The following is a 115,343-nucleotide window of genomic DNA, read 5'->3' as shown; positions in this document are numbered from 1 at the left end:
TCACTGTTTCATTAAAGGTAATCCAATGTTTTACACGGTCCCCGAATGCCTGATAACACACTTCTGCATACTTCACAAAAGCTTCTGCTGTTCGTTTATTCGTCCATCCTCCATCTTCTTCGAGCGTCAATGGCAAATCCCAATGATACAGGGTAACAAAAGGAACGATTCCATACTTTAAACATTCATTAATGATATTATTATAAAATTCCAAGCCCTTTTCATTAACGTCGCCGTCCCCTGTTGGTAATATCCTCGCCCAAGAAATCGAAAACCGGTACGATTCAAGCCCCATCTCTGCCATTAATTTAATATCTTCTTTGTAACGATGATAATGATCAATCGCTACATCTCCGTTCGTCCCCTCATAAGTTTTCCCTGGAATCTTCGAAAAGACATCCCAATTGGTAACACCTTTCCCATCTTCATTCCATGCACCTTCTATTTGATACGAAGCAGAGGCAGCTCCGAATAAAAAATCATGTGGAAACTTCATTTTATACCCTCCTTTCCTCAAAAATATGACTACAGAAATCTGATAAAACACAAAGATAGTATCCACTGTAATGGAATACTTTAATGCAATTTCATTCTAATTAATTGCTGATTAAGCTATTGTAATTTACTTTGAATGGTAGAGCTCAATTAGGAAATATTAAATTTGTATAATTAACAGAAAAGTGGAGGTCATAGTATGGCAAGAAAAAAAGACAAGTTTGCCGTATATTTGGGAAATATTGCGACGAATTTAAAAGAAAGTGCAAACTATTTCGCTGATTATAAACTGAAAAATGTGAGTGACCTGAAGATTTTTTCCGAAAAAATGAAGGATTATGAAAACAAGGGGGATTCTTTAGTCCATGAGGTGATCAAAGATTTACATAATGCTTTTATCACCGTTATCGAACGTGAGGATATTTTAACACTGACAATGAGCATGGATGATGTTTTAGATGGCTTAGAACATACTGCTGCCTTGTTTGAAATGTATTCAATTATTAATGCTGATGATTATATGCTTCGGTTTGTTGAAGCCATCCAAAGCTGTACGGTTGAAATTGAAACAGCTGTTGAAATGTTGGCATCAAAGAAATTACAAAACATGAGGGAGCATGCCATTACCATAAAAGATTTGGAATCGAAATGCGATGCTATATTACGAGAATCCATTACACATTTGTTTGCAAATGAAAAAGATCCGATTCGTATTATTCAATATAAAGAAATCTATGAAGAACTTGAAAACATTGCAGACTTCTGTCAAGTCGTCGCCAATACATTGGAAAGTATTATCATGAAAAATGCATAATCACCTTCCTGATAAAACTTAGGTAAATTCAAGTCAGTCCATTTTGGAGGAATAAATGACGATTATCGTTATCATCCTTATACTTGCGTTAATCTTCGAATTCATTAATGGTTTCCATGATACCGCTAACGCCATTGCGATGTCAGTTTCTACAAAGGCCCTATCACCAAGATTTGCTGTTTTTTATGCAGGCGCCTTAAACTTTGTCGGTGCTTTAACTTCACAAGCGGTTGCGAAATCAATAGGCGGAAAGATTGCCGATCCTTTTCAAATTGATAATGGATTGTTAATCGTCATTGCTGCACTGATTGCCGCGATTTTTTGGAACCTTTTAACCTGGTACTATGGGATTCCTTCTTCATCTTCCCATACGTTAATCGGTTCAGTGGCTGGTGCAGTTATATTTGGATCCGGTTTTGATGCAATAAACTGGGAAGGATTCACCGATATTATTAAAGCCCTAATCATTTCACCCTTTTTAGCATTTGGTGTTGGATTTATCATCATGAAAATATTAGCGATTATCTTTAAGAATGCCAATCCATATCGGGCAACGAGAGGTTTTCGGGGATTCCAAATCATCGCCTCTGGGCTAGCGGCATTTTCTCACGGAGGAAACGATGGCCAAAAAACGATGGGGATCATTGTCTTCGCTTTGGTGGCAGGCGGATTCCAATCGACATTGGATGTCCCGTTTTGGGTACAAGTCCTCTGTGCTGGTACTATCGGTCTTGGTACCATGATTGGTGGAATGCGGATTATTAAAACCGTTGCTAAAAAAATCTTCAAAGTAAAACCAATCAATGGATTTGCCGCAGATTTAACCTCATTTGCCGTTTTACAAGGGGCAACCATGTTTGGACTCCCCGTATCAACGACACATGTGTCTTCATCTGCGATATTAGGCGTGGGATCGTCCAAGCGGTTTAAGGGTGTGAACTGGGGAGTCGCGATACGAATTGTTACAACGTGGGTGATTACATTGCCTATATCAGCATTGATAGCCGGGTTGGTAATGATGGTATTAAAACTTTTCATATAAGAATATATCAATTATTGTAAACATAAAAAGAGAGGCCAAAAACAATTGAAAATCAGTTGTTTTTGACTCTCTTTTTTAAAGTTTAAGGAGCCTGTCCCTATAAAGCTACAATGTTTCTGTTTCTAGTCGAAATCCTTCCACGATGACATCTTCATCGATTTCCAACAATAAGCATCGTTTTCCTTGATACATAATATATTTTATGTTTTTAAGGTCTTTTGGGTCGATAGATAAATTTGCCACATTTGTATCGATCTTTATCTTTTTAGGAATTAAATTGCTCGCTTTGAACTCATGGGTTTCGTCTGCCAGCACATCTTTAAAGGCATGTTCCACTTGGGCAGTATCTACGTTTTCGACCCCGCTTACTTCTAAGATGCGTCCAATGTCTTTATAATCCAACATAGGGGCTGCACTTTCTTCGTTTTCTTCATTCTCTTGGATCATTTTATCAATTTCCTCATAAACATTGGAAATGACTTTGGAATCCACTTGATCCCCAATTACTTTTTTTAAAATCAGTTCAAAACCATCTTTATCTTCGTCTGCCGTGATGATTTCCTCACAATTAAGGACCTGTTCAATAAACGTAAAATCCGGTTCATTGGCTTTCCCCGCACAATAAAGAATATGGTTTACGTCTGAAGAATTGTCATTAAAAGCAGGGAAAAGAAAGCCAGACATTGGAGATTGCAAATTAATGATTGGATCAAAGACCGTATTCGATTTAAATTCTTTCTCGACATAATCAAATAGCAAGGCCTTTTTCGGCTGATCCGTTCTATTAAGACTGCAAAGAATAAAATGGTTGGAATAGACTTCATCATCCCCGCCTTCTTCTGATTCTGAATCCCGCTTCCTCGTCGGTTTACGATATTCTCCGCGGATAAACGTCACGACCGTATCAAATTCATACACCGTATGAGCAAACATTTTTCCAACCATAGCGAACATGTATTCCAGCCAATCTTCGGTTGTGTCAGCCTGTAACCCATCATAGAGAATCGACTGAGTGCTGTCTTCAGCATCACGCTGGAATTTTAGCTCGAACAGTTTGGAATCAAGTTGACCGGTCAAAACCTTTTTAAAATTTCCTAAAAACAATTCTTGTGTTTCCAGTTCTAACATTTGAAACGGTTGACAAACGTGATGATAAATCTCACCTGATTCTTTCTGAACATAGACATTGTAGATTTCATGAATGGCCAAGAGATCATTATTTAATTTAAATTGCTTGCGAATAGCAGCGACGTCGTTTTTATTCATCTATCTCAACTCCCATCCCTGATTATACTGTGCAGACACAAAAATAGAAATACATACAACTTCATAGGTTAACGATTTTGGAAAATTAATGAATGAAATCACCAATAGACTTGAATATCTTTAATTTAAGAAACATTAGCGTTTAAAAATCAAGAAAAGAAAACGCACATTTTGGACCAGCCAAATGTGCGTTCTTAATTTAAAACCGTATTATTTTTTTTGCACTGTTGCAATATACTTTTTAACCACTTCGTAAACATAGTCTTGATTAGCCTCAGCTGTATTGGGGTTGTATGCTCCGCCATTTGTTTTATTATTAGAAAGAATGCGAATACCCAAGAATGCGACATCATACGCATCAGCAATTTGTGCTGCAGCCGCACCCTCCATTTCCTCTACAGATGTACCATAATTTGTATGGAACCATTTAATCCGATCGACTTCATTGTTCCAGACATCTGCTGAACCGATGGTCCCTTCAACCACTTTACCTTTGGTGTATTTATCTTTTACGGCATTTGCTGCTGCAAGAAGCTTCTCGTCGCCATAGTAGTAACGAACTTTTTCTGCATTCGGATCTGACCCGCTTCCTTCAGAAGCCATCAAGTCCATAGGCTTCCAAATCGATGGATCCATACCTTCATTTTCTGCCATATTTCCTGTTTTTAACGAACCAATATTTGTTGTTCTCTTTCCTAAAACGATATCAAATACGTTCAAACTTGGGTCATGCCCACCTGAAGTCCCTTGATTAATAATCGCGATCGGATTGTATTTTTCAATGGCTAATGCTGTTGCAGCCGCTGTATTTTCCATTCCTTTACCTGTTTTAGCAACGATGACTGGATAATTGTTCACCTTTCCTTTGTAAAAGACAAACGTTCCTGACTTTTCCACTTTCACTTTTTCTAATTTTTGTGCAAACTTTTCGGCTTCAATAGGCATCGGGCCTTGAATGAGGATTGGTCTTGCTGCCCCTTCTACTTTTTCTTCTACTAGTAAAGTAGAATTACGGAATGCAAAGAGCGATAAGAATAGTACAGCAATAACAGCTAATGGAACGAACTTCTTTAAGCTTTTGTTTTTCATAAAAACCTCTCCCATTTCTTTTGATGTTTGATCTACTCGGGTAGCCTTGTCCAAAGAAAAAGGTCTAGAAATGTAGATTGATATCTACCTTCTAGACCTACGAAAGTCAAAGTATTGATAATCTAGCAACAAAAATAAATCTTTGCTAAATTAATAAATGGCCAAGGCACAAAAAACGCCTAATCGAAGCCGAATACTTTAACTCGTAGTCTAGTTCTTTCATTGGGAACCAGGTAGAGACACTCAGACCATATTTCCGAGTCTATACGAGTAAGGATATGTCAGTTATTACTTTTTTAATATAACAAACTTATTATGGATCGACAACAAAAAGGTGAATATTTTCAACCAAAAATATGTTAATGTTCGTGTTTTCTGGATTATTAACAAAAAAAAGAGGCTAATCATATAAATGATCAGCGAAAAATCACAAGTCGTGTTCACGAAGACAAAATCCTATATACCAATTTTGCCCTCATGAATACTCTCTCTAATGACTTGAGGCTAATATTTCTTGCATCTTCCGTGAAACGAGCGGATAAAAGTTATGAATAGCACTGGCAGTGGAATTCCCGCCGAAAAATCCAGTTCCCGGGCACGTTTTTACATTATAATTTGGACCCCTGTCCAGCACTCGTTCCTTCGTTCGTAGATCCCACCAATGATGATAAGTAATACTGTCAATGGACGGCGTCAGCCCGAATTTAATCGACAGGGCCGCTGAAATATACACAATCGTTTCCTTCTGTGCCTCTGTCATCACATCATGACCTTTATCGAAGTTGCCAACATTTTCAATTGCGATTCCTATGGCATTCGCCCTTGGCCCTATGGTACCTTCGGGGGCTATATTAAAGGGTCTAGAAACGGCTATTTTTCCATCCGGAAAGGTGGTAATATTTTGAGCAATATTACTCCAGCCCATTTTTCGCTTGTGGAAATTTTCCATTCCCATCAACATCTGAAAATGATTGGACCCATTAAATTGCTTGTAAGACGGCTGCCAGGTGTGATGCTGTTGGATGAGCGTCACTTTCCTCTTAATCTGTGCATGAAATAACCAATCCCTAAATTCCTCCCGTGTCATCAAAATATGCTGTCCTTGCATCGTCATTTTTTTAGGAGGGATCTTTAATATTTGCCCAATAAACAGTCGTTCAGTAGAAAGTCGATTTTTGGCTTTAATAAGATGGACGGAAGAATGGAATGCTGACGCTATTCCTCTCAGTGTATCCCCAGCTACCACCTCATACGTGATTGGAACCCACAATTTTTGGCCAACCAATACTGAATTCGACTGCAATCCATTGGCCCCTTTTAAGTCATTGACGGAGGTTCCAAATTGATCAGCGATTCGCGGCAACGAATCGCCTTGCTTTACAACATATATATTTCTTAGCTTATACTCAGTGGCATGGGCAGGAAGACTAGTAAATAGGATGATAAACAACAAACTGTATACAATCACCAAATGTTTTCTCATGTTTGATATCCCTTCACGCTATTTTTGCATTCATAGTTTGCAGAATAGCGTGGAGATTATTCTTCGCTGATTAGAAAGTAGTTCTTTTTACTTCGGATTCACTTCTTTACCAGTCTTAATATCTAATACTTTTGTAGGATCTTGTGGGGATGGAATGACTTTACTTTTAGGTGCCTTTTTATGATGTTCCACCCAGTCCACGAGTAAGTCAAAAGCTTGGTGGGCATACGGAAGCAATGGCTGCAGCTCTTTATTCGGATCCGTTGGATTGTTCCAGACCAAGCTGTCGACATGGTTTCCTTTTTCAACGGTATAGAGTCTGTGTAATTTGCCCTTTCCGACTTTGTTTACTAGCTTGTCGTAAGCATCCGCATGGATGGACGGAAAAATTAATGAGTCCCATGAACCAGTTATACTAATCAACGGCACATCAATATCGCCCGTATTTTCAATTGCTTTTACATTTTGTTTGACTGCGCTTGGGCGTAACATATAATTGTAATCCTTAAAAATGTTATCGTAAGTTCGATCACGAGTACCATCCAGCTTATAATTCAAATAGTTTCTCCAGTCAATTTGGTTAGGTGCGGTTGGGTCAAGTTCATCCCGATAAATATTTAAGGTGAGGAACCAGTAGACTTGATCATGATAACTCCACAGTTTTTCAGAGCCTCTAGGTAAACCAGCTTTATACATTTCTTCCATTGCCGTTTGCTTTTCTTTACCCGTACCGTAAAGGGCTTTCTCCGCATGATTAACGACTGGGGTTAATGAACTAATTAAATTCGGATCCTTCGCACGCCATAACACGCCTTCCCAATCCACTCCGCCATCATATAGTGCAGGTTCCCCGGTCTTATCTGGACCGTCGTGTTCCAGTGCATAACGGACGACATAACCGCCATTTGAAATTCCCATCGCATAGGTAGGCACTTTGTGTTTTTTTGTTATCAATTTGCTGGCTGGATTCTTCCGATCTTTCTCTTTAATCAGTTGATCCCGATAATTTTCAATTAAGTATTTTTGCGCTGCAATGGTCAATTGGCGAAAGCGCTGATTCCATTCAGAAACGCTGTCATCCTCTGAAGCTAAGGCGTTCTTTGCTTTGGCGAATGGATCGTTAGTGTCCATTTCCCCTTGTGTCCCTTTATCTGTTGCCGCAAACGCATAACCTTTTGCTAAAACATAATCACTAAACAGTAAATCGGTCGCCGTTTCATTTCGAGTCGCGGGGATTCCCCCTACAACTAATTTCCCATTCCAGTTGTCTGGTACACGAATGACAAATTTGGCATCGTCAAACATACCGTTGACCTGAACGCCGCTTACTGACGCAGGGTTGTACATGCGATGCCAACCTGTTCCCTCTTCCTTATTCCCCCAATTATAAGGAACGAGTCCTATATTCCCAAAGACAGTGGCTGCAGCATATTGAGACGGATTTTTTGTTGTTAACCAGTTTCCGTTTGTTCCATCATATTTGCTCACCGTAACTTCTTGTGCCCCCGGTACCACTGGAGAATACGATGCGGAAACATTTTTTTGCAAATATGTCTGAGGAACAAGCGGAAACATTAAAGCAGAGGCAGCAGCTATCGCTAAGAATTTACGTTTCACCAAAAAATCCCCTCCGATTCTTAATTCTGATTTTGATTTTACACAGATACAGAGTTATCGAGCAATTTCGGACAAATTGTAAATGAAGCTTCTGTTTTTCCCTTAACTTCCTCAAGGCTAACTCCTTCTTGAGTTTCCACTAAGACCATTCCTTCAGGCGTAAAATCAAAGACAGCTAACTCAGTGATTAAGCGATGGACAACCCCTTTCCCTGTTAAAGGCAGGGTGCATTCTTCTTTAATTTTAGACTCGCCATATTTATTGACATGTTCCATAATCACAACAATGCGCTTTGCCCCATTGACAAGGTCCATCGCTCCGCCCATACCCTTTACCATTTTCCCCGGGATCATCCAGTTGGCAAGATCACCGTTTTCTGAAACCTCCATACCGCCAAGAATGGCTAAATCAATATGGCCGCCGCGGATCATAGCAAAGGACTCGGCACTATCAAAATAAGAGGCGCCATTCACTGCTGTAACTGTTTCTTTCCCAGCGTTGATTAAATCAGGATCCACTTGTTCCTCATCCGGATAGGGCCCGATCCCCAAAAGACCATTTTCCGATTGAAGCAAAACGCTGTATTCAGCAGGTATTTCATTTGCTAAAAGCGTCGGTATTCCAATACCCAAATTGACATTCATCCCATCTTTTATTTCCTGCACCGCCCGCTTGATAATCCTTAGACGTACATCCATTGAAAATTCTCCTCCTTATGCTTGAATAACCGTCCGTCTCTCAATTCTCTTTACATAACCTTCCCCTGCTAAAAGCCGCTGAACATACACGCTTGGAGTATGAATGTGGTCGGGATTTAACTCACCTGCACCGACAATTTCTTCTACTTCTGCAATCGTGATTTTTCCAGCCATTGCTGCCAACGGATTAAAATTTCTAGCTGTTTTGTGGTAAACTAAATTCCCTAGCGAATCCGCTCTCCACGCCTTTACTAAGGAAAAGTCGCCAACAATAGCTTTTTCAAGGATATAGGTTTTTCCGTCAAAATTTTTGTGTTCCTTTCCTTCGGCGATTGGAGTTCCAACCCCTGTCGCAGTATAAAATCCAGGAATACCAGCTCCGCCTGCACGGATTCGTTCTGCCAGGGTACCTTGTGGCACGAGTTCCACTTCTAATTCGCCGCTTAAAAATTGGCGTTCAAAAATCTTGTTCTCACCCACATAGGAAGAAATCATTTTTTTAATTTGTTTATTCGCAAGCAAAAGTCCGAGTCCCCAATCGTCGACACCACAATTATTACTGACAATCGTTAAGTCTTTAACTCCTTTATCTCTTAAAGCCAGAATCGCCTTTTCAGGGATCCCGCATAGACCGAATCCTCCGACAATAATCGTGGCTCCGTCATGGATATCCTCGATGGCTTGATCAAACGAATCCATTATTTTCCCATTCTTCATTCTCGTTTCTCCTTTTTTATAGAATCATGCCTGCTGAACATTCCAATAAGGCATTCCTTTATCGACATATATGATTGGAACAACCAATTCACAGAAAACGTTTACAATTTTCTATCCTCCTATTCTATAAAATCGATGATACTCATTTAAGAAGCAAGTTTTATGCCAAATCTTTTTATTATTCAGAATGAAGGAATACCGAAGAAATCCTTAAGTACTTTCACATTTTTGGTTAAATAAAATAAATATTTTCCGCTTTTTCGGAATTAAATCTATGTCCCTTTTCCGAAAAACAGGAATTTTCCGTTCTTCCGGAAAAGGTGTACCTCTTACCCATTTTCGAAGATACCAAAAAAGGGTTAGTCCCTCAAAGGAATGAGAGACTAACCCTTTTTTAGCGTAATTGTGATATCCTTACATGAAAAAACCTCCTCAAACGAGAAGGTCTTACTCTTTCTCCCTAATAAACCAACCCTCAGGTTTTTTTTCTATCGTAAACAGATCTTCATCGAATTTTTTGCGAAGTGCTTTATATTCCTCATTTTCAAATTTAATCTCTGAAACTCTGATTTGTTTGAGTGTAATTTCGGGCTTTTTGACCTCAAATATCAAATCTTTAAAAATAAAAAAGGTTTTTTGTCGTTTCATTCTCTCCAATTCCTCCCTTTATTATTTCTTACGTATAGAATTAGGCAAAAATGAATGAAACCCTTTAAAAATTCTATGTAAATTTATTGTAACAAATTTATAAATCTTTCCGTAATTTTCTTAGCATCTGAAAGATCTGACCTCGATGATGGGATTCATGTTCAATCAAATGATACACAACCCACTCAGGTGTGACATCATATGGTTCCAGTACTCTAGGTTTACGCCAATCTGGTAGGTCCATCGAACGAAAATGGGAAAGAAATACTTCACGAACTTTATTTAGGCGGTATAAATGTTCTTCTAAACTTTGTCCCTCCACGTGAGCTAAAGAGCCATCTGCGGACCTGTGTTCGAACGGAAACATCGAGAGTATTTCGGGATCCCATTCGGTAACAAGTACCTCTTCATATAACCAATCTGCCTCAATCAAGACAATGTGATACAGCAACGAGCCAATCGTTTGTCTTTCATCTATTTTGGTATCGAGGATTGTTTGGCTGATACCAGTTAATTCTGTTAAAAGAGTACGGCGAACATCCTCTAGACACCATAGCCACCGGCCAATTTCTTCATTAAATCCTGGTAATGGAGTTACCAGAAAAGTTTTTCTATTCAATGAAATCATCCTCATCCTAATTATAATTTATGAGCTTTTGAGCGAATTTGGTGCTTTCATGGGCGAATTTCGGACTCCAATGAGCGAATTCTAGGCCTCAATGAGCGAATTTAGTGCTTCAATGAGCGAATTTGAAAATCAACAATCTAATAAGTCCATAAAAAAAGATGCAATACAAAGCATCTTTCTTTAAAATTCCACTATGTTTTACTTGAATTTACGTTTCATATAGATAGTAATCTTGAGAATGGTAGCTTCTAAATCCACATGATTCATAGAGCCTAAGCGCATTGGCATTTTTAGCCTCTACCTCGAGAAAAATAGGTAATCCTTTTTGATGCTCCCTAATGACTACATTCGATAAGGCTTTTCTTCCAATCCCCTTTCCCTGGAGTTCAGGAAAAATGGCAAAACCATAGATCCAGGCTTCACCATTCGATTCGGAAACGCGTATTTTTCCGGCAGTTTTTCCTTCCGCTTCAATAATGAAACGTTCGTCACCGCTGGTTTCCCTAATCGTTTGATTAAACGCTCGTGCCGCCTCTTCGTTGATTCCGAACCCTAAAAAATCGAGTTGGATTTCGGCTTCCCAATCCTCTGGAGAAATTGACGGACGCAAGGTAACAGTCGGGTCCTCAGACAATTGCGTTTCCTGCCATTTCATTTGATACTCAGCAATTGAAAAAGCACATGGAACTCTTTTCAAAAACTGCTTGGCTGATTGAGATTTTGTTGGAGCATTTAACAAAATCGTAGGATATCGTTTTTCCGACTCTAGCAGGCCCCTTTCCATCAACTCAGAAAAAATTCCTCTTCTTCGGTAATCGGGGTGCACCATTCCACATATTTCTACTTTATCTCCAAAACCATAGATGCCAAGAAAGCCGACAAGCTTCCCGTCTTCATAATGAAATAAGTCTTTTTTTTGTTTTCCAATCCGATTTTCAAGCATATCAAAATTTAGCTTCAGGTTGAATCCACCCTCTTCTTCACACCCCCCCTGAAGCTCTTTAATTTCCAATAGATCTTCACGTGTAAGCATTCATTTCACCCCTGTTCATCTTCACCTATTTCTATTCTTGATTGTGGGTTGTCATTCCTTCTTTTAATATATTCTTACTTAAAAAAAGCCACCGAGATGGCAGCTTAATTCTTATGAATGGCTCTCATTTATTAAACTCTTTTTTTCATTGCTACAATCCAAAAATACAAGTATATTCAACCTAAAAGGTATGAGAAGAAAAGAGTGATTCGTATGACTAGTGACCACCATCAAAAATCTAATAAATCATCTTACATGAGGTTGGGTTATGTGTTCGCTGTTATTCTCACCATCATACTTGGCCTGGCCTCAAGAAAATTCTCTCAACTGCTTCCGATCCTTGTTGCGGAGAATGCCGGGGATTCACTGTGGGCGATGATGGTTTATTTCGGATTTCGTTTCTTGCTGGTGCGAAAGAGCCTCCTAACAGCCATCATCCTTAGTTTATTATTCAGTTATGGCATCGAATTCAGTCAACTCTATCAAGCAGAATGGATTAATCATCTGCGCGGTACATTGATTGGAGCGTTAATACTTGGTCAAGGTTTTCTTACAGTGGATTTGATTCGGTATGCAATTGGGATTATGGTGGCTGCTGTAATAGATAAAATGACCCTTAGTGCAAAAAAACGTTAATCTTAGAAATTCCCATAGCCTTAGTTTTCTAATGCTATCGGAATTTCTAACGTATTTATTTTTGAACCATCTTTTGCGGAATATACAAATAATTCTAATTTACCTGTAGTTGTAGATACTAACTCCTTGGCAAATGTGATTTCAAATTCACCCCAAGCTGGCGCGCCCTCTGTTTGGTAGTTTCCTTCTTTAACGACTTTTTCTCCATCATATAGAGCATATTGAAAGACCCCTTCAAAGACTTGGGCTTTCCCTGTTACAAGGATTGTATCAGCCTTTTCTGTAACGACGACATCTTTAAAGACTTCATTGTGATATACTTCTTCCTCCGGTTCCTCTGAAACAGGTCCATTGGGATTTGACGGATTTTCTCCATCTGGTACTGTTACGGGTGGTTTTTCACTTTCCACATCCTGTTGTGAAGTACAAGCAGCTAATCCCATTGAAACCAACAATACAGCGATCAAATAAGCCATCATTTTCATCATGTTATCCCGCCTATTTTTTCTTTTCATTTATTATATTTTATTATTTTTTGAATAATCCTGTGTGCTGGAAAAATAATTAAAAATAAACAAACCAATAAAAAATAGACGGAGCTGGTTCTTCCTTTTGGGAAGCCCAAGTCCGTCTTTTTTACAACAGAAGAAGTTAACTATTTTTGCTTTTTGGTTTGAAGGTTTTACAACAGGTTTCGGCTGAGGTACCTGCCGTATCCACATGATTCTTTTCACCTAATTCGGAAGAAAACTCTGTATCATAGCGGGCATGGTTATCAATTTCAACCATAATTTTATCCGCTGTACATACATTACCTTCACCATAAAACGAACAGTTGGCTATTGAACAAGATACTTCAACTTTAGGCATTGTCAAACCTCCTAGTTAATGAACTGTTGCTTTTTTATATTTTGTAAAAACAATTTTTTCATTCACTGGATTATTTTTTACTCTAATGAAATGGAGACATTTTTCCAAGATAACAAGAAAGGCAACGACCCCTTTGGGTTCGCTGCCTCCTTTTAATAACGTTCACTATTAACTTGCTCGTGTCTCTGGTGAAAGATTGTGAACCTTCCCATGATTGGTTTTTTTCTTCGTTTTTGGATTCCCAACATTCGGTGCCTTAATGGTCATGGCGATGAGTAAGGATACAACGCTCAGTACAGCTATAAGCTTAAATGTAGGAATAAAACCACCTAAGGCAGAAGCAATAAATGATCCAGAAATGGCTCCAATTCCGAAACCTTGATAAATGATGCCGTAATTTTTGCTTTGATTTTTCAAGCCAAAGAAATCAGCGACAATAGCCGGGAAGATCGTAATATTCCCGCCAAAACAGAAGGCAATCCCGGCAACACAGGCAAAGAACAAGGCATAATTAAGTTGGACAAAGCTTAATACGGTCACAGCTGCTGCAGTTACAAGAAGAGCAAATGAGACCACTCTTAATCGGCCGACTTTATCCGATAAGGCTCCGAGAATGATACGACCGCTTGTATTAAAGATAGCAACTAATGCCACAGCATTACTAGCCGCTTCCACATCAAGTCCAGCCATTCTCACGCCAATATCCTTCACGATTCCAATTAAGAATAATCCACTCATACACGCAGTGAAGAAAATGACAAATAATAGATAGGCTTGCTTGGTTTTAAGCATTTCTTTCACAGTGAAATCTTTTTGAACGCTGGCACTAAGGGTTTGCGCTGCTTGACCCATTTTTGCTTCTCGTACCAGGAATGAACCACCCACAACTAATATCATGACAATTAATCCCCAGTAAAAAAAGGCTTGAGACACACCAACGGATTGAATCAGTGAACCGTTTATAAATTTGAATAACAAACTTCCCGTACCGTACGCACCAACAGAAATTCCTGAAATAAGTCCTTTTCTCTCTGGAAACCACTTAATTAAATTTGATAATGACGTAATATAAGCTGTACCGTCTGCTGCCCCAACGACAACACCAACTAAAATATAAAGCATCCATAAAGATGATACTTGGGAACTAAGAATTAATCCTGCTCCTAGTACAAAGCCTGCAACACCAATTAAACGGCGAAGCCCCCATTTATCCTGCAGCTTTCCAGCAAACAACGTAGAGAATGCCAAGGCGAAGCTGGTAATAGAAAACGTAATAGCAACTGAATTTAACTTCCAATGAAAGAGTTCTACTAACGGCTGGTTAAAAAGACTCCAAGTATAAATGGTACCTAAACCCATCTGTACAATAATCGTTCCTAACACGATCAGCCATCGACGATCTGTTCTTGATTTCATTGCGATCTCCTCTTTTCTTCCATGTAAAAATGATAATGTTACAATTAATAATCTTTAATTGATTTTGTTTACATCATCATCATAGCATCGAAAAAGAGAAAGAAATCGGTTTCAGAATGAGATGCCTATTATTCGGAATGAATGGCGGTTATAGATGCATAATTTGTCGAAACGCTTTCACCTTACTTCTACTGACCGGAATTTCCTCAGAAAGATCTTTTAAACGAAGCATATAGGTTTGATTAAACCATGGAACGATTTCGCGGATTTTGGTCAAGTTAACCGTATAAGAACGATGACATCGAAAGAATAGGTTCTCTGGTAAAAGTGCGTCAAATTCCGTGATGCTCATCGGCATGATGTACTCCTCCTCTTTCGTATACACCAATGTCACTTTTTCACTAGCAATTGCGTAATAGATATCATTGGCGTCTGTTACGATAATTTTATCGTTCTTTTTCAAATTGATTCGATTAGACGCCTGTGAAGGGTTTTCCCTTTGCTTTCCCAGCGGATACGGATGAGATACGAGTGTTCCCTCCGGGAGCAATGTTTCAGCGTGATCTCGTTTAAAAGCAGATTCCAATCTGCTTAACATCGCGGCAATCCGCTTCTCATCATAGGGCTTTAAAATATAGTCAAAAGCTTCAAGTTCAAAAGCTTGGGCAGCATGCTCTTTATAAGCTGTAGTAAAGACAATATATGGCCTTTTTGAAAATTTACTGATAGTACTCGCTAACAACATCCCATTAAGGGAAGGAATATTAATATCTAGAAAAATGACATCTGTTTCATTCTCCTGCAAAAATTTTAATACATCTAAGCCATCATCAAAGGAATGGGTCACTTCAATTTCACTATAGGCTTCAACTAAATACTCCAGTTCTTCACGTGCAGGTATTTCATCCTCGACAATAATTGCTCTCATAGGTTCTCCTTTACTATATCAAAAAAGACTTCTGTTCCAGGTGACAGTCGGTGAATGACCAGTCCATGTCCATAAATGAGTTTCACTCGCTGGTGAACATTATACAAGCCAATTTTGTTGGCCGGTACATTATCATGGAGCAAATGATGAATGACATCCTCGCTAATTCCGGCCCCGGTATCTTTCACACTAATTCTTACTTTGTTTTCCAAATTCTTGACCGAAATAGTTACCTTTCCGGGTCCTTTTATCTTTAAGACTCCATGGATAATGGCATTTTCGACTAGAGGCTGAATAAGAAGACTTGGTATGTACACATTTACATCATCTACCTCATATTCCACTGTTAATCGGCTCCCAAAACGCGCCTTTTCTATTTCCACGTAATCTCGGACTTGTGCTAATTCTTTATGGATATCTATCAATTCATCACTAACTTCTAAATTGTAACGCATATAGCCAGATAGATTAATAATTAGCTCACGCGCCTTGTCCGGATTTTTGCGTGTGGTGGAGGCAATGGCATTGAGGGCATTAAACAAAAAATGCGGATTAATTTTTGTTTGCAATGCCTTTAATTCAGCCTTGTTCGCAGCTTCCCTAATTTGTTCAATCCGGGAAACCTCCATTAGTGTGGAGATGATTTGCGATAATCCGATCGCCATTGTCTGCAGTGAATAGGTCATTTTATAAGCTTTCCGGTAATAGATTTTAAGGGTGCCTGTCACCTCACCATGCTCCTCAAAAGGAACAATGAGCAGCGAGTGAATTTGCGGTGTATGGTGATCCTGAACTTGATTCCGAATGATAAATTTCCCACTGTGAATGGCCTCTTTGGTCAAATCACTAATGATTTCCTGCCCAATGACATATCGTTCTTCTCCAAAGCCCACATAGGTGAGCACGTTATGGGTATCGGTTATCGCTACCGCGTCGGCCTTGATATCATCTTTAATAATACGACAAATTTCTGTCAAGGAATCCGAATTAATCGACCGAAAGTAGGGAAGTGTCTTGTTCGCGATATCCAATGCTAACTTCGCCTGTCTCGCCGCAATCATTTCCTTTTCACCTTCAACGCTCATCACAAGCAAAACAATTAAACCAATGTTGACCTCTCCAATAATCATCGGGAAGGCGATTTTTGAAACAATGTCCAAACCTAGTTCGTACGGATTTGCCATCACTAGGATTAACACCATGGTCAAAATTTCCGATAACATTCCGGCTGCTATTCCATAAATCCAGCGCAAAGACCGTTTCACGCTTCGATTAATATACCCCGAAACAATCCCTGCAAAAATGCTCGTAATTAGGCACGGGATGGAAGTGATCCCACCAATATCAATGACATATCGATGGACTCCTGACACAATACCGGTAATAATTCCTACCCATGGTCCAAATAAAATTCCACCCGAAACCACCGCAATAATCCTGACATTCACCAGTGAACCTTCCACATTGATCCCGGAATACGTACCAAATATGGCAAATAAGCAAAACACAAGTGTAATGACAACACGCTCTGTGGGAGAATGCTGGTCTTTTTGAAGCGATTCCTTAAATCGTGGGATTCGTATCATAAAGAATAGGCAAATCAAGAGTAAAGCCGCCCGTTCAAATAAATCAATAAGCATTTCTAATGATGTGTTCATTTAACGTTCCCTTCTTCTGTATGTTTTCTAAAAACCTCATCCATAACTTCAATATTATACTACTAGCTGGTTTCGAAAAGGAAAAAATGGAATGTAATGAAATCACCCAGTTCTATCCATTCTTAACAGCTTGCCTATTTTTCTCTTGAGAAATATAAACAGGCTTTTTTATTAGGACAACGTCTTCCCGTGATACATATACATGCAGTATAAATTTAATTGTGGAATGTAAGGGGAGAATTTTTATGGATAGAGACATCATGAAAAATTTCATTGGCAAAGTAATCAAGATTGGTAGAGGAGGACCTGAATCCAAAATTGGGATGTTAATGGATACCGGCGACGATCATATCACCATTCTCACCGAAGATGATGGAATTGTTTACTACAATACGAATCATATTAAAAGTTTTACAGATAACATAAAAGAGAGTATGTCTTTCGACATAGATCTACCTGAAAATTTAACATTTATAAAAGGGGCTAATCTCCAAGAACTGCTTGGCTCAATGAAATACAAATGGATTAAAATTAATCGTGGCGGCCCTGAGACCATAGAGGGAGTACTCGCAAATGCAGATAATGATTCTATTTTTTTAATCAATGGTCAGGAACTCGTTCGTCTTTCCATGTACCATATTAAAAGTATTAGCTATGGTTTAAAAATTCAAAAGACCAATAGTGAAAACACTTATACACAACAATCACAACAAAGAGAAGGAAAATCAAGTAATAGCAGTCAAAATAAAAAAAATAACAGTCAAAAAAACAAAAATAAAAATAAAAATAAGAAAAACCGCAATAAGAGATCTTCGCAAAAAACAACGGATAATGATGCGGAAACGAATATAGCAAATCCATTATCCATAACGGGAATTTCGTTTGAAACAGATATTGAAGAGGCTGAAAGGAATCAATCATTGCCTAAATTCACAAATGAAACTTCGCAAGTAACGCCTGTTGGAGAGGATGACGGTAGTCTTTCCATTCCATTGGCCACAATGGAAACTTCAGAAGGAGAACCTATTGATGAGGATGACGATAGTCTTTCCATTCCATTATCCACAATGGAAACTTCGCAAGGAGAACCTATTGATGAGGATGACGATAGTCTTTCCATTCCATTATCCACAATGGAAACTTCGCAAGGAGAACCTATTGATGAGGATGACGGTAGTCTTTCCATTCCATTGGCCACAATAGAAACTTCTAAAGTAATATCTATTGTAGAGGATGAAAGTAATCTAGCCATTCCACTCTCGGCACTGGAAGCTTCGCAAGTAATACCTGTATTTGAGGATGAAAGTGATTTATCCATTCCACTATCCACATGGGAAACTTCGCAAGAAACACCTGTTGAAGAGGATGAAAGTGATCTAGAAACTCCTCTATACACAATGGAAACTACAAAAGTAACAACTGGTGAAGATATTCTAATTGATCTAGCAGCTCTAATTACCGTAATGAAAAAGTTTATAAGAAAATATTCAAACATTAACCAAAATTAAACCTTTATTCCTTATGTTTTGAAATTTTTGGAATTTATCACTATTACACATAACAAAAAAGAAAGACCATCATTTGGTCTTTCTTCTCTATGTTACTATCAATCGATTTTCAATCAAATGAACCCATTGTTTGGAATAATTCTTCATTTGATTTTGGAGTTACATAAATGGTTCGACTTGGAAACGCTATGTCTACTCCCTGTTCCTCTAATATCGCCATAATGGCTAAATTGATTTCATGTTTAATTTTAACGTGCTCTGCCCAGACAGTAGAATTCGTAAAGAAATAGATAAGAATATCGAGACTACTCTCATTATAATGATCAAATGCAACCATGATTGTATCAGGATGGATTTCTTCATGTGTGGTTAATAAATGTTCAATCCGTTTAACCACTCGTTGAATTTGTTCTTTAGTTGTTTGATAGTTAAGTCCTAAGTGAAAAGAAATTTTTCTCTTCCCCATTCGACTCCAGTTGGTAATGGCTTCATTGGCAAGTGTGGCATTGGGAACGGTAACTAGCGCCTGACTAAATGTACGAATTTTCGTGCTTCTGAAATTAATATCTTCGACAATCCCTTCGACACTAGGTGTTAAGATCCAATCTCCAATCGAAAAAGGTTTTTCAGTGACAATGACGATTCCGCCAATTAGATTTCCTACCGCTTCTTTAGCAGCTAAAGCAAAGGCTAGACCCCCTAGCCCTAGACCAGCCACCAATCCGTTGACGTCATAATCAAACTCTTGGCCAATAATACTAATGCTGATGGCAATAATGATGACGCGGATCGTCCTTGAAATGAACGGTAATAGAATTAAATCAATCTTATTGTTGATCTTTTGATTAACACTTATTAAAATCCCCTCAGTTGGAGATGACAAGTTAAACAAGCCCCAAGTAATTAATACTATAACCATAGAACGGAGGAATTTTAAAAATAACGTATTATGCTGTTCGATAAACGGGAAATAATCCATGGCTAAATACAAACCTACAATGATAAAGAACCATCCCAAAGGACGTTCAAATCCTAAACAAATTTTAGTAAAAACATCAGTTGGTGTTTTCCGAGATAATTTTAAAATCAACTGAAATACATACTTTGTAAATAGGTTTCTAAAAAGGATAAATAATACCAAAATACCAATAGAAATTCCTAAATTTTTTAACATGTCATAGTCTAATCCCGCCATTGAAAAAGCCATGACAAATGAACCAAAAGACATTCTAAAATACCTTCTCTCTTTTTACGATATATTTTTTGCAGAATTACATTTTCATATAATAACTGCTTCCACAAAATTTTTAAATACAACTATAGTCTTAGATTGAAAAAAAATAAAAAAGATGAAGAACGATGCCTCCATCTTTATTGCCTTTTGATTAATTTTGTTTTACCGAAGCGCTTTTTTTATTTTCAATCCTTTGTAAAATACCAATTGGAAGATACGTAATGAAAAATACAATCAGGGCGGCGATCTCTAGATTTATATAATACATAATTCCACTGCCGAAAAAAGTGAGGATCGTTTTGGCTTCTGTCGGACTCGCTAAGTAGAAAAAGTTGGTGCCAAGCAGCACATTTAAGAAAAAGATGGGGACAGCGATCAGGTTCACGGTTAAGAAACTAGATATCATCGCTTTCATCGGTACCCTAAAATCTTCATAAAGTATAAAGTAAAAGGCGGCTAACGGAATAACGGAATGATGGAGGAAGTATTCAATATAGCGAAAATGTGGGAAATTGTAGGTCATTTCAGGTGTAACCATTGCTAAAATGGGGGTTAATGTACCAAAAAAATACAACAAGTAAAACACTTTTTTGTTCCTTTTGAAGAATAAAAACATCGCCAAAAATGAACTAATTGAACACAGTTGTAATGGAAGATCACTCACAGCCCATTGATGGGTAAGTATTAACCATAATTGCAAAGAAATCTCACAGGTTGGCAAAAGTATAAACAAGGTCCATTTGATGCTCTGTTGGTATCGCTTCTGTTGATTTCTGAAATACACCAATGCACCACATACAGCGAAGAATAATACTAACGTAACAATGTGGACTGTTGAAAACATCTTGAATCCCTGCATTCCTGTAGCAGAAAACATGATGCCATCACACCTCTCCCTGTACATTGAAATGCCGCTATTCTAAATTGTATTCATTTACCGAAAAATCTGACACGATATTCTTTAGTTCGAACCGATTAGATCAAGTAACTCGATACAGAAAAAAGTTGGTACCTTTAGAACCAGGCACCAACCCTTTTTCTCTTATTTTTTCTTACAATTTCTGTAGTGATCCTGCCTCATACCTTTTCGCAAGCTCCTAATAATTTCTCAGTCTGTTCAAGTACTAAGAACAGCTCATCCCAAGAATTTTGTGTAGTCAAGTTCTGGGCATGTGCTAAGTTGTTTCGTAAACCTTCTAATTGTTTAAAGTATGTTTTCCCTTTGCTCTTTGATTCAATCCCTAAAAGTTCCCGTAACGGATTCTCATTCAGGACGATGTCTCGTTTATCACAAATTTGTAGGCAATCACATAATTGAATGGCTTCGTTCCGTGACTTTCTAAGTGAAAATAATTCTTCAGCTAATTGAATTCGATGGCCACTTAAATGTTTTTTCCAGGTATTATCAGGGAAAAAATCATTAATAATTCGATATAAGTGCATCTCCAACAAGGTAATCAGCCCAAATAATAACATTCGAATCGGAGGTTTTTGGAGATCTGCCAGCGTTACTACTTTTGTTACCTTATTCCCTTCCAGGATAAATACTCGCTCTTTCTCTTTTAAAAAAAATAAAGTATCGATTAATGGTGTGGATTCCGAGACAAGCTCGGTCGGACTAAAACTCCGGTAATACTCTTCACAGATTCCTACATTTAATTCATTTCTAATAACATAACCGATAACCACTCCATGATCTTCCACACCCATCACATCATAGTCTTTCATATCCATCATGTTTTTTATCATTTGGGCATCATCCGTAAGATGACAAGTATCCATGGTTTCAGAAATACTGTTCACTGTTATGTTTTGCTCATACAACGACCGAAGATTTTTATAAGAACTTACTTTATCACGTTGCTTTGTTGGCATAAATGTCAAATAAATCTCCTCCCATAAGCTCTTCTTGATGACCTTTCACTTTGGATTTGGCTGTGTTAAACTTGTCTGTTGATTTCCGTTCCAGGCACTTCGCTTTCCGCGGGCGTGCCGGGGAGCCTCCTCGTCGCTTTGCTCCTGTGGGGTCTCCCCTGCCCCGTACTCCCGCAGGAGTCTTCGTGCCTTCTACTCCAATCAACAGAGTGCAAAATTCAACATTAACCATTAACACAGCCTTGGATTTTAGAAAAAATACACCATTGTTGGTGTATTTTCCATTTAATTTAATCCATATTCTTTTATTTTGTTATACAATGTCCCTCGTGAAATACCTAAAAGGTTAGCCGCCGCGCTTTTATTTCCATAGGTTTTTCTTAATGCTTCCTCAATCTCGATCACTTCAGGATTTATTCGAACATCTTCCAGATGAACAATTTCTTCTTTTGGACTGGTAGTTTGTTTCACGGTTAACTTACTCTTCATATTATCGGGCAAATGTTCATCGGTAATGACAGATTTGTCAGTAAGGAGAACCAAACGTTCGATTGTGTTCCTAAGCTCACGGATATTACCTGGCCAGTCATAGTGCACCAACTGGTTCATGGTTTCAGAAGACATCTCCGGCACTGGCTTTTTATACTTAGAGCTAAATTCCAGAATATAGTTCTGGATATGGGCAACGATATCCTTTTTTCTAGTTCTTAAGGGCGGGATATCAATGGTAATAACGGATAAATGAAAATAAAGCTGCTCATTGAAATGTCCTTCTTTCACGAGTATTTCAATCGATTCTGAAGTTGATGTGATAATTCGGGTTGGTGAGGTAATTTTCTCTACCCCTCCGACCCGGTAAAAACGATGATCGACCATATAATTTAGTAGTTTTCCTTGAATCTGAAGCGGCATCTTGTCAATATTTTCTATAAATAATGTACCGCCTAGAGCTTGCTCGATCCGGCCGATTTGTAAGGTTTGCTGTTCCGCTGTAAAGGTTTCCTTTTGAAAACCGAAAAGTTCCATTTCCAACAAGGCAGGAGGAATGACAGAACAGTTTAGGGTAATAAATGGCCCTTCGGCTTTTGTGCCTCCATAATGAATCGCTTGTGCTAACATTTCCTTTCCAGATCCAGGTTCCCCTGTTAAGTGAATCGGAATATCCGCATGGGCAACCTTTTGCGCAATCTTCAACGCTTCCTGAAATTTAGGACTCTCACTTACCATGGTTGAAAAGGGACTGTTTTTTTGAACAAGCACGGATGAATTGGAATCCAATTCTTCGTTTAGTCGGATAATATTCGTGATATTCTGTTCGGTCGCGACTCCGCCAATAATCTTATTTTCGATGATGATGGGTGAAGCGTTAATGAGCACATGTGTATCCTTATCAGGTCGATGATATTGCCCTCTTACCGGCCGTCCCTCATTTAAAATTCGGTGCAGGACAATCGATTCATCACGAAAGTGCTCCCCTATTTTTTTCCCAAGGATGTACTCTTTTTTAATCTTATAGGTTTCCTCCGCTGTTGTATTCCAATAGACCACGCGTCCCACCTGATCGACCGCTGTAACTGATTCATTAATCGTTTCTGCTAAGGTCTGAAAATAAGCAGAAATCTGGCGGTTTTCATCTTCTAGCATTTCCATCCGCTTTTCAGCTGAAAGAACCCCTAGAATCCCCTTTTCATCTTTAACAAGAACCGGTCTCCGCCAATCAACCGTCCCATCGTCACCATGGACATCCGAAATAACAGATGACGGCAGCCAGTGAAGCTGTTCAAGCCAATTATTTATGGGTATAGAGTCGTCACCTAAATTCATCAGGCTTTTTTCATAATTAGCAATGATCAAGTATGTTCCACCTGACACAATAACAAAATGGTACTCGTTCAGTTTCTTTTTAATTTCTAGTAATGGTATATGTTGATTAACAATTGTAAAGGAATCATCCAGTATCAATTGAACACTTTTGAACATACTAAAATCCTTTCATGCTTTATTATCACATTAACATTATCATAAATTGAACGCCTATTCTAGCAAACCAGACCTTTTAAGTGCCATAGATTAGGACTCTCCCGATAGGAATGAACATGAATGAAAAAAGCTGAACCCGAAACTGAATTCGGGTATCAGCTTTTTTTCACCAACATACACTTTAATCCTATGATCAAATTTTGGCTTTTTGGTCAACGTGTTAAAAGGTTATGCTGAGTGTTTATATTGATCAAATTCTCTTTGTAATTGCTCACTTGGTTCGGGAGTCATTAAGCTGACTATCCAGATGGCTGCCAAACCGACAATAAATCCTGGGATAATTTCGTATAAATTGTTTTTTAATACGGGTACACTGGCCCATATGATGACCGTTATGGCACCGCCAACCATTCCGGCAAGAGCACCCCATCTGTTCATCCGTTTCCAGTATAGGCTCATCAGAATAACTGGCCCAAACGAAGCTCCAAAGCCAGCCCAAGCGTATCCGACCAGCGATAAAATGGTTCCATTTTTATCAAAGGCTATGACTACAGCAATGACCGAAACAACTAGCACAGAGAGTCTGCTGATCATCATGAGTTCTTTATCTGTTGCTGAGCGGCGGAAGAACGTCTTATACACATCCTCGGTCAGCGAACTTGCGGTCACAAGAAGCTGGGATGAGATCGTACTCATTACAGCTGCTAATAATGCAGCCAGTAAAAACCCAGTAATTAATGGATGAAATAAAATGCGGCTTAGTTCAATAAAGACGGTCTCAGGATCTGCTAATGTGAGTCCCTGTTTAGTATAAAAGGCCAAACCAATAAAACCGGTAAACATCGCACCACCAACCGAAAAAATCATCCAACCCATACCAATTTGTCTAGCTTTTTTAATTTCTTTCACGGACGAAATCGCCATAAAGCGGACAATAATATGAGGCTGGCCAAAGTAACCCAACCCCCACGCCATCAAGGAAACAATGCCTAACACGGTAGTACCTTTAAAAATATCAAATAACTTCGGATCGATTCCCTTTATTTCCTGAAATGCGGGACCAATGCCGCCGACTTCCATGATCGTTACAATTGGGACCAAAATAAGTGCAGTAACCATAATTAAACCTTGTACAAAATCGGTCCAGCTTACGGCCAAAAAGCCGCCAAATAAAGTATATGCAATTACGACAGCAGCGATAATCCATAGCCCAGCCTGGTAATGCAGATTAAAGGTTGATTCAAACAGAACCCCGCCTGAAACCATTCCCGAAGATACATAGAAAGTAAAAAAGACAATAATGATGAGTCCAGAGGTCAAACGAAGCAGATTTGAACCATCTGCAAAACGATTCTCCAGGAACGCAGGAATGGTCATCGAATTGTTGGCGTTCTCTGTATAGGTTCTTAACTGCGGTGCTACATAAAGCCAGTTTATATAGGCCCCTATGGTTAAACCAATGGCGATCCATGAGGCACTCAACCCTTGAGAAAACATGGCCCCAGGAAGACCCATAAGCAGCCAGCCGCTCATATCAGATGCCCCTGCACTTAGCGCTGTGACAGCTGGGCCCAGCCCTCTTCCACCTAACATATAATCTTCAAGATTAGACGTACGTTTGTATGCAAAATAACCAATAATCAGCATACCTGCCATATAAATACCGATAGAAATTAGAATCTGTATATTCAAAGCCCATCCCCCATTCTGTTTTTGAATCCTATGAAGCGCTTACAATAAAATTTTAAACACGATTGGTTTTGGGAGAGTTCCCCCCTCTTGATGAGGAGGGTTCCCCGTATCTACTATTATTAAAGTTTTCTAGATTTCAGTTTAGCTTGAGTAAATAATAACAAGTAATCGTATCCACCAGCTTTTGAATCAGTCCCTGACATGTTGAATCCGCCAAATGGATGGGCACCAACTAATGCACCCGTACACTTTTTATTAATGTAAAGATTTCCACAATGCATGTTTTCAAGGGCATACTGAATTCGTCCCTCATTTTGCGAGTGATAAGCACCTGTTAATCCATAATCGGTATCATTATAGATCTCAATCGCTTCCTGCCAGTCTGCTGCTTTCGCAAGGGCAAGGACAGGACCAAAGATTTCCTCCTGCATGATCCGGGCTTTTGGCTGAACATCCGCAATAACGGTTGGTTCAATGTAGAAGCCGTTCCCCTCTGCTCTAGAGCCGCCTGTAAGCAATCGGCCTTCTGTTTTACCAATTTCGATATAGCCCATGATTTTATCCACTGATTTTTGGTCGATTACTGGTCCAACCGCATAGTTCTCTTCAGGAAGTCCAATGGTTAGATTTTTCGTTAATTCGGTTACTTTCTCAACGACTTCATCATAAACCGATTCCACAATAATCGCTCGAGAACCAGCAGAACATTTTTGTCCTTGGAAGCCAAAAGCGGAAGCGACAATCGCCGCTGCGGCTGCATCTAAGTCGGCTGTTTCATCTACAACCACTCCGTCTTTACCGCCCATCTCAGCAATGACACGCTTTAACCACAATTGCCCTGGCTGAACCTTTGACGCTCTTTCATTAATACGGCAGCCTACAGCCCGTGAGCCTGTAAAAGAGATAAAACGCGTGCTTGGATGCTCAACCAAATACTCACCTACATCAATTCCATCACCTGGCAAATAGTTGAGCACGCCTGAAGGAAGACCCACCTCTTCCATTAATTCCACAAATTTGGCTGCAATCACAGGAGTAGCATCCGCTGGTTTCAAAATAACCGTATTTCCTGAGACAATGGCTGCGACAGTGGTTCCCGCCATAATCGCCAATGGGAAGTTAAACGGAGAAATAACAATCCCAACACCAAGTGGAATATACGAAATTTGATTGTCTTCTCCTTCGATGTTCACAAGCGGTTGATGCATGCTTGTCTCGCCTAGGCGGATCATTTCTCTTGCATAGAATTCCATAAAATCGATGGCTTCGGCTGTATCAGCATCTGCTTCAACCCAGTTCTTCCCTGATTCAAGGACAAGGTACGAAGAAAACTCATGCTTGCGTTGTCTCATTAAAGCTGCGGCATTGAATAGATATTCCGCACGCTCTGCGGGAGCTACCTTTTTCCAAGATTCAAAGGTTTTCAACGCTTCCTGCATCGCTTTTTCAGCTAATTCTTTATTCCCTTTGCTTACCGACCCGATGACTTCATCCACATTTCCTGGATTAGTAGAAATGGTTTGTTCCTCAGTAACTAGCTTTTCATTGCCGATTACCAGCGGGTACTTCCTGCCTAGTTCTGTTTTCACTTTCGCAAGGGCAGCATACATTAATTGCTTATTTTCCTCGAGAGAAAAATTCGTAAAAGGCTCATTTTTAAATGGTGCATGTTGTGTTACAGTTGTCATAATTTTTCGACTCCTTTTTATGTAAAATTGTTATTTTAATAGATTTTTGAGAACAAACCATACATTAGCAGGTCTTTCTGCTAACCTTCTCATAAAATAACCAAACCAGTCCACCCCGTAAGGGACATAAACTCGGACATTAAACCCTTCTTTTACAAGCTTAGCTTGAATATCCTCACAAATCCCATAAAGCATTTGGAACTCAAATTGCTCTTTAGCTATTCGGTATTCATTTACTAACGTTTTTGTATATTCAATCATCGCTGCATCATGGGTTGCTACCGCTGTATAGTTCCCATTTAATAAATGCTGCTTAATAATCTTTTTAAAATTCTCATCGACATCTTTCTTCTCTGGAAAAGCAACCGTTGGCGACTCTTTATATGCTCCTTTTACGAGACGCAGGTTTGCGTTCAATTGATTTAAGTCGGCAATATCCTGTTCTGTTCTAAAAAGGTAGGCTTGAATAACAAGTCCGACATTGTCATATTCCTTCCGAAGCTCTTTATAAATATCCAAGGAAATTTGACAATGATCAAAATCTTCCATATCGATTCTTACAAAATTTTGATGCAGCTTTGCCCTATTAAGAATTTTACGCATATTCTTCATACATAACTCTCTGCTAATATCAAGGCCAAGCGATGTCATTTTAAGTGAAAGATTGGACTTGACCCCTGCTTCTGCAATCGCATCGAGGGTTTGAATGCACATGGCCGTTGATTCCTGCGCCTCTTCTTCTGTATAAACAAATTCCCCAAGATGGTCTAAAGTGACCATTTTCCCATCACGATTCAACTTTTTCACGGAATCGATGGCGGTTTGGATCGTTTCCCCTGCCACAAATCGTCCAGCGCCAAAGCGCAAACCGTATTTTTTTGCTAGTTTGTTAGCTGAGGTATTCTTCCCAAGTGATTGAAACATATTTCTCATTAATAATTCCATTGCTTCAAACCTCCTTCATAGAATGAACAAAAATGTCTATCATGAAATTTCTTAACACAATCTTATAACACTTTGTACAAAAGTGTCTATATTTTTTTGTAATTTAAACAAAGTTGTTAACTTGTTAATCCGAATATACGCGTTGTTTAATATTTTTTGAACAACATTGTAAGAAAATCAGACATAGTTTTTCTCTATTAATAACAATCTATAAAACTTACTACTAATTTACTGGAGGTTTTCTTTGAAAAATGCGATAGGAAAAAAGTCTAAAGGAAAATTGATGGATTTACTTTCCACTTGCATTTCTTAAAAATAAAAAGTAAAGAGTTGGAAAGGACGTGTTCAGATACGATGCTTTATATACGAGATATTGAGAAAATCATTGAACATACATTGCTAGAGCATAAATTAACGATTGAGTATGAAATTAGCAATACCCTGCCCGCCCCGATGAGTTTTAACGTTTCTACTAATATGATTAAATTTAACTATTTAAAAATTAATGGATATATAGCAAATATTAACTTTAAAATTAAAGAAACAGACGAAGATTGTGTTAAAATTATCCTATATCATCAGCTCGGTTATTATTTGGATTTTAAGAAAAACAAACATGATTTAAGGATCATTAAATATGGCGAGGATGATGAAAAAGCACAGCTTCTAACATTAATAGAAACGAATGCTTGGGAATATGGCAGGACTTTGGTTCCTGAGAGACTATTAAATTCCTATGATAAAGTCCGTCAATTAGACAAAATGCTGATAAAAAGCTACTAATAAAATATATGATCTGATAAATAAGGAGAAAATCAATGATTTGGTTAATTATTTCCACGTTACTAGCTGCCTCTGTCGCATGGTTAACTTATATCGTAAAAAAGGAAAAGGCTAAACAAAAAGAAATGAGAAACGACCATTTCCAAGAGCTAGAGGCTCTCAAAGAAATTCAAAGAGCCTCGATGGAAACGGCAGCAACGAAGTACGATGAGAAGATTATGAGTATGAGCGAAGCTTACCAACGTGAAATTGAGAAACTTGTGATCGAAAATGAAGAAATCCGGAAAAATTATAATAACCAAGGAGAAATCGTCACCCATCAGATACTAGAAAATTTCAAATCCGATTTAATTCGAAAAAAAATCCTTCCACCAGATGAAATGATTATCATGCCGAACATTTATATACCCGATGGAAACGGTAATACTCGGCAGATTGATCACCTTGTCCTATTATCAACTGGTATCTATGTTATAGAAACCAAATACTGGAAAGGTCACATTGTTCTGGGATTAACAAGAAATAACAGCCAGAGATTTTCTTTTTTATCAGATATAATAGATAGCGAGAAAGAGGAAACACTGATATTCGGAAAATCGGTGTCAGGAGAATTAACAGTAAAAACGTGTGAAAATCCAATCAGCCAGGTTCAACAGACGGCCTTCATCTTATCCAATTATTTAGAAAGTCAAGATATAACCTCATGGATTAACACCCTTGTATTCTTTAATTACGATGTAAAAGAGCTTCACGATTGGTCGGATAACAGCATAGTACATCGGGTGGCCAACAAAGAGCAGTTACATCAGTTTTTTATCAATGAGCTTACGTCCAAAAATAGAATTTATGGTGCTTTTCAGCTTAATACGATCAAGCATCTGATCGAAAACGCGAATTACCATTGAGATGCCCGTAAAAAAGGAGAACACCTTCGCTTCTTACCGAAGAGTGTTCTCCTTTACAATCAAATATCGATGAAATAGCGTTTTAATATTTTCAGGCTTCCTGTTCATGATCAATGTATTTCATTCCTCCAAAGCCCGTTCAAATGCTTTCGGGGGTGATTCCAACCACTCTTTTTGAATCAAGATATTCATACCATCATCAACAAATGCCCCAATGTTGATAAGAGTCCTAATATACAACATATCGATATCTCTTCTTGCCGTCACAGCCAATGAGTTTCCAAATGCCCTTACCTTCATAGCGAACATATCCACTTTATGAAACAACATGATTTTATCGGAAAAAGGTGGATAAGTAGATGTGGTAACCAAATGGTCTAGGTAGTCAGGTGAATGGATACTTTCAACATGAAGTTTTTCCTTATACTGTTTTACAGCTTTATCCGTCATTTCTAGACCTCTTTTAAACAACGCCCTTATCTTGTCATCTTGAACGGTTTGATGAAAGCCCAATAATAAGGCCATACTTGTAGCATTATTCTCGATATTATCCCAAAGATGAATGATTTCTAGAGCTTGTAATGGCCGGACATCTCCAAAAAAACCATTTAAGAAACTTTGTTTATCAATTTTTTCAATTCCATCTGGTGTCGGGATGGTGGGAGGTTTGGCAATAAATTTATTTTCCATTAAAACATTATTAATTTGCCCTAATAGGACAGTCGTGCATTCATTACAATAAATAAAGAACTCTCGTACGTCCTCCCTCATGATTAATGGAAGGGCCACGGCGTAAAGACTCATCCCTGCCTTAGAAGCATATTTTAAATAGTGAACATAAAATTCATCTTGGTATAAACGAGGGGCACCTAGATTGACATCATCTTTTGTAAATCCAATAGGGATGGGGAAATTCTCCTTTTTAAAAAACGCTTCGATCCTCTGCATGAAATCTTTGGATAATGCTAAGCCATTTTCTAATAGCACCCGAATATCTTCTTCTTCACAATGATGCAGAAAATAACTTAAAATTTGAATGGACATACTGTTTCCCATATATGTAGCCCAAAGTTTTCCTAATTCAAATGCCGTAAAAGGCTGGGTCTCATCTGAAATTTTTGGATTTATATTTAATGCTTTCATTACATTCATTGGATTTAATTCCTTATCCGTGGTCATCACTAATCCCCTTTTCCCGCATTTTGCTTATCTTTTCCATAGGGATAGAATTTAATTCCAACAAATCATTGCGCTCTGTACATCAAAAATATTTGATCCGCGATATAATCTGAACTAAAGTGGAGCCCCTTTTTGATCCACCACATGATGATGCCTACCAATGAGGCTGTTTTAATATCAATCGCTACATAATCCTCTGGTATGTCCCTTTCGGTGTTCTCTCTTCTTGTCCCTACTACTTGTTTTAATAATAAAAACAATTCCTCCTCGAACTGATTCATATTAAATAAAATAAGTAAATAATTTCGATGGTTATATAAATAATCAAGCAATTGGGTTAGCTGTTGTTTCTCTGATAATTCTTTTGCATGTATTAATGGAACAAATTTATCAGATAACTCATTTAACATCTTATCAGTGATTTGCGATAGTAAATCCTGAATATCCTGAAAATGTAAATAAAACGTGGTTCGGTTTAATCCTGCTTTCGCCGCGACTTTCTGAACCGTTAAATTTGAAATAGTGGAGTCCTCGCTTAAAAGTGAAAAGACAGCCTTTTTAAACATTTCCTTTGAACGAATGGTGCGCGGATCTTCTTTTTTTGATATAGACATTTTTAAACTCCTTTATAGATTTTCCTTAGACTTTCACAACAGTGTATAGACTCTTTGTCGATTAGTATACATTTCGAATAAAACTGTTCATGGTCATGGACTTAATTTCTTGTTACTATGAATTTTATCGACACATTGTTGCGAATTCAAGTTTAGAATAAAGGGGTAAAAAAATGAATAATGAAATAACAGAAAGTAATAAAAAAATCTTACTCATTGTAATGATTGCCGGCTGTTTTTTATCGACGTTAAATCAAACGTTATTAAACGTGGCATTGAGCAGTTTCATGAACGTTTTTCATGTAACACCAGCCACTGTTCAATGGTTGTCTACAGGATTTATGCTAGTAAACGGTGTTTTAGTGCCAATTACCGCGTTTTTAATGAAACGTTTTACAACAAGGCAGCTATTTATTAGTTCAATGTTCTTTTTGTTGATTGGCACGATCATCTGTGCCTGCGCAATGAATTTTGGCATTCTGTTAACAGGAAGAATGATTCAAGCTGTAGGTGCAGGAATTATTATGCCGCTCATGATGACGGTCATTTTATATTTATATCCTGCTGAAAAGCGTGGAAGTATTATGGGGACCATTGGTTTTGCCATCATTTTTGCTCCCGCTATTGCGCCAACATTATCTGGGTTTATCATTGAATATGTTTCATGGAGATGGCTATTTATTGGGTTAACTCCATTTGTATTCATTGCCATTCTTCTTTCATTTAAATATTTAATGAATGTTGCCGAAACAACAAAAGCAAAATTAGATGTGGCAAGTGTCATTTTATCAACGATTGGCTTTGGCTGTATTTTGTATGGATTTAGCAGCGCAGGCAGCAAGGGATGGAGTCATCCCCTTGTCATTTCAACCATCGTCGTCGGAATCATAGTTACGGCTTTATTCTGTATACGCCAAATGAAATCTAAAGATCCCTTATTAAATTTATCCGTATTTAAGTATAAAATTTTCACGCTGACATCGTTCATCAATATCCTAAATACGATGATTATGTATGCAGATTTAATTCTTTTACCCATTTATTTGCAGAATGGACGTGGATTTACAGCTTTTGAGGCTGGGTTGCTTTTATTGCCTGGGGCAATCATTAATGCCTTCCTATCCCCTGTCACGGGTAGAATGTATGATAAATACGGTGCTAAACCACTCTTTATTATAGGCTTAGTATTTATGATTATTTCCATGTGGGGAGTCATTGATTTAACCGAATCCACTACTTATATGTATTTATTGTTTCGCACAGTCATTTTAAGAATTGGATTAAGTTTCATTTCCATGCCATTAAATACAGCAGGATTGAATGCTTTACCAAGAGAATTGGGTTCACACGGTTCAGCCGTTAACAATACGATTCGCCAATTGGCTGGTGCGATTGGCACAGCCGTTGTCGTTACAGTGTATACGATTCAAGCAAAATCACACGCCACCGAGCTCGTAATGGAAAATGGAGGCATGACAAAGATGCAGCTCTCAAAATTAGCATCTATATATGGTGCAGGTGATGCCTATACATTTATGCTAGTCTTAGGATTTGTGGCGCTCATCGTGGCATGTTTTATGCCTAAGAAAGCCGCGATTCAAGTTAGTGGACTCCAAAAAACAGTCATGCAAAAAAGCCAATAGGAGAATTCAAATACAATCACCTGAGAAATTTTATAGACATACAATATCTATAAATCAACAGAAAGTAGTGATTGAATGCCTGTTGTTATAACCGGAATGGATAGTACCATCTATCAAGGCTTTCCTCCTCCCCTTTTTGGGGAATGGGGTCTGCCTATTATGGGGAGCCCTCCTCATAATTACTATCTAATTGGACATACCAAATATTATATAAGCCCCGGAGCAGTACCTGTTTTTCCCTATTGGGCTCCGTTTCGCTATTACACCGTGTAACAGCGAAATTACGAAGCCTTTTTAAGAGCCCTAAAAAACGATGCCTATTCTTATTTTTTTAAATGGAAAGGAACCGTAGTGATAATCACGTTTCTCCGAAACAGCAAGTAGGCACGAATGAGTAAGCTTGATTGATTATGAAGAATATTGTGCCAGCCTTTCTTCGGGATAAATTGCGGAATGATTACGGTCACTCGGTAGTTCGCTTCACTCGCCTTATGTTCGATCGTATCCACAAATTTGGTAAGAGGATTAATGATACTTCTATAATGCGAGTGGAGCGTCACGAGTCTTACATCCGGCTGCCACTTCTTCCACTTTTCTTCAAAGTTCTTTTCATCGTCTCTTTCAAAGGAAACATATACAGCAATGATATGTTCTTGAGAAAGTGATTTAGCATAGTTTATCGAATTCGCCACCACATTGGTCATACCGGCCACAGGAACGATTAGTACATTTCCTTCAATTGGCATCAAAGGTTCACAAGTAGTCAGGCTAAGTTGTTCCCCAACTGCTTCATAATGTTTTCTAATGCGGTAGAAAACAAATAGAATCATAGGTAAAAAGACTAGTACTGGCCATACTTGAGTAAATTTAGTTAAAAAGAACATCATGGTGACAATGAAGCTAATCATTGCCCCTATTGTGTTAATGAATAGTTTGGGAAGCCAGCCCTGTGGCCTCTCGCGAATCCATTTAACGATCATGCCCGTTTGGGATAAGGTAAATGGAATAAACACTCCGACAGCATAAAGCGGGATCAGATGCTCTGTTTCAGCTTGAAAAGCAATAATTAATAGGATGGACGAGATGGCAAGCATGATAATGCCATTTGAGTACCCCAATCGGTCTCCTCTAATTAGGAACATCCTTGGTATAAACTTATCTTTGGCAAGATTAACTGCCAGCAATGGGAATGCAGAATAACCAGTGTTTGCCGCCAGGATTAAGATTAATGCTGTCGTACCTTGAATAAAATAGTACATGACATTCCGACCGAAAGTTTCCTCTGCAATCTGTGATACCACCGTTACCTCTGCCCTCGGAGTAATCCCATAATAGTAAGCTAAATAAATAATCCCTGAAAATAATAAGCCAAGCAACACACCCATCATCATTAACGTTTTAGAAGCATTATTTGGTGCCGGATTTTTGAAATTAGGTATGGCGTTGGATATCGCCTCAACCCCAGTTAAGGCGGAACTTCCCGAAGCAAACGCCCTCAAGAGAATAAACAAACTGATTCCTGCTACTGGTGTACCAATTGGGTGATGTAATTCAGGCGAAACTCCTCCTGATAAAATATGATAAAAACCTACACCGATTAAAATGAATAACGCTAAAACGAACAAGTACACGGGATAGGCTAATATGGATGCAGACTCCGTAACACCGCGTAAATTTAAAATGGTAATCAAAATCACGAAAACAATGGCAATCTCAACATTAAATGGATGCAAGGCAGGAAACGCAGAAGTGATAGCGTCCGTACCTGCAGACACACTTACCGCAACCGTTAAGATGTAATCTACCAAAAGGGAGCCCCCGGCGATTAAACCGGGATTTACACCTAAGTTGTTTTTTGAAACCACATAGGCCCCCCCGCCGTGTGGATACGCAAAGATGATTTGCCGATATGACAGAATAAGGGCTGTTAAAAGGATTAATACACCCACGGCGATTGGAATAGAATACCAAAATGCGGTTGCCCCTAGAGTAACTAAAACAATCAGTATTTGTTCAGGACCATAGGCCACGGACGAGAGTGCATCGGATGAAAGGATCGCCAAGGCTTTGGTTTTGTTAAGTTTCTGTTCTCCTAATTCGTTGGACTTTAACGGACGTCCAATTAAAAACCTTTTTAATACAGAAATCATTTATTTTTCGCCCCTAATAGTTTAAAAGATTAATATTGCCCTTTTACAATGTGAATACCTCAAAATGAGTTCTAACTTTACATAAATAAAAAAAGTGCCTACAAGTCATAGTAAATAGACCTGTAGACACATCATTTTTCTCGTGTCACAAGTTCCACCTTCCTTCTCATATAACGCTTACGAGGTTAGCTGTCGGATTCGGACCTTTGAGTAGCCCTACCTTGAAAGGATTCACCCCTTGGGATAAGTAATATCCCACAAAAATGGTTCCCCCGTACCTATTGGTTTCAGCGATTTAGAAATTTGAAACTGTGTTTATATTACTCCTATGTTCAGCGAATGTAAATGAATTTTTTTCCAAGATCTTTACACTCCATAAAACGGAAATGTTAGGACCGTATTTAACCTATATAGAAAAACATTAAAAAAAATAAGTGAAAACGCTCACAAATAATTGTGGTAATCGCTTACATAATCGTATATAATTATATTAAAATTACAACTTGTGAGGTGACACAGCATGAAAGAATATATTTTTCTTCTAGAAGAACCTGTTGGTACGAGAGAAATAAAAATTTTAGCATCAGGAATGATGGATGCCTTCAAAAAGGCAAAAGAATTTCAAAAAAATATTGTCCATGAGACGAAATCAAAGGTCAATATGATGCTAAAGGGTGTTAGATATACCGATTAACCTTGTAAAAATATATTGAGAGGAAAAATCCTAACCTATATGTTCTTATTAAGATTAATAGTAGACAAATAAAGGAGAACACATTCGCTCGTTAACGAAATGTGTTCTCCTTTTATTTCTTTAGATACTTGGTTTCTTAACTGAGCGTTGGTCGCCCGATAGCGGGATCGGGAGGGATGCTTTTTGTACCAACACAAAGTAGGAAAGGAAAGCAAGAATGCTAGAGCATAAGATGATGACACCCATCGGAACGCCTGTATACGCCCCTGCTATTCCTACAAGCGGAGCACTTAATGAGCCAAGTACAAATGGCAAAACACCTAATAAGGCCGAGGCGCTTCCCGCAATATGGCCCTGCGTTTCAATCGCTAAAGTAAATGAGGTGGTGCCAATCATACTGATGGAAGCGATAAAAAAGAAAATCGGAATGGCAACGGCGAAAAGTGGTGCGTTTAATAGTAATGCGATGAGTAAAACGGCACCAGCTATATTAGCGATGGCTAAACCTATTTTTAAGAAGGTCCGCTCCGGAATGATGTCTGCCAAGCGGCCAACCAACTGACTTCCAATGATTAATGCTAATCCATTGGTTCCAAATAAGAAACTAAATTGCTGCGGTGTGACATGATAAATATTTTGATAGACAAACGGAATCCCAGATACATAGGCAAAGATTCCTGCCGTAGTAAAGGCTTGCGTGAGTGCGTATCCCATGAATGTTCGATTTCTGAATAAAGAACCAAAGTTGCTCATGATTTGTGGCAGATTGCTTGGAACACGGTTTTCATCTGGCAAGGTTTCTTCTAATTTGAGTGTAACCGTGAAGAGCAGCACCGCACCAATACAAGCTAAAGCAATAAAAACCCCATGCCAATTGGTAAACGTAAGAATCCCGCCTCCAACAATTGGTGCAGCGATCGGCCCGAGGTTCCCTACTAACACCATCAGCGTAAAGAACTTGGTCAGCTCCTTTCCACTAAAAAGATCCCTGACAATCGCCTTTGAAATCACAAGTCCGCCGGCAGCAGCAAAACCCTGAACTAGACGAGCAAGAATCAGGAAATAGATATTAGGCGCCAACGCGCATGTAATAGAAGCAAGTAAGTACAAGGTGATAAAGATGAGCAAGGGCTGCCTGCGTCCTTTCACATCACTCATCGGACCAATAACCAATTGCCCTAATCCGAGACCTAATAAACAGGAGGTTAAACTAATCTGAACAAGTGAAGCCGTCGTATCAAAATCTTTTACAATCGTTGGAAAAGACGGTAAATACGTGTCGATTGTAAATGGTCCTAACAGTCCAAGTGATCCCAGAAGTATGGCAAGCTGTATTCTTTTTTTTCCACTTAATTTATTCAATGTCCATCGCCTTTCTATATAAATAAATTGTATTTTGGGCATTTATTTCGGAATCCTAAATTTAATAAACCTTATTATAACCTGAACCTTGCTAAAGGGTAAACAAATAAAATCAGTGGAAGCGATTCCAATTTTCGAGACTCGCGTGAACGTGGGGAAAGCTCTCATACTTAGAGCGCCATTTTTTGGGGGAGAATTATTTATAAAATTTAGAGACCATTGGTCGTTTATAGCAATGGGCGAGTTTCTTACGGAGACCTTATAAACCGTAATCCAAAATAAGAACTCCCTACTTTGAAATAAGATCGCTTGACCTTAATCGAATAACCAGCGAAAGTAAAATAAGGGGATATTTTCCGGTTATTTTTAAAATGGAGCACGTTTCGGGGAAAATAAGCGGAGGTTTTCCGCTTATGCAAATCAAAATCCCCTATTTTTGAATATTTCGAGTTAATAGGCGGAATTTCTCCGTCTATTTTCGCCTTTTTTACTAATAATTTCGAAATAAGCGGCATTTCTCCGTCTATTTATCATCTCTCGCCTGCTTCACTTCACCTGACCCCCAAACCGATACGAGCGGGCCCTTAAATATAAAGGATTTTTCACCTTTACTGGACAGTTTTTTCTCCCAACGACTCTTTCAAGAAAGTGGTTAAATAATCGACATTGGTAATTTTCTTGTTACATTCTTCGCTATCAAAGCACATATAGTTGCCGATCGCTTTATAGTAATCAGGATTTTTAGCTTTTTTTGCCTTTGTAACAGTGGAGATATAGGCTACCTGGCCAAATCGATTACAGAAGGAACAGATATTGTCCTTAGGAAGGATGGTGTATTTGCATTCAATTCCAACCATCTTCTCCTCTAACTCGAACACAATAAATTTCTTATTTGTGCTGATATCTACCCAACTTAAATATGACATCTGATCTAGATTCATTTTGTCTAAATCAGGAAGCTTTAATTTTTTATTTTTGGGAAACATTTTTTTCAATTGGGCCTCAGAGATCTTAGGTAATGGTAACCGAGAGTCCTGAAGCCGCCTCATGTATTTGTCATATTCTTGGTCGGTTTTATACGCAGAAAGATCTAACATTTTCTGTTGCTCGTTCGTTGCATTTGGATATAGTTCGATGATTTTCGCGTTCGCTAAATCCTTTACGGCCTGAATTACATTTGGGGCCACATTCTTTTTGTAGCTATCTTTTATCAGGACTACCTGATTTTGTATAAAATTAAAATCCGCATTTTTAATAAACTTTTCGGTCATTTCTTCACCCTCCTTCCGTTTATTTTAAAGAATATCACTGTATGGGAAAATGTAAAATTCCACTGAGAAATGTTTTATACATAAAAAAGCACGGAGAAATCACCCGTGCTTTTTGTAGACTATTTTTTTGATGGTTTCGATGGAAAGGAAATATTCATCCGCTAAATCCTGAATATTTGTTCCGCTCATAAAGGCGCTTTTTATATTAGAATTGCGCTGATCAAGGAGCTTTCTTCCACCGCTTATAGTACCCCATTTACGAAAAGTCGTTTCAGGTTTTGGGATATAAATCGTTTCCCCTTGTACATATTTTTGAATTTCTTTAATAAGATTCTCAGGTAAAATGTTGCTTGCATTTACATATTTCAAGACTGCCAGCTCCTTATTTATGAATGAATTAAATAAGGTGCAAAGCCAGGTGATGAAATAGGCGATATGAATTTTAAGTTAGTTTTGCCCCACGCAAAGTATCGCCGTTTCCATAATAGGCTTTGCATGAGTGGCAGAAGTACCAGACAATCTTGAAGGATTCTCCAACGTGTAGCACCCCCTTTTTGATATCATTATAACAATACCATGGGCGTGAAGGCGATTAATTTTGTTAAAAGTTTTTATAAAAAACTATTGTGCCTTATGGTACACAATTGAAAATCTTTTTTCACCCAGCCATTTTTCACCTTTGTAGTCGATCGTAATGGCAGCCGTATAGTCCCCTTCCATTTCGAAATCAGCTTGTCCAACATACACACCCATTCCTGTTTCCTCCATTTTCATGGAAATATCTCCATGACTCATCCCTTGCATATCCAAATCAACGCTGACCTTCGCACCTTCAACCGGTTTCCCTTCCCGATCTAATATCTTCAGTTGAATGGGAGTAGCTTGATCAGGTGTAAAGGATTTGGGCGTTGATAGCTTGATTTCAAAATCATTTGCACTGCAGCCTGTTAACAATATGAAAATGAGACTAATAAGTAAACTCGTAAACTTTTTCAAAACGTTCTATCCCTTCTATATTTCATCATTCAAGATATACATACCATCTTTACTGACAAAAACATACCATTATTTAAAACAAAAGTTTACTATTTTTTTTTAATTTTTACCTCTAGTACTTCTTCAAGTGGGTATGACTACAACCTGAAATAAAAAAATTATTGCAGCATGCAGATACATTGGCGGCTGCGATCCCCTTTTCTTAAACAATCTAGGTCATACACCCAACCCAAGTTTTGACATTGAGCATAATCTGGTTATACGTCTAGATCACTATCGAATATATATTCCATTTTCCGTAGAAAAACCAGCAGCCATTAACTCTTGATTCCCGACAAGTTTTAGAAAAACAAAACTATGAGGAGAGAAAATTGTGAATCCATATAATATTGAACATTATATTGCTTATCCAACAGATGAAAGGATTTATCCAGGCTATGGACTGGGTGGACCAGGCTCAGGTTATGGTTTTTATCCTGGTTTGGGATTTGGTGAACCTGGACTAGGTTTATGGTTTTATCCAGGCTATGGGTTAGGTGGACCAGGTTCAGGATTTGGTTATTTTTCTGGTCTCGGTTTTGGAGCACCTGGCATTCCACATCCATACCCACCATACCCAGTACATCTTCCTGCTCATCCGCACCCACCTCAGGGAGTGCAACTTCCTGCTTATCCGCACCCACCACAAGGAGTGCAACTTCCTGCTTATCCGCACCCACCACAAGGAGTGCAACTTCCTGCTCAGCCGCACCCACCACAAGGAGTGCAGCTTCCTGCTCAGCCGCATCCACCTCAGCCGCACCCACCACAAGGAGTGCAGCTTCCTGCTCAGCCGCATCCACCTCAGGGAGTGCAGCTTCCTGCTCAGCCACACCCACCTCAGGGAGTGCAGCTTCCTGCTCAGCCACACCCACCTCAGGGAGTGCAGCTTCCTGCTCAGCCACACCCTCCTCAGGCAACACTGTATTAACCCCCTTAATACTAGAAGACGAATTCCAACTATTTATAGGATTCGCCTTCTTTTTTATTGTCTAGATCTTGTTTTTTTGTTTGTCAACAGCCCCTTAAGTGAATCTCCCTAGTGTGTTATGGACAAAAGTAAGCGAACACACAAATTAAAACAAGGCTTTTCCCATTGGAACAAGCATCCCAGTTATCCAATAAAATGATACTAGCTTGCAGTTCGTTTTTTGTGGATCGTCTCAAAAAAGGGAGCGGATAAAAAATGGGAACTATTAGTGGAAAAGATTTTATTGATCGATTAAACAAGTTAGAAAATGAAATTTGGTTTGATGGTGAAAGAATTAAGGGGAAAATTTCTGAGCATCTTGCTTTTAAAGGAATTCTTAAAGCAAAAGCCTCCCTTTATGATTTACAGAATGACCCCGTTCTAAAAGAGGAGATGACTTTCTGTTTACCTGGTAAAGAAGAGCCTATTGGGCTTTCCTATCTGCAGCCAAAAACAAAAGAAGATTTAAAGAGAAGAAGAAAGATGATGGAATACTGGGCAAGAAACACACATGGAATGATGGGAAGAAGTCCTGATTATATGAATACGGTGCTGATGAGCTTTGCCTCCTCAGCAGTCCTTTTAAGAGGTAGAGAAAATTGTTATCCTGAAAATATTCAATGCCTTTATGAACGAGCAATGGAACACGACCTTTCGTTTACCCATACCTTTATCACGCCACAGGTTAATCGATCTCAAGTCTATTTGGGATTCACCGATGAGCCCATTTCTGCGAAGGTAATCGATCGAACGGAAAAAGGACTGGTGATCAAAGGTGCCCGTTTGCTTGCCACTCAAGGTGGTTTGACAGATGAAGTGTTAGTTTTTACTGCCCCAAGAGTGTTTTTTGATCCTAGCGAAGCATTCGCTTTTTCCATTCCATCTAATACAGAAGGATTAAAATTTTTCTGCAGGGAATCTTTTGTCGGGGGAGAATCTTCCTTTAATTATCCCTTAAGTTCAAGATATGAGGAAATGGATTCTATTGTTGTTTTTGACAATGTATTAGTTCCATGGAATCGGGTATTTTATTACGACAACGTAGAGGCAGCAACCGATTTTTTGGCAGACAGCTCATTTTACCAATTCGCCTATCATCAAGTGGTAACCAGACAAATTGTAAAAACGGAATTTATTCTTGGCGTGGCTAAACTACTTGTCGACACAATTAATGTTGGGGAATATCAACATATTCATGAAAAACTGTCCGAAATCATCATTGGTCTTGAAACCATGAAAGCACTCTTAGAAAAGGCAGAAAATGATGCCGAAGTAGATCAATGGGGAACTATGGCTCCAAGTTTGATACCACTTCAAGTCGCCAGTAACATTTTCCCTAAGATTTATCCCCGTTTTAGCGAAATGATTCAAATCATTGGTGCAAGCGGAATGATTTTATTGCCAACAGAAAAGGCCTTTGATTCTGAAATTAGAACAGAGCTCGACCAATATCTTCAAGCAGATGGTATGAATGCTTTGGACCGTGTGAAACTATTTCGTTTGGCATGGGATCTTACAATGAGTTCCTTCGGTACAAGGCAAACTCAGTATGAAAGATACTTTTTTGGTGATCCTGTTCGATTATCCAGTAACCTATACAGAAACTATCTAAAGGAACAACATGTTGAAGATATTATCAAATTTTTAAATCAAAAAAATTAAGGGATGCCAGTATCCTATTTTTATTTCAATAAAGTGGCGTAAGTATAAAAAGCTGCCATTATGACAGCTTGATCTTCAAATCTGTGGTTCTTGTAGTGACCCGTTTGTTAAACAAAAATCTTACCGCTCTAAAGACAACTAGAACGGTGCAAACATTAATAGTTGGATGTTATCAGTAATTACAATATTTCGATATACCCCTCTGTCCCATTCACGCGAATTCGTTGCCCGTCTTGTATCAGTTTGGTAGCATTCTCTACTCCAACAACGGCTGGTAACCCATATTCTCGTGCGATCACGGCTCCATGAGTCATCAGCCCACCCACTTCGGTGACTAGGCCTTTTATCGATACAAACAATGGGGTCCAGCTAGGGTCCGTAAAGGAAGTGACCAATATATCTCCCTCTTCTAGATCCGCATCTTCCATATTTAAGAGGACACGCGCCCGTCCCTCGATCACGCCCGCAGAAACAGGCAGACCCGCAATCGCTCCGGCTGGGAGATTTTCTCGTTTGTACGCACCTGATAGTGTTTCACCATCCGATGTGATTACCCGCGGGGTAGTCAGTTTTTCATATAATTTGTACTCATCTTTCTGTTTGTTAATCAACTGGTAATCCAGTTTTTTAGTGCGGACGGTCTCGCGGAATTCTTCAAATGTGAGATAATAGATATCTTCTTTTTCATGAATCACGCCCGCTTTCACGAGTTGTTCGGCTTCCTTCAGTAAAGCCTGCTTATAAACGAAGTAGCGATTAATCATACCGTATTTTGGATATTCACGGTACCCGATGAAATTCCGGATTAGATCGATCATTCGTTTTGTTTCTTTGGCCTTTTGTTCACCATCCGGTAATTGTTTCAATCGGTCTAATAATTCATTTTCCTTTTCCAAAGCAACACGCAGACCTTGTTCAAATTTCCGCTTGCCAGCATGGGGCTCAAAGTTTTTGATGTTCCCAAGTATCAAAGGGACAAGAATCATAGGATTTTCGCTCCAACGTGTTCTCGTTATATCAATTTCACCGGCACATCGCATTCCATATTTGGTGAGAAAAGCATAGAAAGCGTTTCGGGTTTCCCTTCCTCCATCAAACTGATCCAATTCATCCAAAAAGTTGTCATCTTTTACATTCTGTAAAAAATGAATTACCTCTGGATATGGTCGAATCACATCGGCAACATCCAATAGCTCCAAACCCATTTCCGAAGTAATATTATTTGGTACAGATTGAGAAAGCGTGTCTGCTACGTTTTTTTCATCTAACCACTCGTTCATTTTTTCATTCATCCATGTGGAAGCATTCATCGCGGCCATAAATGTCGCTGTACTTTGTGGGTCAAATAAAATCTTCTTTAATTCCTGTATATCTTCTAGAATAAAATCAAATAAATCTGATCCAGATTTCGTTTGGATGTTTTGTTTTAACTCTTCTATCGATGTTTGATTTTTCTTAATCAATTCGGAAACGATGGAGGGATTGTTTTCGAATTGTTCCGGCATAGCCGTATTGCCTCTGACGGGCCTCGGTGCTTCCTTTTCATTTGGTAATAATTTTATAAAATCTCCACGCTCAATAATGTTCATAATGGCGTCTTTCATGAGTGGATCGTGTTGTCCCATCATATTTAATAACATGTTTCTACTAGAAGGTGAAGCCAATTGTTGTGCGATATCAACAAACAACCTTCCACCAGCCTTACGCATCGGTGCATTCGTTGTTAATAGGAAAAAAGACAATCCCAATGGTCTAATGGGGTCGGTCATCATTTGTTGGTGGCCGAAAGAGATATAGACGTGATTTTCCTGATCATTCGCTTCAGGGATCGGGAAAAGCGTGGTGATTGGCCGGCTCTGGACGATATAGAATGTATCATCTGCCAAACACCATTCGATATCTTGCGGCTTGCCAAAATGTGTTTCAATCTGTCTTCCGATCCGTGCTAATTGTAAAATTTGTTGGTCAGTCAGTGTTTGAGTCTTTTGCTGATCAGCATCGATTGGCACGATCTCTGTTCCGCCTTCTTCTCGTGCATAGATAGCCAATTTTTTGGCTGCGATCATCCTATCTGTGATTTGATCTTCCTGGACTTTGTAACAATCGGCAGAGACCAAACCAGAAACCAGTGCTTCTCCAAGCCCAAAACTGGCATCGATGGATAACAGCTTGCGGTTTCCAGTAATCGGATCGGCGGTAAATAAAATCCCTGAAGCCTGTGGGAAAACCATCCTTTGAACGATCACGGATAAATAAACTTGTCTGTGATCAAATCTATGTTGAATTCGGTAAATTACCGCACGATCGGTAAACAGTGAAGCCCAACATTTTCTGATATGCTGTAAGATGGCTTCTTTTCCGATGATATTTAAATAGGAGTCTTGTTGCCCAGCAAATGAAGCATGCGGTAAATCTTCCGCAGTTGCACTCGAACGCACAGCATACGCATGTCCTTCTCCAAAACGGGAGAGATAGTCAGCAACTGCGGACACAACATCGGGAGGAATTTCTACTTCCATAATGATCTGACGAATCTTCTGACTGATTTCACCAATTCGTTCCCGATCCTCCGTTTTTAGCATTGTTAGTTGATCCAACAATCCTTGAAATGAATCATTATCTTCGATGGCTTTTTGATAACCCACAGTTGTAACGCAAAATCCTTCCGGCACTTGTATTCCTTGAATTTTGGATAATCCCCCTAAATTCAACCCTTTTCCACCAACAAGCATTAATTGCGTTTTTTCCATTTCCTGAAAACCGAGAACCAATGAACTCATTCAATCCCTCCAACAAATATCATTAAAGTTTCTATTGCATTTTAGCAGTTGTAAATGGGAATAAACAGTCTATATTGACCTTTTTTAATATGGTATAATTAATGTAGGAGGAGTATAAAAAAATTAAAAGACCTTACCAATCAATTATCATCTAATACTAAAATACTTGAAAGTGTGTCATCAGCATCATCATCATTGAATGGTTCAATGACAGTAAGTGAACCATCATCAACTTTATTCTCGTACTTTATAGTTGTTTCTTCATCTGAAAAATTATCCATAGTTTTGAAACTTACTATTTCTCCTTCATTAATACAAATACCATCATTATTATAAAAATCTCTTAAATATATCCCACCGGTAAAAATAGCCTCACCAATTACTTCTTCAAGAACCATTCCATGGATAAAAAATTTGTAACTAACAATATTACTTGAATGTTTAATGCATAAATCTTTACCTTCAAGACTTTTTAGTGTGGTTAAGACATTCATCAATATTTCGTTATCCTTTTCAAAGTAACGTCTTAAAAGCAATTCCTTTAAATATTCATCTCGGTTAAATGGTTCTGGTAATTCTTCATCATCTGTGTCGTCGTCTGACATATCATATTTGTAAACATCAATACCGATTGTTATTCCACTTTCATATTCAATATCGAAACTATCAAGCCAGCCTAGATCCTCAGTGATATAAGGATGATCTTTATCTTTTACTGATTTTATTCCTTCATCCTTTAAAATAAAAGAAAGCATTGTATCTCTATTAACAATGTTAATTACATCATCAAGAAAATTCTTATACGATAAAAACCAGGATTTTTATCATTCCTCACCAAAATTTACATCAAACAGATAATCTGATGATTCGGTACCTTCGAAGCTTTCTTGTGTGATATTCCCTTGATCATCCCTTTTTTCTCCCGTTTTCTTCATTGCGAATGTTGAAATATAATAGCCTTCAACTGGTAACTGTTTATCATCTATTAATTGTATTTCTCCATTTGATAGGAAAAAATGAGTTCCATTTTCTACTGCATAATTGTTTCGTTCACCTGTACTTCGGATCACATACGAAGAAAAGTCACCCTTTGTATGAGTAATATCTTTAATTTCTAGTACATTAAGATTTTCAAAGAAATGGTCAGCTTCAATTAAACGATTGTATTGGAGCCATGTATCCATCCGACTATTCGTAACTCGATACCTACTCTTACCAATATCATATCGAACTTGATAAAGATTATAACTATTGCCATTTTGTTCGAGTAGCTGCCAGCTTAAGTCTGTAATTCTACCATCTTTAACATAGTTCACTTCAAAATCCTCAAGCCTTAAATGATGGTTCCCTAGCTTCAAGTCTTGCTTAACCAGTTCATATTCATCTTGAAAATTAATCGTATATACTGAATCAAGTTCATGTTTGATAAATATTGGACGACTTTCCCATTCATGAATGGCAAATGGTAAAAACCATTGGACCAGTATAAATGCAAGAACACCGAAGACAGATGCCCTTCTTTTTAGATTTACATTTAACGTAGGTCGAAAAAATAACAGGTACACTATAAACCCAAGTGGAAGTGGAACTTGATTGAAATTAAAAGCAAATGAACCTAATATAAAGTATCCAATAATTTTTAACGGAAAATTAGATTCTGCTTCGCCCTTTTTCCACACCAAAAATAAGAAACTAGCAATTAATATAACTATGTAGACAATAGATGCCAATTTTAGCCCCCTAGCTGGTAGAAAAACTTCCCTATTTGTTGGAGATCCAAGCTAAACCAAGCAAGCCTATGTATATTATTCCTCTTTGTTTATTTACTTCTTCAACTATCCTGCCAGTTAACATAATAAGAAGAAGCACTAATCCTTCGCTGGAACAATGCTTCTCGATAATTGGGACCATTAAATTCGTTGCTCTTTTTTTAACTGCTGAATACTTATTATAAGTCCCGTAAGTCCAGCAAAAAGAGACGGAATAATACTGTATATTAAATAATTCCACTCACCAGTTAGCAGAGAAGTCATTAGAAAAATAACTGGCAATCCGATTAACACAAATAATGATACTGATAGTCCAAGATGAGGGATATTTTTCATTACACATCACCCCAGTTCTTTTTTTTATATCCATATTATACCATATTCTACAAATATTTTGTTAAAATTAACCTTTGCCGTCGGCTGATTAAAAATGAGTCGCTTTCCGCAATTTCATCTTCAATTCAAACTTCCCTTTCCCTTTTAGTACAATTCTTCACAATTTGTGTTTACTTAAGTTCATTATTTTGTTTCACTCTAAAAATCTAATACCAGATACTACACATATTACTTTTATTGTTATTGTTTTTTGTTCTTGCTTCCTGCTAAGAAAACAGCTCCAGCACCAGATCCAATCCCTATTATATGCATAATAAGATTGCCTGTTTTGTCCAAGTTATCAACTGTTATTCCAATTAAAGAACTCCCCAAAAGAATAAGTAAAATAGCAAAAACCAACTTCAATTAAAAAAGGATTTAGATGATAGCCCATCTCAACCATCCTGTTTCATTAGCTCCACAAGCAAAAAGATCGTCGCATAACCCCATTCATTCACCTACTAAGCCATCACCATCTCGATCATCCATATATGGATATAACCAGTGATCATTCGTTATTGGCATACTATAACCTGCTGCTTTTGCTTCTTTAATCGTTACCTGTCCATTACCGTTCGTATCAACACTAGAAATATCTTCAGTGCCATTCGACTTATTAGAACTAGTTGACTTATTTGAGTTAGTTGATTTACTTTCAGTTAAGCCAAGAGATTTATTTATCTCATCAGGGTTGGCGTTATCAAACTCATCTACAATCTTATTCCCTTTTAAAGTGTAAGTGTACTTATAATGAGAAGGAATCTGCGTTTCTGTATTAGGATAGGTGATAATTGCTTCAAAATTAATAGCCCCATCAGCTTTACGAATGGCATCTTCCATATATGCTTGATTACCATGTCGGTTAAGCGTACTTTCTTGTGGAGTAATATTATAAGCATTGGAAACCCCTCCGAGAGAATCTGCAATGATATGTCCTTCATCTAAATCTGCTTTTTCTACACCAGGAACTTTTGCTTCATCCTCGTAGTATCTGCCAGACGATGTTACAGGTTCGGTACGATCATCTTGTAGAACGATTTCGTCAGCAATGACACGGACTAATTGCCCGTGTTCATTCGTAAAGGACCAATACTCTCGGCCCCCAAAACCAATGTCTACGACGACGTTAGGTTCGCGAAGTCCAGATAAATCACCACCATCAATTTCAATTAGTGTATAACCTTTAAACAGTTGATCTTTTGATTCAGTTGATGTTTCCTCTACTACTTGTTTTTCAGTCGTAGTTTTTTCTTTTTCACTTTTATTTGTAGTTACTTCGTGTGAATCAGCCTTCCCATCAGTATTCGATACATCTTCTACGTTAGTACAACCAACAATTAAGATGGCAGTTAAAAGTAAGATTAAATAGTTTATTTTCTTTTTCATTTTAGGACTCCTTATAGTATTTTTTACAGAGATCTTTGAATAAAACATAAATTAACATTATAAAGCTATTTATAATAGTATATAACAATATTAATTTTATAACAGTAGATACCTAGTTCAGTGTATGTAGTGTTAATTTCCCATAAAGATTAGAAAAGTCCATTGAAAAACAAAATGGACTTTCCCGTTATACCGGAAAAGCCCATTTAAACAAAAACACCTAGAAATTGTCATCTTATTCCTTCTTTTTACCTTTAGGAGGAATATCTTCATACATTTAACAAAAGATTCCTTCTACAAAATAAATTAGAAAGCCCAATTACCTTTACGGAAGATTGGCTCACGTGTACCATCAGGTAATTCCCCATCAATATCCATATCCGCACAACCAATCATGAAATCAACATGAGTTATACTCGAATTAAGTTCTACTTCCTCACGTTGCTCCTTCGTCATTTTCTCTCCAGCTTCGATACAGGTAGGGAAACCGAATCCTATTGCTAAATGGTTTGCAGCATTTTCATCAAACAATGTATTTAGGAAAAGTATGTTTGTGTTAGAAATAGGTGAGTCATGTGGGACCAGGGCTATTTCACCAAGATAATGGGAGCCTTCATCTGTTTCTACCAGATTCTTAAATACTTCTTCTCCCTTGTTAGCTGTAATTTCAACAATTCTACCATTCTCAAAAGTTAATTTGAACTCATCAATTAAATTACCCGCATAGCTAAGTGGTTTTTTACTAGAAACGAAACCATTAACACCTGATCGTAATGGCGAAGTGAAGACTTCCTCGGTTGGCATATTCGCAACAAATGGAACACCATGCCGATTTTTGGTTCCACCACTTCTCCATATATGTAGGGGATGAAGCTCAATCGTTATATCTGTGCCTTCAGCTTTATAATGTAACTTCTTATATTTCTTTTCATTCAAATAAGTTGCCTTTTGGAGCAGGTTTCCAATATGATCTTTCCATGCATTTACAGGTTCAACTTCCCCTATACGTACTGAACTGAAGATGGCATCCCAAAGTTTGTCCAGGCTATTCGTTTCGCCTGTAAAAACCTTATCTGCCCAGGCTTGACTTGGAGCAGCGCAGATGACCCAACTTACATCATCTTGCTGCTCTCGCCATTTTATCATGGCTTTTCCACTTACTTTTTGGTAATTCGCAATACGATTTGGATCAACTTTGGACAATAAATCCGGATCGTCGGAAACGATAAATAAAAATGCCGCATCCTTATCAATCAACACTTCTCGTTGAGTTCGCTCCCATTCAGGAAACTCTGTGAACACATCATCTGATGCTCTCATATAGCGTGAGAGAGTAATTTCAGGATCAATATAGTCCACATACACATTTTTTGCGCCTGCATTGTAAGCTTCGTGAGCAACAGCTCTAGCAAATGGAATCGTATCCACACTAGCTCTTACATAAAGGATTTGGTTCGGTTGAATGTTTAATCCCACCCTTACAACCAATTCTGCATAGCTTTTTAATTTTTCGGCAAACGTTTTCAAAAATATCCCTCCATTTTTTCTATTTTATCATGAGTTCTTTGGAAAATTGTTTTTACAATCTTTAAATTAACATGCTTCGTTAGCTCAATAAAAAAACAGCGGTGCCAGGCAACGCCTTGTTATAGGGCCCTGTGAATTAACTGGTCCTTCTCTGTCCAGCAATAAAAGTACCAACCAAACCTCCAACTAATATAGGAAATATATTATCCCACTCAAAATTCCCTTTAAAAAAACCAATAATAATAAAAGTACCTATCGCACCTATACAAAACTTAATAAAAAATTTAATATTCATAAAGTATCACCTAGTGAGGAATATTTACGATTATACTAATTCCACATTTTTGGCTTAATTTCCTTCTTTAACTTTTCTTATTCAAGACAAAACGGTCATTCTAATAGAATGACGTCTTTTATGTGACGAGTTACAAATATCGTCGGGCTTCCTATTATACTAGAAACGATCAAGAGAAACTGCCGATATTGATCCCTGCAATGACCATACTGATAACATGAAAACCAAACTTTCTCAACCAAAAAGGCAATGTCCAATAAACATTGCCAAAATACTTCTAGAATATATTAATCTTCTGTTCCTAATACATCTGTATTTGGGGGTTCATAACCCATCTGACGGAGCATGGCTACTATTTGTCCCTTGTGATGAAATTCGTGAGTGATGGTGTGCGTTAGCAATTTACAAGGAGTAATAGATAATCGTTCAGATGCTTCTCTCCAAGGGATTTCTCTCTCAATTAGCACATTTAAATTTTGTCCATGTAGTTCTAATAATTCATTTACTATTAAATCCACTTGTTCAAATTGTGTTATTATTTGCTCTAAACTGATATTTTGTAATTCTTCCCTGGGAGTAAGTGGCTTTTTCGTCTTCAATAAAACAAATGAGCCAAGCCATGCAACATAGCAATCAACTATATGAACCAATGTGTCTCTTACACTTTCCCAACCAAATCCATTTGTTTGTGTAAAATGATTAGGATCTAATTTCCCACAAAAATCTAACAGAGTTCCTCTTGTCTGTCGAACCCATCCATATTCTTGCTGAAGCATCCAAACACCCACCTTTACCAGATATAACTACTTATTCTATACATGTATAAAATATACCTTTCTTTACTGATTACAATCTGAGGTCAGACAAAGTATCGCCTTTTCCATAGTAGGCTTTGCATGAGTGGCAGAAGTACCAGACAATCTCGAAGGATTCTCCAACGTTAAGCCCCCCCTTCTTCACCCTATTAAAACAAATGCCCTCAAAATGATGGCGATAACTTTTGTTCATTTATTTTAGAACCTGCCCTATTTGTTGATACCACTGTTTTATTTTTCCCAATGGCTGTGTTATAATTGAATGTTGATTTCACTGTGTTTGGAAAATAAACGGAAAATTTCCGTCTAATCTGAAAAATACCCATTTTTTCTTAAAAATAAAGGAAGTTTTTCCGCTTATATGATCTAAATCTTTGGATTTTGTCTTATTTAGAGCAATTAAGCGGAATATCTCCGGTTATATCTGCCTGTTTAGAGTCCACTATAAACATTAGCCGGAAATTCTCCGCCTATGGATCCTCATACCAGTCAAGCCCATTATTATGTGTAAATTCATTCCTGATGAAAAACAATGTTAAGCAGCTGATTTATTTTTGGTGTACTGGAAGGGGGGTACCCCCCTTCCAGTACACCAAAAATTCGCGCTTCGCGGTTGCTATTTCTTTTCTTCTTGGTCCCGAATTATTCTTCTTCTTACTTCCTCAGCATAGTCCATTAAAACCGCACCAATTAATCGGAATGCGGATTGTGTATTAGGAAATATTCTAATTACCTTCTCTCTTCTCCGGACTTCCTCATTGATTCTTTCTAACGAGTTCGTACTTCGAATATGCGTATGGTATTTTGGTTTTTCATTTAAATATTGAATGGCATCTTCGAAGCCTTCTTCTAATATCTCTATCGCTTTTTCTAGTTTTGGATTATCTCCCATTTGCTCAATGAACTCATTTTTATATTTTCTTGCCTCTTCAACGGTCGTTACCTCAAATATTCTTTTTAAACCCATTTTCACTTCGTCCATGCCTTTTTTGGGCATATGCGTAATGATATTCTTTTTGAAATGCACTGTGCATCTTTGCCAAGAGGATCCAACAAACTCTGTACCAATGGCAGACTTTAACCCCTGATGTGCGTCAGATATAACTAGCTTAGGTGATTGTAGTCCTCTTGACTTTAGGTATTGGAAAAATCGTTGCCAGGCTTCAGTGCTCTCCCCATGATCTACTCTTAAACCTAGAATTTCACGTCTATTGTTCTGGTCAACGGCCGTTGCGATATATACAGCTTTAGATACAACACGATTATGTTCTCTTACTTTGATATACATGGCATCGGCAAAGATATAGGGATAGTACATCGTATTCAGAGGTCGACTTGCCCATTGATTCACTAAAGGATCCAGTTTTTCTGTGAGTGTAGATACAAATGATTTAGACACCTTTTGCCCACAGAGTTGTTCCACGATCTTTGAAACTTTTCTTGTAGAGACTCCATTCACAACCATTTCAAGCATGGCTAATACGAGAGCTTGGTCACAACGAGCATATTGTTCAAACACGGTAGTCGAAAATTCTCCACTGCGAGTACGTGGTACTCGAAGAGTAATTTTTCCAATGCCAATAATTAGATCACGTTCATAATATCCGTTGCGGTAGTCACGTCGTAAGTTAGAACGTTCATAGGATTCTGCTTGCAAGAACTCATCACGTTCTTTTTCCATAAAAGAATTTAATACCAAAACGATGGACGCTTTGATGACAGCGTCTATATTAGAGTTCATAACAGAATCTTTTAAATCATCGATATTTAGGTTAAACTGTATTTGAGTCATAATTACTTCCTCCACATTGTTTAATTAGCCGTTAACATTGTAACCATGAGGAATTAATTTGACTCATTTTCTTTTTACACAATTATATGGGCTTAATCCTCATACCTAAACGAAAATCAACAATGAACAATAAACAGAGCCTTCCCGATAAAAAATCCCGGTTCAATACCGGGATCCTAAAATGAAATATCCATATTCCAAATGTATTTTATGAGTAATCCTTCCCCTTATCCCTGAGCAGCCAGGATATAGTCTTCCAGTTGCCTAGGCTGGCCTGTTTCCGCTGAATGATTAGCCGCCAATGTGACAGCTAATGTTTTCACCGCATCGGAGTAAGTAGAAAGGATTCGTTCCTTCTTATTGGATCGTATTGCTTCTATAAATGCATTGTCCTGTTCCTCGTAGAAATCCATTTCACTTTCGAACGTGACTTTGTGATCTTTCTCAATGATATGCGAGGATGTTCCATCAATAATCACTCTGAAATCACGACCCATAATTTCAATTCCCGTTTGATGGTCAGCTTGGATAAAAGTGCTTGAAAGATTGCCAACAGCCCCAGATTCCATCATAAAGTTAACAGACGTCACATCTGGTATATCGATATCAGGGATGTCAGTCATGACATTTAATGCCGAATTGGTATACACGGATCGGAAATCCCCAGCCAAATAGCGAATTAAGTCAACGGTATGTGTGGATTGTTCAACCAATTGACCACCAGACAAAGCCATTTTCCTGTACCATGGTGTCGGGACAAACTTCGTTACATAATGGGCACGTATCATGGCAATTTGTTTTCCTGCCAGGTATTCTTTGGCTTTGGCTACCGTATCCAGGTACCGTAAGCAATATCCCGTTGCACATATAATGCCTGAGTCGGCAATCACTTTTTCCTTTACCTTAACATTCGGCAGATTGAGTCCCACTGGTTTTTCAACCATGAGGTGGATGCCACGGCTGGCCGCTTTTTCCTCGATTACGCCGTGGGCAAATGGAGGAACACAAACGAACAATGCTTGCAGCGACTCATTTTGCAACATATCATCAACATTGACATAGGTATTTACACCGTACTGTTCACCTGCCTGACGGACTCTGTCAGGATCGATATCACATACAGCAACAATCGAGGCATGTACATTATTATGGATGTTCTCCAGATGCTTGGCAGCAATACCTCCCACTCCAATGAAACCAACATTTATTTTTTCCATCAATACGTTCACGCCCTTTCTGTTGTTATAAGAGAGTTAAAAATCGCATCCAGATGACGTGAAGTATCATGTGCTAAATGATAGGGAGAAATCGAATAAGCCGGAATTTCAGCAGTGACGGTATCATGATATCCAATCTCATGAAGAGCGGTTAGGACCGCTTTCCAATTCACGTCCCCAGCCAGCAATGGAACAAAACCTGTGATGTTTCCAACACTTCGTTTAAAATCCTTCACATGAACTTTCCTGATATGCTTCCCTAAAATCTGAATCCATTGCTCAGGATAGCCAAACTGAAGCACATTTCCTGCATCGAAATAGACCCCGGCATAATCAGAATGAAGCTCTTCGACATAGCGCTTCATTTCAAGTGGTGATAACAAAAATTTGTTCCAGACATTTTCTACTCCCATATGGACGCCTAGTTGTTCGGCAACTTCCAAGAGCAGCCTAAGCTCTGATTGGCTATTTTGATAGCAATCCAGATAGGAAGTCTTCTCATCCACGATTCCCGGAACAACCAGTACTGTATCCATGCCCATCACATTTGCTAATTCCAGCTGCTTTTTGACAATCGCTCTTCCCCGCTCCCTGGTGCTTTCATCATTCGAAGAAAGGGGGGCTTCCCACAAAAGTCCGGTTGACAGGCTTCGCAACTGGATGCCATAACGGTCGGCTAACTTTACAATCGTTTCTGCCTCCTTGGCGGAGGTATCTAATGTTAGCCCAATTCCACCCGACTTATATAAATTTAATTCAACGGCATCAAACCCAGCTTCCTTACTATATCTAAAAACGTCCTCCAGAGATGTATCCTCTGGATAACACCATTGGTTGATTCCTTTTAACATGTGGTCCCCACCTTTTTTAGATTTCCCACGATCATTACTTCAGTTTGACAGGCTGCCTTTTCTCGGCAGATTCATAGGCCGCTAAGGCAACCTCAAGTGCCCTTAAACCATCTGTCCCTGTAATGGATGGTTCTTTCCCAGTTGCCGCACTATTCAAGAAGTCACTTACCAATCCAAAATCCATGTTGTCTCCCCAATAATTCCAATTCGCACCACTCTTGTCATAGACATCTAACTTTTGGGCGAACGCATCAACCTTAAGGGTTCCTTCGCTGCCGATAATTTCTAACGTCACATCCCCCCAGGTTGGATAGGTTTCGTTCCGTGACCAGCTGCAATCCAGAGTTGAAAATACATCATTGTCGAACTCAATGGTGAGGATCCCACAATCGTCGATTTCATAAGGTGAGATGGAATGGTCAATTTCTGCATATACTTCCCTTGGCTCAGAACCCATAAACCATCTCATGATGTCGACAACATGGACGGTATGGTCAATGACCGCTCCTCCCCCTGAAAGGTTTGGATCGACAAACCATCCGCCTGGATTAGTGCCGCGGTTGGTTCCTTTAATGGCGAGGATTTGCCCAAGATCCCCATTTTCGATCATCTTTTTGGCGCGAAGAATGGCTGAGTTAAAGCGGACCGGGAAGGCCGTTTGCAAAATGACTTGATTTTCCTTACAAACTTCGATCATCTCTTGTGCATCTTCCACCTTAGAAGCAATGGGTTTCTCACACAAAATATGTTTACCAGCCTTTGCTGCAGCCACCACATGTTCGCGGTGTTTGCTATTCTCAGATGTAATGATCACCGCATCGATATCCTGCTCTAGTAACTCTTGATAACGGCTAAAATATTGAGTATGATAGGTTTCAGCTGCTTTTGTCCCACGATAGACATCGTCATCTGTGATTCCTACCAATTGAACTCCATCGATCTTGGTTAATGCATCAGCGTAACTATTGGCATGACCATGAGCAAAACTGATAATCCCTACCTTCATCGGATTTGTGCCTCCTCTTTTTGGTTTTCATTAATGACTACCTCTCTGCCGGTTTCAATGGATTGAAGTGCAGAAAGGGCAATTTCCATGGCTTTATAGGCATCTTCTGCCGTAACAACCGGGTCGTTGCCAGTTTCAATACAGTGAATAAAATGGTCTAATTCTACGAAATAAGGATTGTGCTTTAACGGACTTTCCGGAACGGCTACGCCGCCGCCAGATGTGCTTTTCTTTCTTCCTTCAAATACAACAGGAACAGACTTAGAGCTGTCATGTTCAATAATTCCGCTTTGACCCGCAAATTCAAATCGAGTCGTGAAGGTTTGATGGGCCCAGGATCCTTCGACATGGGCGATCACACCGTTTCTAAAGCGAAGCGTCACCAACGAATAATCAATCCGCTTCAGATTCCCATCCTTGATGCTTTTTGCATAAACCCGTTCCACTTCCCCAAAACACCATCTTAGGAAGTCAAAGTCGTGGATAATCATATCTAACACCAATCCACCGCTCTTTTCATAGTCCGCATACCAGTCATCTGAACCGAACGGGAAGCCTCCCCCTCTAAACGTACGGACAACAGCTGTATTACCGATTGTCCCTTCTTCGATAATTTTTTTGGCACGGACATACTCAGGAAAGAAGCGCACGACATGACCAACAAATAGCTTGACGTCTTTTTTCTTGCAATACTCAATCATTTCTCTGGCATCATCCAGGTTCCTGGCGAGCGGCTTTTCACAAATGACATCCAGCCCTTGATCGGCAGCCTTCTTCAAAAATGGTTTATGGAATGGAGTCGGTAAACAAATCGAAACGACATCGACTTTATTCAAAGTTTCGATGGCTTCTTCAAATGTTTGGAACGCCTTTGTTTGTAATTTGCCGGCCAGATTCTTGGCCTTATCCAAATTTTTATCGACGATTCCCGCAAGTACGGCATTTTCCATCGTTGCGAAGGCCTCACCATGCACATTTCCCATCGTGCCAGCCCCAATTAATAGAACATGTAACACTGTCATCTCTCCCTTTGTTTTATAAAATGGAAACATCCCCAAATCTAATGAGGCAGGGCCGCTAGTTCATCGGCCTTGCAAAAGAACAAACCGGTTGCCCCCACGACACATGCGTAGCTGCCAAGGGTTGATTTCTCGATTTTCACACGTTCCACCATACTTTGAATGCCATGCTTTTGAACCGTGCTTCGAATCGATGGAAGAATCAATTCTGATTCGCTCATCACACCACCGCCCAAAATCACCGCTTCTGTATTAAAGAGATGGATTAGATTAATTATTCCGAGCCCAAGGGATTCTCCAACTTCCTCAAGCAATCCGATTGAAAAAGAATCGCCCATTTTGGCTGCCGCACAAATATCAACGGCGGTTAGCTGATCCAATTCATCGGAAAAGTAAAGACTAACTTCTCCATTGGCAAGCCGTTGCCGGGCGATTTCGGCAATCGCAGTTCCTGAAGCGTAGTTCTCTAAACAACCTTTATTTCCACAAGGACATACAGGACCATGAAGATTAATCGAGATGTGCCCAAATTCTCCGGCGCTATCATGACTTCCTGTTAAAAGACTGTCATTGCTGATAATTCCTGCCCCAATCCCAGTACTAACTGTTATGTAGATGAGATTGTGTTTTCCTTTTCCACTGCCCCATAGCCATTCACCTACGGCTGCAGCATTGGCATCGTTATAAAGCTCAACAGGAAGACCAAACCTCCGTTCTAGAACGTTGCCGATTTGAAAATTTTTCAATCCTAAATTGCTTGCATAAAGAATTTCCTTCTTTTTTGAATCGATTACTCCAGCTGTTGCGATACCAATGCCTTTTATCCGATTCATCTCAATGGCATCTTTTTCCAGGAGGGATTCAATCGCAAAGATGATTTGTTGACTGAAATGTTCCGCTCCCCCCTTTGTGTCACACTGGATTTTCGAAACAACTTCTCCGTTCTCTGAAACGAGTGCGGAAAGGATCTTCGTCCCCCCAATATCTAAACCGATGGCAAATTCTTCTGTTGCTTTCACTTATGTCCCCCCTTGCTTTTTTGAACAATCATCTACTTACGGACACCGCTTAACGAAATACCGGCAATCAGATGTTTCTGTAAAAAGATAAACATAACAATCATCGGAATCGTAGATAACAGGGCGCCTGCCATGAGCAATGGATAATTTGTCGAATACTGGCCTTGGAATGATGCAATCCCAATCGACAGTACTCTTACACTTTCAGAGTTTGTCATAATTAACGGCCACAGGAAATCATTCCATGATGCAAGAGCCGTGAAAATACCGAGAGCAATGAGGGCAGGTGTGGCATTCGGCAGCAGCACCCTCCAATAAATCCCCCACCAGGAACATCCATCGATAATAGCTGCCTCATCCAATTCTTTGGGAATCCCCATAAAGAACTGCCGAAGCAAGAAGACTCCAAATGCACTGAAGATGCCCGGAATAATTAAGGCATAAAATGTATCAATCCACCCCAAATTTGTCATAATCGCGTAGTTCGGAATTAAAATGACTTGTGGAGGAACCATCAAAACAGACAGAATCACAATGAAAATGACGTTTTTAAACGGAAATTTCATCCGTGCAAAGGCGAATGCCGCCATGGAACAAAGAAATAATTGGGCAAGAGTCCGGCCAACGGTGACGATAATAGTGTTAATATAGTAGTTTAGGAAATCAACTTCTTCGAAAACTTTTACGAAATTATCAAAATGCCATTCCTTCGGGATAATCGATGGCGGTACCTGCATGGACTCACCGTAGGATTTCAAGGATGTCGAAATCATCCACAAAAATGGCATGATCATAATCGCTGCACCAATGATGAGTAAAATATGACTAAAAATCTTCTTTTCTTTCAATTCCTTGCACCCCCTCACTAGGAATCATAATGTACCCATTTCTTTTGGTAGATGAATTGGATGATCGTAATGGCTAAAATGGCTAAGAATAATAGAAAGGCCTGTGCTGAGGCAATTCCCATTTGTGAGTATTTGAATCCAGATTCATAGACTCCAAATACAATGGTCCGGAGTGGATCCAATAACGCATTGTTGTCTCCAATCATCACAAAGATCAAATCAAACATCTGCAGGGAACTAATCATAGAAGTGATAAATACAAAAAACAGAGTAGGTGTAATCAAAGGCAAGGTAATGTTTAGGAATTGCCTGAACTTCGAAGCCCCATCAATCTGGGCTGCTTCATAATAACTGTTGGAAACTCCCTGAAGTCCTGCCAGCAAGAGAATGACATTATTACCAATCGTCATCCATACATAGACAAGGATAACTGAAAATAAGGCAATATTTGGGTCGAATAGCCATGAGGGCTGAGGAAGATGGAATATGCCTAAAAGATAATTAATTAAACCGTAATCCGTGTTATAGAGCCATTTCCACACCATCCCCACTGCGACTGGCATGGTAACAACCGGTAAGAAGTACAAGGTCCTGTAAATCACCATACCCTTGATTTTTTGGTTCAACATCAAGGATACAAGGGTGGCGATCACGACAGATAATGGGACCGACACAACGGTAAAGACGATGGTATTGATGATGGACCGCTGAAAGGTTGGGTCGACAAATAATGTCCGAATATTTTCAAGTCCAACAAATACCGGTGCTGTCATGCCATCCCAGCTTGCAAAGGATAAGCCAAAGGATGCAACGGCTGGCAGCATATAGAAAATTAGAAGTCCTAAAAAAGTAGGCGCTATGAACAACAGTGCGTAAATAGCTTCCTTATTCAACCGTTTCTTTTTCTGTTTAACAGCAACCATTTGGGTTTTGTTCTTTTCAATAATTGAAGAAAAGTTGGTCACCATCATCTCTCCTTTCAATAGTCAAACAAACTGTTAGACAGTCTGTTTGACTACCAATTTGCAAATCTAGTTTACTTTGAATTTTCTTTCGCAAGAATGTCATTCATCTTTTTCGCAATCGTATCCAAAGCTTCATCAATCGGCTTCTGTCCTAAAAAGGCGCCTTGAATTTCTTTCATCTCTACATCCTGCCACTCCGCCGTACTTTTGGAGATTGGATAGGCAACTCCGTATTCCTGCGCGTCAAGGAATACCTGTAGATTTAATGAAGGAATGGACTTTAGCCAAAGATCACTAATGCTTTTATCAGCAGGAATCGAGAATCCTGATTCAGCAATCACTTTTTCCCCTTCTTTACCAGATAAGGCCTTGATTAAATCCCAAGCCGCTTCATCATTTTGAGTTTTGGCATTCATTGCCCAGCCAATTCCATGAACAATGGAAGCTTTTTGTTTGCCTTGTGGAAGTGGAGCAATTCCTAATTGATCCCCGAGTACTCCTTTGAATTCGCCTGCACTAACGGAAATCGCAGGAATCATGGCGACTTTTCCGGATAGGAACAACTGCTTTCCTTCTGTCTCCATAACCGTTTTCGCTGAAGGCGAGATTCCCTTGTCAATTAACTTCTCGATAAAATGAAAGGCTTCTTTTGATTGTGGAGAATCAAATCCAGACTTCTTTTTATCCTCGCTGATCACGTATCCACCTGCTTGGTGCATAAGATCGTAATAAACGGATTGGCTTGTCTTGATGTCTGCAGAATACCCATAAATACCCTTTTCTTTATTCGATAGCTTCGCGCCAACCTTTTCAATATCATCCCACGTCCAGTTTTCATCTGGGTATGGAACCCCTGCGTCATCGAAAATCTTTTTATTGTAATACAGTCCGACCGAGTCGATGAAATAAGGAGCAGCAAAAAGCTTTCCTTCATAAGTATATAAATCTACAACTGCAGGGAAATAATTTTCCTTTTTATATTCACTATCTTTTTTAATAAAAGGTTCTAGATCTTTGATAAATCCTGAGGAAGTATATTGATAGAAGTTCGGGCCATTCATCCAGAAAACATCCGGACCTTTTCCGCCTCCAATACTAGTTTTCAGCTTGGTCCAATAATCCTCCCAAGGTGTGTAGGTAACATTGACCTTCATATCTGGATGCTGCTTCTTAAATGCTTCGATCGATTTATCTACTGCAGGACTGACATTTTTATCCCATAAAGCTACTTCAAGTGTCTTCTTTTCTTTCCCGCTGCTCTGTGTGTTTGAGCAGGCAGACATAGCAACAACGGCAATGATTAACACTAGGTGAACTAGAAACCTCAAATTTTTCATTTTTTATCCCCCTCGTATCATTTGGTCCTTATGAAACTATTAAAGATGATAAAACCAGAAGTTTATCACAATGGTCAGCGGTTTCATGTTGTCGTTTAGCGACTACATATCACAGATGTAGAAAGTTTTTTCCTTTTCTCCATCACCCCCTAAAATGCTCCTCTACCCGCGTCTAAATGGTAAATTGATATTTTTCTTGTAAGATGATCGCTGCGGCCCCGAGCATTTCGAACTCGGCTCCAAGGGAGGTTGGCTGAATATTGACCTCTTCTTTCAGAATCGGGATCACCTTCTTACTTACACAGCTTTTGAGCAAGTCTACAAATAAATCACTTTCCTGGACGATTTCACCGCTAAGAATGATGACTTCTGGGTTGAGGAGATGAATGGTATTAATAATACCTGAGGCAAGATGTGACACGATTTCGTCCAAAATTTGCAGACATAAAGGATCTCCCTCTTTTAATGCTTGTATAAATACTGCTGGCGTAATCCGATTCAGATCCTCTCCTACCAGATCCTTGATAATGGTTTCCTTCCCTCGGCTCATCAAGGCTGTCACAATTTTGGAGTAAATGGCAGGCCAATTCACATAATTCTCTAAGCAGCCTTCATTGCCGCATTCACATTTTTGGCCACCCTTCACAATGCTGGTATGACCAAGCTCTCCTGAACTGCCTTTATATCCTCTGATAATTTTTCCATTCAGCATGATTCCTGATCCTACGCCATCACCAATGGTGATATAAACTAAATCTTTATACTGACCGAAGGAACCGAAGTAATTTTCTGCCAAAACAAAGGCATTGGTATCATTGTCTAAATAAGTCGGCAGACCAAATCGTTGTTCCACCATTTCCTTTAAAGAAATATCATAGAGTTTTAGTTTAGTATTGTAGGAGATTATTCCCCTTCTTGCATCCACAATCCCCGGTGTGATAATAGAGATCCCCTCACAGTCCTCGAGATTTTCCATTGAATGGAGAAACTGTTGGATAATTGATAAGGTCAGGTTAATGATTTCTTCCCCTTGTTGATAATTGGTCGAATGGATTTCCTTGCGTAAAATGTTCCCTTCTAAATTCATCTCTGAAATTTTAATAAACGAATTTGAAATCGACACGCCAATGATATACTTGGTGTTAGGATCGAACCGAAGCAATACTGGCTTTCTTCCTCCATTGGAAGTACCAATCCCATCTTCCCGCACAACCCCTTCATTTATAAGTTCGTTTACTGCGGAAGTTACGGTGGTTGGACTTATGTTAATTAATTTGGCAATGTCACTTCTCGAAATCGGTCCATGTTTTCGGATCGTGTCCAAAATGATTGACCTATTCAATTCTTGCATTAGTTTTAAATCGCCTGTTCTCCGCATTCCCTACACCTCTGACTCTCTGACTTTCTTTTTCCAGTGTCTTTATAAAGTTTGTAAAAATTTTTGCAGAAATTACACTGATATTTGGTAAATTTATAGAAAATATGGTGAGGATACTTTTTCCAGTGTCTTTATTAAGTATAATAAAGGCTATCCTTTCAAATGTAAACACTTACATTTCTGAAAATATAAAATATTATAAAAATAGTAAAAAACTCCTAATCAACTATTTCCTATATTTTAGCTACTTAATGACCATTAAAAGCAAATAAGGAAAAGGAGACTCATCCGACGTTTAACAATGAAGCGTTCTTCTTTCAATTATTTTAGTAAATGATTTGGGAGTAGATAGCTCGATATCAAAATTATTTGAACCACATCCTGTTATCACAATAAAAATGAAACTAATCATTATAAAACGTAAATTTTTTCATTACTACCCACCCTTTCTATAATGTTATTTTGTTAAAATAAAAGTAGTCACCTTCCATTTAAAATTATCATCATGGCTACACATTTTTAGATCGTTTGGAAGGGCTATATTATAGCGAAGTCTAATTTTAGTTTTTTTCGTCATCAGCTCATATGCACTAGGAATAAAGTCCAAAGGAAAAAAGAAGGATTTACTTTCCACCTTCGTTTCATAAAAATAAAATGTAGAAGATTTTGAAAGGTCGTGTCGATAAGATGCTTTATATAAGGGATATTGAGAAAATAATTGAGGATACATTACAAGAGCACAACATAACAATTGATTATGAATTTAACAATACCCTGCCCGCACCAATGAGTTTTAATATATCTACGAATATGCTTAAATTTAACTACTTAAAAATTAATGGATACATAGCGAATATTAACTTCAAAATTAAAGAGTCCGATGAAGACTGTGTTAAACTGATTCTCTATCGTCAGCTTGGTTATCACTTAGCGCTTAAGAACAACAAACATGATTTACGGGTGTTAAAGTATTTTAAGGATGATGAAAAAGCAGAATTTCTTGCGAAAATCGAAAACAATGCCTGGGATTTCGGAAGAACGTTGGTACCAGAAAAATTGGTACCTTCCTATGATAAAGTCCGTGAATTAGATAAAGAGCTATTAAAAAGTTATTAAACAAGTGTAAAACATGAAAAAAGTAATGGGGGTCAGAGCTCCATTACTTTTTTTATTCATACTCTCTTCGCAAAAATAACTTCCACCCTTCATAAAGCGAAGGAGTTTGCAATCTATCATGATGGAGATTTATAAAATCAGAAAAACAGTTCCTATTGTAATGATAAGTCCACCAATAATTGTATTCTTTGTTGCCTTTTCTTTTAATATAACAAAACCCAAGATCATGGTTATTACCACACTAAACTTATCAATTGGAGCAACCACTGACGCTTTACCAATGGATAGAGCAGCGAAATAACATAACCAGGATAATCCTGTCGCTACACCTGATAAAATTAAAAAGAAATAACTTTTCTTTGAAATTTGTTTCATTTCCTTATGTTTTCCTTGAAAAAACACGATCGCCCAAGCAAATATGAAAATAACGATCGTTCTTAAAAAGGTAGCAACATTGGAATCGACATTTTCTATCCCAATTTTCGCTAAAATAGTTGTTAATGCTGCAAATATTGCACCGAAAACTGCATAAATGATGTAAGTATGTGAACCAGTAAATCGTTTCTTCTCTTCATTTTTTCCAATTAAAGCAAAAGTACCAATAGCAATAAGGGCTCCCCCTGCAATAATATTGGGGACAGCTTGCTCTCCTAAGACTAAAATAGATAATAGAATGGTTAATACCACACTTGATTTATCGATAGGAACAACCTTGGAAACGTCCCCTAATGCAAGTGCTTTAAAGAAAAACAACCATGATAAACCAGTCGAAACTCCTGATAGTAAAATAAAAGTAAGTGCTTTATTAGAAATCAGCGAGAGTGTATGAAGCTGTCCTGTAATTAAAACAACGATATAAGCCATTATTAATACAACGACGGTTCTTATCGCTGTTGCTAGGTTGGAATTTAGATTTCCCATTCCCATTTTAGCTAAAATGCTAGTTAATGAAGCAAATAAAGCTGCTAACAGTGCTAGAATTACACTCATATTCTCACCTTCTTTTCGCTCGGTTTTTTTTACGATTTTTTAAGCAAAAGCTGCATTATAAGGTTGATCATAGCAGATATAACATTCGGTTCAAATTGTTTAGAAACAAATGAGGAAAATGATACCATTATGATTATTGGTAACCCCTTTTCTTATTCATTTTGTTCTATTACTTTACACGGCCAATTAAGATCTGGCTGTTCATCAATGGAGATCAAACCTCTTTCCGCGATATAGAGATACAAAGCAATTGATATATCGATTATTTTTTTCGATATATATTATTATAATTAAAATAAATCTAACATATAGGCAATAACCAATAGTGACGGCACCGTCGTTCTTATCAATCAGATGGATTCCAAGTTTAATTAAACAATAAAGAGCTACCCATATAGATAGCTCCTTTAGTTATTATAGAATTGTGTCTTTCATAATGGTGTACATCCCTTTTACTGTCTCATCAATTTCATCTCGGGACATCCTCATCGCTTTTTCTGAGCGGGCGTAACCAATTTCTGATTTTCCTGCTTCGAGGCCTTTAAATATCGCATCGGCAAATTCATCGACAGGGGTGCCAAAGGTATGCAGGCCAACCCCGCCTAAATCGGTATTCACTGCCGGCGGCGCAACTTCGACCACCTCAATGGCCGTATCTTCAAGCTGATGCCGTAAACTCATTGTAAATGAATGAACCGCGGCTTTCGTAGCTGAATAAATCGGGGCGATCGCCATTGGGGTATAGGCTAAACCAGATGATACATTGAGGATAGCTCCATAGTCTTTTTTGGCGTAATACGGGGCAAATAGCATGCAAAAATGAAATGGCGCCTCGATGTTAGAGGCTATTTCTTGACTGTAATAGCTCCAATCTTCTATTACGTTCGTTTTAAGAACATGGTAACGCTGCTGAATGCCCGCATTGTTAACAAGCACGTTCACATCGGGGTGCTTTCTCGTTACCCAGTTGAACAAAGCAATCCGATCAGATTCTTTGGTGACATCACAAACGCGTGTGATCAGTTCAGGATATTTATCCTTTGCTTCCTGGAGCTTTGCTTCACGTCTGCCGCAAACAATGACCTTATTGCCTGCTTTTATGAATCTCTCTGCAAAAGCCAACCCTATTCCTGCTGCCCCGCCAGTAATCAGTACTGTATTTCCAAAAAGTTTCATCCTATCCCTCTTTCGTTAAACATATAGCAATTCCTCATCAGTTTTTAACTTTATTCAAACCGTCTCTCAAAATTATGTTTTTTCAACAAACGATTTTTCACTACTGCTACATTACTTTCCACTTACGCATGTGATAAATATATTTTGTCCTAAACAAAAATAAGCATGTCTCTTATTTGAGAGATACGCTTGAACAATATATCTATGGAAATGCAATTTATTTAAATATTTCGAGAAAAATCTAACTCATTGTTAGTTTTGATTTTTCTTTAAACATTCCTTTTCGGTCTTCATATTTATTTGTTTCCAGGTCTCATTACCAACTTTACGAAATTGTGCAATTTCTACGTCAGTTCCATTCGTATTGTTTCGATTTCATAAAAAACATGTTCCCCTGTTTTACATCAGATATTCCTTCGACAAAAAGTTATATGCAATGGCAAATGGAATATTCCCCTTACCCATTGAGCCACAGCCCCGTCCATTCATATTTACTGCGTCAAGCAAAAGACTAAAGCAGATGAATAAGAGGGGGCTTCTAGTAAACTTAATTAATATTGCCTTTTTACAATTGGATTGTTAGTTCCTAGTGACTTAGGTCTTGAATTAACAAAATAGATGCTTACAATAATTAACATCAGTCCAATCATAAGATTGATCGTAATGACTTCGTCTAATATTACTGAGCTGCTTACAATGGAAAAAAGAGGTATGAGGAAGGTATAAGAACCCACTTTTGTGGCCTCTCCTGAATTAATAAGAACAAAAAAAGCAAGCCATCCCACCGCTATGATAAAGATAGAAATGAAAAGCAAATTTGTAATGAAACCTGTGTTCCATATGATATTAGACCATTTTTCAACGCTGAATCCAATACCTAATAATAATATTCCACCAAACAGAAGTTGAAGTGCAACCATCCAAATCATGTCAACCCGATCACTTATTTTCTTTACTAACACTGTACCTCCCCCCCAACCAATTGCAGCGCCTAAGGCTAGCATGATACCGATGAACGATATATGACCTGAACTATTACTTAGACCTAAAACAGCAACTCCCAAAAAACCTAGGATTAACCCTACTATCCTCAATCCATGCATGCTTTCGCCCAGCCAGAGCCAGGAGAAAATTCCAAGTAGTAAAGGTTGAAGATAGACAATGGCTGAAAAGAGACCAGCAGGCATGTGACTAAGCCCGATTGACTGAAGGCCGTAAAACAAAATGACATTTAAAAAGGATGAAATAATATATAAATGCCAATTTTCTTTAAGGCGCAAGTTTTTATATTTATGAAGAGTAAAGATAACGAGTACCAAGCCACCTAGAATTGTTCTTAACCCCGCGAACAATAACGGAGGCGCAAAGTCCAAACCTAGTTTGGTCAAAGGCCAATTCAGCCCCCACATAATAATTAGATATGAAAGAATAAAAATGGTTTTTGTTTGTTTCGCTTTCTTCAAAAAAAACTCCCCTTCACAGGACTTCGACATCATTCAGATCGCTAAAATAAAAAAACATACAAATGGGAGAGCGCCAGGTTTTTTCTGACGAAAATTTCCCGCTGCTCATCCCATGCATAATAAACATCTTATGTTTTAATTCATGTATAAAACTTCAAAATGGACACAATCTAGTTTGTCATAAGGTTACTAATAGTGAATATATGAAATTATTTAGCCAAGGTAGAATTGTCTAATTCTGCTGAATCGATAAAGTTGTTTTTGCCCTCATCTTCATCAATAATGACCTTGCCTTTTGTTTCAGGAAGTAGCCAAACCGCGGTGATTGCGATGAAAAACGACACTATGCCCACACTAATAATGGCATTTCCCAAACCTAGTTCGCTAGACATGACTCCAATAAATGCTGGGCTAAAAGCAGCAATCCCTCTACCTACATTGTAAGCAAATCCCTGGCCGGTTGCTCGAACGAAGGTTGGGAATTGTTCTGAGAGAAACGAACCAAGTCCAGCCGCTTGGCCCGATGCAAAATATCCAAGGAAAAATCCGATGACATACGATATGGAAGTCCCTTCAATTGGTACAAAAATAAAGAGTGCTAGCGTTATGATCGCTCCTACATAAAAAATGGAAAATGTTTTACGACGACCCAATTTATCATGCAAATACCCTGCCGTTACATAACCAATAAATGAACCGGCAATAACGACCCACAAATACAAAGCTGTTCCTATTACCGGCAACCCGCGCACTTGTTTTAGGAATAATGGCAAAAAAGTAAAAATGGAATAGTAAATACCCTGTGCACCAATCCCTAATATGGTTGTTAATAGCGTTTTACGAAGCTGCTCACCTTGAAAAATAGCAATCAATGGCGCTTTGGCATTTGGATCTCTTTTAATCTCTACTCGGTCTTTTACCGAACGTCGAATATAAAATATTGCTAGTGCAGGTAAAATACCTGTTAAGAATAAATATCTCCACGCTTCCTCGGCAGCGAAATTAGTGAATACGAGCCAATACACCAAGGTTGAAAGTGCCCAGCCAATAGCGTAGGTTCCTTGGAGGAATCCCATCACGCGTCCTCTCTTTTCTGCCGATGCATATTCCGCAAGCAATGCTGCACCAACAGGCCACTCTGCTCCAAATGATAGGCCTTCTACAATCCTCCAAAATGCAAGCTGACTAAAATTTTGTGAGGTAGCTGTCATTGCAGTAGCAACGGAAAATGCTAAGATGATGTACATGAGAACACGGGCACGTCCATATCGGTCAGCCAATATCCCGCCAATAATCCCGCCGATCGCTGATGCCACGAGACTGTATGTTGCAATCCAGCCTCCATCCTCGACAGAAATATTAAGAGCCACGATAATTGTTGGTAGCGCCATTGAGAACATCGTAAAGGTAAATCCATCTAATCCCCAGCCTAGCCCAGATGCAATAAAAGCCTTACGTCCTTGATTATTCAAATAATTCACTCCCTTTCAAAATATTATCTTATTAATCTGAATGGATTCGTCATGAAAACGCCTAATTAAATTGCTTTACGTAAACGTTTTGTTTCCTTCTGATCAATTGTGAAGCTTTCTTGATTAATGACAACTCCATACTCCCTTTTTGCTTGAGTGAAACTTATATTCCCTAATACGACATCCTTTAACACTTCTTCAGGGTCTCTCTCTAAAGGTGATCCATATCCACCCCCGCCCGCCGTAGATAGTACGATGGAACTTCCTTTCGGAACCGTCATTGTTACTTTAGAATCTAGCTGTATCTGTTCACCCTCAGGAGTAACGAGTGTGCATGATGAAGTTTGACCCCCCTCGCCGCCAAATAATCCCCATGGCGCATTCTTTTGGCGGTCCGTCATTAACGTCACAGTATGTTCATGGCCCAAGAGAACCAACTCACGCATTAATCCTAAGCCCCCACGATGTTTGCCAGCACCCCCGCTTCCATCAACTAACCCATATTTATTTACAAAAAACGGAAAGGTTTGTTCGATCACCTCTACGGGAGTATTTAGGGTATTTGTCATATTTGTATGAACCCCGTCCATACCGTCCATATCATCCAAGCCGCCTTGTCCACCGCCATATGTTTCAACGTACGAAAAGTATCGGTTTGTCCCCTCATCAAAGCCCCCGATGGCAAAACCATTCATCGTTCCAGAGCATGCGGCCATAGATTCATGCGGCAAAACTTGAGCAAGAGCCCCAAAAATAGCATCCGTAATGCGCTGTGATGTATTACAATTGGCATTGGAAACAGCCGCCGGAAAATTGGGGTTTACGATGCTTCCTTTTGGCGCTACCACTTTGATACTTCTATATGTTCCTGCATTTGGCGGTACTTCAGGATCTAAAAGCGCCTTTAAGGCATAATAAACGCAAGCATTTGTTACACCATGAGTGGAGTTAACTGGTCCCCTAGCTTGGCTGGATGAACCATTAAAATCAACCTCAATTTCTTCATCTTTTATCGTGACCTTTACCTGAATCACAATAGGGTCTTCTGTAATTCCATCCCCCTCCAATACATCCTTGAATTCATATACACCATTTGGCACATTCCGGATGCCGGCTATCATCCTGCGGTCCGAATAGTTCATGATTTCTTCCATACAAGCAAAAACATGTTCGACGGAGTAGCGCTCGATTAAGTCGATTAATCTTGTTTCAGCCACTTTATTTGCAGCAAGCTGGGCATATATATCGCCTAGTACTTCCTTTCCAGTCCGTACATTTTTCTCAAGCAATCGAAGCATTTCTTCATCCAATACACCTTCTCTACGAATACGTACAGCCGGAAGACGTAATCCCTCTTGGAAGATTTCAGTTGCTTTTACCGACATACTCCCCGGTGTCAAGCCCCCTACATCCACGTGGTGGGCAATATTGGCCGCAAGCGCGACCAACTCATCCTTGTAAAAAATCGGACAAATCATGAAAATATCCGGGAGATGCGAACCGCTAATATAGGGATCGTTAATCAAAATGGCATCTCCTTGCTTTAATTGTGTTGGAGGATAGATTTTCAATACTTCTTGAACAACAGAAGGCATTAAACCTAAGTGAAGCGGAACATGCTCTGCTTGTGCAACAAGCTTTCCTTCTTTCGTATAAATAGCTGTAGAGCAATCCATACGATCTTTAATATTGGTAGAAAGTGCAGTTCTAATGAGGGTTACCCCCATTTCCTCTGCAATCGTATGAAACGCATTTTTCATTACTTCGAGCATGATTCCGTCAATTACTGGTGTATACATATTCCATTTCCTCCTTTACATTCTTGCCGGAAAGATAGATGATTAGATTTCCAGATTGATCTGTAATCGCCTTTTGATCTGGATAAATAATGATAGTAGAGTCTAACTGTTCAATAATAGCAGGACCATTTATAGTTACATCACTGTTTAAATCGTTACGCTGATAAACCGGGGCACTGACATAGGCATCATTAAAATAAACAAGACGCACACTAATTGGCTCTACACTTTTCCTATTCACTTCTTCATTTGAACCATCTTTTTTCAATTCAGTGATTTTCCCAATCCCGATTAATCGGATATTAACGACTTCAAGTTCTTCCTCATGCCGGTTAAATCCGTAAATCCGTTCATGTGTTTCATGGAATGTACGAACCGCTTCGTGCAATGTAGTGTGATTAACATGAGCTCCATTAAGTGGTATGTTGATCTCATAAGCCTGACGCACATAACGAAGATCCAGACTTGCCTTTAATTCGATTGTGTCCGAATCGAAGCCTTCCTTTTTAAGGTCTTCAAGGGCTTCCACAATGAGGGTTTTTAACGCATGATTGATATCATCCAATTCTACTAACGATAGCTTCGATGAGTAGGTCCTGACATAGTCATGTCTTACATCCGCCATCAACATTCCCATTGCGCATGTAATACCTGGGTTTGGAGGAATAATAACCTCTTTACAGCCAAGTTCATTGGCGATATCAACTGCATGTAAAGGACCAGCACCGCCGAAAGCCATTAAAGAAAATTCACGAGGATCATATCCTTTTTCAATGGATATGACTCTAATTCCGCGAACCATATTGGCATTCACGACTTTTAAAATACCTTCTGCTGCCTTTTCCACCGTCATTCCCAGCGGATCGGCAATTTTCTCTTTTATCACTCTTCTGGCGGATTCCACATCAATTTTCATCCTGCCTCCTAAAATGGAATCAGGATTTAACCTTCCAAGAATAACGTTTGCATCACTGACAGTAGGCTCTTCCCCGCCCCTGCCGTAACAAACTGGTCCAGGAGTAGCACCTGCGCTATGAGGTCCTACTCTTAAAGCGCCGCCTGAATCAATCCATGCGATGCTTCCCCCTCCAGAACCAATCGTGTGCATTTCAACCATAGGAACCTTAATCGGCCTACCTTCAATCTCACTAATGGTTGTAAATTGAGGATTTTCATTTTCAATGAGGGCAGTATCTAAGCTTGTTCCTCCCATATCGATCGTAATAATATTTTTAAATGAAGTGTTTTTTGCTAGGATACTTCCGGCTAATACTCCTCCAGCAGGTCCAGATAGCATCGTGCGAATAGGCATATTGATAGCCGTCTCAGCACTAATAATTCCTCCATTTGATTGCATCACATATAGATTACTAGATATGTTCATTCTTTCTAGATTTGTATTTAAATGTCCTAGATAATACTTCATTTTCGGAAGTACGTAAGCATTGGCTACAACTGTACTTGTACGTTCATATTCCTTAATTTCAGGCAATACTTCACAAGACAAAGTGATGGAAAGACCTGGCACTGCCTCAGAAAGAATTTGCTTGACCTCTTTCTCATGGATCGGATTGATATAAGAATTAATAAAACAAATGGCTAGCGATTGAATCTCATTTTCCTTTAGAGATTCAACGATGTTTAATAACTCCTGTCTATCAATCTTACGAATGATGTTTCCGTCAGCGTCAATACGCTCATCTAATTCCAGCCTAAAATTTCTGGGCACTAAAGGCTCCGCTTTACGTGCTCGGAAATCATATAATTTTGGCCGGGTTTGTCTGCCAATCTGTAAAACATCTTTAAAACCCTTCGTAGTTAAAAGTGCAGTCCTTGCCCCTTTTTGCTCAAGTAATGCATTCGTAGCAACAGTTGAACCATGTATGAAGAAAGAAATTTCTTCATAGTCAATGCCCGTCTCCTCAACAATTTGTCTCAATCCATTTAATACTGCTAAAGATGGATTATGAGGTGTTGACGGCACTTTCGTAATATAGGATTTCCCGGTTCTCTCTTCCACTAAGGCAACATCTGTAAATGTTCCTCCTGTATCCACACCAATTCGGTAATTCATACGATTTTCCCCTTTCAAGATTAATGATGAAGTGTAAAAATTATGCCCAATGAGCTTCTTCCCATAATAATAATTTATTACCTATTCCCCTATTTAACGCATTTTGATAGATTTCGTATCCCCAGGCTATATCGTAAACAGGCTGCCCGCCAGTAACGAAAATAATAGGGTTGCTATCAGTTTCTTCCCTCACCTGCTTTTTCCCAGTTATAACATCGCCTAAGTCTATAATAGATTCTGTTTTTACCTCTCCACTTTCAACCAGCGTTAGAAGTTGTGAAGTAGGTGCCCAATCTTTAATACTATCAAATCCAAGTGGATGCTCTTTTGCGTCATTTAACCAGCACTCGTGCATTTTCCAGTTATCTGCAACAATCTTATAATTCATATAGCATTCGTCATCTAAATCAGCCGGGCCAGTCAACTCAATAATGCACCCTGGTTTTAACCATTCTTGTTCAAGCCTTGCCTTGACCGCGCCGCTTGTAGCAACACTAATAATATCCGAGTTATTGACCGCCTCTTGCAGGGATCTAGCAGCCACCACGTTAATTCCTGTTTCCTTGGTCATTTCTGCAGCAAAAGCGATTCCTTTTTCGTAAATGATGTCATACACACGGATTTGTTTTAAATCAGGTCTCGCGACTGCAATCGCTTTCAAACAAGCTCGGCTGATAACACCCGCACCTAATACAGTGGCTATCTCTGCATTTTTCCTGGCTAAATATTTTGCAGCTACTCCCGGAACAGCTCCTGTACGCATTGCACTGATTAAATTTCCAGACATATACGCAAGAGGCTGACCTGTATCGGTATCATTGAGCGTGACCATTAATATCGATCTTGGTAGTCCTCTATCACGATTTGCAATATTTGACCCATACCATTTATCTCCACAAACATTAAAGCGTCCGCCAAGATATGTAATCATCGACATAAATCGCCTATCTGGTCCTGCTATAGGCATATTAGGGAATCTTTCTTCCTTAGGAAACCAAATCATTTGTCCATGCTCATTTTCATTTGGTCCCCCCATAAGATAGTCTCCTTCTGATAGAAGTCTAAAAACTTCTTCAATTGTTTCTACGCAATGATGGGTATCGAGTACGCCAGCTTCAATCATATCCGGCTCTGATAAGTAAAGAAAATTTACTTGCTGTTTCTGCATAATCCAATATCCTCCTTCATTTTCCTAATCAATTATTTATAATGCAATTACTGTGCCAAAGGTAAAAATTGCATTTTTACCAATTTTCTGATATTTTTTTATTATTAAAATGAGAAAATTTCTCAAATTGAGAATCATTATTTCTAAAAATGAGAAAAAGTGAAACAAGAAAAGAGGTCCCTTCATGCTAAATATGATCCATGATGTAGCACAAAATATTGCTGAAGCAATTAAAACAGCGTTCCAAATGGATGTCGAAATTGTAGATGAAAATATTATCCGAGTTGCAGCTACTGGGGAAGCAAAGGAAAAAATAGGAGAAATAATGACCTTTGGCAGTGTAAGCAAAAATGTCCTGATGACAAACAAACATATAATTATTGAAAGCAAGATGCAAAATCCTGTTTGTCAGGTTTGCCCTGGTTTTGGAAAATGTACCTATTCAGGTGGGGTGGTTGTTCCCATTCGATATGATCATTCTGTCATAGGCACGGTAAACGTAGTGGCCTATACTGAAGAGAGATTAGATTCTATTAAAAGGAATTTGAATGGGATTATTGATTTCTTATATAGAATGTCTGATTTGATGACATCGAAGATTAGAGAAAAAATACTATTTGAAGAACAAAATCGGATGAACGGCGCTTTATTAACTTTGATTAATTCATTACCAAAAGGCATTCTTTCTATTGACGAGGATGGATTTATCAACCAAGTAAATAATGTGGCCGAAAAAATGATTCAAAAAAAATCATCTTTGATTGAAAAAATACATATTTTAGAGTTATTTAAGGATTTTCCCCTTAAGAAGGTTCTAGGAGGAAATAAGATGATTCAAACCGATTTGTCCTATTCCAATGGTACCAATAATGTGACCTTTATTGGTGACATAGAGCCTATTAATGTGGAAAACATCATCAAAGGGGCCGTCATTTCATTATCCGATTATAAAGAGGTACAACGAAGCGCCTTGGATTTTATTAACTCAAGCCGCTCCATTTCCATTGAAGATATCATTGGAAGGTCACCTCAAATGATAGAAATTAAGTCTCTTGTTTCTCATGTTGCTGCGAATGATTCTACTGTTTTAATTACAGGAGAAAGTGGAACCGGAAAAGAATTGTTTGCAAGGGCCATCCATCAATTGAGCACAAGAAGTAATCGTCCATTCATTTCGATAAATTGTGGGGCCATCCCGGAGGCATTAATTGAAAGTGAACTTTTCGGTTACGAAAAAGGAGCATTTACCGGGGCAGATGCAAAGGGGAAACCTGGAAAATTTGAATTAGCGGATCAAGGAACTATTTTTCTAGATGAAATTGGCACAATGCCGCTTTACCTACAAGTAAAGCTTTTGCGTGTTTTACAAACCAGGGAAATAGATAAGATTGGAGGAAAGCATCCAATACCAGTAAACATTCGTGTTATTGCAGCCACAAACGAGAATTTAGAAAAATTAGTAGACCAAAATAAATTTCGAGAAGACTTATATTACCGATTAAATGTAATACCCATTAAAATCCCTCCTCTTCGTGACAGAAATGATGACCTTGATTATTTGAGCAGCTATTTTATTAGAAGGTATAACAAATTATTAAATAGAAATATTCAATCCATCTCGAAAGAAGTAGCTGCCATGATGAAAAGTTACAAATGGCCAGGGAATGTTCGTGAGTTTGAAAATTGCTTAGAATACGCCATAAATATCGCAACCATTTATGATACCGAATTAACACTGGATCATTTGCCATATTACTTACATCAATTACCCCCTTCTTCAAATCATACGGACAAAAGTGAAGAAATCCTGAAAGTTCCCATCTTGGAGATGAACAAAGAAGAATTCGAATACAAAAAAATCGAAAAATTATTGACTGAATACGGAAAAACGACAAAAGCAAAAAGACAAATTGCCAGCAATCTAGGTATAAGTTTAGCAACGCTTTATCGTAAATTGAAGCAGCATCAATTAGATTGATGCTGGGAAAGACTGGGTACAATATGGGCTAAAAAATTGTAACTAGTAATCCGTCCCTAGTAGAAAAGATAAACTAGTCATTGTAATACTGCTTGCTTATGTATTGAACAGCTTAAATAATTGAGATTTCTAAAACATTTCATTTGCAGGATAATGGAACAAAAAAAAATCCTTGAACATTAAAAAGCCATGAAGGGAAATTCCTTATCTACCTCTTTATAAAATTAATCCAAATTTGTAAAAGAAATAACCCCTAAACTGGGTTTAGGGGTTTTGAGCCTTCAGTTTTATGTACTAGCCCACACAATTTCACTAGTTATGGCTGCTGCGTTCCCGCCCTGACCAGTTTCCTAGTGCCTTTGTTGGACTAAACTCCGCAGGTAGGACTCGAACCTACGACCGATCGGTTAATTGCCGAAAGGACTGCCACTTACCTACTGCGGTAAAAATGATTGTTTTTTAGTGGAAATGACGGGAGTTGAACCCGTGTGCAAAGATCTTGGCACTTATACTTCTACGAGTGTAGTCAGTAGAATTGATTTCACTTACTTCGTTAGCCTACTGACAGGCATGGAAGCAGCTAGTCTGGTTCGTCTCTTCCTTCATCCTCAGACGGTGGAATCCGGCGTAGTCCACTTAGAATGAGTCCCTTACCCTACCACATGGACGATGGAGGGAGGAACCGCGATCGACTGTTATTAGGCAGCGAAAGCGAAGTTGTTGTTTTGTTTGCCAGTTATAGGCTTTATCGTTTTTACGAGGCCGAATCCCTCGACTCGCCATATAAGCTCAAACAATCCCTGTCGATACCAAGACATCCCCATAATATAATGGCAGAGAAGAAGGGATTTGAACCCTCGCGCCGGTTACCCGACCTACACCCTTAGCAGGGGCGCCTCTTCAGCCGCTTGAGTACTTCTCTGTAATAAAAGCTTCGCGTAAGTCCGTTAAGAACTTACAAGAACAATATATCATCGATTCCATTTGGAAGATAGCTGTAAATTTTGGTAGTTCAAAAGTCCTGGATTTTTCGATTACAAAAACCCATTTAACATCTTTCGGTAGGTAACAGCTGCTGGCGGGACAGGTGGTGGAGGAATGAATGGAACTACTATGGATTGATACCAAGGATGGTAGTGATGCAAAATAATGTAGTACATTAATATCCTCCTTTCACTTATAGTCAAAGTAGTCTATGTGCGTTCACCTAAATAGGATTGGATGGAAGCCTAACTTTATCATTTAATACTTAGCAACCAATAGACAATCTCCTATCGACTGTTATTTAAACTTCATTTTATATTCAGCCAGGAATGTTGCTCCTGCTTCAAGCTTATTCACACCCATCTTTTCCTTCATGTTCCCAGAAGTATGATACGTATCAGCAATTCCGTACCATGGCTCTATGCAAACAAATGGCGCGATCGTACCAGTAGTATCCATATATTTCGACCAAATTCCAACAAACGGGAATTTTTCGAACCATACTTCGATTCCATGACCTGATTTTTTAGACTCCAATGTAATTTGATCAATATTGCTGTAGACGAGAGCATCATGGGCAAATAAGGAGGGCGTGAGCTGCATCGTTGAAATATCACTTGCATTTCCTCTCTCGTGGATCAGAGAATCCTTTAGCTCGTATTCCATTACCTTGTTATTTGCTGCAGGAGTAAAATATAAACGGTAATCCTCAATGGTTTCATTTTCTACAAGTGGAATTTTAAATGCAGGATGAGCACCAATGGAAAAATACATTTCTTCCTTGTTTTCATTCACGATTTCCCACTGAACCATGAGGGAGTCCTCTTTGAGTACATAACGAATGATTGCTTTAAATTCGTAAGGATAAACTTGTTTGAAGCGTCCAGCAGACTCAAACACAAATGAAACGCTTGTATCTGTCTGCTCTTCTACATCAAATTCAACGTCACGCAAAAAACCATGCTGTGACATCTTATAGGTATGACCATCCAGTTGATACTGATCCCCTTTTAACCGTCCTACAATCGGAAATAAGACCGGAGAGACTCGTCCCCAGTAAGCGTTATCCCCTGTCCACATATAGTCTAGCCCGTTTTTCTTATGCTTCACTTCTCGTACTTCTGCTCCATTTCTTACTATACTTACCTTTAACCAATCATTTTCAATGACAAGCATTATATTTCCCTCAACTCTCTTGTTTAAGATGAATCAATGTGTAAGTTACATTAATATCAAGGATAATTCTTAAAAAAATTGCCTTGTACAATTTTATTTGACGACTTTGTTGCTGTGGAAAGTAATAAATTAAATATTTAATTGACCTTTGGAGAAATGAACCTAAAAATACCAATCATAATTGGAAACATTGGAATAAAACTACTAATGATTTATCATCGTATCCTTGATATAGTATGTGTTGTCGCATCTGAACGAATTCATAAACATGAAATGGTGAGTAGTCGCGGTTCCTTTACAGGAGCTGAGGAAAGTCCAGGCTCGCACAGTGCTGAGATGCCTGTAGTGTTCGTGCCACCTGCAAAGGTGGGCAGCCGAATCGGCTGACGGCGGTGAAATCATGCTACGTCCGTTTGGATATGCTGAGAATAACCTGAAAGTGCCACAGTGACGAGCTTTTCTGGAAACGGAAAAGATGGAACGGGTAAACCCCACGAGCGAGCAACCCAAATTATGGTAGGGGCATCATCCTGCGGGAAATGAACCTAACGGATGAATCGGCCATTGGCCGGTAGATAGATGACTACACTTCTAGTACGAGGCTTGCTGCCGATTGAAGTACGGAAGGACAAAACCTGGCTTACAGCCATTTCATAAGCAATGTATCGTTCAAAGCTATAAATGATTGCGGGTTGGACGAGCAATACGGCTGGGCTAATTAATCAATCGTCCAAGTTTAATCTCCCCGCACAACATACATAAATTTTCGTACATCCCTTCGTTCTATGACTAATCTTCTTTTTGATAATAACTACCAAAAACCTACTTACGCAGATTGTAAGTAGGTTTTGTTTTTCATTCACTGTTTTGTGTGGTATTAAAAAAATCATCAGCCTGATCTTTTTGGTTACCTTTTACCTTATTATGGTTTTTACCCATTTTTCCATCGGACTCATAACTTAATTTCTCCGATCCTTTTTTATTCTTTTCCATAACTTCACCCTTTCAAATCTAGTTTGCCCCACTCTGGTTTATCCAACAGATTCTTTTTCAAAAGAATAGGTCAGTCGAATTTTTTAATCATTTTATATCCGAAATAAAGAATCGTAAACCATATTGGTGCTACAACTAAAGCAATTCGCATTTCCTCAATAAAAGCCATTAAGACAATGACAAGTGCTAAAAACGTCAGTGCTAAATAGGATGAAATGGGATATAAGGGAAGTTTAAATGCTAATTTTTCAATTTCTTTTTTTGTTTTGGATTGCCTAAACTTTAATTGTGTAATCAGGATAACCGCCCAGCTGGTAATAACCGCTACTGTGGCAACAGCAGATATGTACATAAACACTTTTTCGGGAACAATGTAGTTCAGTAGTACGGCCAATAATAACAGTGAAGACGTGAACAGTATGCCACGGACCGGGCTGCCATTCTTATTAAGTTTTCCAAAATATTTCGGACCGTTATTTTGCAGGGATAAATTGTGCAGCATTCTACCGGAACTAAATAACCCACTATTAAAAGCAGATAATGCGGCTGTTAAGACCACAAAGTTAATAATATGGGCGGCTCTAGGAATTCCAACTTTATCAAAAATCAATACAAATGGACTGCCCTTCATGCCTACTTCATTCCAAGGATAGAGAGTCATCATAATTCCCAATGCACCCACATAAAAAATTAATATCCGCCAGACAACACTGTTAATGGCAGACGGGATTGATTTTTGAGGATTTTTTGCCTCTCCTGCGGTAATTCCAACCAATTCCACTCCACCAAATGAAAACGTCACAAAAACCAAGGACAATAAAATTCCTTTGACTCCATTTGGCATGAATCCCCCATGAGTCCAAAGATGGGCCAAACCAACGGGCTGACCTCCGTTGCCAATTCCCAAAAAGATGATTCCTACTCCAACGAGAATCATTCCGATAATGGCTACAACTTTAATCAGTGCAAACCAGAATTCAAACTCACCAAATGCCTTTACATTCGCAAGGTTTACCAAGGTAATCACGATAAGCACAGCGAGTGCTGTGAGCCATTGTGGAATATCTGGAAACCAGTAATTCACATAAACACCAACCACGGTTATTTCCGCCATTCCAGCGACAAGCCACATAAACCAATAGGTCCAGCCGCTAAGGTACCCTGCAAACGGCCCTATATATCGATTGGCGTAGGAACTAAAGGAACCCGAAACGGGTAGATCGACTGCCATTTCACCTAGAGCTCTCATAATGATAAAAATAACCAAGCCTCCGATTAAATAAGAGACCATGATGGCTGGTCCAGCCATTTGAATGGCTGCACTTGAGCCATAGAACAGTCCGACTCCAATGGCACCTCCAAGTGCAATTAACTGGATATGCCTATTATCTAAACCCCGTTGCAAATTCTCACTTTGATGATTATTACCCAACCTAAATTCCTCCAATGATAACTATTTGTTCGTATAAAAGATTAAGAAAAAGTACATTTATAAAATGTACATTAAAAACGAAGATAATGCTAGAAAAATTCTGAAAAGATGAATAAATTATCTACTAACACCTTCATTTCTTATATAAATAAAAAAAGAGAAGATTTTGAAAGGTCGTGGCAATAAGATGCTTTATATAAGGGATAGGTACGTTATTAAATAAGCTAAACACTTACCTATTATTTATGGTAAAATAAAGTTCCTTGGCAGGGGCAATTAAAAAAGCGAGTTGGGATTCTATGACCAACTCGCTTTTTATCTTTTCTTTTTAAAGGATCATTAAGGTTCTACTTAACTTAGATACCTAATTTAATCTCCACTAAATCGCTTTTCCTCTGGTTTCTCTCTTGCAAAATCCGATCAAGATAGTGTGTAAATTCTGATTCACCCGAATACGACAAGCAAAGATATTCCTTGGCCCTTGTCATTCCAATATAGAATAAAGAAACCTCTCGTTCCTTATCCTCTTCTAAAGGAAATGGCATGGAATCCACATTAACAATAAACACGGCTTGAAAGTCGAGTCCCTTACTGCTATCAATGGTACTAATTTTAACTTTGCCATCTTCTTTTTGAAACGATCTCTTTGACACGTCATTCTCGGTAATCCAGTAGTTAGGGAGTTCTAATTCACCTAGTGAACGCTTAATGAGATCAACTATCGGATATTTATGGGTCCGCTTCACTCGATACAGGATTAACATTTCATCGAGAGGTACTTTCCTCTCTTCATGTAGTCTTTTGATTTGCCTTGCAACCATTCGTATTTCATCAAAGAAATTGGCTGCGCGAATAATTCCAGGCTCGGGTCCTTTCCGTTTCGTACTCTGAGGCGCAATAATTTCACCTTCCAGATTACGATTAACGACTTTATTTTTAAACATCGAATGCTCGCGATAGAAATCCCATGCAAACTTAACGATTTGAGAGGTATTTCGGTAGTTAATCGACAACACCTTTGACCGGCCTTGAAAGGATAAACCGGTATCCTGCAAGTATGAACGTTTCCGCCGATAAATCGTCTGTGCACGATCTTCTACCAATAAGAGTGACTGGGTATCTGTATTGATTAGCAAGCTGACTAAACGGAGCCAATCCGCGTCAAAATCCTGTCCTTCATCAATCAGGATCGCATCATAGGATGGAAGGATGGTTTCTTTTTTCTCGATTTTATCGATGATTACTGAGAGATTTTGCTCTCTTATCTTTAGATCATTCTTAAGCCAAGCATGAAAGTTCCGTACGATTATGTTTTGATTTTGTACAGCCTTCATATTTGGGTCAAAATCAAATAGATCCTCAGGTTCATTGAGCATATGATTAATCATTTGCTGGATCGCATTGGAAAGTGAGATATTATAACAGAGGATGAGAATCTTCCAATCGGGATTTTGCTTTGACAACATTTTTGCTCGACTGGCCAAGATTATCGTTTTCCCACTTCCTGCCACGCCACGAATTAAGCGATTTTTATCACCAATCTGCTTCGCTAAGTTCTCTTGATGAAGATCCATGGTCTTAATATCATGAAGTGACAGTAATAGCTGATCTTGATAAGGAACAGGCGCTTTAAATTCTGCACTAATCCGCACCTCTGGAAATAAATGATAGCGAATGGCATTAATGTCTCCAATGGACAGTGGTTCTTTTAAACGATATGGAATCACAAACATATTCATAATTTTCTCCATCAAGATTTCTTCCGAAAACCCCTCTTTTTCAGGATCGATTTCATCTCTTGTTAGGGAAAGGTTTGGTTCAATAACCGTGTAAAGTCCATCATTAATAAAGTCCTTCGTATACAATCTCGTAAAAACAACCCCGTATCCATAAGGGAACTTCAATTTCAATTTATGTTTTCCATCTGTTTCTATTAGATTTTTATCCCTTTTAAGAACATCAGCAATCTTAAACATGTAGTCTCTTGCTTGATTCATGGGGTTTGGGATAATAGTTTGATCACCATTGGCTGCCACGATATGCCATTCATCATGGTTAATTTGCAAGAGAGTATTTCTGGTATAATCCTTCACTTCCAAAACAACCATTCCAAGGTCCGGGCCGATAATCACAAAATCCGGTTTCCTCCCTTGAATTTCCGGTTCAAAATAAACAATATAATCATCAGGAAGATAGTTTTTTAAAGTTCGGAATAATAACCGCTCACCTGCTGTAGCAGTAGACCTAATGGTTTCAGGAATCGTAATTGCCATAATAACCGCTCCAAAATTTGCATTTTTCTCCATTATACTACAATTAGGAATATTTTCCTAAACAATTACAAGATTTCCCCTATTATTACGACAACTATCCACAAAAACTAGCAACAATATACTCCAAAAGTATTGTTTTTTCTATTGTTTACTTTAATAATAGACTTGAAGGAATAATTTACCTACAAATAAAATTATAGGAAACAAAATGAAAGTGAAGTGTCTATAATGTTGAAAGGTTTCTTAGATAAATTACTTAATACGAATCAAAAACCTATCCAAAAAGAGAATAAATCTATAAGCCATGAGGAAGTGGAGGCATTAGTTGAGGCTAGATTACGAGAGCATGCAGCTACCATTGAGCAATCGGTCAATGAAAAAGTCAACTCTGCTGTTCGAACACCAGACCAAGAAGATTATTCATTAACACCGAAACAAGTGGAATTTGCTCTCTCCTTGATTGCAAAAACAAGAGATTTCGAACTTGCAAAGGACCCTGACACGTTAACTGTGAAAGATTTAAATAGATTAATTGCATTTAATAAGTTCAAAAATAAAGGAATACTTGTTAATCTTGTTAAAAAAGGTGTCTTAAGAAAGAAATAGATTAATTGAAGAAAAATAAAGGAGAACAAGTTTGATGGTTATTGAAAGTGCTCTCCTTTATTTTTTCCCTAGAGTGCAGTATTAAAATGGTAAATCATCATCATCTATTCTAATTGAAATTCTACATTTTGAGGAATTAAGTATAATAGGAATTTCAGCAACTTCATTCATTTCTTCTCTAGTTAAACCATACTGTACTCCGTTTTCGGTATATCCAGCGACAAAATAAAACATATCGTCGCCAAAATCCTCATCCTGTTCTTTTACTTGCTTCCTTTTTTCCTTTTGCTTTTGTCTCTCCTCGAGAGAATTTTTAACCTGGTCTTTATAAGACTGTTTAAATTTGTGCCCCAGCATTTCAAGCTCCGTTATCGCACATAACAGATCTACTCCAAACCAATTGCTATATCCTTTTGCAAGATATTTTCCATTATATTGGTCCATCCATTTTTTCGCATTCTGAAGGCGGTCTCTTCGACTATAACGCTTCCTTCTAGGTGTAAGGTTTGCATTATCCTTCTTTTTTGCCACACTACTGCCTCTTTTCAATTGTTAACATAATATTATTATATTCTACTTACTTTATACAAAAATAAAGGCATCCTTGGTAGATATATTCTTTTACATCAAATAAAATGTAAGTAGTTTTGTCTCCAGTCCCCGCCCGCTGATTTCCTTTTACATGAGATTATTTGGTAAAATTGGAATAACCTCTATATCGTTAGACTGGGAAATGCCAGCGTTTTTGTAAAATATAAAATAATTGCAGGTGGATAAATTGGTAAAGGCCATTTCAAAACAAGAAGTAGAAAAACTACGGAAGGAGTTCCATACCTATTTAGCAGGGAATCATCCAAATTGGAATGATAACACCATTGCTGTTCACTTTTCTGATGCATTCTTTGCCTATAATAATAATATAGGGATAGATTTCTGGTCTATCTTTTTGGATGAGAAATCTCTAAACAAAGCAAAAGAAATCATAAGGGATTATCTTAAATCACAAAACAAATCGGAACGTGCCCAAGAACGCGCTAGTGGATATTTGCAGTCAATGAAGCATTTCAAGGCCTTTTTAGATGAAAGGCATCCAACACTTGCAAAAGAATGGAGTGGCAAAACGGCTAGAAATACCTATTTAAAAGCTGCTTTCCAAAATTGGATGCGCCGCCAGAAAAAATCCAATGGAGAACTGTATAAATCCAATACCATTACCGCTTATACGAATTCTCTTAAAAATGCTACGGCAAAATTAAACATCAACCCTTTAACCGAAACTGATTTATTCCATATTACATCATTAGCTGCATTTGAAGAGGCATACAAAAGGATTACTTCCGCACCCAATTTTCATGAAGTAGACCTAGCTGCTGGCAATAAAGCGTATTCGAATGCATTGTCACTGTATTCTAGATTTCTAAAGGAATTAGCTGAGCCATCCTGTTGGGTTTTTCAGGGAAACCCCAAATATTATGATGTGATTGGTGCTGTTCATGACCTTAATACAATTACTTGGGCTGTCAATCAAAATTATAAACAAATTAAAAAAGGAGACAAAGTCTACATTTGGCTTTCCGGACCTGAAGGCGGCATTGTAGCTTCCGGTACCATTCTTTGTGATCCTGAGATGAAACAGCCCGAACCAAACGATCCGTATAATTGTTCTGATGACCTAAACAAAGAACCCTATTTAGGTGTTGATATTGAAATCCTAAGAAAGCTCACCAACACGATTGTAGAAAGAACTACGTTACTTGCTGATGAACGGACAAAACGAATGGAGATATTAACGTATCCTGGTGCAACTAATTTTCGAGTCAGCAAAGAAGAAGATGAAGTGATTGAGAGTATGATAACAGGAGATTATCAAAAGGTTCCGGCCACCCCTGCCCCAACTCCAGCAGGACCAAAAGATAAAAAGCGGTATTGGATCTATGCCCCAGGCGAAGGTTCCCGCCTGTGGGAAGAATTCTATGATAAAGGAATCATGGGAATTGGCTGGGACAATCTCGGTGACTTAAAACAATACCCTGCAAAAGAATCAATGAAGAGCAAAATGAAAGAGATTTATGGTGAAGAATATTCCTATAAAAATGCTGGACATGCTACATGGCAATTTGCGAATGAACTAAAAGAAGATGACGTAATTATTGTGAAAAAAGGGCTGAAGAAAATCATTGGCCGAGGGGTTGTCACGTCAGACTATATGTTTGATGATTCAAGAAATGAATATAAACATATACGGACTGTACACTGGACACATAAAGGAGAATGGGAGCACGAAGGACAAATTGTTTTAAAAACTCTCACAGATATTACACCCTATACGGATTATTACAAGAAACTAGAAGATATGTTCATTTCAGATTCTGATTCGGAAGATCCAGAAACTGACACAGTATACTATGAGAGCTATACAGCAGAGAACTTCTTGTCTGATGTGTATATGAGCGATGATAAGTATCTGACCTTAAAAAATCTTCTTCTTAAAAAGAAGAATCTTATTTTGTTAGGTGCCCCAGGTGTTGGAAAGACCTTTGCTGCAGAGCGCTTGGCCTACTCGATTATGGGTGAAAAAGATATCAGTCGAGTTATGATGATCCAATTTCATCAAAGTTACAGTTATGAAGATTTTATCATGGGTTACCGCCCTACCGAAAAAGGCTTTTCCATATCTAAAGGCCCGTTTTATGAGTTTTGTAAAGAAGCTGAGCCTGATGATCGGCCCTATTTTTTCATCATCGATGAGATTAACCGAGGCAACTTAAGTAAGATATTTGGCGAATTATTAATGCTAATTGAATCAGATAAACGAGGTAAGGAAGTCCGCTTGCTTTATTCAGATGAACAATTTTCCGTACCAGACAATGTTCATATTATTGGAATGATGAACACAGCTGACCGCAGTTTAGCAATGATTGATTATGCCCTTCGCCGCCGGTTTGCCTTTTATGAAGTTGAACCTGCATTTAGAAGCGATGGTTTCCAAGAATATCAAGCAAACATAGCAAGTGAAAAGTTTGATCGCTTAATTGATACGGTAGTGAAAATAAATGAAGATATCGCAGAGGATACTTCCCTTGGAAGTGGCTTTCAAATTGGTCATAGTTATCTATCAACGAATGAAATCATTGATGATGGATGGTTATCCGATGTGATCGAATATGAACTGATCCCTTTGATTAAAGAATACTGGTTTGACGAACCGACAAAGATCGAAAACTGGAGCAGCAGGCTGCGTGGAGCCATTTATGATTAAGGTAAAAAATATATACTATATGCTGTCTTATGCCTATCAGTCACTTAACGAAGCCAGCTTCAAAAATATCCAAACAGAAGAATTTGAAAACCTTCATGATTTGATGGCGGCCATTCTAGTACGCGGTGTTTCAAATCAATTGAAACGTGGTTTACATAAGGATTATCTCGTCTACACAGAAGCAACGGGTAACTTAAAAGGCAAAATAGATATATCAAACTCTGTTCGTCAAAACACGTTAATGACGCGGCGAATGGTTTGCCATTTCGATCAATTCTCAGAAAATACACCTTTGAATCAAATAGTAAAAACCACCATGGTACTACTTATTAAATCAGGTGATGTTACAGTAGCCAACAGTAAGGAATTGAAAAAGCTGAGCTTGTATTTTAGGAACATAGAAACTCTTAATCCGTTCGCCATCAACTGGAATGCATTGATCTATCACCGAAATAATGCTACCTACAAACTTCTCATCAATATCTGCCAATTAATCATCAAAGGGCTTTTAATGACGACGGAGACAGGTGAATATAAGATGAAAGAATTCCTGGATGACCAATTCATGCACCGCTTATATGAGAAATTTTTACTTGGTTATTTCAAAAAAGAGTACCCTCATTTTACTGTCGGGTCTTCCTACATTAAATGGAATGTGGACGATGATATCACCGAATTTCTACCGAATATGAAAACAGATATCACACTTTCCTATGGAACCAAAACACTGATCATTGATGCCAAATATTATGGCCGGACCATGCAAACCAACACTTTGTTTAATAGCAAATCGATTATTTCAGCTAACTTGTATCAAATTTTTACTTATGTAAAAAACAAGGATAGAACAGGGAGCGGACATGTAAGTGGAGTCCTTTTATATGCAAAAACCGATGAGGAGCTCACGCCGGATCATGATTATTCAATTGGTGGAAACCGATTTAGTGTGAAAACGCTTGACTTAGGTGCAGATTGGGGGGGAATTGTGGGACAACTACGTGCGGTTGCAGCGCTATTATAAGATACACATAATAAATTTAGGGTTTTGAATAATATAAAAACCGGGCATGCAACAACATGTCCGGTCCTTTAATAACAGTTATTCTAATGGTGGTGGCTAATCTGGTGCAAAAATCCAGCCGAGCAGTAATCTCAAGAATATATTTTTTAAAGTAAATAAGAGGAATTAATACAACTTATCCCTGAATCACCGCGATTGGATTTAGGGGTTCATTGCCATTGTTTTTCTTTCACCAAGCTTTAATTAACTACCTCTCTTTTTAATTTATTGCAGTTTCGCAATTTGTCCCAAAATGAAGAAATCGTTTAAATCTTCGATAGCTTTATTCAATTCCTCTACCTTTCTAGTTCTTTAATAATAATCATCATCCCAATTTTCCGCCCATGTCTGGTTCGTTCTTATAAAAGTTTTTCCTTTGATTTTATTTAGAACCTCTTGCCGTTCTCTTTCATTTAATAATTCAATCTCCATGATAATCTTTTCCGAAAATGACATCTTACCAGCCATATAAACAGTAGTTTGTTTAATTAATTCTTTTATTTCATTTTGCCCCAAAGATAATAAATCTTTAACTTGTTCAAAATTTTCTATTTGAATCTTTAACTGGTGCTGCCCTGTAATTGATTCTTCGTGACTTTTCTTTAAATTTTTTGAACAGGTAATTAATTTTTTTTGCCCCTTTTCTAAACTTTCTGTACGACTTATTAGTTCCTTCTGGACTTCTATTAATTCTTGCTGCCCATTTTTTAAATCCTGTAATTCTAAAAGAATGTTATTCAGTGTTTCCTCCATGAAAAAACCTCCATATTATATTGGATTAACCCCGTATCAATGCTAGCAATGGGGTCAAATAGCTGCACAATTTTGAAACCATTAGCAGGCCTTCCTTGTATTGATATATGGATTTCTAAAAAAGTATGGAATTTAAAGTAAAAATAAAGTATTTATATAAAGAAGTATGAAGAAGGGAAATCTTGTGAAATAAAATATGGTAGAAATTTGAAGATATTTAAGATGATTTTTGAACTAAGTGGGAAGTCGTTCAAATTGAAAAAATTAAATAGACAAAATCTACTGTCCATTCTATAAATCCAAAGTGAGTAACACAAATATGTATTTTCTAGCTCATTTTTTATACGTCCTTTCCATTTTATTTTGACTTTTACTTTTAGTTAATTATGAAACACTATTAATCTATCATTAAACCAATGAACAAAGTATGGGGAAAGGTGACAAAATACTGAATCTTAGTTACTCTCAAGCAAACTACTGATAGAGGAAATAGAGTTACTGTTTGAAGTGTACCTTTATACAAGGAAGATCCAAGATGATATAAAAAAACAAATTGATATATCTCAAAACTTAACCAAATTGAACAAAAATCCCCCTAGGACCTAATGAACTAGAGGGCTGTTTGCCTTTCTTTCAAAATGATAATGTAGTCGGTATTCGCAGATATCTTTTGTCCATTTAAAGAGAATTTCTTCATCTTCTTTGGCAATGTCAAACATAAACTTAAAGATATTATTCTCGAATGAAGTTAATTCACTTTTCCACATGGTCATTGGCATGGTGGCAATTAACCGACTTACTCTTTGTTCATTATACTCCCAAAGCCTTTTAGAAGATTTATCAGAAAAGTCCAGTTTCTTTCGATACTCTTTATCCATAAGATAATGGTGGAAGAAAGGAGCAACTTCCTCAGGTGTGATCGGATTATTCCAATTGGATGGTCCTCGTTGCAGCATGGCAAGAAGAACAATCATTTTATAGCTTTTTCTCATATCCGTTCTTTCAACATCCATCAACCAATTTTCATAACGGGTAAACACTTGCTTTTCTCGAACAGACAGCTCATCAGCCCAGTTTAAAAAACCAAAATAGGAACCAAATTCGGTTCGATATTGTCTAGATTCTGAAGCCCCTCTTAAATGCAATTCCAGATAAGTTGGTCTTTTACCAATTTCTTTTTTTAGTGTCATATAATCACTAAAGAGTTTCTCTTTTCTTGGCTGTCGCTTTCGTGACATTTCTTGTAGAAGGTTAATGACATCTAAATCTAGATCGAGTTCACAGAATTGTGGGATCATCGGTTGGATCTTTCGTAACTTCACATCGCTTGGAGTTGTATCAAATAAACTTAACTTTATATCTGCGTTCCGATAATTACCGATTAGGTCCACGATGACACATGCTTCCTTACTGGAATGTAACCGAAGTCCTCTACCTATTTGCTGTGTAAAGACGGTTAATGATTCTGTGGGTCGAACAAACAGTAATGTATCGACAGATGGAATATCGACACCTTCATTAAACAGGTCAACGGTAAAAATGACATCGATTTCCCCTCTATCAAGCTGGGAGATTGCCTGGCTTCTACCGATATGAACTTGTTGTGAATGAAGACTAACGGTGTGGTAGCCATGTTGATTAAAATAGTTCGATAGGAAGTTAGCTTGTCGAATCGATGAACAGAAAGCCAATGTTCGAGTCTGCTTTTTGTCCTCCCAGGCATGGAGAATTTTAAGTGCCATTTCTTCTTTTAATTGAACTTGCAGCAACTCTTCCTCAGCATAACGATTTCCTAGCCAGGTTATTTGGGTGTAATCAGTATCATCATAAACGCCAAAATATTTAAATGGGGCCAGCCACTTCCGTTCAATTGCTTCCAGGAAATCAAGTCTAAATGCAACGTTTCCGTCACAGATGGCATAAACATCTTTGTTGTCATTGCGATCAGGAGTTGCGGTAATCCCCAATAAAAACTTTGGCTGAAAATAATCTAACGCCATTTGATAGGAATCCGCTGCAGCATGATGAAATTCATCTATTATTATAAGATCAAATTCATCTGGCCTAAACTGTTCAAGATGAGACTTCATACTTAAAGTATATATCGAGGCAAAAATAGCATCTGCATTATTTTCTTTCTGTTTGCCATTATAAATTCCATATCGTTTTTCAGGCATGATTTTTTTAAAAGAATCTCTAGCCTGATTAAGTATTTCTTCTCGATGGGCTATAAAGAGTACTTTATTAAAAATTTTTGAAAAAAATCCAGCCAGATAAGTCTTTCCTAAACCAGTCGCCATAACTACCAAAGCCTTATTGTACTCTTCCTCTAATGTCTTATTTAATTCTTCCAATGCTTCGATTTGAGCAAACCTGGGTTGAATTTCTCCATAATCGGCAGCAGGTTCCATGATTGTCGCAGTTGGTTCTGGCTCCTCTTTTTTATTGGGAAGCATCAGTTCCAGTTCTTCCAGTTCACTCCACTTTTTAGCAAGATTAGGATTTTTCCGATGATACTCATCATATCTTGATCTATATTCCACAAGCGTTTCTTTATTTAGGGGAACAGTTTGTTCTGCATAATATAATTTTAAAAACTCCGCTTGAGCTTCATCAAAGATATCTTTTGCATCACTAACTCCAACATTCCATTCAATACCCTGATATAAGGCCGATCGTGATAGATTAGATGAGCCGATATACAAAACGTCATGTTCATTCGTTTGGAATAAATAGGCCTTGGGATGAAAAGATCCCCCATTACTCTTCCAAATTCTTACCTTAATTCGTTCATCTATCGAAAGAAGTTCTTCTAATGCTTCCGGCTGCGTTATGTATAGATAATCACCGGTACAAATTTTTATATCTGCACCATTCTGAGCGGCTTTCTTTAAGGCATTTTTCAAAAAATAAACCCCAGATTTCATCACAAAGGAAGATAGTATACATATAGTTGCTGCATCTTCGATATTTTTAATCAGCTGTATTCCGAGTTCCTTCGTAAATAATTGTATCTTACTCATCCTCAACCTCAATTAGAAATATTTTCTCCTTAAAGCCCCCTCGTTTTTGTGCTTTATTTTGACGTGCTCTCTCAACTTCTTCAATAGATGTTCCGTGGCTTTCTGCCAAAGCATGAATGATTTCTAGCAGATCGGCAAGCTCCTCGATGGCATCATTATCATTCACTGTATTTATGTATTCATTTAGTTCTTCAAAGCTCTTCTTTTTCAATTCTTTTATGTATTCGTCATTATTTAGGATTCTTGTCGAAAATTGCTTCCCAGTACTTTCGATTACCTCCGGGATGCGGTCTCGGACTAATTTGTTATAGATAGGCATATTAATTACCTCCTTCATTTATATAATAAAATTATAACTGATTTAAGAGCAGAGTGTACTACCCTGACATTTTTATATTCACGTTTCGTTTAATCTTAACAATAAAGAACCTATTTCTATAGGCTCTCTGAATACGTATTTTAGTAAAATTTATTTACTAATGTACCCCAACCACTGTTATCGCATCTGGGATTTTTTTAATTTATCGAACTGAATCTCCTTATTGATTGCGATTTACGTCTTTACTTCAAGATTCATTCTCCCCTCGTAGAATATCCCGCTATAGCAGGAAAACTCGCGAATTCCTTCCTCATGTCCCGAAAAGAAATCCCATCATTTCCTCTATCAATCTGACAATCCAGTGAATATTCGTGACAGTTCAATGGGTTTTGATGAAATGTTTTGGCATAGAATCGGATGGCTTCCTGATTGTTGGAAGCAAAAATAAAGACAAAATACTCCTGGTTCATCTTCAGTGAGTAGATGCCCACTTTATGAAAACCTAATACATTGTTTTGAATCAATCCCTTTACTTTCTGATGGTCCGCTCGTTCTAAGTCTTTTATGGAAAAATCGTCCTCTAATGAAATTTTCTTCTCTGCAAGTAAATGGTGGATATAATGGGCTAATGTTGATTCTTCATAACGTAAACAATCCATGTAAAGATCTTTCACACTCATGTGATTCACCTCGTTATCTAATTTTTTCGGCGAAATAGCGGTCATTCCCCGGTTAGATTAATTCCTTCTGTTCCTCAATTCTCCCTGTATGCTGGTTATAATTGACGGCGATGCTTCCAACTGGACCATTTCGGTTTTTCGAAACAATGATTTCAAGCGATTTATTCTGAGATTCCTTGTTATAATACATTTCACGATAGAGGAACAAAATGACATCTGCGTCTTGTTCCACGCTTCCCGATTCACGAATATCGGACATCATTGGCTTTTTATCGGCTCTAGATTCTACCGATCGATTGAGCTGCGCCAAACAAACGACGGGACAATTAAAATCCTTCGCCACTGCTTTAAGAGATTTCGATATTTCCGTCACTTGGAGGTGGGAATTTCCACCGTAGGATTGACCACAATGGATGAGCGTTAAGTAATCGATAAAAATGATTGGTTTTTTGTACGGAAATTGATGGATCATTTTTCGTGTTTTCGCTCTCATTTCCGCTATACTTTGGCCAGATCCATCAAAAATTTGCATATGGGTTTCAGAGAGTATGCCCATCACATCTGACCAACTATTTTTTTGGTCTTGAGTTAGCATTCGTTTCGGATCCCGCATTTTACTTCGATTGAAGTTCCCTGTCGAAGCAATCAGTCGAGAAGTGATCAATCTTTCAGGCATTTCCAGAGAAAATACCAGTGGCAAATACCCAGCCCATCCTGACATTTTGGCAAAATGAAGCATCACATCTGTTTTTCCCATCGAGGGTCTAGCGGCGATGATCGTTACTTCCCCATCTTGAAACCCTCCGGTTAAATAATCGAGCTTTTGGATCCCTGTTGTTGCGGTTATCAACTCTTTTTGATCTTCCCAAGGTGCCTCAAAGATATCTGATAACGCCTGTGTTAACGATGTATGATCCTCCACTTTTAATTGGTTAATTTTATCCAATTCTGAAATGACTTTTGCGATCTCCCAATCATTCATGGCTGCCAGGGTTAAGATGCTCCTTTTTTCTCGTTCCTTCCACAAATCAAGGATCAGTTTCTCCGTATTGTCGAACTTCTCCAGGTCGGCAAATGCTAACAACTCGGAAAGATAGGACATCCCCCCAAAGGATTCAAGGTCAGGCATGGTGGTAAAAGTGATTAAATCAATATTCCTGCCAGCCTGGGTTAAATCCAGCATCCTCCGCAGGATTTCTTTATGCCGGATACTTTCTAGCTGTTCAGGCTTGATTACCGTATCCTTGAGTAAGTATTCGGCCTTCATCAGGCTTCCTAAAAATGCTTTTTCCGCCATACTCACCAGTCTTCACCTGCCGTAATATCAAAGTCAAAGCCACTTGGAATATCTCTTCCACGAGGAAAGGAATCCTTCGATTTCCAATGTTTTTGTACAGGCTTAAGGCTCTCAATATAGGAATCAATTTCTTCTACGGACAGTAAAGATTCATTTTCCCAGTTTTTCAGAATACCAACCACATAGGTTAGTCTTCGCTTGTTATTGGCACAGGCAATATTCATCGCTTTTAAAATCACCGCTTTGGGCTGTAAAAATTTAGAATTATCTAACCAGGCTAACAGCTGCTGTTTACCATTCAAGTTACTAAAACCAAATCCATTGTTGTCCCAAAACTCGACAATTTCCTTCACATCTACAAGTTTTTGATTATTATGTATGGTATGGTCGCTATCTCGATTACTCTCCATTTGGGAGTAAAGAACTTCTTGTTGTTTATCTTTTTGTTTATCTTTTTCTTTATCTAATTCTTTATCTTTTTCTTGTCCACGTATCGTATGAGGTTTGGTCCACGTATCGTCCTTCTCTTCCCATACAGGAGTATGATCGTCAGCAATCTCATTTGGATCATTACCTTTCATACTGAAACTAACCTCTTCTTTTTTAAAAAAAGATTCATAAAGGCTGCGGAATTCCTGTTTTTTAATCAACTCTGAAACATATTGAATTAATGAAGCATCCTTGACCGCTTTTAATTCGGAGATAATACAATCCATCATTGGTTTCCCCGCTTTATCAAAGTTATTTTCTCCCCAGTTTTTAATGGCAAGTTCTCTTGTTTCAGGATTGTAGCGAATCAGCTGGTGATGCGTGATGAATCGTTCCATTAATGAATGAACACTTTCGATCGAATAGCCCATATCAAAGGCCATCTGCTTTTTCGTAATCTGATAGATACCAATTTGAGTCGTACGCTGATTCGTTAAAAGATATAAATAAAAGTATCTGTCCTCTGGTGTCATTTCCTCCGAAACCATTGGATCCATCCAAAAATCAATCCGTACTTTTCTAAACTTTGCCATCCTCTACCACTGCCTTTCTTCTACTAAAATTCATTCATCTTTCATATAGAAAGAAATGAAGAAAAAGGTCATAGGATTTTCACTAGAATATGAATTTTTTATGACACTCTTTCCTCACCATGTCCTTGGCAAGAGTTTTCAGTGTAAGCCCTTACTTCGGTACTTCTACAATATCGAGATCACCCAGGTAAAGCGAACGATCAAATTTCACATTTGGGGGCATTTTTAGTGCTTAAACGTCAAAAAAAGCCTCCAAATTTGATTTTTGGAGGCTTTTTTTGATGATTTGGTGATTTTTTAGGCTATTTCTTTGGTTAGAGTGTTTACCATTCTTGTATCTTAAAAATCGGGGTCAGACCCAAGTCTAGTATGCGTTACAGCACCAAGGAACTGCCACCCAAAAAAGGCATTCCCTTAATGCTTCATTAAATAATCTTTAACACATTGTTCAGTTGCTTCCTCAGTTTTTTTAGAACAATCATCTAATACTTTTAACGCTACATCAAAACTTTCAAATCCTTCTCCTGTCCAAGAGTCAGAGTATACCCATTCTTTATCATATGTACCCCAAACCACATCATACTGTTCTTTCTTGATTATAGGTGCTTCTTTAACCTTAGGTTCTTCCTTTACGACTTCTTTCTTAGGTGTTTCCTTAACTACTTCTTTTTTAGGTTCTTCCTTAGCTTCTTCTGATAAATCGCATCCCGTTAATAATCCTGTAGCAACTAAGCATACAGTTAATAACTTCTTCATTTATTAAAACCTCCTATTAAATTTGCCTTCCTTTTGCCTCCACATGGCCAAGATATATAGGGAGAAACTTTCCACCTAAAATATCTCATGATTTGTTTGTTATAATATAACCATAAATTCTGTTGACTAAAGATGCTGCCCACATATCTATCATCAAAAGTAATTGCCAACTGTTCGCTTATTATTCCATGCTCGTTGTGGCGACATCTGTTCCCTCATAATTTCTTATTTGATTTACTGCCCAATCCATCAACTGATAAAAGTTATTTCTTTGTTCTTTCGATCTTACCTTTTCCCATGAAAAAGAAGGTCGTAAGTTTAAATGTTCGTCAGGAATCTCTACGGCCAATAACTCTTTAAATTTCAATTGAAACTCTCTTCTTTTTTCGAGAGAAGAGAACGGTGGATGATTTTTTAGATGCTGAAATTGAATTTCAAACAACCCGTATGTCCACATGCTTATGATATTGTGCCTGTTAGCTCCATCGTATAAAAAGAAAATCGATCCCCATTTTTGACCTTTCCCATACCAAGTACTGAAGGATCCAGTAGAAAGCGTTTGAAAAATTTCTTGATGAACCTCTCTGCCTTCATGTCCCAGTTTATTTTCAATTTCATTCATAAATTGTTCTAGATTCCATTGTAGTTTGATTTGGGTTTTTTGAGGGTTGGTTGATATACCGATCACACTCGGTACCAGTGTTTTGATATTCTTTTCCAAATTACAGTATTGTTTAATCTCAATTCCTAATACTTCCGATTTCGTCATCTGTTCATTTAGGAATTCAATGATCCTGCGTAGTTCATCAGGAATTTTATCAGCTACAAAAAGCATCCTAATAATGCCTTCCTGTAGATTTTCCTGCACCTTAGACCAAAATTCTTCTAGTCCATTTTCGTCATCAACACGAATCCCCAATAAATTATGTATGACTTGTGCTGGCTCTTTCCCGTCTTTTATGTATTTTTCATTGAAAGCATTTATAATCGTTTCTATCGGCCAGTACTTAGTAGCATTGGCAGCATAGTCCAGCATCTGGCCAACGACCTCCCTACGAATTTCTTGTATCCGTACTCCGCTTCACCTCAATAAACGTTGGGATACAGTCTTGGTCAATAAATAAATGATCAATTCTCCATTGGGAAGAATTTATGGAGGAAGGAATCGCAAATTCTCTTGCGCTTGGAATCCACTTTCTTGGGTTATTATTATTCATCTGTTCACCTGCAAGGAGATCAGGATAATTATCAATTAAGTTTTGAAGAATTTCTTCAGAATCGTATTCGGTTTCGACCAATTTCAATAAATGGTGATCGTCTTGGATGACATAAATATTTCCGTTCTGTGTGCCCGCTGCCATAACATTCACTCCTTATATACCCTCATACACTTTTATTATATATAAATAAGTTTCGTTCACAGTGTTGGTTCATACTACAATCATTCCTGCAGTTGTTTGGAACCTCTGATTGATATTATTCGATTACTTTTGCCTATCTATTACTTTGGAACATTCACATAGTGCAAATCCAACTGATTTATATAATGGTCTCACCAAAAAATATCATCCATCGGTGGAATCGGTCTCTTTTCTATTTCCCTTACTTCCTCTGTTATTTCTTCTATACCATTAACAATGACTTTTTCAATGTATGTTCTCCGATAACCTGTTTCATGCATGATGCTTCGTATGTATTTGTGTGCAACGGTTGCCATTTCTCTTTTATTTCTAGCTGAAAAACGTCCTTTAGCAACTAGCCCCGATCCTTCAATGATTAAATGCACTTCCAAGTTAAACTCCATTAGTAATCATCCTCTTATCATTATGTAAGATTATTATAGAACAAATGTTCTATTCAATTCCAACAAAAAATCCAGAATTACTTTTCCAGACCAATTTCTGCGTGAGTTGTTCAGCATATATGATAGAATGATGATAAAAATGTTAGGCAGGTTGAGGTAAGATGATAAATTCCCCTTATTTAAGAAGTGTAGCTTTAAAGCGAGAGGAAGTACCTGCATTTACGCATTATCCATTTAATCTTCCTAGTATTAGGTCGTTAAATCATCTTCCCTTTCATCCCAAGGTTACCTACCTGATTGGTGAGAACGGAATGGGGAAATCTACTTTATTGGAGGCGTTCGCCGTTTCATTAGGGTTTAATCCCGAGGGAGGATCCTTTAATTTCAACTTTTCTACATTTGATTCCCACTCTGAATTAACAAATTATCTCAAGTTGATTAAGGGGATTGAAAAGCCAAAAGACGGTTTCTTTTTACGTGCGGAAAGCTTTTACAATGTGGCTTCGAATATTGAGGAATTGGATCAGGGGGGTGGAGGTCCGAAAATCATCAGCTCTTTCGGCGGACAATCTCTTCATGAACAATCGCATGGAGAGGCCTTCTTCTCCACCTTTATTCATCGTTTTGGAGGGAACGGAATCTATATTCTAGATGAACCTGAAGCGGCTCTTTCTCCTTTACGGCAAATGTCCATGGTTACTAGAATCCATGACTTAGTGAATCAACACTCCCAACTCATTATTGCCACCCATTCACCCATCATTATGTCGTACCCAGACTCACTTATCTATGAATTGAGTGAAGATGGCATCCAAGAGAAAAAACTGGAAGAAACCAATCATTTTCAGATCATGAAACAGTTTTTAAATGACCCTAAAAGGATGCTTCATCATCTTCTGGAATCGTAAGTAGTGGTAGGAAACAAAGGGAAAGGAAGCACGTGTTCATGAACTGGTTCCTTTTCCTATCGCAAAACGTGAATTTAAAACTAAATATGACACTCCTTCTCGTTTCAGGATTAGTTTTATAAAAGGTTTAATCGTTTCCGAATCCAGTGAACTACAACAAGTAAAACGGGAATCGCAACAAAGAATATAGGTAAGAGGAACTTTATAACCAATTCCCCTTCTTTAAAGTGCTCTGAAATATTACTTGCCTCTATTATGGAGCTTAAAAGAGCTATGAAGGCAATCGGAACTGCTAACTTTTGTTTATTTTCAATATTAAATATGTCCGATATAATATTAATCGCAGCTAAACAATAAATAGATATTTTAAAAAATACTCCAATAATCAGTGCAATAATCGCGAAAATATCTAGACGTTCTAATAATTCTCCTATGTGGGCATTTTGTATCATTCTTAATAGAGGAAAAGCAGAAGTCCTATAACCAGTTTCTCCAAGAACGGATATTTCAAGGGCATGAGTAAAGGTTAATATTAAGGTACTGAGCGTTAATGCTGCAACTCCAACTTTTCTTCCGGATTGAGTTTGATTTAAATTAGGAAAAATGGTTGAGAAACAAAAGATTTCACCGAACGGAAACATTAATATATTGGGATAAGCTGACTTTAAGACAGGTTTCCATCCATTTTCAAGAATTGGTTGGAAATTGCCGATGTTAACTATACCGGATAATAACACTGAAATACTCCCCAATAAACCCAAACAAATAAAAACGACAAAGTAGAGCTCTGCTGTTCTAGCTAAAACTTCTACACCTTTGTATAGTGCATAAATTGTTACAATAATCAACATCGTTTCAATAATAAACAGTGGAGTCTGGCTATATACGCTAGACACTAGTAATGCCCCAGTTTCTCTTAAATCTCTAGAAGAGAGATAAATGAAAAGCGTTGCATATACAAAGCTAACTATCCAGCCTAAATTTCTTCCAAGGATCTTTCGAGCATACCCACTTAAAAGAAGATTTGGATACTCACGAAATAGGTAATCATACAGTATAAATAAAACGATTCCCCCAACAGAGGCTAGTATTACTGAAAGCCAGACATCTTTATCAGAAGCAAATCCGATTGGAAGTACAAGTGCAGTACCCATTTCAAACAAAAAAATCAAAACGAATAATTGACCGGAACTAATTTTTTCTTTTTCCATTTCTCACTAATCCATCCTAAAACCCAATGATTTATGTTCGTTTTTACTGTTAGTTCCAATTTTTATATTTCAGTTTCCTTCCACTAAAGGAAAAATATACAAATTTAGACGAAATAAAAAATCCCTTTCTCAATCTTCGAGGTAGGACTTATACCAGCTGCTTAATATTCTCAATCACATATCTACACTTGATAATCTAAAGAACCTTTAATGAATTCCTTCTTCCACTAACCTGCCCGTTAGTTCAACAACTATGAAACATCCTTTAAATCGCAGCACCTCATTCTCTTGCTCCGTTCGTATAAAGTACAACTAAATATTGTAATAATATTCTTAATTCAGATTGGCACGAACGTTCATTCGTGTATAATTAAAATATGCTTATCAAAGGAGGTACTTTTATGAATTCAATTGAATTAATTATTTTAAACTTAATTGAAGTAAGAAGAAGAAGCATAAAAGTCTGGAGATCTATTCCTGAAGAAAAACTAAGTTGGAAGCCAGATAATGAAGCAATGAATTGTCTAGAAATGGTCAGGCACGTACTGGAAAGCGAACATTATTATCACCTGGCACTTAAAAATCAAGGAAGTTTATCCGTTTTTAATTCGCCTTTTGAAAACAGACCTTTCACTTCTGTAAATTCTGAATTGGAATTTGCCGAACCCTATCGTAATCAATTCATAAATACAATCAGATCATTTTCTGAAGAAGACTTAACTAATATTAAGATTGACCGTTCTGATGCAGGATACATAAGACACCTGGGGGATATGCTCCTACGCATTGCGTATCACGAATCTGTTCATACTGGTCAGTTATTAGATTATTTAAGAACCGCAGGTGTTCCAAGAATCCGTATCTGGGATTAGTGTGTAATTTAGGTGCTTTCACTGTTGTGAAGCACTATTTTTATTGCGTATAGGTTTTTTAAAAGTGCTCCTTCTTCAACTAAACAGCCAGATTGTTTAAGTACATCATCTCACAATCTTTCTTTGAAAAAAGAAAAAAGGCGACCTCCAATTTGAAGAATCGCACCCGTTAGCCATCCATGAAGCGCAAAAATCAGCGCTTCACCACAGAGAATGAAAATTGTTTGAATCCGTCAATACTGATTCTACGGCTGGGAAAGGAAGGTCGATGAACTATGGTGCGTTAGAGCCCATCCGTTAGTCTGACTCCAACGACCACGGTGCACCACTGACTGTCGCTCCCTTACGGGAAGCACACATGGTAGATTAATCCTATTCTGGTTGATGCACCAGCCTCTAATCATAACGATTGCCGTAGAAAGGATGTTTTCAATGGATGTTGTCATTGAAAGAGCATGTGGTATGGATGTCCATAAGGACAATATTACTGCATGTATCGTGACACCTGAAGGAAAGGAGATTCAAACGTTCTCTACTAAAACTGTATTTCTATAACAGTTGGTTGACTGGATTAAACAACATAGTTGTACCCATGTCGCAATGGAGAGCACAAGTGTTTATTGGAAGCCGATTGTGAATTTACTTGAAGCTGAGGATATTAAGTTTTTAGTTGTGAATGCCCAACATATGAAGGCAGTTCCAGGACGCAAAACAGATGTGAAAGATGCAGAATGGATTGCCAAGCTTCTTCGCCACGGACAACTCAAATCAAGTTATATTCCAGATCGAAATCAACGTGAACTTCGTGAGCTAGTTCGCTATCGCCGAAGTATTATCGAAGATCGAGCCAGGCAACATAACAGAATCCAGAAGGTTTTAGAAGGTGCGAACATTAAATTGGGATCTGTTGTTTCCGACGTTCTGGGTGTTTCGGCTCGGGATATGCTGATGCCATAGCCGATGGTGAGGAGGATCCTGAAAAACTAGCAAACTTTGCACGACGCACTATGAAAAAGAAGAAAGAAGAGCTGGAACTCGCCCTAAGAGGCTATATCAATTCACATCAACGCCTCATGTTAAAAACCATTTTAGTTCATATTGATTTTCTGACTGAGCAAATCGAAATGCTTGATAAGGAAGTTGCAGAAAGAGTCAGTTCTCATCAAGAAGATGTAGCACGCCTGGATTCTATTCCTGGTATAGCGACCAGAATGGCTGAGCAAATCCTTTCTGAAATAGGGACTGATGTAAAAAAACAATTCCCTACTGCAGCTCATATGTGTTCTTGGGCAGGATTAGTGCCTGGTCAAAACGAAAGTGCGGGAAAAAGAAAATCAGCCAAAACTAAAAAAGGAAATAAGTATTTAAGATCGGCGTTAACCGAAGCAGCTCATTCAGTAAGAGGATCCAAAAACTATCTCGGAGCACTGTATAGGCGTAAAGCATCACGAAAAGGCAAGAAGCGTGCTGGTATTGTAGTCGCTCACGCAATGTTACGTATCTCTTATTATCTCTTAACCAGAAAAGAAATGTATGTAGACTTAGGCGAAGACTACTTTGACAAGCAGAGACAACAATCAATTGTTCGGCATTCTCTGAGACGACTCGAAAGTTTAGGATACACTGTTACGATGAAGAACCTAAAGCTTCTTAATCCAGTTCACTTTATTACCATAGATCAATGAAATTGGCGCTCTCCCCTTTTAAAAAAACTAATGAGCTGCGTCCTCTTCAGTATTGCCTTTTTCTTTGAATTACAGAAGTTAATTTTCATGGTAGTTGAACATGAAACCTTAAAGTGGTGAAAAACTATCATCAAAAATTTCCCCATCCAGTTTAAAAAACAACTTGTAATCACCTAAATGCTCTTCGTTATAAATGACTTTCAAATAAGAAATAACATAGTCAAAACCATATTGAGAATAGGAGTCCTTATTCCATGCATCGATGAAAAGACCAACACCATTTAGATTTAGCACCAATTGGCTTTTATCAATATCAGCTTCAAAGAAAGGTTCATCTTCTTGTTCCTCATAAGAGTTGATAGCCTCCCAAAAACAATCAATTGTTTTCTTTTCTACTTCATGTTTTTCAGCCCATACCCTTAATTCATTGGTATTCATAATTATCCCTCATTAAAAATATGTTTTCGCTTGATAAAGCTGTTCCTTTAACATAATAAAAAAAGAGCAGCCATACCAACGCCTTTACTTAACATAAGCACCCAGTTAGCTTAAATACATTTCTTTACAAAAGGGATTATATTCCAAAGTGTATCATGTATTTATTTTCTTCTTTAGCCTTTATTATTTGGGAAGCTAACTGATTAAGTTCAGCAGAATTTTTATATATTGTTGCAGATGTAATCACATCATAAAACATTGACAAAGATTCAGGTGGAATAACTGTAATTCCCAAGTAAGCTAACCCGAACTCTGGACGTTCAAGCAAATGAAAGTATGTTCTCATAATAGATAAATCCACATTTAAGTGAGTAATAATTTCATCATCAACAGTAATACAATTATATTTTTGTGGTTCATAACCAAAAATTTTTTTCACATTTTCAGTATTATCAATTATTCCAAATTCATGAACAGGCATTATTATCGACCTCCTGATATACATAGCATAATGCTTATTGCACTATACTGCCAGTTAGCATAAGAAGCGACTGTTCTTATTGAACAATCGCTCCCTTTAGTTGAAGAAGGAATTGAATTATGATGTATATATTGTGAGGGTGTAGACGATTTGAATCACCGCAAATAAATTGTTACACAGTCCGATAATACTACAAATTTTCCCTGTCTTTGCAAAAACGATAGCTTGAACAGTTTCAGTTTGGTTGTCTAACTTTTTCATACTGAGTCTTGAGAGAGTTAGACCCACGATGGCAAGAATGAGACCAAAGCTTGCGACAACAAAAAAGTAATAAAAAAGTGATTCGCCTACAATAAAAACGAGGATCTGATCCACGACCATAGGTAAAACAATCGATGCGATACCGAATGTCTGAGACAATCCTGATTTAGAAATCGTTCGACGCATTCACTTATCCCCCATGAGTATTGATTATTTTTTTGCACTCAACTAATATATATTGATTCTAAATACTCAAATTTTATTACTCATATTAATTAATTAATTTCTGTTCATAATTAGCTAAACTGCCACTTTAACGCAATTAAACTATCGACTATGCAGTCAATCCTGTTATTTCAACTAATGCTACCCTATAGTTTAAGTACATTTCTTCACAAACTTGTATTTTTTAAACTTCATTTTTTACAAGAATACTGCCCATATAGGGGTAAGTACGAGATAAGTCCAAAAAGCGCCATTCAGGTGTAAAAAAATGTAAATAGAGCACAAAAGCCCTCATTAAGCTGTTTTAAAATTAAACCGCTCTCGTAGTTCTGAGAGCGGATTAATTAGTTGTGTAAGTATGTTCATACTTTACTCAATTATGGAAGGGGTGGATTTTAAAACATTTAATTTATATTTCTTGCTGTATGAATAATTTCATTCTTGTTAGCTTCACGCCATGGCTTTTTTACTTTGAGTAATGAAATACATGTAAAAATAGAAACGACTAAGAAAATAAATCCGATTAAGTAAGAAGATGAATAACCAAACTTTTCAACTAAAACCCCAGAGACCGTTCCAAGAATAGATGACAAAAACATAAAAAACGCATATAAACCTGAATAGATAGTAGCATAGTGCTTTGTCCCAAAAAATTGGGAAGTAAAGATTGGCAATGCTACAAAGTTAAAGTTCAAACCAGCACCACCAAATAGGATATAAAGGTATACAAGCCCTAAAGATTTTCCAAGAAGCACCAACGAAACGAGTGTGATGGCACCTAACGTAAAACCAGCCATACAACCTTTCGATAGTCCAAACTTATCAAACAAATAACCAATAGTCATTTTCCCAAGCATTGAACAGATACCAAATGCAAAAAGAATCTGACTGAGCCGAACGTCGCTAACACCGATATCAGTCAAATAGGATGGAGTTTGAACGACGTCAATCATTTGCGGAATTGATGTTCCAATTACAAATACAATAACAAGCCAAAACGCAGAAGTTTTGAATGATTGACTCAAAGAAATTCCATCGCTTGAATTTGGTTGAACCTCTAAAGATTTTTCAGCTGGTACTTCATGGTCGCCTTCGTTTAACCCATAAGCTTTTAAATTCTTATCTTCAGGGCGAGTATAAATAAGGGTTCCGCAAATTAAGGCAAGGATAATAACGGCTACACCCCAAACAACAAAAGCTGATTTGTAACCTGAGCTCGAAATGACTAAGTTCAAACTTGGTGCGAAAATGGCTGCTCCAAGTCCAACACCAGCCATAGCGATACCCATTGCTGTTCCTCGTTTTGCCTTAAACCAGTTTGTGATAATGATTGGAACAGGTAATACAGAAACTGAAACTATAATAAAACCAATTAGGAAAGTAATAAACGTCAATATGCTCAAGGAATCAATTTTGCTCATTGTGATAATCAATATACCTTGTATTATACCAGCGGTCAGAACAGCAATCTTTAAGTTTGCTTTGCTAAGTAATTTGGCTAATAAAATATTACCAACAATGGTACCGATGAAATAGAGTGATATTAAAGAAGAAACACCGGCTATGGAATAACCTTTAGCTTTGACCATTGGTGACAAAAAAACTGCTAGGGATGAGACAACTCCAGTTCCAAGCGCTGTTAAGACAGTACATGCAAAAACAACGATCCAACCATAAAAAAATTTCTTTTTCATCAAAACACCCCTCAATAGTATTATTTATAAATCCACTCCTAACTCCACTTTTTAATTGCTATTTGTTGCTCAAAGTCCTTGTGGACATTTCCTCTAAATTCATCATCCAGAAAAACTTTTAAAACCATGCGACTAATCATTTCCGCGCCGTTTTTTAGACTTTCATGAGCTTTTGGCATTGTCGTTGCTTTTGCGAAATCGGTGGTATGAAGGGCACACTGTTCATCCGTAATCGAAATCATCGGATGTAATGTTGGGCAACAATAGCTAACATTGCCGATGTCTGATGAACCTAATGGATCCGAAATGTCATTCACACGTAAACCAAGAGATTCCATAATATTCTTCATTTCTTCCTCAGCCGCCGCATTACTCACCATGTCTGCAAAGTCTTCGTACGACCGTTTCCATTCGAATTCGCAATCGAAAGCGATAGCGGCTCCCTTTGCGCAATTTAAGATTGCTTTTTGCGCTGATTCTATGGAGGCAAAAGAGTTAGCACGAAATTCTACTATCACTTCAGCTGTATCAGGAATTACATTATATGCTTTACCACCATCTGTAAAAATTTGATTGATATTTACGTCTTTTGTAAGGGTTTGTCTTCTTGCATCAATCAAATCAACAAATTTTCTTGCGGCAGTTAAAGCATTTCTCCCCTCCCATGGGCATGCAGACGCATGAGCAGTCTGTCCGAAAAATTTGAATTGAAAGTTTTTTAGCGCAAGGAACTTTGCATTAGGTTCATTTATTCCGCCCATGTAACTATGCAACATGATGGCAAAATCCATTTTATCAAATACACCGTTTCTAGCCATTCCGATTTTTGCCCCAAATGTTTCCTCTGCTGGAGTTCCGATTACGTAAAGATTTCCTTTAAAATAACTTTTCAACTCGTGAAGGGCAAGCCCCGCTAAAACAGACATAGAACCATGTAAGTTATGACCACAGGCATGTCCTATGCCCGGAAGTGCATCGTACTCTACTAATATAGCAACAGAAGGTCCTTCACCATTTTTTAACTCAGCACAAAAAGCAGTTTCGTAACCACAGAAAGGATATTGAACGTCGAAGCCAGCTCTTTCTAAAATATTAACGATTCTCTTGCTGCTTTCGAATTCTTCCCCTGACACCTCTGGATTTGCAGCTAAATCGTCACTTAAAGTAACCATTTCACTGTAATGTTTTTGGATTGAAGTTGTGAGAAAATCTGACAGAAAAGCATCCATAAACAACACCTACTTTCATTTTCTTAAAACATTAACTTACCTTTCAGACTGCATTGTCCGCAAACTTCGGAATCACGAAAGTTAAGAATGCACCTAAAGTCATCATCCAGATACTTGCTATCATTAATCCGTAATAGGTGTACCAAAAAAAATCACATCACAAAGAAATCTAATCCAATATACCTTCCCTCCCTTAGTCATCAAAGGATAAATTTTCATAACATTCATACATCTGTGCAAAAATTCATTTAAGGATTATTTAAGGTAAATATTCCTTAAATGCTCTTTAAATGAATTTTAAACGATGAAATCGTTTTCTTCAACTATTTATATGAATTTTCTAAAAACAAAAAAATAAACACCCAAATATGGATGTTTATTTTAAACGATATAATTTACTAGGTCTTCCACGTAAAGAAGAAGATTCTTCTCCAATATACTCAATTAGATCAACTTCACACAAATCTGTTACAATACGTCTTGCATTTCGTTCTGTCATATGAAGGTTTACTGCCAAATCCTTTGTACTAAAAACGTTCCAATTCATTTTCCTGATTAGAGCATCAATTTTGTGAAAAGTTTTAACGCTGATATTACCCTTTTTCAGTTTCTGTAAAAAATCTTTATCCTCCGTACGAAAGGAGTAGGTTATCTCTTCTTTTTTCCCAATGGACTCGATAATCATTCCATTGTCGACAATAAGTATCTTCCGTTCAGGCATTTCCTTTGATTGCCTAATTGACACCTGCGCGTTTATTTCTGCAGAAAAGACTGTCTCTCCATATCCGATTCCTACAACAACCGTCGATTCCGATTCTAGCGACAACTGCTCTAATGTATGTTCTAACATAGGAATTTCTCGTTCAATCGCGCCACGGGAACTAAATATCACATATTTACCATATCCTTTTTCTATCAAAGAGCCATTTAATTGTTCACAGAATTTAAGGAGTATCTCCTTTAAACGCAGCTCTAAAAACTGTAAATCATATGAACTCTTTGCATTCTGCATAATACTTTCAAAATGCTCGATCTCAATAATTTCCACACCAATTTGAGTGTCCTTAAAGTAATAGCCCTTTATTTTCTCAGTTAGTATCCTCAGAGTTTGGCGAATTTCCTTTCGGCTAGTTGACATCCATTCGACTGGTAAACCAGCTTCTTTTAAGTGCTTATAAACTGTTGGAAAACAAGTGATGGCTCCATCAATTTTTTTTGATTCCCATAAATCTAGGTGAAAATGTAACAATTCCTCCATATTAATATCATCTGGTTCAAACTTTTTCACGTAAATCTCATTAAATGTCATAGACAACTGTTCTACTGCTTCTTCAACTAAGTTGGAATAAGAGAATGTATCGATACTCAATCTTTTGATCAATTTTTCCTGTGAATGGATCATATTTAATAAACTTTTGTATAAACTAGATTCCGTATGTGGGATATACAAAAGATTTTCTTTAGAACCTAAAACATTTCTCGCGATCTCATATGGCAATTCGCCAGAAAAAAGCCATGCATGAATCTTTTTATCATAATCCTTTACAATTTTTTTTGTTTCCTCAGGTTCTTCATAAGGGAAAGCTACAAATTCCATTCCCTGCTCAAATTCTTTAGCTATTCCAAGAATTCGTTCTAATGACCAATTTGGTCCAACCACTCCGATTCGATACATCATTAGAACACCTACTTCCTATTTGGTTACTTTAAATTCGTTTTCGATAAAAGAAAGATAATTTATCTTTGAACTATATTACTCTGTTTCTCAATAATAGAATTATATTAATAATTGTAACAGCAAGTACCCTTTGATGTCTTCATGGTAATAATATAATGATTACTGGTTGAGAATTAACCTTAAGTATACTTCTTCATACTCTTCACTATTATTTTAATATATATATCCAATTTAATTATAGTTAATCCCGGCTTGCTTATGGTGATACTTTTTGACTTATCCACGGTATTTCCCTTCCTTTTTTGCTAAATCAATTCCTTCACGTTGACGCATTCTAATTAGATCAAGCTCTAATTGATTTACTCCGCCCATGACCGTCATTAAAAATTGACTATTGGGATTATCTTCCGATATGTCTAACCATGTGTCTTTCAAGGACTTTAAATTCTCCTTCTTTTGTTCCTTCTTCAACTAAACTACTCGTTAGTTTAAGTACAAAATTTCACAAAACTAATTCAATTTAAATCAAGAATTATGTAGAAAGAGTGACAATTTACAACAATATCCAAACAAAAAAATACCTTTGATTTATTAAATCAAAGGTCAAAGTTGAACTTAGTGGTCTAGGCTAAGTCCATTTTAGGAGGTCTAAACTCAGAAGAATTTAAACTATTATTATATTAACATATTATGAATATTTATTCAACAACCAAAATAATTATACATTAACTGTCTTTGGTTGCTTTTCCATTAACTTAATGCAACCCTTTTGAATTCAAGCAACCGTTCGTTGAAGATGGGGACACTTTGCTAGAATAATTAGTAATTGAGCCTTCTTGGATCCTAGTTGTCGTTTCATTAAAGACTTTCACCCCCTCATTTTTATACGGTTTTTCATATAAATACGATTCACAACTTTGAATAAAAAAATCTTCTGTGCATTAGAAATTACCCTTTAGGGAAAAGTTTAAAAAAAGAGAGGAAGGTGGAGTATGTGCCTGATCTTTTGCAAGCCTTGAAAAGTGTAGCTCAGTCTTTTATCAAGGATGAGAATAAAACACCTCTTCACATTGGCGAGGCTATGGGATGCTGGATATTTTTAGCGTTAGTCGGTGAGACACAAGTACAGACAGAAGTAGGAATTAACAGTACAACGGACCCTGAATTGAGAAAGGCCCTTCAAGAAGCCGTGAACATGTTCAAATCGGAGAAAGAGCGGATTTCAGCATTTATGCGGTCTGAAGGAATTCCATTACCTCCTTTAAGTGAATCGAAACCAATATCTGACCCGAATAGTGTTCCATTGGGTGTTAAGCTGACAGATAACGAGCTTGCAAACAGCCTTAAGAAAAAAATATCGATGGCGATTACAAACTGTTCGGAATCGGCAGCACAATCCATCCGCAGTGATGTTAGTCTGTTGTGGGCCGAATTTATGCAAGAACACATAACTTTTTTAACAACATTTAAATCATTGATGCGAAAACGGGGATGGCTCAAGGTCCCACCACCGTATTATCCTCCAGGCTTGCCACAAACAGAAAAGTGAAGTGAGAATATGCCAGATGTCGTGAAAGCTGTTCAAAATGTTATCCAATCATTTGTTGATGATGAACCCAAATCACCCTTACATGTAGGGGAAGTCATGTCCTGCTGGTCCTATCTTTCTGAATTAGCGGATGAACAAGTTCATTCCGAAGCTGGGATAAACAGTACAACAGACCCCGAATTAAGAAAAGCTTTTCATGAAGCTGTTGAGATGTTCAAATCACAGAAAGAACGAATTATTGCCTTTATGTTATCAGAGGGAGTTCCCATTCCGCCATTATGTGAGTCAAAGCCACAGTCTAATCCAAGCGATGTTCCATTGGGTGCCAAGTTGACGGATGATGAACTTGCAAACAGCCTTAATATTAAAATCGTTATTTTAATTTCCTATTGTGCAAATGCAATCATTCAATCCGTACGCAATGATGTTACCTTGATATGGCTTGAATATTTACAGGAATATATGACGTTTGGAGCAACCCTAAAAGAACTTGTGAAAAAACGGGGATGGCTTAAAGTGCCTCCATACTACTATGCTCCTGGAGCACCATAAAATGACAAGTCAAGAAAAGGACCTAGATATTCCCTCTACCGTCCTTTTCCTCTTCCACTAACCTGCTTCGTTAGTACAACAAGAAAATGGTTATTCTAAATACTCACTAGCTAGATTAGGGTTTAAGTACCTTGCCATTCCTGTTTTAATTCTCTTTAATCCAAGTTTCTTATAAAAGTCCTCATTTCCAAAGGTAGAAATTAAATGAACGCACGATACATTACTTAGCTTATCCAGTAGATACTCCATAATTTGTCTAGCTATCCCTTGTTTTTGAAATTCTGGATGTACAATAACGTCATAAATTGCAGCATTAAAAACACCATCTGTCATCGCCCTACCAAATCCAATAATTCTACCATTTACTGTAACCAATGCTATGACATTACTTGCTTCGAAAACTTGCTTGATAATCTCTTTTGTATGCTTTGTCCAACCGACAGATGAATAAATTCCCTTCATTTCATCAAGATTCACTTTAGAAAAATCACTATGTATGCTTAAATCCATAAACCCCCTCCTAACAATACTATGTGTATTTCTCCATTAATGTTAATTGCACCTTCTTTAAGTTTCCTGCTTCGTTAGTCAAATAAGAAAGGGATCGCCGCTGCCATCCCAATCTTTAACTCTTGCAACCGATAGTTTAACTACATCACTTCACAAACAGTTTCCATTATCACATATCTCGAAAATAATGGTAAAATAAGGTTAGAGGTGATTTTATGAAAAGAATACCGAAATATAAATTTAATTTTATTGTTTCATGTATTTTTCTTGTTATAGGTATTATCCTTATACCAATACTTCCTAACGCAATACCTACTCTCATTCTTTTTGGATATTTCTTTCTTTATTACTTAGGAACTGGTATTTCTCATTTCATTAAAGGAAGAAAGAGTCAAACTCCCCTTGGAGTTAAACAGGAAGACGGATAACCGTCTTTTTTTATTTTGAATGGATTCATATTGAGCTAACCTGCCAGTTAGTCGAATAAGAAAAAGGGCTACCTCAGTAACCCTATCTTTAACATAAGCACCCGTTAGCCATCCATGAATCGCTAAAAATCAGCTCTTCACCACAAAGAATGAAAATGTATTGAATCCGTCCATACTGCTTCTATGGCTGGGAGAGGAAGGTCGATCAACTATGGTGCCTTAGAGCCCATCCGTTAGTCTGACTCCAACGACCACGGTGCACCACAAACTGTCGCTCCCTTTCGGGAAGCACTCATGGTAGATTAATCCTAATTCTGATTGTTGCACCAGCCTCCAATTTTCAAGCCTAGAAAGGAAGATTTCAGTGGATGTTATCATTGAAAGAGCATGTGGATTAGATGTCCATAAGGACAATATCACTGGTTATATTATGACTTCACAAGGAAAGGAGATTCAAACATTTTCTACTAAAACGGTTTTTCTATTAAAGTTATTGGACTGGATTAAGGAGAATAATTGTACTCACGTAGCTATGGAAAGTACGAGTGTTTATTGGAAACCTATTGTTAATTTATTAGAGTCCGAAGGAATAGAGTTTTTAGTTGTAAATGCTCAACACATGAAGGCACTTCCGGGACGCAAAACGGATGTTAAAGATGCCGAATGGATAGCCCAACTTCTTCGTCATGGACTACTGAAAGCAAGTTTCATTCCGGATCGGAATCAACGAGAACTGCGGGAACTTGTTCGCTATCGCCGGAGTATCATTGAAGAACGCGCCAGACAACATAATAGGATTCAAAAGGTTTTAGAAGGAGCCAACATTAAACTAGGTTCTGTTGTATCTGATATTATGGGTGTTTCATCGAAAGATATGCTTCGAGCAATCGCAGATGGTGAAGAAGATCCTGAAAAACTAGCAAACTTCGCTCGTCGTACAATGAAAAAGAAAAAAGAAGAACTTGAATTGGCACTTCAGGGCTATGTAAACCCACACCAACGCTTAATGTTAAAAACGATTTTAACTCACATTGATTTTCTAACTGAGCAAATTGAAATGTTAGACCAAGAGATAGCGCAAAGAGTAAGCACATATCAAGAAGATATAGAACGACTCGATTCCATTCCTGGTATCGCCACAAGAATGGCTGAACAAATCTTAGCTGAAATTGGTACGGATGTTGGAAACCAATTCCCGACTGCCGCACATTTGTGTTCATGGGCAGCCTTGGTCCCTGGACACAATGAAAGCGCAGGAAAAAGAAAATCTAGCAGATCAAAAAAGGGAAATAAGTATTTAAGATCCGCATTAACAGAAGCAGCTCAATCAGTAAGAGGTTCAAAAAACTATCTCGGTGCACTGTATAGACGCACAGCTGGACGAAAGGGAAAGAAAAAGGCAGCAATTGTAGTCGCCCATGCGATGTTGCGAATCGCATATTACCTTCTAACCCGAAAAGAAATGTACGTTGACTTAGGCGAAGATTATTTTGATAAGCAAAGACAAGTATCTATTGTACGGCATTCGGTTCGAAGACTAGAAAACTTAGGTTATACGGTTACAATAACAGAAGCCTCCTAATCCATTAATCAACTACATATACACCATCGATTAGACGCTCCTCCCCTTTTTTAAAAAGATGAATGAGCTGCGTCTATTTAAGTATTGCCATTTTTCGGATGTCACAGAAGTTAATTTTCATGGTAGTTGAACAACTCCATGGCTTATAAACTATTCATAATTTACTTTGGTTAAAGATACCGTTCACAATAAAAATAGATACCTAATCCATTCATATATCCTTTTTCATTCATATTTGTAGTTAGGTGGGCTACTAGGCATTCATCCAATCCAGCTTTGACCCTCAGCATAAACTGGTTATTAGTCTAATTTCAATAAGGAGTGAACTTCGAAATATGGAAAATATACGACAAATGCCACACTATGCACAAAGTCCCTTGGGTCTTCAAAATTGTATTTATCGATTCACGTATCTGTGGCTTAGAAACGGAGACAATTTCTGGTTTTTTTTGACGGCTGTTGGGAATCAAAGAGTTTATGGCTATAGGTTTTTCGGCGGAAGATGGAATCAATATTCGGTTGCTTTAAGAGATATTGTTAACTTCCATTGTTCTCCACCAACTCCAACTCTATATTAAAACACTACGTCTGGGCTTTTGCATAAGGTGGATTAAAATAAGGAGGATAATTGTGATTCCATATTATAGCACCTGCATTCCACATCCACACCCACCATATCCAGTACATCTTCCAGCTCAACCGCACCCACCACAGGCAGCACTATATTAATTACAGTTTAGCAAAATCTCAATAGCCTCCCCTTAAACATACATCTTGCTGATGAATCTTTTAGACACCCAAAAAGCCCCTTAAGGGCTTTTTTTGTATTTTTATTTAGTAGCAGCATTTTAATAAGGGTAGTGGTGGTGGTATGGATAGTGATGATGATAGTACGGGTAATGATGATGGTAGTACGGGTAATGATGATGGTAGTACGGGTAGTGTGGGTGCGGATAGCCTGGAGCTCCAAAACCAAGTCCTGGTCCAAAACCAAAACCTGAGCCTGGGCCACCTAAACCAACCCTCTCATTATAAGCATTAATCATACAAGCATTCATCGCTTTATATCAAGGAACCTCGGGGAATGTTTTTCTTCGTGTAAATAAAAACTATTTTAATTAAAACAAAAAAAGACTATGCACTAAGCACAGTCTAAATTAAACCAGAAACTCAGCCATGATTTTATCGATTTCAAAAGGAGTTATTCCTTCATTCACTGAGAATATGGTATCGGCTTCCTTTTGTATTTCAACAAGCGTACCCCGAGCGTTCGCATGTAGCATAAACAAATCGTAAAGCGTTGGCTTTGTAAGAGAAGTCAAACTTTTGCCGGTTGCAGCAATCCCAATCAAATTTCCTTCAATATTAATCGCGTAATTCGGATTTCTCCGCAAAGCAATATCCGCCCAGATAGCTTTACGTTTAGCGAGGTCAAAAATAACAGGAATGCAAATATGTGTATCTGCAGTAATGTCAAACTTGTCAACCACGGTCTTCGGCTCAAAAATCTCTCCCGAACGTGGTTCTTTTCGGATCATCCAGCCTGCAAAACATTCTGGCAGTTCGCCATAGCTTTGACCAGTAAAGCAGTTAACATTGACAATCACATATCGTCCACCTTTTTTCACTATGCTCGGTATATCCATATCGATAAATTCAGCAGCACCTTTTGGAGCGTCCGTAATATCACCGGAATGAAACATACAGAACCCATTAGAACGAAGATTGGTATACGAAACCTGGTCCATAAACTTCCATTTCTCGTCAAATATCGTAACTGAAAGATCAAGGTCTACTCTAGTTTCCCAAGGATCGTCTCCGTCCATGTTCCTCCACCAGACATACGCACGTATCGTATCACCTTCCGGAATCTTTAGCTGGCTTCCACGGGAAATGGTGTGAATTGACCTTGAAGCGCTCCTTTGGGAAAACGGAACAAGATAATCCTGTAGCTCTTTATCCAAAAAAACTTTCCCCAAGGGAGGAAATTTGCTGAAGCGTGTCACTAGCTCTTCTTCGATTGTACTAACGACTGAGCAGCAAATTTCTTCTTCAATGTGTATCAACTCATTCGAAATGCTGATAGCTTTCCCAACATTTCCTTTTGGGAAAAATACACGAATATCACTGCCGTTGTTTCGGTTTTTGAAGTGTGCGTGAACCTGTAATAGAACTCGCGTTGAAACAGAACCTACCACTTCTGAAAAAGATTTAACCACTTGTTGAGGTTCTTCTGAAATGCGGATAATGTGATCCAGTCTTCTCGCGAAATCGCCAGGTCGCTTCTTCAAAAGAATAATAGCTGCCAAAGCATCTTTCTGCTCTAATAAATGCTCCAATTTCCTTCCAAATGTTTGGAGTGGAACATTTCCTCGGACTGCCTTAAAGGCTTGGTAAACTTTAGAATATTTTGATTTGAATTCGCCCGGATGCAGTCGTTCACCTAAGCGCTTCCAAGCCTCCTTGTGACGAAGCATGTCTTCTTCAGGATGGTTAACCGAATCCAATAAAGACATGAGCAAACGGCGTTCCGGACGATTAAAGCTCTTGAAACGGGTGCTTGATGCTAAACTTACGTCTCCTCCTGAGAGTGCTACAGCTAAACGCAATACGTCTGTTGCTGTTTCGAAATACCTGGAAATTACATTTACATCCACTTTTTTCAATTGGAGTAATTGAGCACCTATAAATGCGACATTTTCCTTTAATGGAATTGAGTCAGGCAATAAGGAAGTGATATCATCCATATGCTCGATTGCC

General features: G+C 38.1%; 101 protein-coding genes, 2 tRNA genes, 3 other RNA genes, 2 pseudogenes and 2 riboswitches (2 of these 110 running past the window's edge). Of the genes and pseudogenes, 21 read left to right on the top strand and 87 right to left on the bottom strand.

Annotation, left to right across the window (positions count from 1 at the left end; all coding sequences use genetic code 11):
• On the bottom strand, positions 1-496 hold the 5' portion of the coding sequence (locus tag AC4QJR_RS13705) for a GH1 family beta-glucosidase (RefSeq protein WP_496526558.1). 914 nt of this gene lie to the left of the window's left edge; only the first 496 of its 1,410 coding nucleotides appear in the window; the start codon lies at positions 494-496; its stop codon lies beyond the left edge, outside the window.
• Positions 497-694: 198 nt separating this feature from the next.
• On the opposite strand from AC4QJR_RS13705, the gene AC4QJR_RS13700 reads away from it, so the two are divergent.
• Both AC4QJR_RS13700 and AC4QJR_RS13695 read left to right on the top strand, forming a co-directional pair.
• Positions 695-1,309 carry a DUF47 domain-containing protein gene (locus AC4QJR_RS13700; protein WP_251459980.1) on the top strand — a complete coding sequence of 205 codons (615 nt, stop codon included), beginning with the start codon at positions 695-697 and terminating at the stop codon, positions 1,307-1,309.
• 55 nt (positions 1,310-1,364) lie between these two features.
• A complete protein-coding gene (locus AC4QJR_RS13695) occupies positions 1,365-2,351 on the top strand; it encodes an inorganic phosphate transporter (RefSeq protein ID WP_098574686.1) in 987 nt (328 codons plus the stop codon).
• Positions 2,352-2,456: 105 nt separating this feature from the next.
• Here the strand turns inward: AC4QJR_RS13695 and AC4QJR_RS13690 are convergent, their stop codons facing one another.
• From AC4QJR_RS13690 to AC4QJR_RS13650, 9 genes are all read right to left on the bottom strand, one after another.
• Complete coding sequence (locus AC4QJR_RS13690) at positions 2,457-3,617, bottom strand: DUF4317 domain-containing protein (protein ID WP_496526557.1); 1,161 nt, start codon at positions 3,615-3,617, stop codon at positions 2,457-2,459.
• Between the two features lie 210 nt (positions 3,618-3,827).
• Positions 3,828-4,706 (bottom strand): 5'-methylthioadenosine/S-adenosylhomocysteine nucleosidase, encoded by an 879-nt coding sequence (locus AC4QJR_RS13685; RefSeq protein WP_098574688.1) that lies wholly within the window; start codon positions 4,704-4,706, stop codon positions 3,828-3,830.
• Between the two features lie 186 nt (positions 4,707-4,892).
• A riboswitch (purine riboswitch) is annotated at positions 4,893-4,996 on the bottom strand.
• Between the two features lie 200 nt (positions 4,997-5,196).
• A complete protein-coding gene (locus AC4QJR_RS13680) occupies positions 5,197-6,189 on the bottom strand; it encodes a LysM peptidoglycan-binding domain-containing protein (protein ID WP_496526556.1) in 993 nt (330 codons plus the stop codon).
• 87 nt (positions 6,190-6,276) lie between these two features.
• Positions 6,277-7,806: an alpha/beta hydrolase gene (locus AC4QJR_RS13675; RefSeq protein WP_496526679.1), complete on the bottom strand. Its 1,530-nt coding sequence runs from the start codon at positions 7,804-7,806 to the stop codon at positions 6,277-6,279.
• A 38-nt stretch (positions 7,807-7,844) separates the two neighbouring features.
• Positions 7,845-8,504 carry a 3-oxoacid CoA-transferase subunit B gene (locus AC4QJR_RS13670; RefSeq protein ID WP_496526555.1) on the bottom strand — a complete coding sequence of 220 codons (660 nt, stop codon included), beginning with the start codon at positions 8,502-8,504 and terminating at the stop codon, positions 7,845-7,847.
• 15 nt (positions 8,505-8,519) lie between these two features.
• Complete coding sequence (locus AC4QJR_RS13665) at positions 8,520-9,221, bottom strand: CoA transferase subunit A (protein WP_496526554.1); 702 nt, start codon at positions 9,219-9,221, stop codon at positions 8,520-8,522.
• Positions 9,222-9,668: 447 nt separating this feature from the next.
• Positions 9,669-9,869, bottom strand: a complete 201-nt coding sequence (locus AC4QJR_RS13660; protein WP_098574692.1) for a hypothetical protein — start codon at positions 9,867-9,869, stop codon at positions 9,669-9,671.
• Between the two features lie 97 nt (positions 9,870-9,966).
• Complete coding sequence (locus AC4QJR_RS13655; RefSeq protein ID WP_496526553.1) at positions 9,967-10,488, bottom strand: DinB family protein; 522 nt, start codon at positions 10,486-10,488, stop codon at positions 9,967-9,969.
• Positions 10,489-10,705: 217 nt separating this feature from the next.
• A complete protein-coding gene (locus AC4QJR_RS13650) occupies positions 10,706-11,530 on the bottom strand; it encodes a GNAT family N-acetyltransferase (protein WP_496526552.1) in 825 nt (274 codons plus the stop codon).
• A 213-nt stretch (positions 11,531-11,743) separates the two neighbouring features.
• On the opposite strand from AC4QJR_RS13650, the gene AC4QJR_RS13645 reads away from it, so the two are divergent.
• On the top strand, positions 11,744-12,166 hold the full coding sequence (locus AC4QJR_RS13645; RefSeq protein ID WP_496526551.1) for a ribosomal maturation YjgA family protein: 423 nt from the start codon (positions 11,744-11,746) through the stop codon (positions 12,164-12,166).
• A 20-nt stretch (positions 12,167-12,186) separates the two neighbouring features.
• Here the strand turns inward: AC4QJR_RS13645 and AC4QJR_RS13640 are convergent, their stop codons facing one another.
• The 5 genes from AC4QJR_RS13640 to AC4QJR_RS13620 form a co-directional block, all read right to left on the bottom strand.
• On the bottom strand, positions 12,187-12,654 hold the full coding sequence (locus AC4QJR_RS13640; RefSeq protein ID WP_496526550.1) for a Gmad2 immunoglobulin-like domain-containing protein: 468 nt from the start codon (positions 12,652-12,654) through the stop codon (positions 12,187-12,189).
• A gap of 163 nt (positions 12,655-12,817) precedes the next feature.
• Positions 12,818-13,036, bottom strand: coding sequence for a DUF1540 domain-containing protein (locus AC4QJR_RS13635; protein WP_098574695.1), 219 nt, complete (start codon positions 13,034-13,036; stop codon positions 12,818-12,820).
• Positions 13,037-13,204: 168 nt separating this feature from the next.
• A complete protein-coding gene (locus AC4QJR_RS13630) occupies positions 13,205-14,452 on the bottom strand; it encodes an L-lactate MFS transporter (protein WP_496526549.1) in 1,248 nt (415 codons plus the stop codon).
• Positions 14,453-14,600: 148 nt separating this feature from the next.
• Complete coding sequence (locus AC4QJR_RS13625) at positions 14,601-15,380, bottom strand: LytR/AlgR family response regulator transcription factor (protein WP_375375968.1); 780 nt, start codon at positions 15,378-15,380, stop codon at positions 14,601-14,603.
• A complete protein-coding gene (locus AC4QJR_RS13620; RefSeq protein ID WP_496526548.1) occupies positions 15,377-17,038 on the bottom strand; it encodes a LytS/YhcK type 5TM receptor domain-containing protein in 1,662 nt (553 codons plus the stop codon). Before AC4QJR_RS13620 ends, AC4QJR_RS13625 begins: the two co-directional genes overlap by 4 nt.
• Before the next feature lie 260 nt (positions 17,039-17,298).
• Between AC4QJR_RS13620 and AC4QJR_RS13615 the strand changes: the two genes are divergently transcribed.
• Positions 17,299-18,546 (top strand): hypothetical protein, encoded by a 1,248-nt coding sequence (locus AC4QJR_RS13615; protein ID WP_496526547.1) that lies wholly within the window; start codon positions 17,299-17,301, stop codon positions 18,544-18,546.
• Positions 18,547-18,655: 109 nt separating this feature from the next.
• Here AC4QJR_RS13615 and AC4QJR_RS13610 read toward each other — a convergent pair whose 3' ends face one another.
• The 8 genes from AC4QJR_RS13610 to AC4QJR_RS13575 all read right to left on the bottom strand — a co-directional run bounded on the left by AC4QJR_RS13610 (position 18,656) and on the right by AC4QJR_RS13575 (position 27,960).
• Positions 18,656-19,774 carry a mechanosensitive ion channel family protein gene (locus AC4QJR_RS13610; RefSeq protein ID WP_496526546.1) on the bottom strand — a complete coding sequence of 373 codons (1,119 nt, stop codon included), beginning with the start codon at positions 19,772-19,774 and terminating at the stop codon, positions 18,656-18,658.
• A gap of 157 nt (positions 19,775-19,931) precedes the next feature.
• Positions 19,932-20,657 carry a YwaF family protein gene (locus tag AC4QJR_RS13605; protein WP_496526545.1) on the bottom strand — a complete coding sequence of 242 codons (726 nt, stop codon included), beginning with the start codon at positions 20,655-20,657 and terminating at the stop codon, positions 19,932-19,934.
• 200 nt (positions 20,658-20,857) lie between these two features.
• The gene (locus tag AC4QJR_RS13600; protein WP_496526544.1) at positions 20,858-21,664 is read right to left on the bottom strand and encodes a hypothetical protein; all 807 of its coding nucleotides are present in this window, start codon (positions 21,662-21,664) and stop codon (positions 20,858-20,860) included.
• The gene (locus AC4QJR_RS13595) at positions 21,636-21,887 is read right to left on the bottom strand and encodes a hypothetical protein (protein WP_496526543.1); all 252 of its coding nucleotides are present in this window, start codon (positions 21,885-21,887) and stop codon (positions 21,636-21,638) included. The genes AC4QJR_RS13600 and AC4QJR_RS13595 overlap by 29 nt, the downstream gene beginning before the upstream one ends.
• Before the next feature lie 53 nt (positions 21,888-21,940).
• Positions 21,941-23,635, bottom strand: a complete 1,695-nt coding sequence (locus tag AC4QJR_RS13590) for a sigma-54 interaction domain-containing protein (protein ID WP_496526542.1) — start codon at positions 23,633-23,635, stop codon at positions 21,941-21,943.
• A gap of 228 nt (positions 23,636-23,863) precedes the next feature.
• Positions 23,864-25,327 carry a sodium/proline symporter PutP gene (gene putP / locus AC4QJR_RS13585; protein WP_496526541.1) on the bottom strand — a complete coding sequence of 488 codons (1,464 nt, stop codon included), beginning with the start codon at positions 25,325-25,327 and terminating at the stop codon, positions 23,864-23,866.
• 119 nt (positions 25,328-25,446) lie between these two features.
• Entirely contained in the window at positions 25,447-27,015 is a 1,569-nt protein-coding gene (pruA, locus tag AC4QJR_RS13580; RefSeq protein WP_496526540.1) for an L-glutamate gamma-semialdehyde dehydrogenase, read from the bottom strand.
• Positions 27,016-27,045: 30 nt separating this feature from the next.
• The gene (locus tag AC4QJR_RS13575; protein WP_496526539.1) at positions 27,046-27,960 is read right to left on the bottom strand and encodes a proline dehydrogenase family protein; all 915 of its coding nucleotides are present in this window, start codon (positions 27,958-27,960) and stop codon (positions 27,046-27,048) included.
• A gap of 354 nt (positions 27,961-28,314) precedes the next feature.
• Here AC4QJR_RS13575 and AC4QJR_RS13570 point away from each other — a divergent pair, with 354 nt between their 5' ends.
• Positions 28,315-28,743 (top strand): hypothetical protein, encoded by a 429-nt coding sequence (locus AC4QJR_RS13570; protein WP_251460024.1) that lies wholly within the window; start codon positions 28,315-28,317, stop codon positions 28,741-28,743.
• Between the two features lie 35 nt (positions 28,744-28,778).
• Complete coding sequence (locus tag AC4QJR_RS13565) at positions 28,779-29,648, top strand: nuclease-related domain-containing protein (protein WP_098574707.1); 870 nt, start codon at positions 28,779-28,781, stop codon at positions 29,646-29,648.
• 120 nt (positions 29,649-29,768) lie between these two features.
• Here the strand turns inward: AC4QJR_RS13565 and AC4QJR_RS13560 are convergent, their stop codons facing one another.
• Positions 29,769-30,827: a DUF3231 family protein gene (locus AC4QJR_RS13560; protein ID WP_496526538.1), complete on the bottom strand. Its 1,059-nt coding sequence runs from the start codon at positions 30,825-30,827 to the stop codon at positions 29,769-29,771.
• Positions 30,828-30,892: 65 nt separating this feature from the next.
• Positions 30,893-31,441, bottom strand: a complete 549-nt coding sequence (locus tag AC4QJR_RS13555; RefSeq protein ID WP_496526537.1) for a TetR/AcrR family transcriptional regulator — start codon at positions 31,439-31,441, stop codon at positions 30,893-30,895.
• A 173-nt stretch (positions 31,442-31,614) separates the two neighbouring features.
• Here AC4QJR_RS13555 and AC4QJR_RS13550 point away from each other — a divergent pair, with 173 nt between their 5' ends.
• On the top strand, positions 31,615-33,084 hold the full coding sequence (locus tag AC4QJR_RS13550) for a DHA2 family efflux MFS transporter permease subunit (RefSeq protein ID WP_496526536.1): 1,470 nt from the start codon (positions 31,615-31,617) through the stop codon (positions 33,082-33,084).
• A 323-nt stretch (positions 33,085-33,407) separates the two neighbouring features.
• Here the strand turns inward: AC4QJR_RS13550 and AC4QJR_RS13545 are convergent, their stop codons facing one another.
• Entirely contained in the window at positions 33,408-35,234 is a 1,827-nt protein-coding gene (locus AC4QJR_RS13545; RefSeq protein ID WP_496526535.1) for an APC family permease, read from the bottom strand.
• Between the two features lie 158 nt (positions 35,235-35,392).
• Positions 35,393-35,537: riboswitch (cyclic di-AMP (ydaO/yuaA leader) on the bottom strand.
• Positions 35,538-35,754: 217 nt separating this feature from the next.
• Here AC4QJR_RS13545 and AC4QJR_RS13540 point away from each other — a divergent pair.
• On the top strand, positions 35,755-35,928 hold the full coding sequence (locus AC4QJR_RS13540) for a hypothetical protein (protein WP_251460032.1): 174 nt from the start codon (positions 35,755-35,757) through the stop codon (positions 35,926-35,928).
• Between the two features lie 120 nt (positions 35,929-36,048).
• Here AC4QJR_RS13540 and AC4QJR_RS13535 read toward each other — a convergent pair whose 3' ends face one another.
• From AC4QJR_RS13535 to AC4QJR_RS13515, 5 genes are all read right to left on the bottom strand, one after another.
• A complete protein-coding gene (locus tag AC4QJR_RS13535) occupies positions 36,049-37,290 on the bottom strand; it encodes a Bcr/CflA family multidrug efflux MFS transporter (RefSeq protein WP_375375954.1) in 1,242 nt (413 codons plus the stop codon).
• 608 nt (positions 37,291-37,898) lie between these two features.
• Positions 37,899-38,561 (bottom strand): FusB/FusC family EF-G-binding protein, encoded by a 663-nt coding sequence (locus tag AC4QJR_RS13530; RefSeq protein WP_496526534.1) that lies wholly within the window; start codon positions 38,559-38,561, stop codon positions 37,899-37,901.
• Between the two features lie 99 nt (positions 38,562-38,660).
• Positions 38,661-38,930 carry a CD3324 family protein gene (locus tag AC4QJR_RS13525; protein ID WP_496526533.1) on the bottom strand — a complete coding sequence of 90 codons (270 nt, stop codon included), beginning with the start codon at positions 38,928-38,930 and terminating at the stop codon, positions 38,661-38,663.
• 252 nt (positions 38,931-39,182) lie between these two features.
• On the bottom strand, positions 39,183-39,557 hold the full coding sequence (locus AC4QJR_RS13520) for a FixH family protein (protein WP_496526532.1): 375 nt from the start codon (positions 39,555-39,557) through the stop codon (positions 39,183-39,185).
• Positions 39,558-39,898: 341 nt separating this feature from the next.
• On the bottom strand, positions 39,899-40,519 hold the full coding sequence (locus tag AC4QJR_RS13515; RefSeq protein WP_496526531.1) for a hypothetical protein: 621 nt from the start codon (positions 40,517-40,519) through the stop codon (positions 39,899-39,901).
• Between the two features lie 263 nt (positions 40,520-40,782).
• Between AC4QJR_RS13515 and hpaB the strand changes: the two genes are divergently transcribed.
• Complete coding sequence (gene hpaB / locus AC4QJR_RS13510; RefSeq protein ID WP_496526530.1) at positions 40,783-42,228, top strand: 4-hydroxyphenylacetate 3-monooxygenase, oxygenase component; 1,446 nt, start codon at positions 40,783-40,785, stop codon at positions 42,226-42,228.
• Between the two features lie 179 nt (positions 42,229-42,407).
• Here the strand turns inward: hpaB and ppsA are convergent, their stop codons facing one another.
• From ppsA to AC4QJR_RS13420, 18 genes are all read right to left on the bottom strand, one after another.
• Positions 42,408-45,008 carry a phosphoenolpyruvate synthase gene (ppsA, locus tag AC4QJR_RS13505; protein ID WP_496526529.1) on the bottom strand — a complete coding sequence of 867 codons (2,601 nt, stop codon included), beginning with the start codon at positions 45,006-45,008 and terminating at the stop codon, positions 42,408-42,410.
• 140 nt (positions 45,009-45,148) lie between these two features.
• Positions 45,149-45,763 carry a hypothetical protein gene (locus AC4QJR_RS13500; protein ID WP_496526528.1) on the bottom strand — a complete coding sequence of 205 codons (615 nt, stop codon included), beginning with the start codon at positions 45,761-45,763 and terminating at the stop codon, positions 45,149-45,151.
• A gap of 69 nt (positions 45,764-45,832) precedes the next feature.
• The gene (locus AC4QJR_RS13495; RefSeq protein ID WP_496526527.1) at positions 45,833-46,738 is read right to left on the bottom strand and encodes a hypothetical protein; all 906 of its coding nucleotides are present in this window, start codon (positions 46,736-46,738) and stop codon (positions 45,833-45,835) included.
• A gap of 180 nt (positions 46,739-46,918) precedes the next feature.
• Positions 46,919-47,113: a hypothetical protein gene (locus AC4QJR_RS13490; protein ID WP_496526526.1), complete on the bottom strand. Its 195-nt coding sequence runs from the start codon at positions 47,111-47,113 to the stop codon at positions 46,919-46,921.
• 489 nt (positions 47,114-47,602) lie between these two features.
• Entirely contained in the window at positions 47,603-48,538 is a 936-nt protein-coding gene (locus tag AC4QJR_RS13485) for a DNA/RNA non-specific endonuclease (protein ID WP_098574724.1), read from the bottom strand.
• A gap of 306 nt (positions 48,539-48,844) precedes the next feature.
• The gene (locus AC4QJR_RS13480) at positions 48,845-50,065 is read right to left on the bottom strand and encodes an aminopeptidase (protein WP_496526525.1); all 1,221 of its coding nucleotides are present in this window, start codon (positions 50,063-50,065) and stop codon (positions 48,845-48,847) included.
• Between the two features lie 136 nt (positions 50,066-50,201).
• Positions 50,202-50,360, bottom strand: coding sequence for a hypothetical protein (locus AC4QJR_RS13475; protein WP_180230136.1), 159 nt, complete (start codon positions 50,358-50,360; stop codon positions 50,202-50,204).
• Positions 50,361-50,647: 287 nt separating this feature from the next.
• Complete coding sequence (locus AC4QJR_RS13470; RefSeq protein WP_496526524.1) at positions 50,648-51,136, bottom strand: DinB family protein; 489 nt, start codon at positions 51,134-51,136, stop codon at positions 50,648-50,650.
• 655 nt (positions 51,137-51,791) lie between these two features.
• Positions 51,792-52,967, bottom strand: a complete 1,176-nt coding sequence (locus AC4QJR_RS13465; protein ID WP_496526523.1) for an IS256 family transposase — start codon at positions 52,965-52,967, stop codon at positions 51,792-51,794.
• A 227-nt stretch (positions 52,968-53,194) separates the two neighbouring features.
• On the bottom strand, positions 53,195-54,184 hold the full coding sequence (locus AC4QJR_RS13460) for a Gfo/Idh/MocA family protein (RefSeq protein ID WP_496526678.1): 990 nt from the start codon (positions 54,182-54,184) through the stop codon (positions 53,195-53,197).
• A gap of 8 nt (positions 54,185-54,192) precedes the next feature.
• Positions 54,193-55,035, bottom strand: a complete 843-nt coding sequence (locus AC4QJR_RS13455; protein WP_496526522.1) for a sugar phosphate isomerase/epimerase family protein — start codon at positions 55,033-55,035, stop codon at positions 54,193-54,195.
• 34 nt (positions 55,036-55,069) lie between these two features.
• Complete coding sequence (locus tag AC4QJR_RS13450; RefSeq protein WP_098574728.1) at positions 55,070-56,041, bottom strand: Gfo/Idh/MocA family protein; 972 nt, start codon at positions 56,039-56,041, stop codon at positions 55,070-55,072.
• Positions 56,038-57,063 carry a Gfo/Idh/MocA family protein gene (locus AC4QJR_RS13445; protein ID WP_496526521.1) on the bottom strand — a complete coding sequence of 342 codons (1,026 nt, stop codon included), beginning with the start codon at positions 57,061-57,063 and terminating at the stop codon, positions 56,038-56,040. Before AC4QJR_RS13445 ends, AC4QJR_RS13450 begins: the two co-directional genes overlap by 4 nt.
• 38 nt (positions 57,064-57,101) lie before the next feature.
• A complete protein-coding gene (locus AC4QJR_RS13440; RefSeq protein ID WP_496526520.1) occupies positions 57,102-58,079 on the bottom strand; it encodes an ROK family protein in 978 nt (325 codons plus the stop codon).
• A gap of 32 nt (positions 58,080-58,111) precedes the next feature.
• The gene (locus AC4QJR_RS13435; protein WP_375376029.1) at positions 58,112-58,873 is read right to left on the bottom strand and encodes a carbohydrate ABC transporter permease; all 762 of its coding nucleotides are present in this window, start codon (positions 58,871-58,873) and stop codon (positions 58,112-58,114) included.
• 71 nt (positions 58,874-58,944) lie between these two features.
• A complete protein-coding gene (locus AC4QJR_RS13430; protein WP_496526519.1) occupies positions 58,945-59,898 on the bottom strand; it encodes a carbohydrate ABC transporter permease in 954 nt (317 codons plus the stop codon).
• Positions 59,899-59,963: 65 nt separating this feature from the next.
• Complete coding sequence (locus AC4QJR_RS13425; protein ID WP_496526518.1) at positions 59,964-61,229, bottom strand: ABC transporter substrate-binding protein; 1,266 nt, start codon at positions 61,227-61,229, stop codon at positions 59,964-59,966.
• A gap of 172 nt (positions 61,230-61,401) precedes the next feature.
• The gene (locus tag AC4QJR_RS13420; RefSeq protein ID WP_496526517.1) at positions 61,402-62,607 is read right to left on the bottom strand and encodes an ROK family transcriptional regulator; all 1,206 of its coding nucleotides are present in this window, start codon (positions 62,605-62,607) and stop codon (positions 61,402-61,404) included.
• A 687-nt stretch (positions 62,608-63,294) separates the two neighbouring features.
• Here AC4QJR_RS13420 and AC4QJR_RS13415 point away from each other — a divergent pair.
• Positions 63,295-63,723 (top strand): hypothetical protein, encoded by a 429-nt coding sequence (locus AC4QJR_RS13415; RefSeq protein WP_496526516.1) that lies wholly within the window; start codon positions 63,295-63,297, stop codon positions 63,721-63,723.
• A gap of 129 nt (positions 63,724-63,852) precedes the next feature.
• Here the strand turns inward: AC4QJR_RS13415 and AC4QJR_RS13410 are convergent, their stop codons facing one another.
• From AC4QJR_RS13410 to AC4QJR_RS13380, 7 genes are all read right to left on the bottom strand, one after another.
• Positions 63,853-64,713 (bottom strand): EamA family transporter, encoded by an 861-nt coding sequence (locus tag AC4QJR_RS13410; RefSeq protein WP_496526515.1) that lies wholly within the window; start codon positions 64,711-64,713, stop codon positions 63,853-63,855.
• 414 nt (positions 64,714-65,127) lie between these two features.
• Complete coding sequence (locus tag AC4QJR_RS13405; protein ID WP_496526514.1) at positions 65,128-65,889, bottom strand: SDR family oxidoreductase; 762 nt, start codon at positions 65,887-65,889, stop codon at positions 65,128-65,130.
• A gap of 551 nt (positions 65,890-66,440) precedes the next feature.
• Positions 66,441-67,352, bottom strand: a complete 912-nt coding sequence (locus tag AC4QJR_RS13400) for a DMT family transporter (RefSeq protein WP_496526513.1) — start codon at positions 67,350-67,352, stop codon at positions 66,441-66,443.
• 209 nt (positions 67,353-67,561) lie between these two features.
• Complete coding sequence (locus AC4QJR_RS13395) at positions 67,562-68,824, bottom strand: MFS transporter (protein WP_496526512.1); 1,263 nt, start codon at positions 68,822-68,824, stop codon at positions 67,562-67,564.
• Between the two features lie 65 nt (positions 68,825-68,889).
• Positions 68,890-70,623: a hydantoinase B/oxoprolinase family protein gene (locus tag AC4QJR_RS13390; RefSeq protein WP_496526511.1), complete on the bottom strand. Its 1,734-nt coding sequence runs from the start codon at positions 70,621-70,623 to the stop codon at positions 68,890-68,892.
• A complete protein-coding gene (locus AC4QJR_RS13385; RefSeq protein ID WP_496526510.1) occupies positions 70,604-72,697 on the bottom strand; it encodes a hydantoinase/oxoprolinase family protein in 2,094 nt (697 codons plus the stop codon). The genes AC4QJR_RS13390 and AC4QJR_RS13385 overlap by 20 nt, the downstream gene beginning before the upstream one ends.
• 40 nt (positions 72,698-72,737) lie before the next feature.
• Entirely contained in the window at positions 72,738-73,865 is a 1,128-nt protein-coding gene (locus AC4QJR_RS13380; RefSeq protein WP_496526509.1) for a tyramine oxidase subunit B, read from the bottom strand.
• Positions 73,866-74,049: 184 nt separating this feature from the next.
• Here AC4QJR_RS13380 and AC4QJR_RS13375 point away from each other — a divergent pair, with 184 nt between their 5' ends.
• Positions 74,050-75,843 carry a sigma-54 interaction domain-containing protein gene (locus AC4QJR_RS13375; protein WP_496526508.1) on the top strand — a complete coding sequence of 598 codons (1,794 nt, stop codon included), beginning with the start codon at positions 74,050-74,052 and terminating at the stop codon, positions 75,841-75,843.
• Positions 75,844-76,131: 288 nt separating this feature from the next.
• Here AC4QJR_RS13375 and ffs read toward each other — a convergent pair.
• The 6 genes from ffs to AC4QJR_RS13345 all read right to left on the bottom strand — a co-directional run bounded on the left by ffs (position 76,132) and on the right by AC4QJR_RS13345 (position 78,003).
• Positions 76,132-76,217, bottom strand: an RNA gene (ffs, locus tag AC4QJR_RS13370) — signal recognition particle sRNA small type.
• Positions 76,216-76,287, bottom strand: a tRNA-Asn gene (locus tag AC4QJR_RS13365). The genes ffs and AC4QJR_RS13365 overlap by 2 nt, the downstream gene beginning before the upstream one ends.
• 16 nt (positions 76,288-76,303) lie before the next feature.
• Positions 76,304-76,665: a transfer-messenger RNA gene (gene ssrA / locus AC4QJR_RS13360) on the bottom strand.
• Positions 76,666-76,674: 9 nt separating this feature from the next.
• Positions 76,675-76,765 (bottom strand) — tRNA-Ser (locus AC4QJR_RS13355).
• A gap of 112 nt (positions 76,766-76,877) precedes the next feature.
• The gene (locus AC4QJR_RS13350; RefSeq protein WP_496526507.1) at positions 76,878-77,003 is read right to left on the bottom strand and encodes a hypothetical protein; all 126 of its coding nucleotides are present in this window, start codon (positions 77,001-77,003) and stop codon (positions 76,878-76,880) included.
• 121 nt (positions 77,004-77,124) lie between these two features.
• Entirely contained in the window at positions 77,125-78,003 is an 879-nt protein-coding gene (locus AC4QJR_RS13345; RefSeq protein WP_496526506.1) for an aldose 1-epimerase family protein, read from the bottom strand.
• Between the two features lie 272 nt (positions 78,004-78,275).
• Here AC4QJR_RS13345 and rnpB point away from each other — a divergent pair.
• An RNA gene (gene rnpB / locus AC4QJR_RS13340) (RNase P RNA component class B) lies at positions 78,276-78,651 on the top strand.
• 207 nt (positions 78,652-78,858) lie between these two features.
• Here the strand turns inward: rnpB and AC4QJR_RS13335 are convergent.
• From AC4QJR_RS13335 to AC4QJR_RS13325, 3 genes are all read right to left on the bottom strand, one after another.
• The gene (locus tag AC4QJR_RS13335; RefSeq protein WP_496526505.1) at positions 78,859-78,996 is read right to left on the bottom strand and encodes a hypothetical protein; all 138 of its coding nucleotides are present in this window, start codon (positions 78,994-78,996) and stop codon (positions 78,859-78,861) included.
• Between the two features lie 70 nt (positions 78,997-79,066).
• Positions 79,067-80,428, bottom strand: a complete 1,362-nt coding sequence (locus tag AC4QJR_RS13330) for an amino acid permease (RefSeq protein WP_496526504.1) — start codon at positions 80,426-80,428, stop codon at positions 79,067-79,069.
• A 356-nt stretch (positions 80,429-80,784) separates the two neighbouring features.
• The gene (locus AC4QJR_RS13325) at positions 80,785-82,701 is read right to left on the bottom strand and encodes a DEAD/DEAH box helicase (RefSeq protein ID WP_496526503.1); all 1,917 of its coding nucleotides are present in this window, start codon (positions 82,699-82,701) and stop codon (positions 80,785-80,787) included.
• Between the two features lie 228 nt (positions 82,702-82,929).
• Here AC4QJR_RS13325 and AC4QJR_RS13320 point away from each other — a divergent pair, with 228 nt between their 5' ends.
• The gene (locus tag AC4QJR_RS13320) at positions 82,930-83,307 is read left to right on the top strand and encodes an ABC transporter ATP-binding protein (RefSeq protein ID WP_496526502.1); all 378 of its coding nucleotides are present in this window, start codon (positions 82,930-82,932) and stop codon (positions 83,305-83,307) included.
• 81 nt (positions 83,308-83,388) lie between these two features.
• Here AC4QJR_RS13320 and AC4QJR_RS13315 read toward each other — a convergent pair whose 3' ends face one another.
• Positions 83,389-83,838 (bottom strand): hypothetical protein, encoded by a 450-nt coding sequence (locus tag AC4QJR_RS13315; protein WP_496526501.1) that lies wholly within the window; start codon positions 83,836-83,838, stop codon positions 83,389-83,391.
• 247 nt (positions 83,839-84,085) lie between these two features.
• On the opposite strand from AC4QJR_RS13315, the gene AC4QJR_RS13310 reads away from it, so the two are divergent.
• Together AC4QJR_RS13310 and mcrC are read left to right on the top strand one after the other, a co-directional pair.
• On the top strand, positions 84,086-86,566 hold the full coding sequence (locus tag AC4QJR_RS13310; RefSeq protein ID WP_496526500.1) for a DUF8426 domain-containing protein: 2,481 nt from the start codon (positions 84,086-84,088) through the stop codon (positions 86,564-86,566).
• Positions 86,559-87,587 carry a 5-methylcytosine-specific restriction endonuclease system specificity protein McrC gene (gene mcrC, locus AC4QJR_RS13305; RefSeq protein ID WP_496526499.1) on the top strand — a complete coding sequence of 343 codons (1,029 nt, stop codon included), beginning with the start codon at positions 86,559-86,561 and terminating at the stop codon, positions 87,585-87,587. The genes AC4QJR_RS13310 and mcrC overlap by 8 nt, the downstream gene beginning before the upstream one ends.
• Positions 87,588-87,938: 351 nt before the next feature.
• Here mcrC and AC4QJR_RS13300 read toward each other — a convergent pair whose 3' ends face one another.
• From AC4QJR_RS13300 to AC4QJR_RS13255, 10 genes are all read right to left on the bottom strand, one after another.
• Positions 87,939-88,379 carry a hypothetical protein gene (locus tag AC4QJR_RS13300; protein ID WP_496526498.1) on the bottom strand — a complete coding sequence of 147 codons (441 nt, stop codon included), beginning with the start codon at positions 88,377-88,379 and terminating at the stop codon, positions 87,939-87,941.
• 602 nt (positions 88,380-88,981) lie between these two features.
• A complete protein-coding gene (locus AC4QJR_RS13295; RefSeq protein ID WP_496526497.1) occupies positions 88,982-91,402 on the bottom strand; it encodes a DEAD/DEAH box helicase family protein in 2,421 nt (806 codons plus the stop codon).
• Entirely contained in the window at positions 91,395-91,721 is a 327-nt protein-coding gene (locus tag AC4QJR_RS13290) for a nucleoside triphosphate pyrophosphohydrolase (protein ID WP_496526496.1), read from the bottom strand. Before AC4QJR_RS13290 ends, AC4QJR_RS13295 begins: the two co-directional genes overlap by 8 nt.
• Before the next feature lie 254 nt (positions 91,722-91,975).
• Positions 91,976-92,401, bottom strand: a complete 426-nt coding sequence (locus AC4QJR_RS13285; RefSeq protein WP_496526495.1) for a hypothetical protein — start codon at positions 92,399-92,401, stop codon at positions 91,976-91,978.
• Positions 92,402-92,453: 52 nt separating this feature from the next.
• Positions 92,454-93,698: a replicative DNA helicase gene (locus AC4QJR_RS13280; protein WP_496526677.1), complete on the bottom strand. Its 1,245-nt coding sequence runs from the start codon at positions 93,696-93,698 to the stop codon at positions 92,454-92,456.
• A gap of 2 nt (positions 93,699-93,700) precedes the next feature.
• The gene (locus AC4QJR_RS13275) at positions 93,701-94,720 is read right to left on the bottom strand and encodes a DnaD domain protein (RefSeq protein WP_496526494.1); all 1,020 of its coding nucleotides are present in this window, start codon (positions 94,718-94,720) and stop codon (positions 93,701-93,703) included.
• Positions 94,721-95,134: 414 nt separating this feature from the next.
• Positions 95,135-95,476, bottom strand: coding sequence for a hypothetical protein (locus AC4QJR_RS13270; RefSeq protein WP_496526493.1), 342 nt, complete (start codon positions 95,474-95,476; stop codon positions 95,135-95,137).
• Between the two features lie 181 nt (positions 95,477-95,657).
• On the bottom strand, positions 95,658-96,512 hold the full coding sequence (locus tag AC4QJR_RS13265; protein WP_496526492.1) for a hypothetical protein: 855 nt from the start codon (positions 96,510-96,512) through the stop codon (positions 95,658-95,660).
• Between the two features lie 16 nt (positions 96,513-96,528).
• On the bottom strand, positions 96,529-96,837 hold the full coding sequence (locus AC4QJR_RS13260) for a hypothetical protein (RefSeq protein WP_496526491.1): 309 nt from the start codon (positions 96,835-96,837) through the stop codon (positions 96,529-96,531).
• 191 nt (positions 96,838-97,028) lie between these two features.
• Positions 97,029-97,280 (bottom strand): hypothetical protein, encoded by a 252-nt coding sequence (locus tag AC4QJR_RS13255; protein ID WP_375377762.1) that lies wholly within the window; start codon positions 97,278-97,280, stop codon positions 97,029-97,031.
• A 161-nt stretch (positions 97,281-97,441) separates the two neighbouring features.
• Here AC4QJR_RS13255 and AC4QJR_RS13250 point away from each other — a divergent pair, with 161 nt between their 5' ends.
• Positions 97,442-98,188: an AAA family ATPase gene (locus AC4QJR_RS13250; protein ID WP_496526490.1), complete on the top strand. Its 747-nt coding sequence runs from the start codon at positions 97,442-97,444 to the stop codon at positions 98,186-98,188.
• Positions 98,189-98,304: 116 nt separating this feature from the next.
• Here AC4QJR_RS13250 and AC4QJR_RS13245 read toward each other — a convergent pair whose 3' ends face one another.
• Positions 98,305-99,399 carry a GerAB/ArcD/ProY family transporter gene (locus tag AC4QJR_RS13245; RefSeq protein ID WP_496526489.1) on the bottom strand — a complete coding sequence of 365 codons (1,095 nt, stop codon included), beginning with the start codon at positions 99,397-99,399 and terminating at the stop codon, positions 98,305-98,307.
• 401 nt (positions 99,400-99,800) lie between these two features.
• Between AC4QJR_RS13245 and AC4QJR_RS13240 the strand changes: the two genes are divergently transcribed.
• Both AC4QJR_RS13240 and AC4QJR_RS13235 read left to right on the top strand, forming a co-directional pair.
• Positions 99,801-100,271, top strand: coding sequence for a DinB family protein (locus AC4QJR_RS13240; RefSeq protein ID WP_496526488.1), 471 nt, complete (start codon positions 99,801-99,803; stop codon positions 100,269-100,271).
• Between the two features lie 432 nt (positions 100,272-100,703).
• Positions 100,704-101,956: pseudogene (locus AC4QJR_RS13235) on the top strand (IS110 family RNA-guided transposase).
• A gap of 108 nt (positions 101,957-102,064) precedes the next feature.
• Here AC4QJR_RS13235 and AC4QJR_RS13230 read toward each other — a convergent pair.
• From AC4QJR_RS13230 to AC4QJR_RS13200, 7 genes and pseudogenes are all read right to left on the bottom strand, one after another.
• Entirely contained in the window at positions 102,065-102,394 is a 330-nt protein-coding gene (locus AC4QJR_RS13230) for a hypothetical protein (protein WP_496526487.1), read from the bottom strand.
• 136 nt (positions 102,395-102,530) lie between these two features.
• A complete protein-coding gene (locus tag AC4QJR_RS13225; RefSeq protein WP_496526676.1) occupies positions 102,531-102,881 on the bottom strand; it encodes a short-chain dehydrogenase in 351 nt (116 codons plus the stop codon).
• Positions 102,882-102,992: 111 nt separating this feature from the next.
• Complete coding sequence (locus AC4QJR_RS13220; RefSeq protein ID WP_496526486.1) at positions 102,993-103,322, bottom strand: hypothetical protein; 330 nt, start codon at positions 103,320-103,322, stop codon at positions 102,993-102,995.
• A gap of 443 nt (positions 103,323-103,765) precedes the next feature.
• On the bottom strand, positions 103,766-105,055 hold the full coding sequence (locus AC4QJR_RS13215; protein ID WP_496526485.1) for an MFS transporter: 1,290 nt from the start codon (positions 105,053-105,055) through the stop codon (positions 103,766-103,768).
• Between the two features lie 38 nt (positions 105,056-105,093).
• Positions 105,094-106,284 carry an amidohydrolase gene (locus tag AC4QJR_RS13210; protein WP_496526484.1) on the bottom strand — a complete coding sequence of 397 codons (1,191 nt, stop codon included), beginning with the start codon at positions 106,282-106,284 and terminating at the stop codon, positions 105,094-105,096.
• A gap of 376 nt (positions 106,285-106,660) precedes the next feature.
• Positions 106,661-107,962: a hypothetical protein gene (locus AC4QJR_RS13205; protein WP_496526483.1), complete on the bottom strand. Its 1,302-nt coding sequence runs from the start codon at positions 107,960-107,962 to the stop codon at positions 106,661-106,663.
• A gap of 279 nt (positions 107,963-108,241) precedes the next feature.
• Positions 108,242-108,418: pseudogene (locus tag AC4QJR_RS13200) on the bottom strand (recombinase family protein); the annotation flags it as partial.
• 538 nt (positions 108,419-108,956) lie between these two features.
• On the opposite strand from AC4QJR_RS13200, the gene AC4QJR_RS13195 reads away from it, so the two are divergent.
• A complete protein-coding gene (locus AC4QJR_RS13195) occupies positions 108,957-109,511 on the top strand; it encodes a DUF3231 family protein (protein WP_496526482.1) in 555 nt (184 codons plus the stop codon).
• Between the two features lie 9 nt (positions 109,512-109,520).
• The gene (locus AC4QJR_RS13190) at positions 109,521-110,063 is read left to right on the top strand and encodes a DUF3231 family protein (RefSeq protein ID WP_496526481.1); all 543 of its coding nucleotides are present in this window, start codon (positions 109,521-109,523) and stop codon (positions 110,061-110,063) included.
• Positions 110,064-110,153: 90 nt separating this feature from the next.
• Here AC4QJR_RS13190 and AC4QJR_RS13185 read toward each other — a convergent pair whose 3' ends face one another.
• Positions 110,154-110,573 (bottom strand): GNAT family N-acetyltransferase, encoded by a 420-nt coding sequence (locus AC4QJR_RS13185; protein WP_496526480.1) that lies wholly within the window; start codon positions 110,571-110,573, stop codon positions 110,154-110,156.
• Positions 110,574-111,365: 792 nt separating this feature from the next.
• On the opposite strand from AC4QJR_RS13185, the gene AC4QJR_RS13180 reads away from it, so the two are divergent.
• The gene (locus AC4QJR_RS13180) at positions 111,366-112,583 is read left to right on the top strand and encodes an IS110 family RNA-guided transposase (RefSeq protein ID WP_496526479.1); all 1,218 of its coding nucleotides are present in this window, start codon (positions 111,366-111,368) and stop codon (positions 112,581-112,583) included.
• Positions 112,584-113,431: 848 nt separating this feature from the next.
• On the opposite strand, the gene AC4QJR_RS13175 is transcribed toward AC4QJR_RS13180, so the two are convergent.
• Positions 113,432-113,629: a hypothetical protein gene (locus AC4QJR_RS13175; protein ID WP_496526478.1), complete on the bottom strand. Its 198-nt coding sequence runs from the start codon at positions 113,627-113,629 to the stop codon at positions 113,432-113,434.
• A gap of 111 nt (positions 113,630-113,740) precedes the next feature.
• Positions 113,741-115,343, bottom strand: the 3' portion of a protein-coding gene (locus AC4QJR_RS13170; protein WP_496526477.1) for a TerD family protein. It continues 530 nt past the right edge of the window; 1,603 of the gene's 2,133 nt are visible here — the last part of the coding sequence; the start codon falls outside the window, past its right edge; its stop codon occupies positions 113,741-113,743.

The sequence above is a fragment of the Neobacillus sp. BP17 genome (genome assembly GCF_059579525.1).
The sequence above is the reverse complement of the archived record's forward strand: the minus strand, read 5'-3'. Positions and strand labels throughout refer to the sequence as shown.

Bases quoted from the DNA above. Each gene is read 5' to 3' on its own strand.
- AC4QJR_RS13640 (WP_496526550.1), bottom strand. From the start codon at position 12,654: ATGATGAAAATGATGGCTTATTTGATCGCTGTATTGTTGGTTTCAATG.
- AC4QJR_RS13630 (WP_496526549.1), bottom strand. From the start codon at position 14,452: ATGAAATCAAGAACAGATCGTCGATGGCTGATCGTGTTAGGAACGATT.
- AC4QJR_RS13430 (WP_496526519.1), bottom strand. From the start codon at position 59,898: ATGATGGTGACCAACTTTTCTTCAATTATTGAAAAGAACAAAACCCAA.
- AC4QJR_RS13485 (WP_098574724.1), bottom strand. From the start codon at position 48,538: ATGAAAAAGAAAATAAACTATTTAATCTTACTTTTAACTGCCATCTTA.
- AC4QJR_RS13380 (WP_496526509.1), bottom strand. From the start codon at position 73,865: ATGCAGAAACAGCAAGTAAATTTTCTTTACTTATCAGAGCCGGATATG.
- AC4QJR_RS13450 (WP_098574728.1), bottom strand. From the start codon at position 56,041: ATGAAGGTAGGGATTATCAGTTTTGCTCATGGTCATGCCAATAGTTAC.
- AC4QJR_RS13190 (WP_496526481.1), top strand. From the start codon at position 109,521: ATGCCAGATGTCGTGAAAGCTGTTCAAAATGTTATCCAATCATTTGTT.
- AC4QJR_RS13230 (WP_496526487.1), bottom strand. From the start codon at position 102,394: ATGAATACCAATGAATTAAGGGTATGGGCTGAAAAACATGAAGTAGAA.
- AC4QJR_RS13685 (WP_098574688.1), bottom strand. From the start codon at position 4,706: ATGAAAAACAAAAGCTTAAAGAAGTTCGTTCCATTAGCTGTTATTGCT.
- AC4QJR_RS13565 (WP_098574707.1), top strand. From the start codon at position 28,779: ATGATTTGGTTAATTATTTCCACGTTACTAGCTGCCTCTGTCGCATGG.
- AC4QJR_RS13325 (WP_496526503.1), bottom strand. From the start codon at position 82,701: ATGGCAATTACGATTCCTGAAACCATTAGGTCTACTGCTACAGCAGGT.
- AC4QJR_RS13540 (WP_251460032.1), top strand. From the start codon at position 35,755: ATGAAAGAATATATTTTTCTTCTAGAAGAACCTGTTGGTACGAGAGAA.
- AC4QJR_RS13660 (WP_098574692.1), bottom strand. From the start codon at position 9,869: ATGAAACGACAAAAAACCTTTTTTATTTTTAAAGATTTGATATTTGAG.
- AC4QJR_RS13320 (WP_496526502.1), top strand. From the start codon at position 82,930: ATGTTGAAAGGTTTCTTAGATAAATTACTTAATACGAATCAAAAACCT.
- AC4QJR_RS13265 (WP_496526492.1), bottom strand. From the start codon at position 96,512: ATGCTGGACTATGCTGCCAATGCTACTAAGTACTGGCCGATAGAAACG.
- AC4QJR_RS13690 (WP_496526557.1), bottom strand. From the start codon at position 3,617: ATGAATAAAAACGACGTCGCTGCTATTCGCAAGCAATTTAAATTAAAT.
- AC4QJR_RS13250 (WP_496526490.1), top strand. From the start codon at position 97,442: ATGATAAATTCCCCTTATTTAAGAAGTGTAGCTTTAAAGCGAGAGGAA.
- AC4QJR_RS13650 (WP_496526552.1), bottom strand. From the start codon at position 11,530: ATGCTTACACGTGAAGATCTATTGGAAATTAAAGAGCTTCAGGGGGGG.
- AC4QJR_RS13470 (WP_496526524.1), bottom strand. From the start codon at position 51,136: ATGCTTCAGCAAGAATATGGATGGGTTCGACAGACAAGAGGAACTCTG.
- AC4QJR_RS13185 (WP_496526480.1), bottom strand. From the start codon at position 110,573: ATGGATTTAAGCATACATAGTGATTTTTCTAAAGTGAATCTTGATGAA.
- AC4QJR_RS13405 (WP_496526514.1), bottom strand. From the start codon at position 65,889: ATGAAACTTTTTGGAAATACAGTACTGATTACTGGCGGGGCAGCAGGA.
- mcrC (WP_496526499.1), top strand. From the start codon at position 86,559: ATGATTAAGGTAAAAAATATATACTATATGCTGTCTTATGCCTATCAG.
- AC4QJR_RS13635 (WP_098574695.1), bottom strand. From the start codon at position 13,036: ATGCCTAAAGTTGAAGTATCTTGTTCAATAGCCAACTGTTCGTTTTAT.
- AC4QJR_RS13500 (WP_496526528.1), bottom strand. From the start codon at position 45,763: ATGCTTTCTTTTATTTTAAAGGATGAAGGAATAAAATCAGTAAAAGAT.
- AC4QJR_RS13300 (WP_496526498.1), bottom strand. From the start codon at position 88,379: ATGGAGGAAACACTGAATAACATTCTTTTAGAATTACAGGATTTAAAA.
- AC4QJR_RS13210 (WP_496526484.1), bottom strand. From the start codon at position 106,284: ATGGATGCTTTTCTGTCAGATTTTCTCACAACTTCAATCCAAAAACAT.
- AC4QJR_RS13465 (WP_496526523.1), bottom strand. From the start codon at position 52,967: ATGACTCAAATACAGTTTAACCTAAATATCGATGATTTAAAAGATTCT.
- AC4QJR_RS13570 (WP_251460024.1), top strand. From the start codon at position 28,315: ATGCTTTATATACGAGATATTGAGAAAATCATTGAACATACATTGCTA.
- AC4QJR_RS13645 (WP_496526551.1), top strand. From the start codon at position 11,744: ATGACTAGTGACCACCATCAAAAATCTAATAAATCATCTTACATGAGG.
- AC4QJR_RS13205 (WP_496526483.1), bottom strand. From the start codon at position 107,962: ATGATGTATCGAATCGGAGTGGTTGGACCAAATTGGTCATTAGAACGA.
- AC4QJR_RS13555 (WP_496526537.1), bottom strand. From the start codon at position 31,441: ATGTCTATATCAAAAAAAGAAGATCCGCGCACCATTCGTTCAAAGGAA.
- AC4QJR_RS13700 (WP_251459980.1), top strand. From the start codon at position 695: ATGGCAAGAAAAAAAGACAAGTTTGCCGTATATTTGGGAAATATTGCG.
- AC4QJR_RS13545 (WP_496526535.1), bottom strand. From the start codon at position 35,234: ATGATTTCTGTATTAAAAAGGTTTTTAATTGGACGTCCGTTAAAGTCC.
- AC4QJR_RS13625 (WP_375375968.1), bottom strand. From the start codon at position 15,380: ATGAGAGCAATTATTGTCGAGGATGAAATACCTGCACGTGAAGAACTG.
- AC4QJR_RS13620 (WP_496526548.1), bottom strand. From the start codon at position 17,038: ATGAACACATCATTAGAAATGCTTATTGATTTATTTGAACGGGCGGCT.
- AC4QJR_RS13290 (WP_496526496.1), bottom strand. From the start codon at position 91,721: ATGCCTATCTATAACAAATTAGTCCGAGACCGCATCCCGGAGGTAATC.
- AC4QJR_RS13595 (WP_496526543.1), bottom strand. From the start codon at position 21,887: ATGGTTAATGTTGAATTTTGCACTCTGTTGATTGGAGTAGAAGGCACG.
- AC4QJR_RS13390 (WP_496526511.1), bottom strand. From the start codon at position 70,623: ATGTATACACCAGTAATTGACGGAATCATGCTCGAAGTAATGAAAAAT.
- AC4QJR_RS13270 (WP_496526493.1), bottom strand. From the start codon at position 95,476: ATGAAGAAGTTATTAACTGTATGCTTAGTTGCTACAGGATTATTAACG.
- AC4QJR_RS13680 (WP_496526556.1), bottom strand. From the start codon at position 6,189: ATGAGAAAACATTTGGTGATTGTATACAGTTTGTTGTTTATCATCCTA.
- AC4QJR_RS13425 (WP_496526518.1), bottom strand. From the start codon at position 61,229: ATGAAAAATTTGAGGTTTCTAGTTCACCTAGTGTTAATCATTGCCGTT.
- hpaB (WP_496526530.1), top strand. From the start codon at position 40,783: ATGGGAACTATTAGTGGAAAAGATTTTATTGATCGATTAAACAAGTTA.
- AC4QJR_RS13615 (WP_496526547.1), top strand. From the start codon at position 17,299: ATGAAAAATTTCATTGGCAAAGTAATCAAGATTGGTAGAGGAGGACCT.
- AC4QJR_RS13335 (WP_496526505.1), bottom strand. From the start codon at position 78,996: ATGGAAAAGAATAAAAAAGGATCGGAGAAATTAAGTTATGAGTCCGAT.
- AC4QJR_RS13605 (WP_496526545.1), bottom strand. From the start codon at position 20,657: ATGTTTTCTGCTACAGGAATGCAGGGATTCAAGATGTTTTCAACAGTC.
- AC4QJR_RS13490 (WP_496526526.1), bottom strand. From the start codon at position 47,113: ATGAAAAATATCCCTCATCTTGGACTATCAGTATCATTATTTGTGTTA.
- AC4QJR_RS13385 (WP_496526510.1), bottom strand. From the start codon at position 72,697: ATGAATTACCGAATTGGTGTGGATACAGGAGGAACATTTACAGATGTT.
- pruA (WP_496526540.1), bottom strand. From the start codon at position 27,015: ATGACAACTGTAACACAACATGCACCATTTAAAAATGAGCCTTTTACG.
- AC4QJR_RS13285 (WP_496526495.1), bottom strand. From the start codon at position 92,401: ATGAGTGTGAAAGATCTTTACATGGATTGTTTACGTTATGAAGAATCA.
- AC4QJR_RS13245 (WP_496526489.1), bottom strand. From the start codon at position 99,399: ATGGAAAAAGAAAAAATTAGTTCCGGTCAATTATTCGTTTTGATTTTT.
- ppsA (WP_496526529.1), bottom strand. From the start codon at position 45,008: ATGAGTTCATTGGTTCTCGGTTTTCAGGAAATGGAAAAAACGCAATTA.
- AC4QJR_RS13695 (WP_098574686.1), top strand. From the start codon at position 1,365: ATGACGATTATCGTTATCATCCTTATACTTGCGTTAATCTTCGAATTC.
- AC4QJR_RS13445 (WP_496526521.1), bottom strand. From the start codon at position 57,063: ATGACAGTGTTACATGTTCTATTAATTGGGGCTGGCACGATGGGAAAT.
- AC4QJR_RS13665 (WP_496526554.1), bottom strand. From the start codon at position 9,221: ATGAAGAATGGGAAAATAATGGATTCGTTTGATCAAGCCATCGAGGAT.
- AC4QJR_RS13280 (WP_496526677.1), bottom strand. From the start codon at position 93,698: ATGGCGGAAAAAGCATTTTTAGGAAGCCTGATGAAGGCCGAATACTTA.
- AC4QJR_RS13255 (WP_375377762.1), bottom strand. From the start codon at position 97,280: ATGGAGTTTAACTTGGAAGTGCATTTAATCATTGAAGGATCGGGGCTA.
- AC4QJR_RS13295 (WP_496526497.1), bottom strand. From the start codon at position 91,402: ATGAGTAAGATACAATTATTTACGAAGGAACTCGGAATACAGCTGATT.
- AC4QJR_RS13410 (WP_496526515.1), bottom strand. From the start codon at position 64,713: ATGAGTGTAATTCTAGCACTGTTAGCAGCTTTATTTGCTTCATTAACT.
- AC4QJR_RS13575 (WP_496526539.1), bottom strand. From the start codon at position 27,960: ATGGAATTATTAATGAGAAATATGTTTCAATCACTTGGGAAGAATACC.
- AC4QJR_RS13215 (WP_496526485.1), bottom strand. From the start codon at position 105,055: ATGAAAAAGAAATTTTTTTATGGTTGGATCGTTGTTTTTGCATGTACT.
- AC4QJR_RS13350 (WP_496526507.1), bottom strand. From the start codon at position 77,003: ATGTACTACATTATTTTGCATCACTACCATCCTTGGTATCAATCCATA.
- AC4QJR_RS13415 (WP_496526516.1), top strand. From the start codon at position 63,295: ATGCTTTATATAAGGGATATTGAGAAAATAATTGAGGATACATTACAA.
- AC4QJR_RS13275 (WP_496526494.1), bottom strand. From the start codon at position 94,720: ATGGCAAAGTTTAGAAAAGTACGGATTGATTTTTGGATGGATCCAATG.
- AC4QJR_RS13175 (WP_496526478.1), bottom strand. From the start codon at position 113,629: ATGATTAATGCTTATAATGAGAGGGTTGGTTTAGGTGGCCCAGGCTCA.
- AC4QJR_RS13220 (WP_496526486.1), bottom strand. From the start codon at position 103,322: ATGCGTCGAACGATTTCTAAATCAGGATTGTCTCAGACATTCGGTATC.
- AC4QJR_RS13530 (WP_496526534.1), bottom strand. From the start codon at position 38,561: ATGACCGAAAAGTTTATTAAAAATGCGGATTTTAATTTTATACAAAAT.
- AC4QJR_RS13420 (WP_496526517.1), bottom strand. From the start codon at position 62,607: ATGCGGAGAACAGGCGATTTAAAACTAATGCAAGAATTGAATAGGTCA.
- AC4QJR_RS13550 (WP_496526536.1), top strand. From the start codon at position 31,615: ATGAATAATGAAATAACAGAAAGTAATAAAAAAATCTTACTCATTGTA.
- AC4QJR_RS13435 (WP_375376029.1), bottom strand. From the start codon at position 58,873: ATGATCATGCCATTTTTGTGGATGATTTCGACATCCTTGAAATCCTAC.
- AC4QJR_RS13455 (WP_496526522.1), bottom strand. From the start codon at position 55,035: ATGTTAAAAGGAATCAACCAATGGTGTTATCCAGAGGATACATCTCTG.
- AC4QJR_RS13460 (WP_496526678.1), bottom strand. From the start codon at position 54,184: ATGGAAAAAATAAATGTTGGTTTCATTGGAGTGGGAGGTATTGCTGCC.
- AC4QJR_RS13610 (WP_496526546.1), bottom strand. From the start codon at position 19,774: ATGTCTTTTGGTTCATTTGTCATGGCTTTTTCAATGGCGGGATTAGAC.
- AC4QJR_RS13560 (WP_496526538.1), bottom strand. From the start codon at position 30,827: ATGACCACGGATAAGGAATTAAATCCAATGAATGTAATGAAAGCATTA.
- AC4QJR_RS13345 (WP_496526506.1), bottom strand. From the start codon at position 78,003: ATGCTTGTCATTGAAAATGATTGGTTAAAGGTAAGTATAGTAAGAAAT.
- AC4QJR_RS13475 (WP_180230136.1), bottom strand. From the start codon at position 50,360: ATGAATATTAAATTTTTTATTAAGTTTTGTATAGGTGCGATAGGTACT.
- AC4QJR_RS13240 (WP_496526488.1), top strand. From the start codon at position 99,801: ATGAATTCAATTGAATTAATTATTTTAAACTTAATTGAAGTAAGAAGA.
- AC4QJR_RS13670 (WP_496526555.1), bottom strand. From the start codon at position 8,504: ATGGATGTACGTCTAAGGATTATCAAGCGGGCGGTGCAGGAAATAAAA.
- AC4QJR_RS13375 (WP_496526508.1), top strand. From the start codon at position 74,050: ATGCTAAATATGATCCATGATGTAGCACAAAATATTGCTGAAGCAATT.
- AC4QJR_RS13590 (WP_496526542.1), bottom strand. From the start codon at position 23,635: ATGTTCAAAAGTGTTCAATTGATACTGGATGATTCCTTTACAATTGTT.
- AC4QJR_RS13260 (WP_496526491.1), bottom strand. From the start codon at position 96,837: ATGGCAGCGGGCACACAGAACGGAAATATTTATGTCATCCAAGACGAT.